Raw genomic sequence first — 115,343 nt, forward strand, 5'->3', positions numbered from 1 at the left:
TTTCAAAAGAGTATACGTATATAATTTTAACCGGAATAATGGGTGTTTTACTAGTAAATTATATACCCGATTTTTCCAATAATTTATTTAATTTAATTACTAAGCCGCTACTTATTTTATGTATTTTTTTCGTCGCCAATAGTGTATTTAAATTTATTCCGATAAAAGAAATATTATCCACAAATATTAAATCTTTTTTAACGGGTAAAAAATAAAATATATAATTTTTTCAATAATAATAATTAATTTTTGATGAGTTGATAGATAATTGTAGTATTTAATGTATTTTTGTTAGGTAATTTCAATACATGAAACTTTTCTATACTTATTTTTTACTTTTATTTACCATAATCATCTTTTCTCAAGATAGAAAACAAATTAAAGGAAAAGTATATATTCTTGATAAGTATCATGAAATGGTTTCCGGTATTTATGTTAAAAATCTTTCAACCAATTACACAACGTTAACCGATATAACCGGTAATTTTTCCATTCCTGCACTTATTGGAGATGCCATTACTTTTCAATCATTCAATATCGAAAAAAGAACTATTTTGGTTACCCAAGACATGTTTGATCATTTGCAAATGAAAATTCAATTAGATCTTAAAGAAAAGCAATTAGAGGATATTTATGTTACTCCTTTTAAAACTTTTGGAAGCCTTGAATTGGATGTCAAACGAATTCCAATGATGAATAAAACCAACGAGATTTTAAAAAAATTAGGCAGTTTAAATCCATCACAAAAAATGGATGGAAGTACAGATGTTGATTCCGAAGCTGCAAAGTTATCTTCCATGAAATTTGGTATTGAAGGTATTTTGGATTTTATATCCGGAGAGGGTAAACGTAAAGAGCGTTTATCAATTTTTGAAGAACAGTCAACCATAATCAAAAATGTTAGAGACTATTTTGGAGATGCTTACTTTGAAGAATTAGGTTTGAAAAAAAATGAAATCAATGATTTTATATTGTATGCTTATTTAAATCATAATTTAAAGTTTTATTACGATCATAATAATTACTTCCAGATTTTAAATATTTTCGATAAAAATATTCTTATCTACAAATCAAGAAAAAACAACGAGAAAAAGATTACACCTAAAATTGGCAAGCCTTATTTTCCTCAATAATGTACCCTTTTTCAATCAATTTGTATAAATAATTTTTTAACTCTATTTTTATAGGGTTAAAGACATCAATTGGTATGTACAAAAAAATATATAAGCTCCTTACTACTTTGTTTAAACCCTCAACCATTTATAAATATTTTTTTAACATTTCTCCTCTTTACATAAGGACAACAGGAAATATCAAATATGTTTCAGATGATGTACATAAAATAATAGTCGAAATTCCTCTTACGTACAAAAACCGAAACTATTCCGGTACTATGTTTGGCGGAAGCATACTTTCAGCTACGGATCCTATCTATATGTTGCAGCTCATACATATTCTGGGAACTAATTATATCGTTTGGGATAAATCTGCTTATGTTGATTACATAAGGCCGATTAATAAAAAAGCCATAGCTGTATTTGAATTTCAAAAAGAAGAAATAGAAAAGATAAAAGAAATGGTTAAAAATGATAATGAAATATTTATCAAAAAGCAAATGAACATTACCAATTCAGAAGGTCAAATTTATTGTTATTTAGAGAAAAAAATCTATATAGCAGACAGTCAGTTTTATAAAGCAAAATTAAAAAGTAAAACTCACAGATAAATAAGTATAAATAAAAAGAATCAGCTTTGTAATTAAACTGATTCTATATAATTATGTATAGAGTAAAGACGCACAATTAATGAGCATCTTTAAAAGCTTTTAATTTTTTAGTCAATTCCGGTACAACTTCGAATAAATCACCAATTACACCATAATCAGCCGTTTTAAAAAAAGGTGCTTGCGGATCGTTGTTTATAACGACTATGGTTTTACTTTTAGTAATCCCGGCAACATGTTGAACAGCTCCCGAAATACCGATTGCTATATATAGTTTAGGAGAAATAGTTTTCCCTGTTTGTCCTACATGTTCGGCATGAGGTCTCCATCCTAAATCGGCTACCGGTTTAGTACAAGCTGTAGCTGCTCCAAGTACATTTGCTAAATCTTCAATTATTCCCCAGTTTTCCGGTCCTTTCATTCCTCTACCCGCTCCAACTACCAATTCAGCCACTTTAACATCTAACTTCCCTGTAGCTACTTCTTGTTGTTTTACTTGATACGTTGGATCTGCAACTGTGGTTACCGTAATTTTTTCTTCTGTACCGGAAACGGGATTTTCTTTTGCTCCCACAGAATTAACGGAAAGGGTTAAAACTATAGTAGGTTCTTGAGTTTCAACAACAGCAATTCCTTTTCCTGAAAAAACGGATCTTTTCACCTTAAACGGTGTTACGGACAGCGGCTTCGAAATGGCTTGTGTAATATAAGCCGCAGATTTTTCTTTGACAATATAAGGAGCTATAGAAACACTTTCATTAGTATGTGCAAAAAGAATATAGTTACCGTCAATTATTTTTGATAAAACCGAAGCGTACACTTTTGGATTAAAAGATCGCAAAGATTCATCTTGAATATTTATAACTTTAGTTGCTCCAAATTTATATAAGTGTTCTGAAGAATCTTCAGAATTTATAGTTAGTGCCGTTACTGAATCTCCAATTTCATCTGCCAAAATTTTAGCGTATGTTATTAATTCGTAGGCCTCTTTTTTATATTTTCCTTTAGAGTTTTCTATATATGCGTAAATCATTTATTTCAACGTTTGTATTACAAAATTGATTGTAAGTTTATACTTAAATTACTTTCGCTTCTTCATGAAGCAAGCGAACCAATTCATCTAAGTTATTTTTATCTACATAAACCACTTGAGATCTTGTCTTTGGCTTTTCAAATTCTGCAATGATAACCTTATTTCCGGAAAATTTAGGTTCAACAACCGTAAAGGGTTTATTTTTAGCAGTCATAATACCTCTAATATTAGGAATTTTTAATTGATTTTCAGGAACAAAACCTTCTTGACCTGCTAAAACAGCAGGTAATTCAATTGAAATTGTTTCTTTTCCATTATCTATTTCCCGTACCACCTGTATGGTTTTTCCTTCAACTTCCAAACCGGTAACGGCATTAACAAATGGGTAATCTAATTCAGCAGCCACTAAACCCGGAACCAATCCTCCGTTATAATCAATCGATTCTTTACCTAAAAGTAACAAATCATAAGCTCCCTCTTTTGCTACTGCTGCAATTTCTTTAGCCACTAATTCACTGTCCGTAGGTCGAATATTAACCCGAATGGCATTATTAGCACCGATTGCCAAGGCCTTACGCATTACCGGCTCAACAGTAGTATCTCCAACTGTAATAATAGTTACTTCAGCTCCCTGTTTTTCTTGAAAATATAATGCTTTGCTTAGGCAATATTCATCTTGAGGATTAATTATATATTGAATTCCATAAGTATCGAATTCTTTTTGATCATTCGTAAAATTAATTTTGGATGTAGTATCCGGTACGCTACTTATAGCTACTAATATTTTCATCAACGTATTTTTTCCTGTAACTAAATTAAGTAAAAATAATAAAGTATTTTTATTTATTTACTTCTTTTACTAAGAAATTAAAGTAAATAAAAAAATATAAGAATGTTTATATAATTTAGACAATTTGTGAAGAAAGCCCTTTTTTCAATAATGCTTGATGGATCGGAGTTAGTTTTTCTAAAGATCCGGTTTTAACTTCACATTTTCCTTTGTAATGAACTAAAAAAGTACATTGTTGGGCTTGTTCTAAAGTATGTTCACATATCTCTATTAAGCAATCGATGACATAATCAAATGTATTAAAATCATCGTTATGCAAAACAATTACATGAGGAGCAGCTTCTTTTACCAACGTATCAACACTCTCCTGCTCTTTCCAATGGGGTTGATTATTGTAAATCATATTTTGTTTAATAATATTGAAATCCAATTATTTTTACTTAATTTCTGAACAAATTTTAAGCCATTCCCGGTAGCTTCTGCAATAATGTCATCAAAATCATGTTCAAAGATACCACTTACCAAAACGTATCCATTAGGACGCAGATTTTCAACGTATTTTGATATATCTTTCAATAAAATATTTTTATTGATATTGGCTAAAATTATATCAAATGAGTGATTTCCTAATAATTCGGCATCTCCCAATTTAATATCTATATCTACTTCATTTTTTTTAGAATTTTCCAGAGCATTACCGTATGACCATTCATCAATATCTATTGCTTCAACATAATGGGCTCCCCTCTTTTTTGCAAAAATTGCCAACACTCCGGTTCCACTGCCCATATCTAAAACATCTTTACCTTCAAAATTCATTGTCAACATTGCATGAAGCATGTTATAAGTGGTTTCATGATGCCCCGTACCAAAAGACATCTTCGGATCAATTTTAATAGAAAAAGGAAGATCGTTTCTGACAGGATGAAAATCTGCATGTAAATAAATTTGATCTTCAATGACTACCGGTGGAAAATTTTTTTCCCATTCTTCATTCCAATTGATATCGGGAGATAATTTTTTTTCGTAAGATATTTCAACTTCAGGAGAAGACATAATAGGTAATTCCTTAATTAATTGCTCATCTTCTTCTTCAACCTTAATATAAGTTAAAAAACCCTGTTCGGTTTCTACAAAACTTTCAAAAGGCAACTCTGATAAAAACGCGATTAAAATGTCTCTCCAAGGTTCTAATGGTTTTACGTTGAAATGGTATTCTGTATATTTCATGGAATCATTTAAGTATCGCAAATTTAAAAAATTAATATCTTATTCTCTTAAGGATCTATAAAATTCATCCACGTTATATATTATAGCTACGCTTTGTTAATGGTTGATAATCTATAGCTGAAAATCCCTATCCAATTATTGAAAATTATTTTCTTTGAGAAGATTTTTTGGAATCAAACAAGTAAAATTATTTTTTTACTTTTACTTTATATTTTTTGAAATTTCAATGTCACGATTCATCAATTTGCTGGTTTTAGTACTATTTATCAATATTTCATTGGGACAACAATTGGTTTTACAAGATAGTATTAAAATTGAAGTTCCCGAATCGTTTAATTTTCAACAAGCAGATATCTTCAATTCTTTATATTTCGTTTCTCAAAAGGATAATACTTTATTAAAATACGATCCAACTTCACAAAAAAAATTTATACTTAAAAATTTTAATACATCCAAAAAGCTGTTTATCGTAAATCCTTTATTTTTAGTAACTTTTGATAAGATGAACCAAATTCTTGAATTTTATGACGATAAGTTGATAAATACTCAGGATAATGTTTCTATTTTAACCGATCAACTTATAAATCCAGACTTAATTTATGTTCAAGACAACCATTCATTATTATATTTTGATGAGTTGAACTCTCAAAGCTTTATTCAATACGATTACAGATCAAAAAATACCATACTTTTTTCAAATACTTTGTCTGAAGAACTTTCAGATAATTTTATACTAAAGGATATCTACAATTCTAAACAATCAAAATTTCTTCTTTTAAAAAGTAACAACGAATCCAACGAAGCTTATCAATACAAAATTTGTAAGCAAAATAATCAAAATGTTTATACTTATGTAATACCCGAAATGGAAGACTATGGATGGATGGTACAAAATTTTTATTGGATACATAAAGGTTATTTATATATCTATGATTTTGAAAACAAACCCGTTCAAATACCCTTGCCGAATTTAGGTGAAAAATATTATATTTTAAATAAACATTTATTTCTATGGAAATCTAAGGTTATGTACCTTTACACATTAGAAACTAAAAAATAAATTTATTAAGAATGCATATTGCTATAACCGGAAATATCGGCGCAGGAAAAACTACATTAACTAAATTATTATCAAATAATTACAATTGGATTGCACAATTTGAAGACACCGAACAAAATCCATATCTAGACGATTTTTATTACGATATGGCAAAATGGTCATTTAATTTGCAAATCTATTTCTTAAGTTCTCGTTTTAAACAAATAAAAGAAATTAGAGAAAATAAGAAAAATACAATCCAGGATAGAACTATTTATGAAGATGTATATATTTTTGCTTCAAATCTTCATGAAATGGGATTGATGCAAACTCGAGATTATGACAATTATTTGAATCTTTTTAATTTAATGAAAGAGTATATACAAGCTCCGGATCTTCTGATCTATCTTCGCGCCACCGTTCCTACTTTAGTAAATCAAATTCAAAAAAGAGGAAGAGAATATGAAACGTCCATTAGCATTGATTATCTTCAAAGATTAAATGAAAAATATGAAGAGTGGATTTCTAATTATACTGAAGGAAAATTATTGATCATCGATGTGGATAATATGGATTTTGTTGACAATAAGGAAGATTTAGGAAAAATTATTGATAAAGTAGAAGCTAATATTCACGGTTTATTTTAAAAGATTTTCGTATATACGATTGAAATTTATACACTCTAAAATTTAAAAAAAATAGTAAATAATTTATTAAAATTATTTACTATTTATAGTTTATAGGGTGAATGATCGTATATATCCAACTAAATTTAGTTAGCAACTTCGCTAATAAATTTAATCCTCATAATTCGTAATTCATCTTCTGAATAGTCTTCTCCAAATTCATCCAACAAGACGGACATTTTATCACTTTCAGACTCCATCAAAAAATCTATAATTTCGTCTTGTTGCTCTTCATCCAATAATTCATCTACATAGTAACCAATGTTTAGTTTAGTTCCTTGATAAACAATACTTTCCATTTCATTAAGTAAATCATTGATTGATAAATCTTTTGCTTTTGCAATATCTTCAAAATCCAATTTTCTATCCGTACTTTGAATTATGAATACTTTATGAGACGATTTATTGGCTACTTGCTTAATGACTAAATCATCAGGACGTTCAATATCATTTTCTTCAACATATTTGGCTATATATTCAACGAAATCTTTTCCAAATTTCTTTGCTTTACCCTCTCCTACACCAAACACATTGGAAAGTTCTGAAAGAGTGGTCGGATAATGTAAAGCCATATCTTCCAAGCTGGGATCCTGAAATACGGCAAAAGGAGGAATTGCATTTTTCTTGGCAACTCTTTTTCTGATATCTTTTAAATCATCAAATAATTTTTTATCTAATGCTGTGCTACCCGCCGCTTGAGGAGTAACGATCGGAGTTTCCATTTCTTTTTCAAAATCAACATCCTCGGCTATAAAAATTTCCTTAGGATCATTAATAAATGTTTTGCCTAATTCAGATAATTTTAATAATCCGTAAGTTTCTATATCTTTAGTAAGAAAATTATGGACAATGGCCTGTCTGATGATGGATTTCCAAAAATTATCCGATTTATTTTTACCAAAACCAAAATAATCTTCAAATCCCAACTTATAGGATTTGGTAATGGCTGTTTCTTTTCCAACAGCTACATTAACCAGATCTTTTAATTTTAATTTTTCTTTCGTTTTTTCAACTACGGTAAGGATTTGTTTCATTTCTTCCGCAACATTTACCATTGTTTTCGGATTCATGGAATTATCATCCATTTTTGCTCCCAAGCCATTTTTTTCGTCAAAATCTTCTCCAAAATAATGAAGTAAATATTTTCGTCTGGACATGGATGTTTCCGCATAACCTACCACTTCTTGTAAAAGTTGTAAGCCTACTTCTCTTTCGGAAACAGGCTTTGAAGCTAGAAACTTTTCTAATTTCTCAACATCTTTATAATCGTAGAAAGCAAGACAATAACCTTCTCCTCCATCTCTTCCGGCTCTTCCGGTTTCTTGATAATAACTTTCTAAACTTTTGGGTATATCATAATGAATTACAAAACGCACATCCGGCTTATCAATACCCATTCCGAAAGCTATGGTTGCACAAATTACATCCGTTTCCTCCATTAAGAATTTGTCTTGATGGGCTGCTCTGGATTTACTGTCTAATCCGGCATGATAAGGCAAGGCGTTTATTCCATTGACTTTTAATAATTCAGCTAATTCTTCTACCTTTTTTCTGCTTAAACAATAGATAATTCCGGATTTACCCGGATTGTCTTTTATATATTTTATAATTTGTTTTTCAGGATTTATTTTAGGTCTGATTTCATAATATAAATTCGGCCTGTTAAAAGAAGATTTGAAAATTTTAGCATCCATCATTCCTAAGGTTTTTTGGATATCATCCTGAACCTTTGGCGTTGCTGTAGCCGTTAGGGCTATTATAGGTGTTTTACCGATTTTTTCAATTATGAATCGTAAATTTCTGTATTCAGGACGAAAATCATGTCCCCATTCAGAAATACAATGCGCTTCATCAATCGCAAAAAATGATAATTTTATAGTTTTTAAGAACTCTATATATTCTTCTTTAGTTAAGGATTCGGGAGCTACGTAAAGCAATTTGGTTGTCCCGGATAATATATCATCTTTAACTCTTTTTATTTCTGTTTTATTTAATGAAGAATTAAGGACATGTGCTATTCCTTCACTTGAGGATATACCTCTGACAGCGTCAACCTGATTTTTCATTAAGGCTATTAAGGGAGAGACAACAATCGCTGTACCCTCTAATAATAAGGCAGGTAACTGGTAACACAAGGACTTTCCGCCACCTGTAGGCATCAATACAAATACATCGTTGCCGCTCAACAAATTCGTAATTACTTCTTCTTGCGGCCCCTTAAATGAATTAAAACCAAAAAATTTTTTTAATAATTTAGGCAAGTCTTTTTCCAAAGATTTCATTCTTAAACTTTAGTTTTTTATTAAATTTGCTGTTTATTAAATTAAATATACAACAAATTTCTTAAACAAAAAAATTATTTATTTTGGATGATCAAATGATTTTAAAAGCAGGCAAAGATACTATTTTATTTGAAACAACCGAATTACAATCCTTATATAATCGTTTAGGTGATGATTTTGTTAAAGCGGTACGTTATATACTTGATTCTAAGGGTAAACTTGTTTTGTGCGGAGTCGGAAAAAGTGCACATATAGCCAATAAATTAGTAGCCACCTTTAATTCTACCGGAACACCGTCACAATTTTTACACGCCGCCGAGGCAAAGCATGGCGATTTAGGTATTATTTCTAAAAATGATGTGGTCATCTGCATTTCTAACAGCGGTACTTCCTCAGAAATTCAAGGAGTAGCTCCTTTTCTTAAAGAATATTCTTCGGTATTAATAGCCATGACCTCTAATAAAAATTGCTTATTGGCAGAACTTGCTGACGTGGTTTTAGATACTCAAGTGGCAAAAGAAGCTGATCCTAATAATCTGGCACCCACCACTTCCACTATAGTACAATTAGCTATGGGGGATGCTCTCGCAGTTGCCTTACTTCAGGCTAAAAATTTCACTTCTTCCGATTTTGCAAAATATCATCCGGGAGGCGCTTTAGGTAAAAAACTGCTTCTAAAAGTGGAACAATTGGTAAAACCTGACCGAAGACCTGAAGTTCAACTATCTGCTCATCTTAAAGAAATTATCAATTCCTTAACGTATTCATCTTATGGTATCACTGTTGTTATTGAGGATCATAAGGTTAAAGGAGTAATTACTGACGGAGACGTAAGAAGGACCTTAGCTAAAGATGTGGATTATAACCAAATTACAGCTAAAGATATAATGTCTGTTACACCTAAAACCATTCAAAAAAATGAATTAGCCAGTGTTGCTTTTGAAGAGCTTAAAAATAATCAAATAGGTCAATTAGTTGTACTTGATGCAGAAAATTATGTAGGAATTATAGACCTGCACATTCTTTTGGATAATGGATTTAAATAATTTTATTTAAATTAGAATCTTCTTTATTTAACTAAAAAAATTCAATGGCTCAAAAAAAAGAGAATGATAATGCGAATATGCCGTTTCTTGCTCATATTGGCGTTTTAAGAAAGCATATTTTACGATCGTTAGTGGCTATATGTTTAGGGGCATGTTTCGTTGGATATAAAATTCATTTTGTAATGGACCATATTATATTCGGTCCGATACATAAGAATTTTTTGACCTTTAAACTTATGAATTTTTTCGGTCGGATCTTTGGTTCTAATGATGTATTTGACATGCCTGACGAATTTCCCATCCAAGTGCGTAAAATTTTTGAGCAATTAAATACAGCCTTTTATGTGTCTATTGTTGGAGGCTTTATATTGGTATTTCCTTATGTTATTTATGAATTATGGAAATTTATTTCTCCCGGACTAAAACCAAATGAAAAGAAAAATTCTTTGACTTTTTTCATATCAACTTATTTTCTCTTTATTCTCGGATGTTGTTTCGGCTATTTTTTTGTTACTCCTCTGACAATGCACTTTGGTTATTTTTTTAATATTTCCGAAACCATTAAAGTTAACATTGATCTGTCCAGTTATATACGAATTTTATTACAAACCGTATTAGGAATGGGCTTGATTTTTTTATTGCCTGTTATTGTATATGTTCTTACCAGTATCGGTATTTTAACTCCAAATTTCTTAAAAAAATACAGAAGACATGCCTTGGTTATTATTTTAATAATTGCCGGATTTATCACCCCCGGTGATATTCCTTCAATGCTCGTTGCCTCTTGTCCTTTATATTTATTATATGAAGCCAGTATATTGGTTTCTTCCTTGGTTTACAAAAGAAATAAAAGTGAAGCTTCTTAATTACGCAATATTGTAAGCATTTGAGATTCTAATAATCTAAAAAACACTTAAAATACTTTTAACTTCCTCTAAATAATAATTGCCGAATAAAATAGAATGAACCAGCAAAGGGTATAATTGGGTATAGGGTATACGTTTCTCCCATCCTTTTTCTAAAGGGTATTTAGAATTGTAACCTTCATAAAAATCGACGGAAAATCCTCCAAACAGGCGAGTCATGCCCAAATCCATTTCTCTATGTCCATAATAAACGGCCGGATCTAAAACCACCGGATTACCGGTATCTGATATTAAGAAGTTGCCACTCCACAAATCTCCATGGACTAATGAAGGAGTTTCTTTAGGAAAAATATCATCAATTTGTTGATAAAAATTTTCTGCCGCTCGTACTTCTTGATTACTTAAAGCATTCATATCAGTCAATTTTTTTATTAAGGGTTGCAAATGATATTGAGCATAGAATTCACCCCATGTAGACGATTTAGTATTTTTTTGAGGTAAACGTCCCACATAATTATCGCTACTGAATCCAAAAAACGGTTGAGGAATTTTATGCATCGAAGCAAGAGATTTTCCAAAATTTTCCCATATTTCTTCATTGGCTTCCCCTTTGGAAATTAATTCTAGAATCAAATATTGCTCATTGCCACTATCATCAATTTTAATAATCTTAGGGGTTCTTAATGTATGGGTTTCCTCTATAGATTTTAGTCCTTTTGCTTCCTCTCTAAGCATTCCGGGAAATTCTTTTGTACTATTGGTTTTCATAAAAAAATTTCCCTCTTCAGATTGTAAAACGTATGACTTATTTGTGTCTCCGCCCGAAATAGGTTTATAAGTAGTTATCTTAATCGGTAAACGTTTCAGTATATTCTGCAGATTCATGTTTGATTTTTTATAATTCAAAATAATATTTATTAACAATATCAAAAAATATACAAAAATGTATTACTATTTTATAATATTCTAACATACTAATATATCAATATAAAAAACAAATAAAACTTTAAAATAATTGGATACATGCAACAATTAATACTCAACTAACTTTATTTATTATATCATTTTTTATATAAATATTGATTTTTATCGATATATTAATTATAAATAGCTAATTTTAAATTTTATTCTAATAAAAAATTACTAATTTTGAAGAAACTAATTTTATACTCTTTTACATTTACTTTTCCTTAAAATCTGAACACTTTTAGTCAACCCTAAAATTTTAAGAATTTATGAAAAAAAAGATTATTCTATTAGCACTATTTTTAATAAGCTCATTAAATATTTATACTTCTTGTAATAAAAAGGATTCATCGCATAAAATTGATCCTTTATCTGCAGCCGCTTCTATGACAAAAGAAGATATTCAAAAATCCAAAGAGGAAGAGATTGCTAATCTTCCTGAAAATACTTTTATAGTAGAGGGAGATGATGCAATGCAATTTAATATACACGAATTAAAAGCAAAAGCAGGAAAACCCATTACCCTTACACTTAAACATGTGGGCAAAGCTAGTGTTAAAGATATGGGACATAATATAGTAATTATAAAACCGGGTACCAATTTTAATGATTTTGCAAATCGAGCAGCTAAGGATGCGGCTGATGATTATATTCCTAAAAATAATCCGTCAATTGTTGCCCATACCAAATTGTTAGGAGGAGGTGAACAAGATACGATAACCTTTACAATTAATGAAAAAGGAACTTATGAATATTTATGTACATTTCCCGCGCATAGTGCGACAATGAGAGGTAAACTTATCGTAGAATAAATTTTTAACTTTTAAAATAAAAAAAACAGGAAGTATATTCCTGTTTTATTATTTTATATAAAAATTAAATCTATTTAATTTTTGGCGCTTGTAAATAAAAATTATGGGCCGTTTTTAATATATATTCCTCATTTATATCCGAATAGTCTATACAACTGACTTGAGAATTTACATCATCATTATATAATTGGCGATACACATTGGATCGAACAAATGGATAATATTTTCCTTTTTTAACTAATAGCATTAACACCGTTAATAAATCTTTATCATTTTTATCTGTTGAATTATAAAAATCAACAAGAAATGGTATGGACTCAATAGCATTAATTTCCAATAAAGCTTTTTTAAAGTTGAGACCCATATATTGATTTTTTAAAGAGGTTTCACGTATAAATTCTTGAATATTTTTTCGATATTGTTTTAAAAACTTTTTTTGTCTTGCACTCCATTTGGGATCATTAACCGAAGTAGGCAGCTTTCCGAAAATTTTATTTTCCTCATAGATCGCTAGGGAATCCATATCTTCGCTTGAAGATTTAATTTCGGGATAAACCATAGTATAGGTAAATTTTTCTTTGATTGTCAATTTATCAAAATCTTTTTCCGATAAGTACCTATCATTATATTCATTTGATTCAATACCATTGATAGATGATAATTTTGAAATCAACTTTTCAATTTTTGATAAATTATAAGATGGTATTGAATTTTTTAAACGTTCTTCTTGATTTATACTTTTTATATTAGTTGAATCAATCGAAATGTTATTTTCAGTTTCTTGAGCAATATAAATATTAAAAATCAATAGAATAATAAGTAAAAATTTTTCTCTCATAAGCGCATATAATATTAGTTTATTTCATAATAGTAATCAATATTACATTAAAAAGCAATATAAACCGTTCGAAACATTTTATATAAAAACTCGCTTTTAATAGTAATGTTTTAGAGTAAATCTTATGGATACAGATTTATTCTCTCAAATACTTTGCAATATAAACAATAATTTATCATAAATAGCAATTTATTTTCATAAAATAGAATAATATTTGTCCTATAATTAGCATTTTGAAATGAAAGATTAAGAACATAGAAATATTCAATTTATATTTTTTATATAAAAAAAATCATTTATAAAAATTTATAATATACAATTATGATTTTTACAGCTATAATTATTTTTTATATTTTAAAAACTAAATATTTGATATAAGACATACAACTATATCAAATAAAATAAGTAAATAATATAAAAAGGAGAATGATATCAATAATATTAGATTTCATTCTCCTTTTTAGTATGTTAAGTGAATATATTTATGATTCAATTATTAATTCTTCAATAAAATACAATGTTCAATATATTATTTAAATTTTATATATAATTGCTTGAACGGAGTACTTGAAAAATAAGAATTATTTTAAATTAGATTTAATTATATTTTGCGATCTTTCAGGACCTACAGAAACTAAATATATTTTAACTCCAAGAAAATTTTCAATAAATTCTAAATATTTTTTAGCTAAAATAGGTAATTCTTCATAAGAGGTAACTTTTGAAATATCTTCTTTCCAACCGTCTAAATCTTGGTAAATAACTTCATAGTTTGCTAATTCTTCAATAGTAGACGGGAAAATATCTGTTATAGTACCTTCAGGCGTTTTATAGGCGGTTCCCACTTTAATTTTATCAAAATCACTTAATACATCCAATTTGGTTATTACTAAATGTGTAATCCCATTAATCATGCATGAATAGCGTAAGGCTACTAAGTCTAACCAACCACAACGACGCGGACGACCGGTTGATGCCCCATATTCATTACCAATTTTACGTATAAGTTCTCCTGTTTCGTTTTCCAATTCAGTGGGAAAAGCCCCGTTACCAACCCGTGTACAATATGCTTTGGATACTCCTATTAAATTTTTTAAACTGGTTGGTGGAACCCCAGCTCCTACGGTTGTGCCTCCGGTAGTGGGAGACGATGAAGTTACATAAGGATAGGTTCCGAAATCTATATCTAACATAAGTGCCTGAGCACCTTCAAACAGAACATTTTTATCTTCTTTTATCGCATGATTTATTTCGTATTCTGAATCTATAATGCGATTTTTAAGTTTTTCTCCAAATTCAAGATATTTTGTGTAAATATCATCAAATTTTAATGGTTCTTTGTTAAACAGCTTTTCAAATAAAACATTTTTGACGTTAAGATTTTCCTTTATTTTAGTTTTTAAAACTTCAGGATTTAATAAATCAATGGCTCTGATTCCTGTTCTTGAAATTTTATCTTCATAACAAGGTCCTATCCCTCTTTTGGTTGTTCCAATTTGAGAACTTCCTGCAAATTCTTCTCTATAGGTATCAAGTAAAATATGATACGGCATAATGATATGAGCCCTGCTGCTGATAAAAACATGATCGGTATTTAAACCTCTTTTTTCAATTTGTTCTATTTCATTGAAAAAAGCTTCAGGATTTACTACCACCCCATTTCCTATGATACATTTTCCTTTACATTGAAGAACTCCGGAAGGCAAAAGATGTAATACAAATTTATCTTCTCCTACGTATACTGTATGTCCTGCATTATTTCCTCCTTGATAGCGTACTACATAATCTGATTTTTCCGCTAAAACGTCTGTAATTTTTCCTTTTCCTTCGTCGCCCCATTGTAAGCCGACAACAACATATGTTGACATATATAGTTTAATTTATAATAGTTTTATTATTTTATAGAAATTACTTAAAAAAAGCAACTCTTTTTGCAAAATTAATTGATTATTATTAATAGCTGCTATTTTACTTAAAAAGTAATTGACATTTTATTACCATATATTAAAATATGAGCTTATTAAAATTAATTTATTTAAGCATCTTACGGATCATTATTTATTTAATGATGGTATATCTGCAAAAAATCACTTCTTCTTAACAAGCTCATAAAAGAAATTTTATTTTACCGGAATGTTTTTAAGAATTTCCAGTAAGAAATCCCAAAATTTTTGAACCGATGATATACTAACTCTTTCTTTAGGAGAGTGGGCTCCTTTAATAGTTGGCCCGAATGAAATCATATCCATTGATGGATATTTTTCACCAATAATTCCACATTCCAACCCTGCATGACAAGCCTGAACAGAAGGTTTCTCCCCGTATTTTTTTTCATAAATACTTTCCGCCAGTTTTAATATTTCTGAAGAGGGATTGGGCTTCCATCCGGGATATGAACCGGTTAATTCAACTTTCATTCCTCCTAACTGTAATGCAGCTTCAAGTGACGTTGCCACCCACATTTTAGAACTTTCAACTGATGATCGCGTTAAACATTGTATTTCAGCCTTTCCTTTTTCCAATTTTACTCTTGCAATATTATTTGAGGCTTCTACTAATCCTTCGATATCCGGACTCATTCGAAATACTCCGTTAGAAGCAGCTTGTAGACTTGAGATAAATTTTTTACTGTCTTCAACGCTTAATCCTTTTTCTACATGGTCTATCTGAGAAAGATGAATAGTCAGATTACTATCTATACTACTAAATTCTGATTTGATCTCTGAATATAGATGATTAAATTGTTCTTGTAATTTGCTTTCAAATTCAGAGGATATTGAAAATATTGCAGAAGCTTCTCTGGGTATAGCATTTCTCAAGCCTCCTCCATCAACAGAAATCAATTGAATATTAAATTTTAAAAAATCATATAAAAAACGGTTTAATAACTTATTAGAATTACCTAAACCTTTATGAATTTCCATTCCGGAATGACCTCCATGTAAACCGGACAAATTAATTCGGTAAGTTTTAGAATTTTTATTGATTTCTTTTTCTTCATAATTTGCTTTCGCTGTAACATCAATTCCTCCCGCACAACCTATGTCAATTTCATCATCTTCTTCTGTATCCAAATTAAGCAAAATATCTCCTGATAATATATCTTTACTTAATTCGAATGCTCCGGTTAAACCGGTTTCTTCGTCAATGGTAAATAAAGCTTCTATAGCCGGATGCTTAATATCTTTTGAAGATAAAACACTCATTATGGCAGCGACTCCTATTCCGTTGTCTGCCCCTAAGGTTGTACCTAATGCATGAACCCAATCTCCTTCATAAGTCATTTGTATTCCTTGGGTTTCAAAATCAAAATCAACATCATTATTTTTTTGGCAGACCATGTCCAAATGGGATTGTAAAACCACCTTTTTTCTATTTTCATATCCCGGAGTTGCCGGTTTTTTTATTACCACATTTCCACAGATATCTTCAATAGTTTCTAAATGTAAAGATGCTCCAAAGTCTTTAATAAATTTGATAACTTTTTCTTCTTTTTTAGAAGGTCTTGGTACGGAGTTCAAATCTGCAAAATGATTCCATATAGACTCGGGTTTCAATTTCTTAATAGTGTTGTTATTCATATCTTATCTTATTAAGAGGAATTTTTATTGAACAAATTTCGCTTTTTTTTATAAAAAAAACCTGCAATTTTTGCCTTTAAATACATAAAAAAAGAAAAACCTAATTTAAATTTTAATAATTAACAATTAGGCTATTTAATGTTTATTGATAATATTTAGAAATATAGCCTTTCATTTTATTAATAATGCATTTATATGCTCTTTTGTAATAATAAATTTATCTATATAACAATAAAGTAAATAATCTAAAAAAGCTCATTTAACTTTTCTAAAATTATAAAGAGTTGAAGTATTATTGTTATTTTTGATAAATAAAAATTAGTTAAATGAATACCAGATATAATGCTTTAGACAAAGATTTATTTATTAAAAATAGAAAAAAATTTGTCCAAAGAATGGCCCCAAAATCAGTTGCAATATTCAACAGCAATGATATTTATCCTATCAGTGCAGACAGTACTCTCCCTTTTCAACAGCAACGAGATTTATTTTATCTTTCGGGAATAGATCAAGAAGAATCAATTTTAGTATTATGTCCCTATGCTTATTTAGAGGAACATAGAGAAATGCTTTTTTTACGGGAAACTAATGAACATATTGCCATTTGGGAAGGAGAAAAATATTCTAAAGAGCAAGCAACTGAGGTTTCAGGAATTAAAAATGTGTATTGGTTACAAGATTTTGATAAAATTCTTGAAATGGTTATTGTTCAAATGGATAATATATATATAAATATTAACGAACATTACAGAGCCGAAAAAGTTGTTGAAACCCGAGAAGACAGATTCATAAAAAAATTACAAAATAAATACAGAGGTCATTGTTATTTACGAAGCAATCCTATCTTACAACACCTACGCTCAATTAAAGAACCTGAAGAAATAAATGCTATTCAACAAGCTTGTGATATAACGGAAAAAGGGTTTAGAAGGATTCTTCCATTTATTAAACCGGGAGTTTGGGAATATGAAATTGAAGCGGAGTTAATTTATGAGTTTATTAAAAACCGTTCTAAAGGTTGGGCTTATACACCTATTATAGCTTCCGGGAAAAACAGCAATGTCTTGCATTATATATTAAATAATAAAGAATGTAAAGACGGAGATGTTGTTTTATTGGACGTGGGGGCAGAATATGCCAATTATTCTTCTGATATGACACGTACTCTTCCCGTGAACGGAAAATTTACACCCCGACAAAAAGAAGTATACCAATCGGTACTAAATGTTAAAAATGAATCTACTAAGCTTTTAATTACCGGTAATAATTGGTACAGTTACCATGAAGAAGTGGGCAATATAATGACGGAAGAATTGTTAAAGTTAAATCTTTTAACAACAGAAGAAGTTAGAAATCAAGACCCTAAATGGCCCGCTTATAAGAAATATTTTATGCACGGAAATTCTCATCATTTGGGCCTTGACACACACGATTATGGTATACTGACGGAATCATTTGTACCTAATATGGTGTTTACCGTTGAACCGGGTATTTATATTCCGGAGGAAGGATTCGGGATTAGAATAGAAGATAATGTAGTGATTCAATCGAATGGAAATCCGCACAATTTAATGAGAAATATACCTATCGAAATTGAAGAATTAGAAGATCTTATGAATTCATGATACTATAAAAAATTTTAAACCTTTAACCTATGTTTACTTATAAACCTATTGACCGAGTTGAAAAAATATCCAAAGAAGACTTTTATAATCAATATTATAAACCACAAAAACCGGTTGTAATTGAAAAACTGACTGAAGATTGGCCTGCTTATAAAAAATGGAATTTTGACTATATTAAAAAAGTTGCAGGAGATAAAATTGTCCCTCTGTATAATAATGATCCGGTTAGTGCTGACAAAAAAGTAAATGAACCGGACGCCAGAATGAAAATGTCCGACTATATTGATTTACTTCAAAAAGGCCCGACTGATTTAAGAATATTCTTATTTAATATACTGAAACAAGTACCGGCCATGCAAGACGATTTTAAGTTTCCGGACTTAGGCCTAAATTTATTTAAAAATTTACCTATGTTGTTTTTCGGAGGTGCGGGTTCCAATGTTTTTATGCATTTTGATATAGATTTAGCCAATATTTTACATTTTCATTTTGCAGGTGAAAAACAATGCATATTGATGAAACCTCAAGATACGAAGTATATGTATAAAATACCATATGCTACTATTTGCAGAGAAGACATAGATTTTGATAATCCGGATTTTGATAAATGGCCCGGATTAAAATACGTTACTCCATATAAGGCTCATTTATCTCATGGTGAAATGCTATATATGCCTGAGGGTTGGTGGCACTATATGCAATATTTAACTCCGAGTTTTTCAATGAGTTTACGATCTTTGGCTAAAAGACCTGCAAATTTTGCTAATGCTGTATTGAATATTTTCATTAAAAGGAATTACGATAATTTTATGAGAAAAAGACAGGGGCAAAAATGGATTGAATATAAAAATAATAAGGCCATACTTGATACTAACAGAGCAATTCATCTTTCAAAATAATTTTTTGATAAGTTGAGCTATAATAACCTGAATTATTTTTTGTTTTGATTAAAATTAATTATTACATTTGAGCAAAACAATATATAATAATTGTATTATGGTAACATTGCTTTATATAGGCGCTTGGCCATTTGTTAAATTTATAGGATTTATTTTATTTTTATTAATTGCCTTTATAGGTTTTTGGTGTCTTACTTTTTTAGTATGTATCCTTCCATATTGGTTAACTTTTGGTATTGCAGAAAATAAAGGTAAAATAAATGCTCATATAGCTCCTGATGAGGTGAGATCTAAAACTCTTCCTCAACAACAAAATGTAGAAGTTGTTTATACAAAATAGGTAAATTATACTCAACAAAAAACAAAAGCTGCAATAATTTGCAGCTTTTGTTTTATTATCTTATATCTTTACTATTTACATTTTCTTTAAAATGTTCAAAGTTTCATTAGCTATTTCTAATTCTTCATTAGTAGGTATTATCATTATTTTAACTTTTGAATCGGAAGCCTGAACTTCTTCTACCTTTTCCGGCCCGCTCAATTCAACATTCTTGTTTTCATCCAATTTAATACCTAAATAATCTAAGTCTTTACAAATTAATGAACGCAATTGGGCATCATTTTCACCGATCCCGGCTGTAAAAGCAATCGCATCCACACCATTTAGAGCGGCTATATACGCTCCTATGTATTTCTTAACTCTATAAGAATACAAGTCTAAACACAAAATAGCGTTAGGATCACCGTTTAAATACATCTCGTCAACATCTCTTGCATCGCTTTTTCCGGTAAGACCTAACATTCCAGATTTTTTATTTAGCAGATCATCCAATTCCTCGAATTTAACTCCGCATTCTCTAACCATGTAAAAAAGAACGGATGGATCTATGTCTCCACTTCTAGTACCCATTACTAAACCATTAAGCGGGGTAAAGCCCATTGAGGTATCAATACTCTCCCCTTTTTCATTAATAGCGGTAATGCTTGATCCATTTCCTAAATGAATAGTTATGATTTTAGCTTCTTGATTATTTAAGTAATTTACGGCCTGCCTTCTTACGTATTTATGACTTGTTCCATGCGCTCCGTAAGATCTTATCTTGTAATCTGTGTAAAAATGGTTTGGAATTGCATATCTGTATGCTTTAGGTGGCATAGTAAGATGGAATGCTGTATCAAATACAGCTACTTGAGGGGTATTTGGAAAAAACTTTTGCGCAACTTCAATACCTAACAAGTTAGCAGGATTATGTAAGGGTGCTAAAGCACTCATTTCATCAATTTCGTTTTTTACTTCATCAGTAATTAAAACCGGAACGTTAAATTTCCCCCCGCCTTGTACAATTCGATGTCCTACTCCTTTTATTTCTGATGGATCATTAATAACTCCAACATCTTTTGCTGTTAACAATTCAACAATAAGTTTCATTCCTTCAACATGTGTAGGAAATTCTTGATGAATTTGTTTTTTATCTGAAATACCGTTTTTCAGATATTTGTGTGTAATAATTCCGCCAGTCGTACCTATTCTTTCTACCAATCCTTTAGCAATAACGGAGTTTGAATCCATGTTAAGCAATTGATATTTAATAGAAGAACTTCCCGCATTAATAACTAATATTAACATCCTTATAATTTTTAATGCAAAAGTATAGCTTTTAAATTTTTATGCAAAAAATTAAATGGATCTTGTGGATTAATAATTTTATTATTTATCTTACTTTAATCTTTTTACTTCATAAAAGTTAGTATTTCTAATTAATATGTTTAACAGATGATTCATTTAATTATTTTAATTAAAAATGATAAATACCCAATTAAATAATACAATTGGTTTTCTTAATAAAAAATTTAATATTTATCCAAATTTTAAGGAGTGATAAGCACCTGTTTAATTTTTTATATTAATAAATAATACTTTAAAAAACCCCTAAACATAATTAGCAAATGCAAAAAAAAATCCGGAAAAATTCCGGATCATAATTAGTGTAGTAATGAATTTATTAATATCTATATTCATCCGATTTAAATGGTCCTTTAACAGGAACTCCAATATATTTTGCCTGTTTTTCTGAAAGAGTATCCAATTCAACCCCTATTTTAGCCAGGTGAAGCATGGCAACTTTTTCGTCTAAATGTTTAGGCAAGGTATAAACTTTATTTTCATAGTTATTTGAATTGTGCCATAATTCTATTTGAGCCAGCGTTTGATTGCAAAAAGAATTACTCATCACAAAACTTGGATGACCGGTTGCACAACCTAAATTTACTAATCGACCTTCGGCAAGAACAATAATATCTTTACCATTGATCGTATATTTATCTACTTGCGGCTTAATAGTAACCTTTGTAGATCCATAGTTGGCATTTAACCAGGCCATATCAATTTCATTATCGAAATGTCCTATATTACAAACTACGGTTTTATCTTTCATATTCTCGAAATGCTTACTTTGAATAATATCGCAATTTCCTGTACAAGTAATTACAATATCAGCTTTGGTAATGGCATAATCCATCTTTTTAACTTCATATCCATCCATAGCGGCTTGTAAGGCACAAATCGGGTCGATTTCAGTAACTATAACTCTGGCTCCTGCTCCTCTAAATGAAGCCGCTGAACCTTTTCCTACATCACCATATCCTGCAACTACAACTACTTTTCCCGCAATCATCAAATCTGTTGCCCTGCGTACTGCATCAACAGCAGATTCTTTACATCCGTATTTATTATCAAATTTAGACTTGGTTACGGAATCATTTATATTGATGGCCGGTAATAGCAGCGTACCGTTTTTTACTCTTTCGTGCAAACGATGTACACCTGTAGTAGTTTCTTCTGATAAACCTTTAATTCCCGGTACTAACTCGGGATATTTATCTAAAACCATATTTGTTAAATCTCCTCCATCATCTAAAATCATGTTTAACGGCTTTTTATCTTCACCAAAGAAAAGAGTTTGTTCAATACACCAGTTAAATTCGTCTTCATTCATTCCCTTCCAAGCATATACAGATGTTCCTTTAGCTGCTATAGCAGCTGCTGCGTGATCTTGAGTAGAAAAAATATTACATGAGCTCCAAGAAACTTCAGCTCCTAATGCTTGTAAGGTTTCAATTAAAACAGCGGTTTGTATAGTCATATGAAGACAACCGGCTATCCTTGCGCCTTTCAAGGGCTGTTCGTCTTTGTATTCTTTACGTAAGGCCATCAATCCGGGCATTTCTGCTTCCGCTAATTCAATTTCCATTCTTCCCCAATCGGCCAATGAGATATCCTTTACTTTATAAGGGATATAATCAATTTTTGTGCTCATACTAATAAAATTTATTCAAAGTTATTAATTTAATTCACAACTTACAACTTAAATTTATCTTTAAAAATTAATAAATTCGTAGATTTGTATTATAAAAGAATAAAATCTAATTATCCATGCAGTTAGATATTAAATTTTCGCGGTAATTGAATATAGGATCAATAAATTTTTTAGGTTATGCTTAGACTATTTTTTAATATTACTAATTTGATTCTTAAATATTAATGTTAAATATATTTTATAAGTTGGGTTAAAGTATTTATTAGTATTAAAAAAGATACGTTTTTGTAAAATTTATAGTATGATTACGAATGATTTATTTGTCAATTTAATCGAATATTCTCCTCAGTGGGAAAATTGTTCTGAAAATCTTTCTTTTTTATCATTACTTTTAGAAAATTTAACTTCATCGGATCTTATTATTTTACCTGAAATGTTTAATTCCGGTTTCAGTCTTAATCCTACTAAAATCGCTGAAAAAATGGACGGTAGAACAATAAAGTGGATGATTGAAATTTCTTTAAAAAAACACACCGCTATTTGTGGAAGTTTAGTAATTGAAGATAATGGCAATTTTTATAACCGATTTATCTTTGTTGCTGAAGGAAAAATAGTAACGTATTATGATAAGCGACATTTATTTTCATATGGAGGAGAAAATCGATCTTATACAGCGGGAAATAATCGCGTTGTTTTTTCCTATAGAGGATGGAAAATTTGTCCAATGATTTGCTTTGATCTTCGTTTTCCGGTTTGGTTCAGAAATACGGAGTATTATGATTTATTGATAAATGTTGCTAATTGGCCGGATTCTCGTATAGATACTTGGGATACATTATTGAAAGCTCGTGCCATTGAAAATTTATGTTATGTTTGCGGAGTAAACAGAATCGGTTCTGAACCAACCGGGCTCAATTATATTGGTCATTCGTCAATTTACACACCCGTTGGTAAAAAGTTAAATTTAACAAATAACCGTAATACAATTTATAGTCAAAACATTTCATTAGATGAAATAAAGAAATGGAGATCTCAATATAATTTTTTAGAAGAACAAGATCATTTTAAAATTTTAAATGAATAGAAAAGAAATTGAAACAGATTTATTTTTTATGAATTTTTAAAATTATTTTTAATTATAAAACATATTTAAAATAATTCGTATAAACATGTACTAATGGTTAATCATGAGATAAACTAAAAAAAGAGAATCGAACATTACCGTATTTTCTGGATTCGGTAAAATTTGGAAATTCGGAAAAATCTTTTCTTGTATTATGTTCTAAAATAAATTCGCCTTGTTCGGATAAAAAATAATTCTCAAATACAGATTTTATTAAATTTTCGTATTGTTTATCTTCTAAATCGAAAGGGGGATCTGCAAATATGAGATCATATTTTTTATAGCTTTGTTTTTCTAAAAAACTAAAAACATTTTGTTTTATCACATTTACTTCATTTATTCCTAAGACTTTAATGGTATCTTGAATAAATTTAACATGCTTTCCGTTCAATTCTACCGAGGTTATATCTTTACAACCACGCGAAGCAAATTCATAATCTATTGAACCAATCCCGGAAAATAAATCGAGCACTGAAATATCCGATATCATATATCTATTGGAAATAATGCTAAATAATGCTTCTTTCGCAAAATCAGTTGTGGGTCTAACATCAAAATGTTTGGGGGCTGAAATCTTCTTTCCCTTTAATTTTCCTGATATAATTCGTATCATATATCTAATAGTGTATAATTTTCTCTTTTAAAAGTGTTTTGATCACCGGGTACTACCTTTTGAAAAAGCTTTTCAAATTTTTTTATTGCATTCAGATGGTGCGGTATATGGTAATAATATAATATATGGGTTGAAAGATTTTGGGATAAAGTGTTTGCAATAAATTTCAAAAAATATTCTATATCCTCAACTTTTTTGTATGGATATATATTATATAAAATTAATTTTTGATTTTCTATAATGGATATCTCAAAATAATGATCGTAAATGTGTATAAAAAAACCATTACTGTAAAGGTTTTTGTTAATTTTTGATAAAAATTTAAATCCCGTATGAGAAATTCTTATTTTTTCGGAATAAGAGGTAAAAAGAGTTTCAATTATTTCGGGATAATAAAAAACTAAAACTAAATCAAAATTGGGTATTAAATTAAATCGTATTCCTAAATTTTCTAAATGCGGAACATTAAGATTTAAAAACTTTTCTGCAGTTCTTTCTTCAAAAAATTCATTGGGAATAAGGGTAAATTTGTCATTTAATAGTGTAATGTCTAAAAAATTACACTTGGTATCAAAAAAATTATTTCTTAAAAGTTTATGTGTTAAAATTTCTTTATCTACTTGATTCACTAAATTTTCATAATGTATAATTTTTTTTTCATTATTTATAATATAAGAAGCTTTTTTATCTTCAAATAAAAAATTTACTGTAGTAGATAATGATGGATTGGAGGTATGTAATCGTTTACTTTTTTTCAAAGCTTGATTATTATTATGAATAGCAAATATAAATCATATCAACATCATACACAATTTTTATATACATTATAAACTTTATGAAATTAGTCTATGGACCGGTATTTAATTAACTAATTGTATATTTTGATAGTAAAACTATATTTTCTTTTTTAAAATTAAGTGATTGATCAGATTTTTTTTTATCTAAATAAATTTTGTTTAAACCATTTATAAAACTGTATAATTTAATATTCATGTTTATCTTTATGAACCATTTATTTATACAATAGTAAACAATAACATATTAAACATTTTTTATTAATTACTTAAAAAAATACATAAAATCTAGGAAGTATAATTTTGATAAATGACAGATTTATTGAGAATTAAATATGATTTCAATTTTATCCTTAGTATTAAAATATTTCCTTTTTTTAAATAGTTTTTGTAAATTTGCCCGCTTATAAATTAGAATATAAATGAACGTTACACAAAACAAAATAGATGATTTAAATACTATTGTTAAAATCACCATTAAGCCGGAAGATTATAAACCCAACGTTGAGAAATCACTTAATGATTATCGTAAAAAGCTGAATATGCCTGGCTTCAGAAAAGGAAAAGCTCCGATGAGTATTGTTAAAAAACAATATGAAGGTGCGGTAACTTTTGAAGAAATCAACAAAGTTTTAAATGATGCTTTAAGTAACTTCATTTCTGAAAATAAATTATCCATTTTAGGGCAACCTTTGCCCAAAGAAAATAATGAATTGGATACCAATGCTCAAGATATGACCTTTGAATTTGAATTAGGATTAGCTCCTGAATTCAAAGTTGATCTTTCTAAAGCTAAAATCCCTTATTATAAAATTGAGGCTACTGAAAAAGAGATTGATGATACTGTTGCTAGAATGCAAACTCAATTTGGAGAAGTTGTAGACGCCGACGCTATTGAAGAAGGTGGAAATTTTGTAGGAGAAGTAGAAGAAATTGATGCTGACGGAAATCCTGTAGAAGGTGGTGTAAATACTACTATAACTTTTATGGTAGACGATTTAAAGAATAAAGATTCTTTTTTAGGTAAGAAAAAGGGTGATTTAATTACTATCAAGGCTCAAGATTTATTTAATGATGTACATCAACTTCAACATTTCTTTGGGCTTTCCCATGAAGATGCTCATCACTTTAATGCCAATTTAAAAATTACTGTTGAAAAAACTTCTATTAGAACAAAAGCGGAATTAAATCAAGATCTTTTTGATCAAGTTTACGGTAAAGATAAAATTAAGAGCGAAGAAGAATTAAGAGCTAAAATTAAAGAAGAAATCGAAAATTATTATAAAAAGGAATCTGATACTAAATTCATGAATGATTCTGTTGAATGGTTATTAGATACTATACAATTCGATTTACCCACTGAATTTTTGAAAAAATTCATTAAAAGCAAGTCCAAAGAACCAATGACCGACGAAGAAGCGGATGTGGAATATGAAAAATCTGCAAAAGCTTTACGTTATCAATTAATTGAAGGTCAAATTCTTTCAGATAATCAGGTAAGCGTACAATATAATGATTTGGTTGAATTCACTAAAAATCAAATGAAACAACAATTTGCAATGTATGGGTATGTAGATATTCCTGATTCAGAGTTAGACAAATATGTTGCGAATGCAATGAAAAATGAAGAACATGTTCGTCAATCTTCCGGCAACTTAATTCAACAAGAATTATTCAAAATTTTTGATTCAAAAATTCAGAAAAAAGAAAAAACTGTAACTTTAGAAAAGTTTGATGCAATATTGAAAAAAGAATCAGAAGAAAAGGACGCAAAAAAATAAATTAAAACATTTAGTATATAATGTATTAATCTTATTCTTAATAATATATTAAACAGGCTATTTTAAATAGTCTGTTTTTTTTATAATTTTTATAAAAAAATAAATATCATTTAATTTATTATATGTATATTGCAAAGCAAAAAGTCACCTTTTTGTGTTAAAAAGATGACTTTTCTAATAAATACTCAATCAATTATGATCTTTCAATTTCAAAATTGAGTTTTAGTGTTAATTAATTAATAATTCTTCTAAGCTTTTAGTGTTAAAGTGTGTGTGTTAAGTCTTAGTGTTAATTAATAATTTTAGTGTTAAAAGTGTTAATTAATTAATTCTAATAAAGTTAATAGTGTTAAAGTGTGTTAAGCTTTAGTGTTAAATTAATAATTTTTAGTTTCTAGTGTTTATATCTTTATATTATGTTATATTCTATTTAGTTTTTAATTTCTTTACGTTAATCTTTATTTTCCTTAGCCTCATTTATTTGATTACAAAGTTATAGATTTTTTTCTAATATCCAAAACCGCTTAAATTCATTTAATCAATTATTGACAAAAAACTATATATTTTCAATACTGAAAAAAAAATATTTATTTGATTATTAAGCAATTATACAACAAAAAGAGACAAAAAATGAGCAATGTTAAAATTATTATAAAATTATGAGTATAAAATTTTAGAAAATTTTAACTATATATTTTATCCTTAAATCTTTATTTAATAGATTTTTTTCCATATAGAAATTTATAATAGCATTATAAAAATTACTAATAGATAAATTAACTTTCTATTCTTCTTTATGCTTATTGTAGGAATCCAATATTAATTTTTGTCTAAGATCCAATAACCTTTTCATATTATGGAATACTCTTCCAGTCAGGCTTCTCACCCACCCTTTCTTTTTTAGTGAAGGAAGTATTTGTTCCAATGTATCAAAATTCTTATTCATTTTTTGAATTTCCAATCTGCTTATCTCTTCATCATCAACAATAGATGTTATTTCTTCTTCAAGCTTTTTTCTAAGAAGTTTAAGTTTTTGTTTAATTCTTATAATTTCTTCCGTATTGAAATAATCATCATATTCATCAAATTTTTCACAAATTTTGTCTATTTGTTCTTGTTCTTCAGCCAAAAGACCTAATGGAGAAGCTAATGAAATTTCATTCCAAATAACTTCCAACCACTTTTCTATTTTTATATATACGTTAGCAATTGAATCTATAATGAAATCTTCATGCATTGAAAATCTGCCGGGAACTGCTTCTCCTGAAATAGTATATTTTTCATTATCCTTATTTTTAATGAAATAATTTTCATCTTTAAATAAAATATAATATTTGGGTTCTATTAAATATATAATTTTAATAGTATTTTGATTTATATCAACTTTAAAGTCAACATATTCAAATTTATCATTCTGTTTAAAAATTTCGATAATGTTCTCTAAAAAATCTTTTTGTATCATATATTGAAGCAGTTACACAACTATTTTAATTGTAAATATAAATATTTAATCTTGAAAATTATCAATATAAAACTTTTTTTTTAATTTTGTACTATTAATAAACATACCTTATTTTTTATATATTCATTATTTTATTCATTAAATTATGGAAAATAAACATAAAACTACTATTGACAGATTATTAGATTTTATGGTTTATAAAAACCTAAATGATAATAAACTAACCAAGTTAGCAAATTTATCTGTTGGACTTATCGGAAGAGCTAGAAGGAACAAGTCGGGTTTACATACAGATACTATTGAAAAAATTTTACATACGTTTCCGGAATTAAATCCTACTTGGTTGCTTACAGGTAATGGATCTATGTTATTAGATTCGAATGATATTCCTAAAGATAAACCGGTAATGAATGAGTCAGATACCCTTATTGATGAGATATTCATTACTCAAAAAGATATTATCTATATGTTGAAAAAGAAATATTTTAAAGTATAAAATATAAAATCTTATTTTTATTTTATATTTTCTATAATAGCATATACAGGAAAGTGGTCACTATACCCTCCTAAATATCTACTTCCTGTATAGGTCCGCCAAGGGGTTCCTAATTTTTCCCTATCCGGACTTTGAAGAAATGGAGGATTAAATACATTGGAATTTGAATATCTAAGTTTGCTGTTTTCATCGAAAAAAGATTTGGAAAAAATAATTTGATCAAAAAGCATCCCTTTTCCTTCATGAAAAGTACTGTATAAATCTCTTTTATATAAATTCTCAAAGGGATTATATAATTCGCGTTCTTTTAATTCTTGTATCGTTTTTTTATTCCAAAGTTGTTGATATAAATAGGTGGTGGTAGGATCTTCATTAAAATCACCCATTATAATAATATTTGCTAAGATATCTTTATCAAAAATTTCATTAATTTTTTTTCTTAATTCGTGTAGTATATGAATACGTTTAGATACATTAATATTATTTTCTCTTTTAGAAGGTAAATGCAATACAAAAAAATGAATGGTTATATTTTCTAGTTTTCCTTTTGCATACGTAATGTCTCTTGTATAATCTCTACTACCATCACTATTAAATATAGGAATTCTTATAAATTCTGAATCTTCAATAGTAAAGAATTCTTTATTGTAAAAAAAAGCAGTATCTATACCTCTTTCATCCAATGAGTCTTTATGAACATAACCATAATTAGCTTTAAACGGAAATTCTTCAAGAAGTTCATCTATCACCTTTTTATTTTCAATTTCACATAAACCAAAAAACGTTGGTAATTTTTGAGTTTCTTCTTCTCCTATCCTACTAATGGTTTTGGCTATTTTAGCTAATTTATTTTTATATCTTGAAATGTTCCAGGAACGACTACCCTGAAAAAGTAAATCGCCAATATTTTTATTATTTCCGGATTCATATAGATTTTCAACATTGTAAAATGCAATAGTATGATGCATAAATATTTTTTATATATCAAATGTATTAATTTATTATATAATGCAATATTTATTCCCAACCGTAAGCAATAATAACTATTTTTCCACTTATTGTATTACTTATTTAATTAATTGAAAGTTTTATAGCTATAGTCTTATTTACTATTGATGTTATAATTCCCGGAATTATATTTATAAATTTATCTAATACATAAAATGGTTTTAGCAGTAATTTAGATTTATAAATATATATAATTCATAAACTAAATACTTACAGTTAAACAATGCTTAATTAGAGCATATGCACTATAGATATTGTATAAGATAATGTAAAACTTAGATAAATTATAGAATTAAATCATAATTTAGAAAAGTCAATAAATTAATTTTTAAATTACATCATCAAAAAAACGACATCCAAAATTTTTGTTGCAAATAGGCTTTAAAATTATATTCCTCTATAATTTTAGACATCTCAAAAGGTATATATACCTGATAATCATTTCTTTCATCTTGCAGTTGATTTAATATAGTAATAAAACTAATATTAGAAATTATTTTTTCACCCAGGAATGCAGATATTAATAAGCCCAGTTTGTTTACTATAATTTTAGAATTTAATAAAGATATTTGAGAAGAAGAGGCAATCAAGGAATAATATTCTTCTAATCGATCTTTAAGTAAAAAAATCAAAAATTTAGAACTTGCACATTGCTTTTTTAAATTCGTTGGATCCAAAAATAAATTTGAAACACTAAATAATATATTCATCTTTCCAATACCTTTACACATGGATTCTAGCTTTTTTTGCTCTCCTTTCTCTAAAATTAATTCAAGTAAACTAGCTGTTGTAGTATGAAGGGCTTGAATAATATTTGATTCTTTTTCCTTTGAAATTTTGGAAATATTGGATATTACTTCAGGGGTAATAAATTCAGAAATTGAATTAAATAAGTATTCCATAATTTTTAGTGTTAAAATTTAAAATAAAGAATACAAAAACTATACCAATTAATAGTTTATTATAATATATAAATAAATATCATTATTTTATTTACATATAATTTAATTAATCATAAAACAAAAACCCCAAAAATAAAGGGGTTTTTATATTATTTGAATATTCGGAAATTATTTTACAGATACACCATTTTCAATGACATCATCAGGGGTTATAAATGAAAATTTTCCATCTATATTCTTTGATAAAAGTAACATCCCTTGACTTTCAATGCCTCGTATTTTTCTGGGAGCTAAATTAACAAGCACGGTAACCTGCTTACCTACTAATTCTTCAGGAGAAAAGCTTTCTGCTATTCCCGATACAATGGTTCGAACATCTATTCCTGTATCTACTTTAAATTGCAGTAATTTATCAGCTTTTTCAACCTTTTTGGCTTCCAATATGGTACCTATTCTTAAATCAATCTTTTCAAATTCATCAAATGTGATATTATCTTTTTGAGGTTCGGTCCGATTATTATTTAGAGAAGCATTCTGTTTTTTAGAATTTTCTAATTTTTCAATTTGATAATCAATTTGTTTATCTTCAATTTTATCGAAAAGAAGGGGTATAAGATTTATTTTACTTCCGGAAGGTAATAAGATTTTACCTGATTCAAGATCTTTCCATGAATGATAAGTTAAATTTAATCCATTCATTATTTTTTGAGAAGAAAAAGGTATAAAAGGCTCAGATAATTCCCCTAGATAAGCAGCAATTTGAGCTGATACGTATAAAGTTTCTTTTACTTTTTCCGGTTCATCTTTAATTTTTTTCCACGGCTCTTGCTCTTGTAAAAATTTATTACCTAAACGAGCTAAATTCATTAAAGAACTTAAACCGTTCCTGAATTCGTAGTTAGATAAATAAGTTGATATTTCTTTGGATATTTTAGAAAGATATTCTAATTCTTCGGAATGAAAGTTATTTCCAACTTCGGGTATTTCACCATCATAATATTTATTAATTAGAACAGATACCCTATTTATAAAATTACCAAAAATTCCTACTAGTTCAGAATTATTTTTAGTTTGAAAATCTTTCCAAGTAAAATTATTATCTTTTGTTTCAGGTGCATTGGCTATTAAGGTATATCGTAATGAATCTTGCTTTCCCGGAAAATCAGCAAGATATTCATGCGCCCAAACCGCCCAATTTCTTGAGGTTGATATTTTATCGTTTTCTAAATTTAAAAATTCATTAGCCGGTACATTGTCCGGTAATATATAATCCCCATGAGCTTTCAACATAGCCGGAAAAATTATGCAATGAAAAACAATATTATCTTTTGCAATAAAATGAACCAGCTTGGTTTCTTTATCTTGCCAATAAGGTTTCCAATCTTTTCCTGTTCTTTCCGCCCATTCTTTGGTAGAGGAAATATACCCTATCGGGGCATCAAACCAAACATATAGAACTTTACCTTTTTCTCCTTCTAAAGGCACAGGTACTCCCCAGTCTAAATCTCGAGTCATGGCACGAGGTTTAAGTCCCTCTTCCAACCATGACTTCACTTGACCGTAAACATTGGGTTTCCAATCTTTTTTATGACCTTTTAATATCCAATCGGAAATAAATTCTTGATATTCATTAAGAGGTAAATACCAATGCTTCGTCTTTTTTAAAATAGGCTTTTCACCACTTAACATGGAATGAGGATTGATTAATTCATCCGGACTTAATGTAGAACCACATTTTTCGCATTGATCTCCATATGCGTTTGTATTACCACATTTAGGACAGGTTCCTACAATATATCGATCTGCTAAAAATTCGTTTGCTTTTTCATCAAAATATTGTTCTGTTTCTTCTTCAATGAATTTTCCATCCTCATATAGTTTTAAAAAAAATTCTTGAGCTGTTTTAATGTGTATAGGAGCCGTTGTACGCGAATAGTTATCATACGAAATTCCTAATTCCGTAAATGTTTGCTTCATTAATTCATGATACCTATCTACCACATCTTGAGGAGAAACACCTTCTTTTTTCGCTCTTATCGTAATTGGAATTCCGTGTTCATCTGACCCCCCTATTAATATAACATCATGATCATTTCTTCTTAAAAATCGGGCATATACGTCCGCAGGTATATATACTCCTGCTAAATGACCTATATGTAAAGGGCCATTTGCATAGGGAAGTGCTGTAGTTATAGTATATCTACTCATTTAATATTATGTTTTTTGTTAAAAAAATGCAGTATGCAATCTTTAACAAAGGTACAAAGTAACAAAATACTAAAAAAGGATTATCTTGTTTTTATGTTTTTATCCTATTATATTAAATAGTATTTATTTAGGAGGAGCTAAATATATAAATGGTTCATAAGGGATATTTCTTGAAACAGTAAAAATAATTAGAAACACTAAAATCAGTATTCCAATTTCATTTGAAAATATAAATTTGATTACATACTTTTTACTATTAAAAATATACATCTGAATTGATGCAAATAATGCATATAAAAGAAAAGGAAGAAAATATATTAAAATATTATAACGTGATGCTTGTAAAAATTCTCCATGTAATAAAAAATGAAAAGCTCTTTGCCCTCCACAACCCGTACAATTTAGTCCGGTTAATAATTTAAAAAGACATGGTAATGCTAAATTTGTTTTATTGGGATTTATAACATAATAATAAACACATAAGAAAGTAATAAGAGTTAGTAAGCTAAACCACACTAAACCTCTATTTCGAAGAATTTTGATTAACATAAATTACAAAAATAGTTATCAATTTATTTTTAATATTATAAGTGGCTTAACAAAAAATTAACCATTCTTAAACCATCCTTGGTAATAAAACATATTTCCAAAAAATATAATAAAGAGAATAAGTAAAATGTATATTAAAACATTGAAAAAAAAGATAATTAAAGAAATTATTGATAAAATTCGAGTGTCTTTTGATTTTAACATTGCTCCGAAATGATCTCCGGAATTGTAAATAGTTTTTACCTCATTAGCAAATATTATAGATAAAACTCCAAATATAATTCCTATTAAACTAAAAGAAAAAATATTAAGTATGGTAGAAATAATTGCTAATACCATATGATTATTGGGTAATCTATCATTTTTTTCGTCAGTTGGAACTGTCGAAGCAGCTGAATTTTCATATTGCAAATTTGAATGTTGATCTTCCATAAATAAAATTTTTTATCATATATAATTTTCTATTGAACCAATAATTTTAAATATTTATTAATTTATGAAATATATTCTTATTTATAAATCAATATTTAGTAAAAAAATGATTAAAATAAAAATTATTTTTTATTAACCTCAATAATTACAAAAATTATACCTTTTATCATAAATTTATAATCTTAGAATGTTAATTTAAATAAATTATATTAATTAAACCATGATCCTAAAGATTATATTAGTTATAAATAAAATATTCTAAGCATCTATTATAAAGCAAGTAATAACTTTTTTAAAGAGTGAATAGTAAATAACTTTCTATTCACCATAAATATTCTGATATTTGCAAAAAATATAGTAATGATATCTTTAGAAACAACCATTTCCAATAAAAAATTCAGTAACTGTTTGATGAATGCATCGGGTGTAAAATGTATGACGTTAGAAGAGTTATCGAACATGAAAAACTCAGGATCAGGAACTTGGATAACTAAAAGTTGTACCCTATCTCCTAGAGAAGGTAACCCGTCTCCTAGATATGTTGATTTAAAATTAGGAAGTATTAATTCGATGGGATTACCAAATTTAGGTTTTGAATTTTATCTTGATTATGTTCTTAATGAACACAAAGAAGGAAATGATAACTTATTTTTTTCAGTTGCCGGTTTAACGTTAGAAGATAATATAGAAATGTTGAACCAAATTGAAAAGTCTGATTTTCAAGGTTTGGTTGAATTAAATTTATCTTGCCCAAATATACCGGGAAAACCACAAACGGGTTATGATTTTGAAAGAACTGAAGAAGTTTTGAATAAGGTATTTTCATTTTATACAAAACCTTTAGGGGTTAAGCTTCCTCCATACTTTGATATGGTACATTTTGAAATGGTTGCCGATATTTTAAATAAATACCCGATTCAATTTGTAACCTGCATCAATAGTATCGGAAATGCCTTGTATATTGAAGATGAATCCGTTGTTATAAAACCTAAAGGAGGATTTGGAGGAATTGGAGGAGCTTATGTAAAACCTACTGCTTTAGCTAATGTTAGAATGTTTTATAAATTATTAAGAAAAGATATTTCTATTATCGGATGTGGAGGGGTTGAAACCGGTAGAGATGTTTTTGAACACATATTATGCGGGGCTTCCATGGTTCAGGTTGGTACACAGTTAATGAAAGACGATACTAAAATTTTTTCCAAATTATCTTCTGAATTAAAAGAAATTATGAAAACCAAAAATTACACTACATTATCCGATTTTAAAGGTATGCTTAAAGAACTTTAATATTTACTTTAGCTAAATTTTGGTACACTATTTTCTGCTTAAAAAAATAAACTCAAAAAATATAATAAAATAAATGTTAACCATTGGTATTGCCGGAGGAACTGGTTCCGGAAAAACAACCGTTGTAAACAACATCCTTAATCAATTGGATTCCAACAGTGTAAATGTACTCACTCAAGACAATTATTATCATTACAATCCTGAGTTGTCATTTGATGAGCGTGAACTGTTAAATTACGATCATCCGAGAGCTATTGATTTTGATTTATTAATCGACCATGTAAAAAAGTTAAAAGCGGGGCAAGCTATTGAAGAGCCTCTTTATTCTTTTATAACCCATTCCAGAACGGAAGATGTTACGATTATTCAACCTAAAGAAATCCTTATTGTTGAAGGAATATTAGTATTGACAAATCCTGAATTAAGAAAAGAATTTGATGTTAAAGTATATGTCAATGTTGATTCTGACGAAAGATTAATTAGAAGAATCAGAAGAGATATTCAAGAAAGAGGCAGAGATTTGGAAGAAGTATTGAGTAGGTATCAATCTACTTTAAAACCGATGCATGAAGAATTTATACAACCCTCTATGGCTTATGCTGACATTATAATTCCAACAATGAAAAAAAATACTGTTGCAATTGATGTATTAAGTACGGTAATACAAAATACTTTAAAAAATCGTTCTAACTAAAGAATGGAAAAAAAAGGCAATAAATCGTCAGATAAAAAATCTATCTTCGGTAAACATTGGTATTCCAGTATTTACTTAATACTTTCCATTATATTTATAATTTGGATGCTTTTTTTTGATACAAATTCTTATTTAACTCATAAAGAATTAAATAATGAAATTTCCAAATTAAAACACGAAAAAGAATATTATAAAAGTAAATTAGATTCTGAAAATATTCAGTATAAAAATTTAAAAAATAATAAAGATGCTCGAGAAAAATATGCTCGAGAAAATTATTTTTTTAAAAAAAATAATGAAGATATTTTCATCATGGTAACGAAAGATGATTCTATAACGCCAAAATCTAACCCTTAAATCTTAGATTAATTAAAAAGTAACATATTTTTTTTAGATTTTTAAAATAAATACATTTAAAATGCATATTTTAACATTTATTTCGTTATTACTTTATTAAATTAATTAGTAAGCCTTAAAACAACGTATATTTTTATAATTTTAAAAAAAATTAGTATAATATAAAAAGATATGATTCTATTACTTTCAACAATTTTATAGTAACTGTATCATATAAGGTATACTATATATTAAATAAAAATACCAGTTAATGGGATTAATAGTAAGAATAATATTAATAAGGTAAAAGATATTTATAATGTATGAATTACAAAGATATTAGTAAAGGTATAATTAGCGCTGTATCCATTATTGCACTTACAGTTCTTTTATTTTTTTTATTATGGAAAATTCGATTTGTTTTAGGTTATATTTTTGTTGCATTTGCCTTTTCTTTAATGGGAAGACCTTTAATGAATTTTCTAAGTGAAAAAGTTCGAATATCTAATACCATTTCTGCTTGTATCACTCTATTAATTATGGTAGGTACTCTTCTTACTTTTTTAAGCTTTGTAATTCCTTTAGCCATCGAACAAGCCGGAAATTTATCTTTGTTGGATACAGATAAATTACAAAATTCAATAACAGAACAAGTAAAATTAATTGATGAAGCCTTACGAAGCAAGCATATCTATTTATTTGAAGATAATTATGCACAATTATTTACTTCAAAGTTTAATTTTAAAATACATATGGATACGCTGCAAAGTGGATTTTCGATTTTAGCTGAATTAGGTATTTCTATATTTTCTGTAACATTTATTACTTTTTTCTTTTTAAGAGAAAAAGACTTATTTAACAGAATGATCATTGGTGCTGCTCCAACCAATGACATAAAAAAAGTCATTCAGGTGCTCTCTAATATTAAAGATTTATTAACCAGGTATTTTCTTGGATTGTGTTTACAAATATGTTCTATGTTTTTACTTTACTTAGCTATTTTAGGCGGATTTAACATTAAAGATATGGTAATAATAGCTATGTTTTGTGCATTTTGTAACCTTATACCTTATTTAGGACCTTTGCTTGGTTTTTTTATTATCAATTTGCTCAGCATGAGCAGTATGTTTTCCTTAGGTATGGACTTTAATACTCAAATTATACCTACCATATTTTGGATCAGTATTTTATATTTAATTGCCCAATTAATTGATAATGCGATTTTTCAACCTTTAATTTATGCTAAAAGTGTCAAATCTCATCCATTGGAAATTTTTTTAGTTATGCTAATCTTCGGTATTTTATTTGGTGCTATCGGTGTTACTTTCGCAATTCCCGGTTATACGGTATTAAGAGTCGTTATGAAAAGCTTCTTCAACCGTTTTAAAATTGTACAAGCCATTACAAAAAATTTGTAGTTAAAAAACTTTCAATCTTGCAAAGGTTCTATTAATGTCTTTTGGTAAAAATCTATTTTAAAATTAAATAAAGTACTTTTTATAAATCAATATTTAACTTATTTACAATCATGTAATTTTGTAACTAATATATAGCATTCAAGAATTGTGATAAATACTCATTTACTACATAAAGAAGTTCAAGAATATATAACCAACCACCTAAATTCTAATATATCGGAATTAAGGTTTAAAAAATCTCCTTTTACGGGGATCTCTTCTCTTGAATTAATTCAACAAATTCAAGGAAAGAAAATTTCTCAAAAAAAATTTCCATTTCTTTATGAGAATAATGAGATCATATACCCTCCGCATATTAACCTTGAACAAGCTTCATCTCAAAGTACGGCATTATTTAAACAATCAATTATAAACGGTAAAACCGGTATTGATTTAACAGGCGGTACGGGTATTGATAGTTTTTTTCTCTCGGAGCATACCAATGAATTTTATTATGTCGAGCCGAATCTCGATCTCCTGGAAATAGTAAAACATAATTTTACAGTACTTGGTAAAAAAAATGTGAACTTTATAAACAAAACCGCCGAGGAATTTATTTCTTCTAATTCTACACATTTCGATTTTATTTATTTAGATCCATCCAGACGTGATGAAAATAAAAATAAAAAAATTGATTTAAAAGATCTATTCCCTAATATATTAAACTTAAAAGATACATTATTTAAATTTTCGAATTCCATTTTTATTAAGCTTTCTCCTCTTCTTGATCTTCAAAGAGCAATTGATCAATTACCGATTTCAAAAATTTATATTGTGTCTGTTAAAAATGAAACCAAAGAATTAATAGTGCAATTGAATCCTAAGGATAAGTTAAACCTCTCCAATCCTTATGTACATTGTATCAATCTGGAATCAGAACAGCCTGATTTTTGTTATTTTTGGCAAGAGGAAAAAATATCTCCAGTTCCCTCCTATTCCATTCCAAAATCGTACCTATATATACCCAATTCATCCCTATTAAAATCAGGAGCCTTTAAACAATTAGGTATTAAATTTACTATTGATAAATTACATTCCAATTCCCATATGTACACTTCAGAAAACAAAATTGAAAATTTTCCGGGCCGTACTTTCATACTTATTGACAAAAATTTTAATCCTAAAAAAACTAGTCAAAAACAATTTAATATAATCAGTAGAAATTATCCGTTAAAACCTGAAGAAATTAAGAAAAAATATAAGCTTGTTGATGGCGGAACTAAGTATTTAATTTTTACACGTTCTTTACAAGGAAATATTTGCATGCTGGCAGAAAGTATCTAGATTGCCAATTTAATATAACTTAATTTTATAACATTTTATATTTTATTTAAGAAATAATTAAGATTATTAAATTTAACTTGCAAAATCATTTTAGAAGAACTAATTATTCAAACATTCATTAAAAAATGTATAAAAAAATTATATATATTATATCATTAATAAGCCTTTTTAATACAACCTTTACCAATTGCAAAAAATCAAATTACGAAGTAAATAAAAGTGTTCAGAATAAAAAACCTTCAATTCCCGGATATTACAATATAAATTTTGATTCTATATTTACTAAAAAGGATAATTATTCTCCGGAAGACGATACCATTGTATATCAGTTGAATAAATATTTCACTCATGTCTGGAAATCAAAAAATTTAAGCGGTGGTATTTTAGTCGCTAGAGGCAACACCATACTGTTAGAAAAATATAATGGATATTCCAATTGGGAAGATAAAACATTAATATCACCCCAAACCTCTCTGCATGTGGCTTCTGTAAGCAAAATTTTAACTTCTTTAGCTGTATTGAAATTAGTTGAAGCTCACAAGATAAATTTAGATCAGAAAGTAAATACCATACTTACCGATTTTCCCTATTCGGATATAACCATACATGATTTATTGACACATCGAAGCGGTCTTCCGGAATATACTCATTTGGTTGATTTGATTAACACTTGGGATAAAAGAAAGAAAATGTCCAATGAAGATGTTTTAGATTTATTTTCAACTCATACTCCATTATTACAATATAAACCGAATACTCATTTTTCATACTCAAATTCTAATTTTGCTCTGTTAGCCTTAATTGTAGAGAAAACGACCAACATGTCTTTTCCGGAAGTCATAAATACAATGATATTTACCCCTTTGGGAATGAAACATTCGTATATACTTCAAGAAAAGGATTTAAAAAAAGCTAATCTATCCTACTATCCTGACGGCAGACCCTATAAATTCAATCACCTGGATTTAGTTTACGGAGATAAAAACGTTTATACCACTCCTGAAGATCTGTTCCGATTAAGTCAGGCCATGTTTGCTCCAAATTTTTTACGAAAAGACTTATTAGATCAAATGTACACTCCGTACAGTAATGAAATACCTAATATTAAAAATTACGGATTGGGTATGCGATTAATGGTATTTAAAAACGGCAAAAAATTAATCTACCATACCGGATGGTGGCATGGAAGCAATGCCATATTTATACATCTTGTGGATGAGAAAGTTACTATTATAGCCATTGGAAATAAATATTCAAATATGATCTATTCGGCTATTCGTTTAGCACCTTTATTCGGCGATTACCCTTTACCAAATATGAATAAATATAAGTACGATTAAATTTATTTATCAATAAACAGTATAGTAGTCAACCTTAAGTATATTTGGATGGAGTAATACCATAAAATACGTTGAAATTTATTTATATTTGCTTACCGATTAAAATATATTAAATGAACGATTACAGTATTAAAGAATTGTTAGCTAAAGGAAAAAAAGCTTTACAGGAAGAAGTAGTAATTAGAGGATGGGTGCGATCTTTTCGTTCCAATCAATTTATTGCTCTTAATGATGGTTCGGGGCAAAATAATGTTCAAATAATAATCAATTACAACGATTTTGATACTGAAACTTTAAAACAAATTACAACAGCATCTTCTCTTTATGTTGAAGGAAAAGTTACTGAAAGCAAAGGAGCGGGACAAGAGATTGAAGTCGTTGCCAATACAATAAAAATTTACGGATATGCAAATCCTGAAGATGTTCAGGAAACTATCTTACAGCCAAAAAGACATTCATTGGAAAAATTGAGAGAGCAAGCACATCTTCGTTTTCGCACCAATACCTTTGCTGCGGTAATGAGGGTTAGAAATGCTTTAAGTTTTGCCATTCACCAATATTTTAATAAAAATGGATTTTGCTATATCAATACTCCTATAATTACCGGGTCAGATGCTGAAGGCGCGGGAGAAATGTTTACCGTTACCAATTTCAATTTAGATAATCTTCCTAAAAATGACGAGGGAAACACAGATTTTACTCAAGATTTCTTTGGAAAAAAGACCAATCTGACCGTTTCAGGACAATTGGAAGCTGAAACTGCTGCTATGGGTCTAGGAAAAGTTTATACATTCGGTCCTACTTTTCGGGCTGAAAATTCAAATACCACTCGACATTTAGCAGAATTTTGGATGGTTGAACCGGAAGTTGCTTTTTATGATTTGGATCAAGATATGGATCTTGCAGAAGATTTTCTAAAATATTGCATCCAATATGCTGTTGATAATTGTAAAGAAGATTTGGAATTTCTAAACAAACGATTTGAAGAAGAGCAAAAACAAAAACCGAAAGAAGAAAAATCGGATCAAAATTTACTTGAAAAATTAGATTTCGTATTAAATAATAAATTTATCAGGCTTAGCTACACGGAAGCTATTGATATTCTTAAACATTCGAAACCGAATCAAAAGAAGAAATTCAAATATCTTATTGATGAATGGGGAGCAGATTTACAATCTGAACATGAAAGATATTTAGTTGAAAAACATTTTAAAAGTCCGGTAGTGTTATATGATTATCCGGCAAAAATAAAAGCTTTCTACATGCGTTTAAATGACGATCATAAAACCGTACGTGCTATGGACGTTCTCTTTCCGGGTATTGGTGAAATCATTGGAGGATCACAAAGAGAAGAAAGAATTGATATTTTAAAACAAAAAATGAAGGATATGAATGTTGACGAAAAGGAATTATGGTGGTATTTAGATACACGTAAATTCGGTACAGTGCCTCATTCAGGATTTGGACTTGGGTTAGAACGCCTCGTTTTATTTGTTACAGGTATGAGTAATATTAGAGACGTTATACCTTTTCCTAGAACCCCTAAAAACGCTGAATTTTAAAAATTGATTAATAATTATTTTAAAGATGCTTATATATATGTAAGCATCTTTTTTATTATTATTTATTATCATCTTAAAATTTATATTTTTTTAACTCTTCTACTATTTACTTAAAGAATTGATGAATAAAATATATTCATTACTAGCCTAAAATCCATTAAATGAAAAGCAATTTCTAAAAAATTTAATTAAATCATCTCTTAGATAACAATATTTTTATTATATGTTTACTATATAATAACTAATAAAAATTTATTTAAAAAAAATAAAACCACCAAAAAAAATATTGTGAAGTTTTAATTTAATATAAATTGAAAAATTTAAGACTTTAGCAAAAAAAAATTCATTACAAAAATTATGCCTTTATTTGTATCTTACATATTAATAATGTAAATTTGAATTTATAAACCTTACTTAATCTACTTTTATAAAGAAACTATTTTATGTTAAAACAGGATTTAAGACTAAAACAACTTTTAAAACTATCTCCTCAGCAAATTCAGCTAATGAAACTAGTTCAGCTTCCCACCCTTGCATTTGAGGAAGTAGTAAAACAAGAAATCGAAGAAAATCCTGCCTTGGAAGATAATTCTAATGAAGATTATTATGATTCTGCTGATTCCTTTGATTCCGAAAAAGAATATGATGATTCCGCAGACAATGAGATTATTGAAGCTCCGGATATAAATATCGATGATTATCTAAGTGATGATGAAGTTCCCAGCTATCGGGTACAATCCAATAATTACAGCGATGACGATGATGATAAAGAGTTACCCTATGCTCAATATGAATCATTTCAAGAACATATATGCTCTCAATTACACACATTTAGATTAACGGAAAATGAAGAAGAAATAGCCGATTTTATCGTCGGAAATCTAGACGATGATGGCTATTTACGAAGAGATTTATCATCCATCGTGGATGATTTGGCTTTTACCCAAGGAATTTATACTGATGTTCCGACTATTGAAAAACTGTTAACTAATTATATTCAAAGATTAGATCCTACCGGTATTGGAGCCAGAGACCTCAGAGAATGTCTGTTATTGCAACTCAGAGCAAAAAATCCTTCAGAATCCACGGAACTGGCTTACAAGATTATTAATGAAATGTTTGATGCTTTTACAAAAAAGCATTACAGTAAAATACAGCAAAAATTTTCCATTTCTGAAGAAAAGCTTAAATGCGCGGTGAATGAAATTGAACGCTTGAACCCTAAACCGGGAAAAGCTTTTACCAACAATTCAAAAAATACGGAACAAATTATTCCTGATTTTACAATTAGAATTGTAAACGGAGATTTGGAATTGACGCTCAATGGTAGGAATGCTCCTGAATTAAAAATTTCCAGAGAATATTCTGAAATGTTGGATACATATAAAAATACCGAACATAAGTCGAGAGAGCAAAAAGATGCGGTAATGTTTGTTAAACAAAAGTTAGATTCTGCTAAATGGTTTATCGATGCAGTTAAACAACGTCAACAAACCTTGTATGTTACCATGAAATCAATTATGGATTATCAGAAGGAATATTTTTTGACGGGAGATGAAGAACAAATTAAACCAATGATTTTGAAAGATATTGCCGAAATCACCGGTTTAGATATATCCACTATCTCAAGGGTTGCCAACAGTAAATATGTGAATACTCCGTATGGAACTTTGCTTATAAAAGATTTATTTTCTGAAAGTCTTACCAATTCAGAGGGCGATGAAGTTTCCACACGGGAAATTAAAACCATCTTACAAGAAGTCATTGAAAATGAAGACACTAAAAAACCTCTTACCGATGATAACTTGATGAAAATACTTAATGATAAAGGATATAATATAGCAAGAAGAACCATTGCAAAATATAGAGATCAACTCAATATTCCTGTAGCAAGATTAAGAAAAAAAATATAATTTAAATTCATTGTTCATGCAGGTCTATTTAGAACTTTTACAACATATATTAGATAAAGGAACTCGTAAACAAGATCGAACCGGAACGGGTACAATAAGTACTTTCGGATATCAAATGCGATTTGATTTACAAAAAGGATTTCCTCTTGTTACGACTAAAAAGCTCCATTTACGATCCATCATTTACGAATTACTTTGGTTTTTAAAAGGAGATACCAATATTAAGTATTTAAACGAACATAAAGTTCGTATATGGAATGAGTGGGCAGATGAAAATGGAGATTTAGGTCCAGTTTACGGGCATCAATGGAGAAGCTGGGGGGCTCCGAATGGAAAACATATCGACCAGATCTCGGAAATCATCGATCAAATTAAAAATAATCCGGATTCTCGTAGAATTATTGTCTCAGCTTGGAATGTAGCAGATATTCCTCAAATGGCCCTTGCACCTTGTCATGCACTTTTTCAATTTTATGTGGCTGACGGAAAGTTATCTTTACAGTTGTATCAAAGAAGTGCAGATGTTTTTCTTGGCGTGCCTTTTAATATTGCCTCTTATTGTTTGCTGTTACATATGGTGGCTCAAGTATGTAATTTAAAAGTGGGAGAATTTATACATACCTTCGGGGACGTTCACATTTATAATAACCATATTGATCAGGTAAATCTTCAATTAACGCGTGAGCCTCGACCGCTTCCATCATTGCATCTCAATCCTGATAGGAAAGATATTTTCAGTTTTCAATACGAAGATTTTTCCATTGATGGCTATGATCCTCATCCTCATATTAAAGCAGAAGTAGCTGTTTAATAATCAGAACTTTTTATTTTTATAAAACCAATTATAAGATATAATTAATAGTATAATTATACCTTATAATTAAACAACAGTAATCGGCTAGTTGTTATATTTAACTTCAATCATATTTAATGATGAATTTCTGCTGTCTTTTTCATTAAATATTACCGAAAGCAATCGATTGTCTTTGCCCCTGTTAGTCACTAATACCTTAACATCCGTTCGTTGTTTGATGTTTTCAATATCATCAACTATTTTATAACATTTGGTTTCCAAAATTACATCATTAAATTTATTATAAGTATAATCACAATGAAGGTCTTTATCCTTAATATATCCCGTCAATAAATTTTCGTCATCATAAATATATTCTGTAACCATATGTTCTGATCCATCATCATCTTTAAAATATTCTTTTTTAAGATTTCCTTCCTCATCGTATTCATATAAAACGGAGCTGTTAAAATCATTATTTTGATAGATATTCTTTTTAGTTATATTCTCATTTGCATCATAATCAAAATAGGCTTCTTCGGTAGTTTGATTAGTATAGTCGAGTTTCACAGATTTATAAGGTAATCCATTTTCATTATAATAATAAAAGGTATCATTTAAATCATCTATGTGCTGTATAAGAAAATCGTTATAAAAATAATTTACATACACATCTTTCTTATCCACACAATCGTGCTGAAACAAAGCAATACCCTGTTTATTAAATTCTGTTAATTTACATTTTTTACCGTAAAGACTATCTTTAACAATATATTGAATACTTTTTAGAGCCTTTTGATCATATAAAGTGTTACTGGTAGTTTCTATGGGAATAATATGACTGTACGCTTTCTTATTAATATCTTTATAAGTAATTAATTTTTTGAATAAATCAATCATAGCTACATTATCGGATTCCAAATCATTTAATTCAATATTTTTATTATCAACAATCGGTTCATACCAATCTTGTTTGTAAAAATATTTTACATCATCCGGATTTGAAAAACGATATCCGTATCTAGCAAAAATTTCATTTTTCATCAATTCCAACTCTTTCGGTTTTTTATCTTTTAAATCTTCAATACCTAAACGAGTAAAAGCAGTTTGCGGATATTTTCCGGGAAATTCTTGAGGGGTTAAGATAACTTCATCATCATTAATACGACAATTCCTGTTTCCGATTTTATCTTTGGTACAAACCATTAATTTAATTTTCGAATTACCTTCGTTGTGAGATTTATCCTTTTCTTTTAAAAATATAAAAGATGCTTTGACCTGATCTGAAATAAAATTACCGTCTTCAATCTTGATGTTGGTTAATTTTTGTACTTTACGGTGTAAATCGCCCCCTTTTCTGCTGTTAAAATCTAGTTTAATAAACTCACTTATTCCCTGTGCATATGTTTTACCGTCTAGATTTAAAATTTTAATGAAGTAATTTTTTGTATCATTCTTGAAATGAAAAACGGTATTTATTTTAGTAACACTATCTCCCACTTTCTCATCGACTAAGGAGGGATCAACTCTCATTCCACTTTGCGAATAAATTGTTTTTTTTTGTGCAATAAAAAAAATAGGTATACATACCATTACACCTAAAAATACTTTTTTCATATAAAAATGTTTATTAATGCAAAAATACACAAATATGTATAACCTCAAATTTACCTTATATATTTATGTCTATTTTTATATAATCATGGTTTTTAAAAAAAACAAATTAAGCTAAAAGTTGGGTATATAAAACATTTGCATCCATAAATATCAAAAAAATTTAAATATTAATCCTATCATGAATTATATTTATTTAACCTATATTAATAATAATATAAAATTTAATTAATTTATTACAATATTAAATAATGCTATCAAAAATAAAATGAATAAGTTTTTTTTTAATTTTTACTGTTCAATTACTTAAATTTTTTTATACCTGACATCTCTGCTCCATCTTCGGGATTTAGATATTTAAATGTGAAGGATGAAAGTATAGTTATAATACCCAAAATGAATAGGGTTGCTTTAAAGCTTGAACTTACTTCGGTAAATATTTCCGATTGATTGAATCCCCTTAAAATTAGAGAACTTAAGGATATTCCAAAACTCACGGATAACTGTTGTGTAACTGAAAGTATCGTATTACCTCCACTTGCATTAGCGGGTGTTAAATCAGCCAGAGAAATGCTATTCATTGAGGTCATTTGAATAGAATTAAAAAAGCCGTATAAAACTAAAATAGGAATCAACCAAAACAATGAAGTATTTTTATCCGGAAATGAAAATAATGAAATCGACAAACCTAAAATTATCGTATTCGAAATTAATAAATTTCTATAACCAAATTTCTTTACCAACGGGATTACCCAAGATTTAGCAAAAATGGTTGAAATAGCAGAAAATATAAGCATCATTCCAGAAACCGTGGGTGATTTACCGAATCCGACTTGCAACATAAGTGGAAGCATCAACGGAACGCCTCCAATACCTAATCGAGTGATCAAATTTCCTATGATTCCAATTTTTAACGTTCTTATCTTAAATAAGTTTAAATCGATAATAGGCCGAACTATTTTTTTTGAATACATCACATATACACTTAATAAGCTAATACCTATGAATAATAAAATCATAACATTAATTATATCGGTCATTCCTTCTCCGGCAAATTCTAAACTTAACGAAAGCAATACTAAACCTAAACTGAATAAAATAAATCCGAAAAAATCAAATTTGCCTGTATTTTTTTTATAGTTTGGAAAGGCTTTCCAGGCAACTAAAATTCCTATGATACCTATAGGGATATTAATTAAAAATATCCAATGCCAACTAGCAATTTCAACCAACCAGCCTCCTAAGGTTGGCCCAATAACCGGTCCTATTAATCCGGGAATAGTAATAAAATTTATAACTTTCAAAAGTTGATGTTTAGGGTAGGAATAGATCAACGTTAATCTTGAAACGGGAACCATCATAGATCCTCCAATGGCTTGCACAATTCTCATACAAACCAACATTTTCAGAGATACAGAAACTACACATAAGAAAGATCCTATGGTAAAAACAGCAATAGCTAAAATAAATATATTTTTAGATCCAAATTTATCTGAAAGCCAACCGCTTAAAGGAATTAGTAATGCTAACGTTAATACATACGCTATCAAAACCGATTGCATTTCGAGGGGAGATTTATGTAAGTCTTTTGCTATGGAAGGAAGGGCTGTATTTAATATGGTTGAATCCAGAAATTGCATAAATATAGCCATTGCAGCTATCCATGGTAAATATTTTGAAACTTTTCTTTCTGTCATTTTTTATATAAATCACAAAATAATTTTACAAACCTCTCAATATATACATTGTATTCGGTAAAGTTATAGTTTTAACTATACAAAATTTGTACTGAAAATATATTTATAAAAAATATGTTAAACATCACAATAAGTTTACATTTTTATATTTCACATAATTTTATCTCTGTTTAATTTTTTTATAATTTATATTCTATAAAAAAAGCCCTTTTAAAAAAAGGGCTTTTTTGTGAGATTAAATCAATTATTCTACTGTAAATTTAAGTTTATATGCTTCTTTACTGTTATGTAAAATCAGATAATATACTCCACTCTGAATTGGACTTATATTAATTAGTTTCTTAAAGTTATCAGTTACTTTTATTTTTTCTTCACTATAAATTTTTCGTCCGCTTAAATCATAAATTGACAAATTGAAATTTCCTTCTTTACCTTTCATCAACAAGGTAAAAATCCCTTTATTAGGAACCGGTACTAATTTTAACGTTTTAGTATCAGTAATTTCAATTTCATCAATGGATAAAGAATTATCTACTTTTACTTTTATTGATGTTGACTTGTTGCAGAATGTTGGTGTTTGATATTCCAACGTAATAGTTTGATCTCCTTTTTCCTTCCATTTTACTGATAGTACGTTTTTATTTTCATTAACAATCTCACCTCCGGTAACTGTCCATTTATATGAATTCATGTCTGAAGCGGCTACATAGTTTTCAACCGCATTAACTGATGAGGTTTCAGAACCGGAAATTTCTGATTCAAAGTATTGGATTTCACCTAATTGTATAGATACTATACCGTTTCCTTGCAATCCGCTAATTTTTTTATGGAGATAATTCAAATTTACTCCTAAACTTATATCACCATTATTTTTTAGACTTTCCAAATTCGAAATTTCAAACTCTCTGTCAGATATTGAATTTATTATTAAATCTTTACCTGATATTTTTATCCCTGCCGATTCGATCACTAATGCATCAACATTTAAATCCGATTTTACTATATCTTCAGTAAAATTTAATTTGATATGTTCTATCTCTGAACATGAAACAGTTCTTTTTGTAATTTGCAAGAAATTAGCTGAAAGTTCGTTTCCGTCAATGTAAGTATCTAATACTACAGGACTACTAGCATTTCCATATGAGTCGTAAACTATCGCTATGAATTTATTTTTGCCTTTAATGTTACCTATGGGTAACTCTATCAATCCTTTATTATCTTGAACTATTTCTTGAATTATTGTTTCATCGGATATAGTACCCATATATATAATAACTTTTCTATGATCTTCAACGGTTTCCATCTGCAACATAACATCATCTCCGGAAGTGATATTATCTGTTGATGATATACCTCTATCGGGTGTTAAGTGCATATTAATTACTGACAGAGGCTTTTCGAAACGAACCGTCCAATTTTTATTTACAGAACCGGTACCATAATTTCCAAATTCATCTATAAATCCTTCTTGATTTACTAGTAGCTTATAAGATCCTTCTGACTGAGTATAGTTACCTAATCCTGAAATTAAATAATGTATTTCATCTTGTTTAGTTACCGTAATTAAAGCTTTTTGATTTTCAGATCCTTTAATTAACTGAACCCATTCAGGCAAAAATTCAGAAGTGATCGGTTTGTTAAGGGTTATAAGAACATCCGTTACATTTTGCGCATGTACAGCACCTTGATATTGAAGCTCAAATTGATCAACTTCCGGAAGATTTTTATCTACTTTCCATGAGAATTTTTGTACTATCAAACCTTTTGATCCGTCTTCTGCTACCATTTCCGGTAAATTTACCTCTAATTCATAATTACCGTTTTCGACATTATATTCATTCAAACCACTTATTGTATATTTTATGCCTCCGGCTACATTAGTTATGGTAATGTTTTCCAAAGGTTTTCCATTTAAAGAAATTTTTTCTTTATTAAATTGCTTCGAAGCTATTTTTTTATTGAAAATGATTTCTATACTGTTTAAAGGTTGTGAATTAAGTTGATCTGAGGTAAACTGCATAATTCCCAATTCTCCGATGACCTGAGTCCAAGAAACTGATTTTCCTTCTGTTCCTTCATTTCCTTTAAGATCTTTAATTCCCGCACATTGAACCGTTAATTCATAATATCCTGAAGAACGAGTTAATGCTTTTAAATCCACAACAAATACAGAATCATTAGTTATACCTATTTTAACATTATCTTGTGATAATTTAATTTCTGCTCCTTGATGTATCAGACGTAGATTCTTATAACTAAATGTTTGTTTCTGTATGGGTTTGTTAAAATGTACTTCCACATACTCAACGGGTTGTGTAGTGGTTTGCTCAGGAATATTCGCAAATGACACTACTTTCGGAACATTCGTGTCTATGGGCGTATAATATAGTGTATAGGTAGTGGTTCTCTCTACTTTATCTACGAAATGAAGTTTATTTTCATATTTAGGATCTTTTCCGTCTCTTAAGGTTACAAAAGTTTGCCAGAAATTTTCAATAGGTAATTCTAAATTATCTGAATTACGAATAACTTTAATCAACTTATACAAATCTTTACCCGGATCGGTAATATTTCCATAATTCCAACCTATGAAAGAAGGTGTAATGCTTAACTGTGTAGTAACTTGCGATGGTGATATTTCGTTAGTTACTTTAGCGGCAGAAACTTGAGATACTTCCTCACTTTCACCGTTAGAATAATAAATCATATCCGGCGTATCATTTAAATCTGGAATATCATTTACCAAGAAATCAGAAATATCATCTTGACCTTTGCCGTATGCTTTTACACTTTTAATTAATTCATGTATATGGTATTCCTTGATCAAACTTAAATCTTTATTTCCATAACTATTTAAATGTTTTACCTTAATATCGTATTTTACAAAATGTCCTAATAAAGTGCTGGTAAACCACCATTGACCAACCATAGCTTTTTGCGGCGCAATTGAACCGAAATCGATATTTAACAATCCTAATTGCTTCGGTTGATTGTTCATTCTACTGCCGATCATTTCAAAATCTATCAATAAGCCTTTTCTATTTTCGATTATTTCCGGTTGCATGGATTGTACTTGAACATTTTTTGCAGTTCCATACCCTTCATTTTTAATTAATAAAGACATTTCTGCCGGCACCATTGGCTCTACTTTTTCCGTTAATGGATCGTCACCGATAATATCTCGTTGCATAAAATAATGCAATACTAAATCGGGACTTGGATTTACTTGTAAGGTTACCGGAAATAATTTTGCTGATACTTTTTCTCCGGTTTCCGGATCCAAATAAGATAAGGTTCCACCAAACGAATATGATTTTGATACGGTAGGCGCTGCTTCTTTGGTCGGAATATAGATAACTGTTCCTATACCATTTGAATTAGCTCCTACTATTCCGGATCCGTTTAAAAATTCGTCCTTATTAATTTGGAATAAATGAGTTACATCTTTGTTATTTTCATCAGTGATTACCAAATTTAAATTGATATCTTTTATTTCTTTAGAAGAGCTGTTATTAATATTTAAAGTTCCCTCAAATGCTTCTCGAGTCATAGTCATTTTTTGCGAAAATCGAACGGTGATTGTTGCGCATACAGAAGTTTTATTTTCTTCATCAGAATGTTTTTCTGCAAAATTGGTTAAGCTTTCCATTACCGCCTCCATCATCGAAACTAGCGCTGAATTATTATTTGTATTATTATCTTTAGCTATATTAATTTCAGACGGCTTAAAACCTTCTGAAATAGCATATTTTTCTAAAGAATCCAATTTTAAACTTATATCATAAAATTTATTAAAATCTATATACCCTTCATTAACTTCATTTTTAATATAAGAGTCCATGCTTTTATTCCATTTTTTTAAGTAAGTTATTACTTCATCTTTGCTGACGATGGATCCATTAAATTCATTAGATATATAAATAATTTTATCTTCAGTAAAATAACCATTATCACTATTTTCATGCATTAAATTTATTAAATTTTTAACATTTTCGATCTCTTCATTCATCCAGGAATCATATCCAAAAAGTAAATTTACCATCTCATTATAATACTCCATGGCTTTAATATATTTATCAATATAAATTAGAGTCTTATTGTTACCTATGTCAATTAAATTTTTTGCATATATTTTTTTACGCAAAAAGCTCTTATAGCATTCATCTTCTAACCATGAACTTATACTATTTGCGCAAGATATTACACCCATTATTGAAGAAAAATTATTTGTAAGTGTACTTGGTTTAGCATGTGATGAAATGGTTGCCATCTGAGTTCCAACATATAATTTAGTTGCACGGGAATTAGGTCTTTCACCAGTTACTGTTGCCAACATTATTGCATCCGCTGCTCCTAATGCTACACTAATTGTTGCTCCTATAGGTCCGAAAGTACCAATTATTGCACCAGCACAATTTAATATTATACTTATTCCTTCGGCTGAACATTTTCTACAATCAATCGTGTGTGTATTTACTTTTATTATATTTAATATACTATTAGGATTTATTTGATTATCTATATTTGGGCCTAAAAAATCATTATTTGAGTCCTCTGACGAATTTAATTCATTATTATTATTATCATCACATATTTTTTTTATATAGGGTTTCCCTTCCATTCGCTTCCAATTTCCATCAGCATCACACTCATAATAATATGTTCCAAAAGGTACTGCTCTACATGATTTTTTAGATTTTAATAATTCAGATTGATTTGTATTGTTTTTCTTAATAATTAATACAGGAATAGTAATTGAAGATTTAGCATTTAAATATTCTATATAAGTATTTAAAGGAGTTATAATATAATCATCAACTTCACCAATTCCTATAGAAATTTTTTGGGCTTTAATTAATCCATGATTAGTTAACATAATATGGTCCATTCTACTTTGACCATCTTCTAAATCCAATATTGGATTACCAATATTCATCGTTATAACTGGCATAGGAACATTGGTTTCAAAAGTAACATCTAAATCCATCTCGTATTGATCTTCTATTTCCGTGGGTTTTACATTCCATTCATACGAAACCGCTTGATAAGATAAAAATACCGATTTTCTATTCGTTTTTCCAGGTTCTATCTCAAAATTATTTTGATAAGAATCATGCTTATTAGCAGATACTAAGACCGAATACCAACCTTCAGGTAAATTTTCAGCTGAAAATATTCCGGTACTATCAGTAGTACCTTGTGCAACTATGACTCCTGTATACGGATGACGAACAATCACTTTAGCTCCTTGTACATGCGGTGCTTTCTCTGTATTGTAAGTGTACTCATCAACAACATCTATTTGTAAATTTCCTTTATTTTCTGATACAGTTTCAATAGTAAAAGGAATACTAATCCCATTTCCATTAGATAAATTAAGAGCTATACTTCCTTTTAAAGGTACATTTATTTGTTGCTTATCCGTTGGTTTTAATTCTAATACTATTTTTAATGTATCTGAGGCTTCTAATTTATCAATTTTCTCAGGAGATTTCAATTTTAACCATTCCAATTTAGGAACATCTATTTTTATATTTTTAGCTTCGGTTGAACCTATATTTACAACTTTTACTTCATATAATCTCGATTTTCCTTTGACCATGCTCGTGTTTATAGTTACAGGATCTACTATGAGCTTAGCTTTTTCCGTATGACAATAATACCAAGAGGTAAAAGGAGTTTTAGCCCCTTCATCTGAAATAAATTCTGCTCTTATTTCATAATATTTTCTTACTGACGATGCTGCATTAGGAATAAGGGTGTATTTTAAAACACCTTCCTCACCGGCATTTAGATTTAGTGATTTAGTTTCCAGTTTAAAATCAGCAGCAGTTGGTAATTTCACTTGTATATTAGTGAGTGTTGTTCGAGTATTATTTTTCAATTTAAACTCTCCTTCCAATCTTTGTCCTTCGGTGACCTCCCATTTCAAATAGTCCGATGGTTTATTAACCCACTCTACTCCTAATAAATTGAAATCATCTTGTGCCTTAACTTTTATTCCCGGATAGCCGGCGGCTATTTCATAAAATCCGTTTTCTCCTTGGAGAGGAGCAAAATCATAAGCAAAATTTCCTGTGGCATTGGTTGTTATAGTAAACGATCTTACAAAACCTCCGTTATTTATGCTTATTTCAACAGGCTTATTAGCGGCTAAACTTCCATTAATATATTTTGCCGAACCTTTCATGGTTATGATTTCCCCCGGTTTATAAACTTTTCTATCAACCTGTATATCCGCTGTATAAGAAGGTTTTAACTCTATTTCTTTATAGGATTCATTGTTAGTATATGTTAATTCTTCTATATTCTTATCTGAATTTAGAACTGCCACTAAGTTAAAAGCACCTGCCCGATCCGGTAATTGAATTGTATGTTTAAAATCTATACTTTTACCGGGATTGATTTCATTTTCAATTACCGCCTCATCAAAAGGTTTTAAATCTTTTATCGATGTATTTGTTGATAAATAGTATTCTATTTTCATTCCTTTAGGAAGCACAGAAAATCCTTGATTTTTAATTTCGATTGATATCTCTGTAACTTGCCCTCCCTCTACTGTTTCCGGGGCAATAATTGAATTTATAATTGCATCAGGCTTATTTTGATCGGTAACTAATATCCAACCGAACCCGGAATTATAATCCTGCGCTTCTGCCTGTATCCTAATCGTTTGATCTCCTTTAATCGTTGGGTCAATTAATGTATTAATTGTTACTTCAACAGATTGTTTTCCTGAGGGTATCTCAACCGTTTGTGGAATTTCCAAAATTGTTGGCGAATCAGATGAAAGTTTTACTAAAAGTGATTTAGTAAGATCTTCATTTCTTACCGTATTTCGAGATATAATAATTTTTGCTGCTTTTTTAATTCCTGCTTTTACTGTAGATGGATTTGCTTTAACTAGTAAGGATAAGCCATCATTATCTAAAATTGTTACTTTACTTTTATATTCTGTCCCCGATATTCCACTAGATGCACCACTACATCCACAACCTGGAATATATAGGGATGCAGTAACGGTAACTACTCTGGTGCTGTCAACTATAGAATTATCTACTACTCCTATTGAAAATTTCTTTTGAGTTTGTCCGGGTGTAAAAACTAGTTTTGAAGGAATAAGTAAAGCATCCGCTATATCCGTTTTTAACAGAAGGGTAGCATTACTTTCCGTATTATCTAACCTTCTAATAATTGCTGTAGTTGCGTAAGTCCCATCTCCCTCAGAAATTGTTGTAGGAGATATGATAAATTCAAAGGAAGGGATGTTAGCTTTATTTAATTTTATGTTAATACTCTCCTGTTTATAGCCGACAGCGCGCGCGGTGATTTTCGCTGAAAGTTCGGCTTCTGGAACTTTGGTTTCAATTGCTTCAACATCAAATGAAACTTCTTTCATTCCTGCTTTTATCAACAGTTCATCCGGGATTTTTAATCGTTTATTGTAATCTGTTTCTAAATTAACTTTAATATCAGTAGAAGGAACTTGCATAAAATGCAAGGTAATTTTACTTTTATCTCCCGGATTTAAATTATTAGAAGAAGCAGTTATATTAAATGATGGTATTTCATCATCTATAATTGTTATATCAAAAAAAGTCTCTTTATAATCATTCCCTGAAAATGTAATCCTTACTGTTCTATCACCGTCAATATTCGTATTATCTATGGGTTTCGCATAAATAACTGCTGTAGATGCCCCATTTTTAATGGTAATGGATTCCGGAAGTGCAAACTGATTTTTTATAGAACTTTGAATAGTAAAAGTTTGATCTTTTGATATATCTCCGCTTCGGTTTAACACTATTTTAATTTTATCTTCAGAATTTTCAAGAATTTTATTTTTATCAATTTCAATAAATAATACTTTATTTAAAAATATTGAATTAGCAGAAAGTGCTTTATTGTTATCTTTATCCGAATCAGGCTCTTTCACAGATGATTCAGCAATAATATTTACTTCTAATTTACAATTTCCATCAAACCCGATAATTTTAGGTAATTTAAATTCTCCTTGCCTTATAATATTATCATTTTGATTTAAATCATTTTTATAAAAAATTGAACCTAATAAATATTTTTGATCGTTTATCTCTGAAACAAGATACACTTGTTCTGTCCAACCTCCTACGGCAATTTTTTTTCCTAAATTTTTAACTTTCCACGAAGCTGTAAGTTTTTTATCGGGTACAGCTTCTGACCCTAAAGTTGTAACTTCAGAAACTTCTAAATCGGGAGAAAAATCTTTTTTAATTAGCAATTTTCCTCCTTGATGGTTAGAACCTACATCCTGAATTTTAGTTGAACTTACTATAACATTTTTTAATAAAATATCAAAAGATTGTCCATCTTTATAAGTAATTGGTATTTCAATAGGAATTTCAATAAGAGTTCCTCTATTTCCTTTAAAGACTTTATTAGTATAGGAAAATACCATGAAATGATAATTCCCATCTTTATCCAAATTAGTAAATAGTACATGATCTTCTCCTTTACGATCTTGCTTCAAAATACTTTCTTTATCATATACGATTAAACCTTTTGGAACTACTAATGTAAATTCTACACCAATAATAGGATCACTATTAGTTAAATCTATATTTATTTTCGTTTTTTCACCTATACTTGCTGATACACTCGGAATTTGTAAACTATTCTGAGCAGATAACATAGTTATGCATAATGTAAAAACGATTTTAAATAGCGTTTTTATTTTCATAATCATTATTTTTATTAATCGGTTACTAAGATTTTTCTTTTATATGTTTTCTTATAATTTCTAAATTTTTGTTCTAAAAAATAGATATATACACCTGGCGTGAGGTTGCTTTTGAATAAAGTATACTTACAATTTCCTTGATTTACCGGCAAATTTTTTACAACCTTTACTACCCTTCCTTGAAGATCATATAAAGTTAAATGAACATCTAATGCATTATCCGGAAGATAATACTTTATAAAAGTTTTCTCTGAAAAAGGATTAGGTGTATTAGTTACTTTATTCGATAAATCATTAGCTTCATTAGTATCATCAATATTTAATAATTTACCATTAATTTGGAACACAATTTCTTCGGCCTTTTCATTGGACAATAGTCCAGATACAATTTTACTACCTGAAGGAATTTGAGCTATGGGATGTTTTCCAACTTTAAGTCCATCTTTAGTGCTAAAGCATAGTATACTAATTAGTTCATGATTCTTAGAAACATGCAAAGTAAAATCTTTTGGATTTAGTAAGGATATTATATTTTCATTTAATCCACCTTTTAATCGAATATCAAAAGCTGAAACCGTTTGATCAAAATTTTCTAAATATAAAATGTTGTTTTCAATACTTAAATTATTAGTCAAGTTTCGAGAAGTTACTTCATTTTTAATTTGAGGATTTTTTTCTAAAGTATTGCTCTGAATCTGATTTACTAATAGTAATACATCCAGTAAATTTATATCAGAATCCTTATTTATATCAGAAGCGGAATAATTAAAATATTTAGGATAAATAGATTGCAAATAATTTAAAATTGTTTGTATGTCAAGAACATTAACTACTCCATCCATATTTGAATCTCCGTCTTTATATGTCAAAATATAGCTTATATTACTATATTTTGTTGTGCCTGATATCTGTTTTAAGGTTAACTCTTGATTGGTTGGAATATTCCATCGTTGAATTAAGTCTACTAATTTTATACCTTTTTCTGGTATAGTTATATTCTTACTGAAATCACCAATAGTGATCGAATAACTTTGATTAATAAATTTTTGTGATTTATGATCGTATCGATTTATGCTTGTATCTTTTATCACAGTTTGATCAGATAATGGTAATTTTCCTAAATCAATAGTTTGACGATCCAAAATGACTGTTACATTTGATGGAATTATTTTTTCAATACCATTTATACGGTTAGAAGAAAGATTTATCGATTTAAGTTTAGGTAAATCTGCTATTTCTTTCGGAATTATTCCGTTTAAATTATTGTCGGAAAGATTTATTTCAATGATATGTCCTTCATTATGAATTATCCCTTTCCAAGATTGTATATGTAGATTATTCGATGAAATATCCCATTTTTCTTTCCATTGATTACCGTTTGTTTTTTGGTATAGCTTCACCAAAGCTCGATATTCTTCGTCAAAGACCGGAGTGGTAGATTGTCGTACAATGCCTTTATATCGGTTATGTGAACCTGACGCAGAACCGTCTGATTGCCAAATGGCTATAGAAGCATTATCGGGTATTTCTGATATATTTATATCTGAGAAAATGACCAAACTGTCTTTAGCTGTACTTTTGGATATATTTAAATTATTAGCCTGTAAGTAAAATGTATTTTTAGCTTTGAAATCAGAATTTTTAGTATCGTATAAATTAATTTTATTTAGTTTAACGATAATTTTATCATCTTTTAATTCTAAATATTCATCTTTGCTGCTCTCTTGATTTCGTATATCTGCATTGTTAAAAGTTAATGGATGATCGATATCGGTAAAAGAATTATTCGATAAATCAAGCTCATTTATTTCTTTTAATTCATTTAACACTTGAGAATGAATAGTCCCGGAAAAATTATTATTAGATAAAATCAATTTTTTTAGTTCTTTTGATTCTGACAATGAGGCAGGAATGTTTCCGGATATTTTATTACTTAAAACATTTAAAATCTTTAATTTTTTTAAATTACCTAATGATATGGGTAATTCTCCTTCGATTTCGTTTGAGTTTAAATTTAGAACTTCAAGAGATTTCAATCCTGAAATTTCCTCAGGAATAGTTCCCTTCAATAAATTATTCGGTAAAGAAATGGATATTATATGTCCATCTTTAATTCCTACACCATACCAATTTTCTAAATGAAGATTATTTTTCGACACATCCCATTTATTTTTCCATAGAAATCCTAATGTAGAAGAATGAAACTTTTTTAAAATTTCAAATTCAGTAGCTTCCACCTGTCTACCGAAAGTTAATTTATCATAATATATGTTTGTGCCTTGTGCATATCCTTCCGTTTGTTCAATTCTTACCTTATCTCCATATTTTACTCCCCACGAAGCTATATCCTTAAAATATAACATTCCGTTATTAGAATACGTTGATCCCTTTCTTACATTATTAATATATATATTAAAAATATATTTTCCATTAAGGTTTGAAGATCCGTTGTTTATGGAGAAAACACAAATTTGCGGAAGTTTGATAATCAATTCATTAGTGCCCGTTTCTAATTCTGAAATTTTAATAGTTTGATTTTTAAAATTTATATTTGAAATTGCCCAATGATTTTGAATTAATGATTTTGGTAGGTCATGTATTTGATTTCCATCTAATTCTAATCTTATTAATTTTTCCATATTTCCTATAGTGGAATGTAATTGACTTATATCATTCTTACTTATAATCAACGTTTTTAATTTCCCCATTTCTCCCCAACTTTCAGGTAAAACTCCTTGTATTTTACATCTTGATAAATTTAAATATTCTAAATTCTTTAATTTCGATAGTACTTCCAAATTTGAATTGCTTATATCTATAGCATCTAAGTAATAGGAATTAAAATTTAAAATTTTTATGTATTCAAGGTTTATAATACTTTCCGGTAGTTTACCTTTTACATTATAAAAATAATATAAACTAAGTCCGGTGACATGTCCATTTTCTACTGTTACTCCACTCCATGGTATCTCATGTAAATTATTCTCCGTAATATCCCATTTTTTCCAACTAGAATAATATCCTTTCCAGTTCGCTCCATTAAGCTGGTTATAAATATCTACTAAGGCTTGGTATTCTTTTTCAGGTACTTTCGGTAATTCTATATTTACTTGAGAAAATCGTAGATAATTGTCTCCCATGTAGGTATTATTTTGTGTATACGTATCTTGATATAAATATAGATCATCTCCTTTTTTAATAGTGGATATTAAATTATTAGGGATCGTAACCACCCCTTTTTCTGATATTGGTAAATTCCCTCTTACTTTTTCTCCTCTTAAATAGAGTTTCATAGACGGTTTTTGACTGAAATCATTTTTGGCTCTGTCATATAAAAATAGTTGGGGTAAATTTATTTCTACATCTTCCCCTTTATATGTGAATAAAGGTAAAGTAATGGTTTGCTTTCTTAAATTGTAATCCGTTATGCTATAAGGTAAAAAACCCTCTATGGATGAAATTTGATTACTATAAAATTTTACTGTCTTTAAGCTTTTGATCTCTTCAAGTTCTTTGGGTACTTTTTTGAAATTATTATATGAAAGATCTAAATATTCCAAATTACATTTAGAAATTGACGGAGGTAATTCTTGTATTTGATTTCCATCTAATTCTAATCTTATTAATTTTTCCATATTTCCTATGGTGGAATGTAATTGATTTATTGAATTATATCTTACTTCTAAATGCTTTAATTTCTTTAATTCTCCCCAACTCTCCGGTAATGATCCTTCTATTTTATTCCCATACAGATATAAAACTTCTAAATTCTTTAATCCTGATAAAATACTCCAATCGGTGCCTCGAAAGTCTTTTTGTATATTCTCATAAGAAGATAAATTTAATATTTTTAAGTATTCTAAATTTTTTATGCTTGACGGTAGTTTGCCTTTTACATTATAAAAATAATATAAACTTAGTTCGGTAACATGTCCATTCTCTACCGTTATTCCATCCCATTTTACCTCATGTAAATTATTTTCCGTTATATCCCATTTTTTCCAACTAGAATAATATCCTTTCCAGTTCGCTCCATTAAGCTGGTTATAAATATCTACTAAGGCTTGGTATTCTTTTTCAGGTACTTTCGGTAATTCTATATTTAATTGGGAAAATCGTAGATAATTGTCTCCCATGTAGGTATTATTTTGTGTATACGTATCTTGATATAAATATAGATCATCTCCTTTTTTAATAGTGGATATTAAATTATTAGGGATCGTAACCACCCCTTTTTCTGATATTGGTAAATTCCCTCTTACTTTTTCTCCTCTTAAATAGAGTTTCATGGACGGTTTTTGACTGAAATCATTTTTGGCTCTGTCATATAAAAATAGTTGGGGTAAATTTATTTCTACATCTTCCCCTTTATATGTGAATAAAGGTAAAGTAATGGTTTGCTTTCTTAAATTGTAATCCGTTATGCTATAAGGTAAAAAACCCTCTATGGATGAAATTTGATTACTATAAAATTTTACTGTCTTTAAGCTTTTGATCTCTTCCAGTTCTTTGGGTACTTTTTTGAAATTATTATATGAAAGATCTAAATATTCCAAATTACATTTAGAAATTGACGGAGGTAATTCTTGTATTTGATTTCCATCTAATTCTAATCTTATTAATTTTTCCATATTTCCTATGGTGGAATGTAATTGATTTATTGAATTATATCTTACTTCTAAATGCTTTAATTTCTTTAATTCTCCCCAACTCTCCGGTAATGATCCTTCTATTTTATTCCCATACAGATATAAAACTTCTAAATTCTTTAATCCTGATAAAATACTCCAATCGGTGCCTCGAAAGTCTTTTTGTATATAATATGAGGATAAATTTAATATTTTTAAGTATTCTAAATTTTTTATGCTTGACAGTAGTTTGCCTTTTACATTATAAAAATAATATAAACTTAGTTCGGTAACATGTCCATTCTCTACCGTTATTCCATCCCATTTTACCTCATGTAAATTATTTTCCGTTATATCCCATTTTTTCCAACTAGAATAATATCCTTTCCAGTTCGCTCCATTAAGCTGGTTATAAATATCTACTAAGGCTTGGTATTCTTTTTCAGGTACTTTCGGTAATTCTATATTTACTTGAGAAAATCGTAGATAATTGTCTCCCATGTAGGTATTATTTTGTGTATACGTATCTTGATATAAATATAGATCATCTCCTTTTTTAATAGTGGATATTAAATTATTAGGGATCGTAACCACCCCTTTTTCTGATATTGGTAAATTCCCTCTTACTTTTTCTCCTCTTAAATAGAGTTTCATGGACGGTTTTTGACTGAAATCATTTTTGGCTCTGTTATATAAAAATAGTTGGGGTAAGCTTATTTCTATATCTTCTCCTTTATATGTGATTAGAGGTAAAGTAATGGTTTGTTGACTTAAATTGTAATTCGTTATGCTATAAGGTAAAAATCCCTCTATGGATGAAATTTGATTACTATAAAATTTTACTGTCTTTAAGCTTTTGATCTCTTCCAGTTCTTTCGGTACTTTTTTGAAATTATTATATGAAAGATCTAAATATTCCAACTTACATTTAGAAATTGATGGGGGTAATTCTTGTATTTGATTTCCATCTAATTCTAATCTTATTAAATTTTCCATATTTCCTATGGTGGAATGTAATTGATTTATTGAGTTATACCTTACTTCTAAATGCTTTAATTTCTTTAATTCTCCCCAACTCTCCGGTAATGATCCTTTTATTTTATTCCCATACAGATATAAAACTTCTAAATTTTTTAATCCGGATAATACATTCCAATCGGTCCCTTGAAAGTCTTTTTGTATATAATATGAGGATAAATTTAATATTTTTAAGTATTCTAAATTTTTTATGCTTGTCGGTAGTTTGCCTTTTACATCATAAAAATAATAGAGGCTTAACTCTGTTATATGACCATTTTCTACTGTTACTCCATCCCATTTTATTTCATGTAAATTATTTTCCGTTATATCCCATTTTTTCCATGAATTGGATCCACTCCAATTCGAACCGTTCAATTGGTTGTAAATATCTACCAAGGCTTGGTATTCTTTTTCAGGTATTTGATTGCTAGAAGAGTTATAATTAAAAGTTTGTGATATACTATTGTTTTGAAAAATTAGATAACAAATAATAAATTGTAAAAAGTGTTTCATAAATCAATTATTTTATATAAATAAACTTAACAAATAATTAAAGCATTTAAATATATAAAATAAAAAATAAATTATATTTATATACAATAATTATTATATAATTTATACAAATATAAAATAATTATTAATTTATATCTGTTTTTATTTAAATTTAATTTTAAATATCATAAAAAATTTATAATATCACTAAAAATCAACCATAATAAAATATATTTTTATATATTATTTATGTAATTTTTTAATATTTATATTATATAAACAAAAGTAACATGTTTAACTAATTAATAAATAAAGGTATTTATTAAAAAAAATTGACATAAATCCATGAAATGAAAGTGAAGATTTTTTTTATCTCATTATAGTGTATTACTAAATTTTAAAAACTAGATTAGATCTTTAAATTTTATCCAATTTAGTTGGATGAACAGTAAGAATATTGAATGGTATATATAAATAATTTTTTATTAATATATGTAAACTATCAAAAAATCTATAAATTTTTGATACCAATTAAATAAACTACTTAAAGGTAAATGAAGATTATTGAACTGTATGTATGATAAATAATTTAGCTGAGGAAAGGAGATTGAAATAATTTTAAGATAAATTTAATTTATTTGTTAAATTAATGATTTACAAATGAGAATTTATTAATGATGTATGTAAAACCTCATATTGATATCTAGGGGTTATAATAATAAACGATATCGATGACATCAGATTTGGACATAGCTCCCGGATTAATTCCTAATTCTCCTTCCGGAATAGGAATTCCTAATTTTTGAAAATGACTTTCCCAATACGGAATAAATTTTCCTGTATCTAAGGATTTAAATGTCATTACATTTAAAGGAAATACTTCTTTATTGTCATTGGATATATACAAAATTTTATATATAAGCTCTGAACAATAGTATTGATCATTAGTTAAATCAAAAGCGTCATCGTATTCTTTACCTATTAATTTTTGAGCTTCTTTTATCGCTTGTGGAATCAATTTTTGATAGGGTGCTTTCAATCTTCCAACAACAGAAATGGGCGGTTTATTTTCATATTTTTTTGGAATTAAAAATTCTTCCAGCGGTGTAATTTTTACTTTGGGATGAGTTGCTTCAATTACATTAAATGATTTTGTAATAGAATCTTTATATACCATTCCAACATGGGTAAAATTATAATTATCTATGCCTGAAGTAACCTGTTTGATTGCGCTATCCATATTTTTAGCATAGGATTCTTGAAATAGTAAATCTCCATCTTTTAAATCAAATGTAAATGAACTATAACTTTGTGAAAAAACAAAACAAAATTGATATATAACGATTAGGCTAAAATACTTTTTCATAGAATCTATTTTTCGATACAAATATAAAAAACACATAATAGTTTATGTGTTTTTTATATTTTTTTAAGTTTAAATTAAAATTTAAACATTTTAAATCAGTTGATTGTTATATAATCTACACCACTATGAGCGGACATTTCAGGCGCATAGACGGATTGCACTGAAGTAAACCCGTTTGAAAATTCTCCTTTATTAGTAGCTCTTACCTCATATTCAAACACATACGTTCCTTTTCTTATATGTTCAAAGAAAAAATTAGTAGATGAATCGCGGGTACTTTCATAATAACTTAATCCGTTTTGATATTTATACGAAGAAAAAATATTAACTGGTTCAAACCCTGATGCTCCCATATCTTTAATATGAATAAAATACATATCACGATCTGCTTTTAGTATCAGTCTTACAGTAATTACATCACCGATGGATATATAATTTTTACTCGTAATTTCCTGTAATATAAAACCTTGATCGGATACCGTTTTTTTAAATAATTTTTTCTGTATTTTAATTGCATTTCCTGCATCATTTATTTTATCTAAATCTTCAATATATTGATAATATAATCCTCCCCAAGCTATACCGGGAGATGTTTTCTCAATTTTTATATCTCCTATTTCCGATTTCATTTGCTCAGAATTCCATGTTTTTTTAAAATATCCTGTAGTTTGAATCAAGGAAGCATCGACTGATGGATAAATTTGCTTGTTTCCACTAAAAATGCTCACATTTTTTTCTCCTTCAGACCAATCTTTTCCAAAATTCAATAAAGCATACAAAGCATTAGTTGTAGCTTTCGTAGAGCCCCAAGAATTAGTCTGTTTATTACCTAGCAGCCAAATTTTCATTTCTTCTACAGAATTAATATCCCGGGGAGTTACCTCTGCAAAGGCTTCTATAATTTTAGTTTGAGATTCGATCGGTGTTTGGTATCTGGACCAACCGGCTAGATTATCTTTCCAATACATACCTGTATTTTCTGATTTCACCGATGTTTCTTTCAAATTATGAAGCACAGTTTGCGCTGATGTTGTATATCCAAATCTATGCAAAGTGACGGCCAACATCGCTTTATTTTGTGTATCTAACTTTTTAAAATATTTTGTAAAATTTCTGTTAATCTCTTTACTGTAGTTTTCTGTTTCTAACGGTAATGGATAACGATCTTTCCAAAAACTTCTTACATAATAATACTGTAGTAAATCGCCCTCCTCTCCTGTTTTTTCCATTTGATTTTTATGGATATAATCCAAAGCGTTTTGATCGGAATATGCAATAGCTTTTTTAATCACCTGTCCCAGATCATTCGGTATATATGTCGAATACTGAATGCCCAACATTTTTCTGAGTTGACCTATTCCGGCAATAATATTATCAGTTATATATGCATTAGAATTTCCTCCTTCAAACCAAGCAAAACCACCATCAGGATTCTGCAAGTTTTTAAGTTTATCTAGAACTTTAGCATTTTCTTGAGCCATTTGGTTTAAATCGAACAGCAAAGAAATTCTCTTTTTCTCTTCGGTTTCATTTTCACCGGTACGTATCCAAGGGGTTTCTTCTAATAGTATATTTTTCAATTCTTGATTCTTTTCTAAATTGGATATGTTGATCCCTTTAGAATTCCAATCATTTAATACATTTTTAATATTCGGAACGGTATTTACTATAAAAGAGGCCAATACATTCCCATATAAACGACTAAACACTTGCTCCGAATTTTCATAGGGATATTCCTTTAAATAAGGAATGGTAAATATAGCCAGCCATACAGGGTTACTAGCAACCTCCAGATTTAAACTTAATGGAGATAAGGACTTTGAAGAATGAGTACTAAGCTTATCTAAATGATATTCTTTTGTTTCATTTTCTTTTATGTTGATAGGTATAGATTCGGTGATTAATACCCTATCGGAAAGTATGGGAAGTACACTTTCTTCACCATCTGAAAAATTACCTGCATTTGCAACTATGCGTAAACTGACGGCTTGAATATTTTTTGGAACTTTAATTTTCCAACTTACTTCGGTATTTTTAGAAAGTTCTGCTTTGAAAGGTATAACAGGGGATAAATTATTAAATGTATTATCTACCGATTTTTGAGTCAATGCATCAAAAAGAAAAAGCCGTGCATTTCCTGTTATATTTTTTCCGGTTAAGTTATTAATTTTTGTACGTATCGTTAGTTCATCTCCTTCTCTTAAAAATCTGGGAAGATTAGGCACCACCATGAGATCTTTCTGAGTTTGTGCATGAAATTCGGCTGTTCCCGTATGTAAATCTTTGGTGTGAGCTAAAATAAGAAGTTTCCATTGAGTTAAAGCCTCCGGTGAGGTAAATGAAAATGTAACGTTACCTTTCTCGTCTGTATAAAGATTAGGATAAAAGAATGCGGTTTCTTCTAAATTCGTACGATATTTAAATTGAGAAAGATTCTTTTCTACATCAGCATCTTGATTTATTATCTTTTGTATACTATTTCTTCCTATAAGTCCATTTTCCAAATTTGAATCGGATTGCATATAATCAGCGTTTTTAGGAATGGCAATTGCAGAAGTAGCTACCACTTCCCCATCGTATAAAGTGCCTATGGATATATCCTTCAAATCAACATTTTTTGGGTTTTTATAAATTAAATTAGGTAACTTTTCTGATAATCTGTTTGAAATGAGATTATAACCAATGGTAGAAGCCGATTGATATAATACCCCATACGTATAATATTTCCAAGGAGTGAATGTGAAAGTAGTTGGAGCAAATTGATCTAAAGACTCGTCGTACATTGTAGCCAGTACTTCTGCAGCAATTTTATCTTTATCATTCCCGCTAATAGTCAAAGTCCAAGTTTCTTTTTGTCCAGGAATTAGCTTATTTCTAAATACATCAGTTTTAATTTTTAAGTCTTTAGGTTTTTCAACAACCTCAATTTGAAAGCTTTTTACTTGATATCCATTTTCATTAACCAAATAAGTTAAAACAAATAATCCATCACTAATAAAATTCTTAGTTGCCATAAAGGAATAGGTTCCTCTACCTTTAATTAAAGGTATTTCTTTATGTACTATCCATTTCCCGTTACTTTCCAAATGTAAAACGGCTGTTGAATTTTTTAAATCAGAAAAAAAGTTGAGTTCAATTTTTTCTCCTACCTGATATGATGATTGAGAGGCATTCACGCTAAAATATTCATAATCTGATGATTTTAATGTTTTATCATCTTTTATTTCAATAATTCTTTGAGTTTTAACGGTATCAGTACCCAATACAGTTTCAGCTTCCACTAAATAAAATCCTTTTGATAATGGAGAAGAAAGGTTAAGAGTATCAGATATTTGAGTATCAAATTTATAGGTATTTATTTTTTCTTTTTTCCATGCCGAAGGGTCCTGCTCATCTTTAGCATAAGGTAAATGTGGAAAATAACGTACAAATGATTCTTTATCGTATAATTGATATTCCGGAACGAATGCCAATTTATTTGGAAGAAGTATTCTGGATGGACCTTCTAATTTATATAGGTTAACCATCCCTTGAGCATATACTTTTACCTCATTTAAATTAGTTGATTGTATGATTAGTTTAGTAAAATCTTTTTGAGTGGATACATCCGGTGTATGTAAGGTTAGTTGCAGAGGGATATCTCCCAATGTAATTTTAGTTTTTTTAGTTTGGGTTTCTCCGGTATCATCTGTAACATCTACGGTTAAAATATAGGTATAATATCTATATTCATTATCCTTTTTAACATCTTTAGCCTTTGCGAGATAAGAAATTGTAAAAGCTCCCTCTTTATCTGTATTTACTTCTCCATGTGCTATTATTTCGGATTGATCTGAATAAGGCATGGGATAATACATCCTATATAAAGGTACTAAACCTTTTCTTTCAACCCTGTAAATAACTTTTGCATCAGAAACAGGCGATCCGTTATATGATAACGCTTTACCTTTACTTTCCACCTGTTCATCTAGTTTATAATTTCCTGAAAAATCATCAAATGTGATTTCAAATTTTGGTCTTTTGTATTCTTCTACTGAAAAATAATGAGTATCATTACTGAAATTGGAAGATATATAATAATTTCCTGTCAAACCTTCTTGAGGCAGAATAAACTCTCCAAATATACTTCCGTAATCATTTGTAGTTAAATTTAATGTTGAAATTTCCTGTCCATTCGCATTATTTAATGATAGAGTCACTTTTTGCTGTTTTACTACTAAGGTTTTATCCTTATCTTTAGTATAAAGTATTACTTTAAAAAAAACTTTTTGTCCGGGTCTATAGATGGATCTGTCCGTAAAAAAAGCACTCATCTTTTGAATATCATTTTTAATTACATCACTTTCATCATTGTACATGCTTGAAGGAAGTTTCATATAGGAATGTGAAGAAGGAATATATATATAAGTATCTCCAAATTTTGAGCTGAGTTTAGATAAATCAAAAAGTCCGTGTGAATCGGTTGTAATGGTATAGGGCTCAAGTAAATTTTTTGAATCTATATTTTTATTTTGTTTTTTGTATACAGTTATAGATTTAGTTGGATAAACCTTTCCCGTTTTACGATTTAATAATTGAAATAATGGATTTACATATCTTCCTAATTTAACAATACTCCAATCATGGACCATAAAGTATAAGGTTCCATTGAACTCTGAATTTAATTCTTGATTGGGTATAAATGATGAATTTGTTGACAATTCCAACATATAATTTCCTTCGGAAAGACCTTCCAATTTATTTAACGTGGAATGAGTCTTAAAATCTGAAAACGACTTCCATTCCAACACACCATTTCTGATCTGTTTTTTATTTACCATGGAATAAATTCCATTGGATATAAATTCTGAATTAGTCGAATTTAACATCGTATTAGTATCCGTATTTAGCTGAAAAATTCGATAATAAACTTTATTGATATTAGTAGCTTCTATTATCAACGGGATGTTTTCATTTGGTAATTGAACTTCATCCAATGAGGCATTGAGGGATATTTTTTGAATTTCTTCGATAAGATTTTTACAATTTACAGTCCACGGATTATTTTCAGAATAGGTAACATTTTTACAAATTGAATATGCTTTTTCTTTATTTGAATTCATATTCATACTCGCAGCTTTGTAATATAAATAGGCGGAAAATTTTTGAGTCGGATAAGAATTTGCTAAATTCTCTATTAAAGCTGCTTTTTTCTTCAAAGTTTCAGAAGAATGAATAGTATTTTCAATTTGTTTTAATTTAACGTTTAGAAAAGCTGATTTATCCGGATCATTTTTATGAAATTCGTATAAATCTTTATAAAGATCGTTAATTTCTTCTTCTTTATTCTTTTTATCCAAAGACCCCTTGGTATCTGTTGTATTCTGCGTTAAAATAAACTCGCTTGGTAAGTCGTTTTTTTCTAACGCATGGATATATCGAAACACTAAAATATCGTATAAAGTAGGATATAATTCTATATCTTCATCTGAATTTAAAATGTTTTTCCAATGTAATGTTTTTTCTTTCTTATGTAATTGATCATTTTTAATGGATTCTTTATACAAGGAAAAACTCTTTTGCATGAGTTGATGGGTGGACCAATCGCTAATATCATTGGAATGAAATTCAGTTTCTATAATATTTCTTCTTTCCCAACGAGTTCTAATTGAATAATCTTCATAAATTTTTGCTAACATCGATTTTGTTAAGGACAAAGTAATCCCTTTAAAAGAATTCATTTCCTTTTCAAAATTTTGGATTACAAGTTTGTACGGATCATTATCTTTATCCTCTTGAGTTTGAGATAAGATTAGATATTGATATATCAAGGAATTAATAATTTCCGAAGAATTATTTTCTTTTTTTGCCTGAATGTATAGTTGATTAACTTTAGGAAGTAAAGATTTAAACTCTCCATTCTTCATTTCTAAATCAATTTCCTTCCATTCTTTATCATAATTGATAACTTGTGCCATACCTATTTGAATTATCCAAAAACTTAAAAATAAAAAAATCGATTTCATATGATTTTATTTCAAATTATAAAATATCTATTGTTAATTTATTACAATAAAGATGCTTAAATTACTAAATTCCATAAAGATTGTATATAATTTTTTAAAAAATTAATCTTATATATGGATAAAAAAACAATAAACTTAATTGATAATATGATATAATATTCTATAAATTATATAATACAATAAAAAAAGCTAAGGAACAATTATTCGTATTAGAACTAATTATCTTACTATGATTGCTAAATTTTAGCGTAAAAATTACATATAATTTTAAATGAAAAGATAAATGAAAATGATCTTTGTGTTAACAAGCAATTTGTTTTACATTACCAATTCGTTAAATAATTTTAAAAATGTTTGATTAAGATCCGAAGAAAACCCGGGATGTGGTCTGGATGTTTGAATCATAGTACTTCTTTCAGAAGTTAGCCAACGAAATCTTTCTGCAATACCCATAGCAGCTATGCCTCGTCCTGAAGAATCTCCTATACTAATTTTTTTAAATGCTTCCAACGCATTTATAATACAATCAATATCAAAAGTATTATCTTTACTAAAACATTTTATTTTCTCTTGATCAACTATATATTCGACTTTGATAAATTTAGCTTCTTTTGAAAACAAAATAATTCCCACATTTATAAATTCTTCTCTTTCAACTTTCGGCACCAATCGTATGACGGAATATTCATATAATCGTTTTTCTTGCATTATTTGCTTCTTTTATAAATAGTTGTGAATTATTTAATCTGTTAGAAAGGAATTCTAGATAAATATTTTTTATATCCTGTGTGGATTCTTCGGAACTTCTCCAATCTAACCAATCATCGGGTATTAAATTTACTATTTCACCGATTTTTTCTAAACTTATTAGTTCTTTGCACTGTTGATCTATTTCTTCGAGGTGCGAGGCAAAAGGTAATAACACATGGTTTTTAATTTCGGCAAAAGGTGTAACCGATAATCGTTCCCAGTTTATCCAAGAATGATGAAAATATAAGGAAGCTCCCATATCAATCAGCCATAATTCTTTATGCCAAATAAGCATATTGGTATTTTTAATCGTTCTGTCAATATTAGTTAAAAACGCATCTAACCATACAATTTTTGAGGCTAGATAGGAATCCACCTTTGTAACCACCGGATCATAAGTTAACGCTCCTGACAAGAAATGTAAACCTAAATTTAATCCTCTACTTGCTTTAAGTAAATCTTGTATTTCTTCATCAGCTTCCGTACGACCAAACGCTTCATCTAAGTTGATAAATACTATTTCAGGAATGTTCAATCCTAACAATCTCGCAATTTCCCCTCCAATTAACTCAGATATTAAAGCCTTAGTTCCGTGTCCTGCTCCCCTGAATTTAATTACATAATTAAACCCGTCATCAGCTTCTGCCAAGGCAGGTAAGGAACCTCCTTCTCTCAACGGGGTAATGTATCTTGTAACGTGTACGCTTCTCAGTTCCATAGTGAATGGGTTATCCTTGGTAAAGTTACATTTTTTTCTAACTATTAATTTTTATTAAAAATTAAATTTTCACTCAACATAAGTTTTTATCCTGGCTTAAAGTCAAATTAAATCTGAATACCCTTTACTAGGCAAGTTAAAAATTTAATTATACTTTGATTCATTTAAACTATTCAACTATAGATTTTCTTTAGTAAAAAGTATTCATAAATCCATAAAGATTAATACATTTGTACAGACAATAAAAAGGAATTATACTTTTTTATTTTAAGAAAATACAAGATGGCAAGTAAAGAAGAAATTAAAAACTTTTTGAAGGAAATAGAGGTTGATGACTTAGTCAGGAATGTACAAATTATGGGTGATACCGTTATCATCGATATGCTTTCTCATTCACCTGCCCTACATGAAAAGAAAAGAATGGAAACAGCTATGCATACAGCTTTTGAACAAAAGTTTGGAAAAGATGTACAGCTTAAATTGAATATTTCAGTAGAAGTACCGGAAAAAAAAGATTCCAGAGGAAATGCTATTCCGGGTATTAAAAATATAATTGCAGTTGCTTCAGGAAAAGGCGGTGTCGGAAAATCTACCGTTGCATCCAACTTGGCAACAGCCTTAGTTAAAATGGGATTTAAAGTGGGCTTATTGGACGCTGATATATACGGACCTTCGGTTCCTACCATGTTTGATGTTACCAATGAAAAGCCTTTATCAGATAATAATAAAATTATACCTGTGGAAAGTTACGGAGTAAAGCTCCTTTCATTAGGATTTTTTGCAGGAGCCAACCAGGCGGTTATTTGGAGAGGAGCTATGGCTTCCAAAGCGATCCACCAATTACTTCATGATGCCAATTGGGGCGAATTGGATTTCCTTCTTATAGACCTTCCTCCGGGAACCGGAGATATACATCTATCGATCGTACAAGAAGTTCCCGTAACCGGATCCGTAATCGTTAGTACACCGCAACATGTGGCCCTGACCGATGTAAAAAAGGGGGTGGCTATGTTCCAAATGCCCGAAATTAATGTACCTGTTCTTGGTTTAATTGAGAATATGGCTTATTTTACACCAAAAGAATTACCGAATAATAAATATTATATTTTCGGAAAAAAAGGTGTTAAAAAATTAGCTGAATCTATGGACCTTCCTTTCCTAGGTGAAATTCCTATCATACAATCCATCAGAGAGGCTTCTGATTACGGAAGACCGGCCGTATTGCAAGAAGATGAAATGGTATCCGGAATTTATATGAACTTGGCTAAAAATATGATAAGCAGCCTGGTCAAAAGAAATGAAGATTTACCACCTTCAGAAGCGGTAAGAATTACAACAATGGCAGGATGTTCCAACAATTAATTTTATTATTTTACATGCAAATGAATACATTAACAGACAGAATAAATCAAGCATTAGAAGAAATTCGTCCTTTTTTAATGTCCGATGGCGGCGATGTTAAACTTATAGAAATCAAAGATAATAAGGTTTTTGTAAGCTTTACCGGCGCATGCTCTGATTGTTCAATTAATCAAAGTACATTAAAATTAGGAATTGAATCAACTATAAAAAAACATGTACCCGAAATTGAAGAAGTAATAAGTATAAGCGAATAAAAAATTTAATCCTGCTCTTTTGTTATTTAATTTTTGGCAATAAGTTTGATAGAATTATGATATTTTAATCTATTTTTATATTAATTACTTTTATTTAATAAATGTTATGAGCTATAACTAATAACCAAAAATTTGGAATGAAAAAATTATTTACGATAGTAGTTACGTTCTTATTCTTTTTTATATTTATATCAGCGGATTATTCAACGCCCTCTCCTACTCAATTTAAAGACGGGGAATATTTAAAGTACAGGATTCATTATGGTTTTTTAAATGCCGGATATGCTACTTTTACCACAAATTTGGTAACATATAATGAAAAAACTCACTATCATGTTGTTGGTAAAGGATATTCTACCGGTGCGGTAAAATTATTTTTTAAAGTGGAAGACCTATATGAAACTTATATAGATAAATCCACTATGCTTTCTTCTAAATTTATACGTAAAATTCGCGAAGGTTCCTATGTAAGAGATCAAACGATGGTCATTGATCATACGAATAAAAATATTACTTATACCAATAATAAATCCAATACTTCCAAAACCTATAATTATACGGGAGAAATGCACGATATGTTATCTGCATTTTATTATTTAAGAAATATGAATACCGATAATTATACAGCGGGCGATTATATTAATCTTAATATATTTATGGATGGTGAAACTCTAAATTTTAAACTTAAAATTTTGAATAGAGAAACAGTCTCTTCAAGTTTTGGAAAAGTAAAATGTTTAAAAATCAGACCCTATGTCCTTGCAGGAAGAGTTTTTAAAGAGAAAGAAAGTGTAACTATGTGGGTAACCGATGACTCAAATCATGTTCCAATTCAAATTAAAGCTGAATTAGCCGTTGGATCTTTAAAAGCCGATTTAAGTAGTTATAAAAATTTAGAAACTCCAATTAATTTTAGTAAATAATCAAGTTATCTGACAAAACGATATATTCCTTCTCCTTCCGTCCAATTGCTTCCCGATTTAATTAATTTAATGATTCTATTAGCTAATTTATCGCAATTGGATTGAAGAATGTGTATTTTCTTCGGTCTGCCTTCTTTACTTACAGTAAATCCAATAACTATCTTAACTTCATTAGTATCACATTTTTCTTTTTTAACCAACAGATTTTTATAGATATAGGTATTGAAATTGTCCCTTCCTATAGTGGGCTGAGATTCAAAACTTTTATGTATAATACCATAAGATTGTGAATCTCTTATTAAAGAATCGCCTGAATAGATTTGATCTGTTTCTTGATCAGTTTTGTTGAGTTTTTTTACCGGTTCAAGAGAGGTATCTCTATTCATTGTTTTCAAAGATAATAACGGTTCCTCAACTTTTTCTTGACTGAGTTCAGCGCTTATATCCCGGTGTGCAATAAATTTATTTTCAAAGGTATCGGTATCTTCTTCGATTGATTCCGGTTCTATATTTCGAATAAATTCTTTAGGATCAATTTTTTGTTTCAATGTATGATTAGATACGATAGTCAAAGGTTTACTTTTATTTTGTGATTTTACTTTGAAAGTATCGGAAAAATCCTTCTTTTCATTGTTTGAACTATTGTTGTATTCATTGATTGCAAAGGGAATATTCGTATTCTTGTCGTTACTTCCTGATTTTTCATAAGCGATTAAATTTCTTTCCTTTCTTTGACCGTTTGTTAATTTATATAGTATACTTATACTGACTAGAAGAACTAATCCGGCAGCTACGACATAAATTGGAAATATATTCTTTCGAGGATTCGTTTTATCTAAAATTTTTCTTTCAAGCTTTTTAATATCCTTATTTGGGTCTCCTTGAACTTCTTCATAACCCTCTAAAGCTTCTCTCAAAAAGTCATCCTTCATGGATTGCCTTTCAATATCTCTGGCATCTTTACCTCTTTTTCTACCTCCTATATAGTTAAGTAAATTTTTCATTTAAGATTTTTTTCTAAACAAAGCTTTAAATTTCTTTTACCGTTCTGTATATAACTTTTAACACTTTTCAAGCTGTATTGAGTAGCATCACAAATATCCCTATACGATTTATCTTTGAAAAAAAACATTTCAATGGATGTCTTTTGAGGTTGAGGTAGCCTGGATATACAATCTTCTAACATTTGATATTTTTTATCATCATTATTTTCATCCAATAAGTCCCAAACATCCTCAGATTGCACATTTTCCATAGCATGATCTATATTTATTTCTATACCTTCTCTTCTTAATTGTTGTAAACAATAATTTTTGGAAACTGTATATAACCATGATCCGAAATAATCTATTTTATAATTTAAAATTTTAGGAAGTAAATTTTCAAACAGTTGCATTACTGCATCTTGGGCTTTATGTTCATCTTTTAAATATTTAAGGCAAAGTCCATATTGTAAAGGAATATACCTGCTATATAATACACCAAAATATTCGATATCTTGAGTTTCCCTATATTTATCTAAAAGCTCTTTGTCTTTGTATGTCTTAAGTTCTAAACGATTTTTCAAAAATCCTCGAATAAATAATATTTAACGCTAAAATACAAATTAATTAGCCTGATAGAATTTTCAAAATATATAATTTTCAAAATTATTGTAAACAACTGAGAAAAAACTTAGGTTTTTCCGAGCTTTATCATTTGTTTACTAATTATCTTTAGTAAATTGCAGAAAATTTTGACGTAATGAAAAAATTGTCAGTAGTATCTTATTTGTTTATATCTATTTTATTGGGTGGTGGTCTTGTATCATGCAAAAATGAAGAAAAATCCAAACAATTACCAGATACTTCCATTTCAAAAAAAGATGAAACAAACCGTTCAGGAATATCTTTGAACACGGAATCAACTTTACCGAGTAATGATACTAATAAACAAGAAAAAAATAGTCCTGAAATTATAACCGGTATCTATCAAGATGCGGATAGCCTTTATCACCTTAGATATATTCTTGAAAAAGGTAAAACCTATTCTTTTAATTCAAGAGAAATTAATAAGCAAACAGTAACTTTTAGAGATAAAAGTCAATCTGTTTCGCAAGAATCCATAGATCCAATAAGCTTTACGGTATTAGATATCAAAAATGATATATATACCTTACAAGTATCCATGGGGGGCAAAAAAGTTATTACTAAAGCGGATGGTAAAGTAGTGGTATTTGATACTAACGGTAAAAAACCGGAAAATCCCGATCAAGCAAAATTGTGGAAAATATATAGAGCAATCAGCAATGTTACTTTTACATTAACGATGGATATTTACGGAAATGCTTCAAACATAAAGGGTATGGATGCCATTTATGAAAAAGCAAAATCAACCTTAAAATCCGAATTGAAAGGAAAAGAACTGGAAGATTTTATTAATGCTTTTAAATTGGGTCTGAATCCTGAAACTTTTAAAGCACAATTTGAAGGTTCCATTATGAAATTTCCATCTAAAGGATTAAAAATTGGAGAGAAATGGAATTCTCATCCGGAATTGAAAGACCAAGGGTATAATCAGTTAGTAAAAGTGGGTGACAGTTTAACTGAAGTTCGTATTCAGGGAACTTTACCTTCTAAAACAGATTCTAAAGTGGTAGAAGGGATAACTTATAAATTGTCTGTAAAGGGAACTCAAAGTGGAAAAATTATCATAAATAATAAATCCGGTTGGATTTCCAATGCCAATTTTACTATGACTATTACGGAAACCAAATCAGCCAGTAAAGGTGATGAAACTGAAAAGGTGGTGCAGAAATCTGTAAATAACACGTATATTAATTGATAGGTTACTAATTAATTTATATATTTATCGATGGGAAGATTAATTGAATTTATATTTTTTGCCACAGTTGCTTATTTTGTTTTTAATATTTTAAATAAAATTTTCTCGGGTACTCGTGCAAAAAAGAAATATTCCAGGTCCAAGCCCCATCAATTTAATAACCAAAGAAAAAATTCTTCTCCGAATAAGGGTATTAAATGGGATGCAGAAACAGTTGATTACGAAGAAGTAGAAACTAAAGACAATGAAAAAAAATAGTTATTTTTTGCCGGTTGTAGGATGTTTGCTTTTTTTTGTCATCCTCTCCTTTATGTATTTTAGTCCATTATTATCAGGTAAATATATTTCTCAACCTGATATCATCCATTATAAAGGCGGCGCGCATGAATTAGAAGAGTATCGATCTATTCATGGAGAAGACACCTATTGGAGCAATTCCATGTTTGGGGGAATGCCCACCTACCAAATGGGAGCTAATTATCCTTCAGATATAATTAAAAGTATCGATCGTTTATTAAGAACTTTTCCTACTCCCGCCAGTTATTTATTTTTGTTGTTATCCGGTTTTTACTTGTTAGGTATGGTATGGTTAAAAAATTGGAAATATGCTTTGTTGGGAAGTATTATGTTCTCTTTTTCAACCTATTTTTTTATCATAATTGGAGCCGGTCATAATGCTAAAATTCATACGATAGCCTATTTTGCGCCATTTATTGCAGGTGTATATTTACTGTATCAAAAAAAATATGTTACCGGATTTATTCTTACCACTTTATTCTTATCGTTACAAATTGCAGCAAATCATCCACAAATGACGTATTATCTGTTTTTAGCTTTAGGAATTTTTGGTTTGATTGAACTTATTCACAGCTTTAAAACGAAAACATTAAAATCTTTTGGTATTTCTTCTGGCTTTTTTCTTCTGGCAATTTTACTGGCGTTAGGAATGAATTCTACCCGTTTACTATCAACCTATGAATATTCAAAGGAAACTACGCGAGGAAAGTCAGAATTAACTATAAGTAAAAATAACGTTTCCTCTAATCAGGGTTTAGATACAGATTATATTACTCATTGGAGCTATGGCATTTTAGAGACGGCAAATTTATTTGTTCCTAATTTTATGGGAGGTGGTAACAATGAAAAAGGATTTAAAACCTCTAATCTTGAATCATCTTTACGGGAAAATATTAGATCACAGGAAGAATATACTCATTTTCAACGTGCCTTTAATGGCTCTTATTGGGGAGAGCAACCGGGTACCGTAGGCCCTGCTTATCAAGGTTCTGTAGTCATATTCTTAGCCTTTTTAGCTTTATTTTATTATAAAGGGAGATATAAATGGTGGTTAGTTGCAGCAACCGTTCTAAGTTTCTTTTTAGCTTGGGGTAAAAATTTTGGGATCTTTACTGATTTTATGATTCAGTATTTCCCATTATATAATAAATTTCGAGCTGTTTCTTCCGCTCTCGTGATTGCTGAGTTTACTATTCCTTTATTAGCTTTATTGGGTACGTATTCATATTTTATGGATGAATCTCTTACCCAAGTTTACAAAACTAAAATTTTATATATAAGTTGCGTTTTTATATTGGTTATATTATTACTTCTATATGTATTAGGATTACAAATATTTAGCTTTCATACTTCTTTAGAAGGTAATGCTATAAAATCTGAAATATTAGAAGCAATTAGAAAAGATCGTTTTGCCCTTTTCCAATCAGATATTTTACGAACTTTTTTCTTCGTTTTAGTTTGTTCTGTACTTCTTTGGGCTGCTCAAATTAAGTCCTTTAAATCAAGTTATGCGGTTTTAGCTATTGCCGCATTATCTTTAGTTGATTTATGGGGAGTGGATAAACGTTATTTAAATGATGATAATTTTGTGGACAAACAATTTTATAAAAATCCTTTTCCTACTCAAGTAACAGAAAGTCAATTAGAAAAAGCCCAAACCGATCCAACCTTGGCTCGTATTGTCAATGCAGCACCTATTAACCAGGCATTAGATATAATTAAACAAAACGATCATGCTCATTACAGAGTATTCAATTTGTTATTAAGTCCATTTAATGAAACTAATACCTCTTATTTTCATCAATCGATTGGTGGATATCATGGTGCTAAATTAAGGAGATATCAAGATTTAATAGATTTTTATTTATCGGACAGCTTAAATTTACCTATACTTGATATGCTTAATACTAAGTACATCATCACTGCCGATTCTATAATCAGACCTATTCCTAATCCTAATAATAATGGAAATGCTTGGTTTGTAAATGAAATTGTTTTTGCCAACAATGCCGATGAGGAATTATTAGGATTGGGAAAGATTGATAACAAAAGAAAAGCAGTCATAAATTCAAAATATAAAAAAGACCTTACCATAAAATCTTCCTCTGATAGTTTGTCTTCTATAGAATTAAAAGAATATTTACCGAATAATTTAACCTATGTTTCTAATAGTAAAGAGGAAAAAATAGGAGTTTTTTCGGAAATTTATTATCCACATGGTTGGAAGGCTTCAATCGATGGAAAAGAAGTTCCTATTTATAGAGCCGATTATACGTTACGTGCCTTAAAAATACCTGCAGGAAAACATACTATAAATTTTTCCTTTAATCCTCCCGTAATTCAAAAAGGAAAATATATAACTCTGGGCACTTGTCTTCTTTTTGTAATCATAAGCACTATATTATTGATATATGACTACAAAAAAAGAAGTAAATCCGCTGAGATTTCAAAAGCTTTGTAAGACATGTGTAAAAAGGTTTTGATCATTTCCTATTATTGGCCTCCGGCCGGAGGCCCAGGGGTACAAAGATGGTTAAAATTTACAAAATATCTACCGGAATTCGGTATTGAACCTCATGTTTATATTCCCGAAAATCCCTCCTATCCTATTTTAGATCCAAGCTTGGTTGATGAAATAAATCCAAAAATAAAAATTATCAAAAAACCTATATGGGAACCGTACCGTTTAGCTGAGAAACTCACCAAGAAAAATAAAGATTTTAAAGCCGGTCAATTTGAAACCTCTATAAAACAAGGCATTTTATCCAGGGTTTCCGTATTCATAAGAGGAAATTTTTTTATTCCCGATGCTCGTATGTTTTGGATTAAACCATCGACTAAGTTTCTTGAAAAATATATGAATGAGTACGATATAGATACTTTAGTAACAACCGGACCTCCTCATAGTATGCATTTAATAGGATTAGGATTAAAGCAAATAAAAAAAGACAAAATCAAATGGATCGCCGATTTTAGAGATCCTTGGACTCAAATTTCCTATTACTCTCAACTAAAACTAACTAAAAGATCAGATCAAAAACATAAGGAAATGGAAAAAGAAGTTTTTCAAAATGCCGATCTGATTCTTTCGACCAGTTATACAGATAAAGAAAATTTTAAAAAATTAGGAGCTAAAAATGTTGAATGTATTACTAATGGTTTTGATTCAGAAGTAAATAGAGCAGATGAACCAACTTCTGTATTCACCATTTCATATGTAGGGATGCTCGAGACGCTACGAAATCCCACTAATTTATGGAAAGTATTAGCGGAATTAATTTTAGATAATCCAACATTTGCTTCTCAATTCTGTTTAAAATTAGTGGGAAAAATTTCTGATTCTATTATAGAAGAGTTAAATAATTCGGCTTTAAAAAATAATTGGGTCAATATAGGCTATTTACCTCATGTTGAATCGATTAAAGAAATGAATAATTCTAATTTATTGCTATTAACCAATTTTAATAATATAAAATCCAAAGGTATCATTCCGGGTAAATTATTTGAATATTTAGCAACAGGTAAAACCATTTTATCTATAGGACCACAAAATGCTGATGTTGAGAAAATTTTAATTGAAACTGAATCCGGTAAACATTTTACTTATAACGATCACGATCATCTAAAACAATTCATTTTAACCGAATTTAAAAGTTGGAAAAGCAATACTGCACATGTTCCCTCAGCAAAAATTTCCAATTTTCACAGAAAATTTCTGACTGAAAAATTAATTAAATATTTATAGAAATTATCCCAAATAATAATTACATTTTCTTCATTATAAAAATTTGAGAATGAAAAAAATTATTATTGAATACAATACAATTTTTTATAGATTATTATCTAAACAAGTAAAAATAAAATGTACTTAAATCAATATATATAAATATTTATAATAATCTGTAAATTAAAGAATTAAGAATTATAAGCAAACGACTTAACTTTTTTATATTGTACATTATTATTAACTTCTTATCTTTTTGCATACACTTTCCTCACTATAAATTCATTTCTAACGATATAATCGATTAACTGCTTAAGTTAATCATTTACAACAATTTATAACGAAATAGATTAAAAAAAATATTCTTTTTTTTATTTCCTAAAAATTCATTCTAAACCTCAGTAAAAAGTTGGGTTTAAAATTGGGTATACAGTTGGGTATACAAAATACAATATACTTTATAGCGTTAAACATATATATAATTCTAATTATCGATTAAAAATATAACTTAAAAGCAAAAATAACATACATATATTCCACGAAGAAAAAAATATAAATTTATTAATGCATTGACTATCAGCTAATTGAAATAAGACAGGATTTTTGAATGTGTAAGTTATAAGATTAAAAAAATAATTTAATATATTAAGTTAAAGCATAAAATATTATAAAGATAAGTAGTTAATTTCTAGTAAAGATTCCCCATATATTATTTATTAATTATTTAAATTTTTGTCTAAATACTTTTTACAAAGTGTTTTAAAATCTATCAAATTAGATTTTTTATACTTTTTGATATAATATTCATTATCATATGCGAAATTTTTTAAATAATCAAAATATATCTGTAATAATTCCAATATTATATCTTTATTTTTATATAACCAATTAAATTTTTTTTCAGAAATAGTGCCTTTTTTATTTAAATAAGTAATTATTCTTATAAGCGTATTTTCGTCCATTATTTATAGTAGTGAAAAGTTTTTTTGTTTTTTTGTAAAACTATAAATGTACGAATATACAGGATAAATGAAACGATATTTATATATAGCTGCCTAAAATTTATCTTTTTAAAATATATATTTTAATATAATTTATTCTTTATAAACTAAGTATTAATTTTTTTTTCCAATTGTTTTATCTCTTGTTTGAGCTCTTCAATTTCTTCTCTATAAAATTCATTTAGTTCAATTAATATTTTTATTTTTTTTTCGGCTACATTAAGTTTTTTTTGCATCCTTATAGCATCTATAAGTGCAATGTCAGTTAAATCATCATTACTCTTTAACATTTCGCCGTCACCGGTTAAAAGCCATACAGGATTTATATCTAAACAATTGTCTAATATTTTATTAAGTACGCCTTCCCCTAAATCAGATTCTCTTTTTAATTGAGTACCTATATACCCGTTAGACAGATTATTTTTTTTCTCAAAAGAACTATTATTAAGTCCTTTATAATCAATGTATTGCTTGATTCTATGTATAGCTTTCATAATAAATATTAAAATATTGTCTAAATATTTTGTTTTATTAGACTATTGTTTATATATTTGTAAAAACATGTACACAAATTTATGGAAAGAAGTAAGAATGTTAACAAAAACGCACAAAAAATACAATATGGAGATTTTGTAACCCTATCGGAAATGTTAGGTTGTACCAGTCAGGCAGCACGTATGAGGTATGAAAGAGGTGATTTAAATGCAAAAGAAGCTCTGGATATTATTATAGAAACTCGAAAAAAAATTATCCAAGAATACCATTTAAAAAATCCCACGAAAAAAAATTCAACTATTTTAAAAACAAATTAATGAATCAAAAATAGTCTAAGAAAATATGCATCAGTATATTAAAAACTCGTCTAAATAACTAACGTAGAATAAGAATACTATTTTTTATCAATACCAATGGAAGTTTATGAATTCTATAATAATAAATGGGGTGTTTTATCCAATTGGTTATTTGGAAAATCCGGTTTACTCAAACAAAGTACCTATAAACAATTAACACAAAGAAACCATTTAATTCTCTTACGAAAAGGAGGAAATGGAAGAAAGGCGTTAGTTGAATTTGACAGTATGAGATCCGACATTAAAAAATCGGTATTAGAGTTAGCCGGAGATCCTTATACTATAGGAAAAAAATACACTTTCTTAGAATGCATAGAAAAAGACGAAAAAGCGGAAAAATTTTTCAATGAATACCTATTGGAAAATGGTCAATCCTTGCCTGAAAACAGAAAAAAAGAATATACCTGCAATGCATCCCTGCTAAATACTATTTCAAAAATTATAAATCATACCCTGATGCGCCGTCGTGTCTTGGGAGGCAATCAAAAAAAAATGTGGGAAAATATTGCAGAAATTGTAAAAAATCTCGATAAAAACAAATGGCCGCATTCTTTACCGGAAAATTACCGCCGTTTACGAGAACGATTAAAAGTATATCAAACTCATGGATATCAAATTTTAATACATAAAAACTATTGCCATACCCACAGTCAAAAACTAACAGAAAATTCCAAACTCTGGCTGTTAGCCAAATGGAGTAATCAAGTCCAAAGAACAGTCTGCATATCACAATTACATCAAGAATATAACCTTTATGCCCTGAGCGAAGGATTAAAAACAGTTGAAGAAAAAACCATATACAATTTTATATATGACGAAGAAATAATGCCTTTGTGGTACGGACACAAATTTGGAGAACTTAAATACAAAGAAAAATATAATTACCAACAAAAAACTAAATTACCAACACTACGAGATTCACTCTGGTATAGCGACGGAACCAAATTAAACTTCTTTTACCTAACTGAGGAGGGCAAAATGGAAACCATTTCTGTTTATGAAGTTATGGATGCATACAGCGAGGTTTTGCTTGGATATCATATCAGTAAAGAAGAAAACTATCAAGCCCAATATTCAGCATATCGGATGGCCATACAATTTTCAGGACATAAACCCTATCAAATAGGTTTTGATAACCAAGGAGGACATAAAAAACTTGAAACGGAGAATTTTTTAAATAAAATAGCCCATTTGTCCATAAAAACCGAGCCATACAACGGAAAATCCAAAACCATTGAAAATGCATTTTATCGTCTGCAAAATCAACATCTTGCTCGTTATTGGTTCTTTACAGGACAAAATATCCAAGCTAAAAAAGAAATTTCTAAAGCTAATATGGAATTCATCTTAGCTAATAAAAGCAATCTCCCCTCCCTTACCGAAATAAAAGAGATTTATAAAAAAATACGAGAAGAATGGAATCTTTCTCCCCATCCGTTCAGCGGTAAATCCCGACTTCAAACGTATTTAGACAGCGAAAATGAAAAAGCGCCTAAGATTGAATTATGGGACATGGTCAATTTCTTTTGGGTTGAAAGAAAACAGCCTGTAAAATGGTCTTCCTTCGGATTTTCTTTTAAGGAAAAAAAAGTAACCTACGACTATTTTGTTTATCGAGAAGATGGTATGCCCGATTTAGATTTTCACGAAAAAGCCGTGAATCAATCATTTTTTGTCAAATATGATCCGGAAGATATGAGCATGATTTATTTATATCAGAAAGATCCACAAGGACAATTACGATTTGTAAGAGAAGCCGTTTTAAAAACCGAAATACACCGAGGAAAACAAGAACAAGAACAATTCGAAGCAGAATGGATTAAAAAGGTCAAAAAAGAAAATAAGAATAAGCGTATCCAACGAAGAAATGAAATGGATGAGATCCTTAAAAGTTTTAACATGGATGCGGAATCCTATGGATTGGTTAAACCCAATCTGAAAGGGTTGGAAAATTCCAAAATTGGAAGAAAAAGCAAAAAAGTGATGCATGAAGATGTTGGAAGTTGGCAGAAAAAAGAAAGTTTACAAACCATAGAAGATATCAGAGAACTTTATTAAAAAACAAAAATGCCCCCCTTAGGGGACTAAAAGCCAAACAAAAATATGGATAATGAAGAAAAAATACAAACGGTTCAAAAAATTCAAGACTATGTTAAACAACTGGGAAGTGAAACAGAAGCCGCCAATAACTTGAAACTAAGTACGGATCAACTCACTCAGATTCTCAAAGGAGAAAAGCCGGTTATCAAAGACAACGTATGGAAATCTATCAATGCACAACTAAAAATTTACGAAAAAAGTTGGCAAGTAGTAGAAACAACGAATTTTAAAAATCTTCGTACCCTGTTTCAAGATGCAGTTGACGACTCACAAGTATTTGCCGTAATAAACTTTGCCGGTAGCGGTAAAACCGAGACAGCAAAGGCATTTGTTGAAAATACACCCAATACCTATCTCTTACAATGCAATGAATATTGGAATCGGAAATACTTTTTAGCTGAATTATTAAACGTCTTGGGAAGAGATTCCGGTGGACTGACCGTTGCCGAGATGATGTCTGAAGCAGTACGGATTTTAAAAAAAAATAAAAAGCCCGGTATAATCCTGGATGAAGCAGATAAATTAAGCGATCAAGTCCTTTACTTTTTCATATCCCTCTACAATCAATTAGAAGATCATTGCGCCATTATCTTAATGGCAACCGATCATCTGGAAAAAAGAATCAAAAGAGGTTTAAAATTAAACAAAAAAGGATATAAAGAAATTTTCAGCCGAATTGGCAGGAGATTTATAGAATTTGGAGGAATCACGGCATCAGATGTCGCTTCCATTTGCATAGCAAACGGAATAGAAAATAAATGCCGTATTAAAGAAATATGGCAAGATAGTGAAGGAGATTTGCGCAGAGTGAAAAGAAAAATATATGCCTTAAAAAAAATAAACAAAGAAATTAAATGAAACGAGCAATATCCATTCATGAAATTTATACCAAAAAAAGAAAAGTATTACCATTTGATGGAATATGGGAAGCACATATAGGTAAACCGGAATTAAAAGGCAGTTGGATTATTTGGGGAAATTCAGGAAACGGAAAAACCGGATATGCCATACAATTAGCCAAATATCTCTCAAAGTTTGGCAGAGTGGCTTATAACGGATTAGAAGAAGGAAACAGCGAATCTTTTGCAGAAGCCTGCAAAAGAAATAATATGGACAAATGCCGAGGAAGATTTGTACTGATTGAAGACAGCATCGAAGAATTAGACCATCGCTTAAACTTGCACAAATCGCCGGATATAATATTCATTGACAGTTTACAATATTCAGGAATCAATTATACCTCGTATAAAGAATTGATAAAAAAATACTCAAACAAATTATTTATATGGATTTCACATGCCGAAGGTCGCAATCCGGAAGGACGAATTGCAAAAAAAGTACGATACGATGCCTTTGTTAAAATTTATGTTGAAGGCTATACAGCAAATGCCGTAAGTAGATACGGAGGAAAAGAAAGTTATATAATTTGGCAAGAAGGTGCCGACCAATACAATCTAACCATTAGATGAAAATCAATCAGTTAGAAAAAAAAGTTAATTGTTAAACTTTCACTCCATGAATAACAATAAGAATTGAACTCTCAATAACTTGATAAAGCTAACCCGAAATAAACATTTATGACAGTAAAAGAACTAAAAGAAAAAATCAATGATTTACCTGACGATATGGAAGTCATGCTAGAGCAAACCAAAGAAGAGTTTAAATATGGCCTATTAAACACAATTAAAGTAAATGAAGAATTATTTATAGATCCTTTTTTCCGGGTTACCCTGATGAATGATGAATCTATTATTTTATCTGATGAATAAACAACTATGAAACCAACCCATACACAAATTAATTTTTGCCGACTTACAAAAACTTCACAAGAAGACTATCAAACCAATCTGTTTGAAACGGGATGCGAATTTGCCGAAAACTTGGGATATACCTGTCCTCAAAAATATAAAGAAGAATACATACAAATATTACTTTCTCTTCCCCAATATTGGAAGTGGTGGTCAACCCAATGGAATATCCGAACACAAGAAGCATTCGGAGTAGTCGGAATATCAGAAAATGAAACCCATATAAATTCACTTGAAACAGATGCCCTCAACGAAGCATTTGCCTCGGCGCACAGCTTATCAAGCTACCAACATATTTACCCTAATAATTTAGTAATGAAAGTCTTAAAAGAAAAAATACAAACCCATGAAACCACTACCCTTAAATCAAATACCTCTAAAGGAATGGAGCGAAACCGAATTAGAAGATCACGTGTATCGGTTGAGCTGTGAATTAGATAAATATCAAGAAGGAAACATTTTACTTAGAATTTTACTCCGTATGGAAAGAACACGAATACTAAAAGAATTAATACGAAGAGACGAAAATAAATGTTAACATGAAACTATTGGCAAATATTGAAATATTACGAGATCTTTTATCCTATGATACGGAAGAAAAGAAATTTTTAAACTTAGCAGAGCGCTGTGAAATCCATCGAAACATAGGCAAGATTACAAGATGTCAGCCCCCTTCTTTTCCCCTTTCATTACAGGAAAAATTATTTACCAAACTTTTGGAAATCAGAAGAACCGAATGGAAACGCCCTACGATGCATTGGGAAGAAAATCATTTCGGCCAAAAAGTGAAAATAAAAATTAACTAGCTTTTAAAAACTTTAATTTAAAATCAATCATAACATGTCCATACCAGATCTAAGCACAGTAACCGAAAAAGAGCTTTTAGAAGCTTTAAAAAAGAAAAAAAAAGAAAAAGAATCGGACCGGATAGCTTATAAAGAGTTAGTTGAAGAAACTATACCGGAAGTCATCCACCATCTTATTAAAACTTCCCAAGAACTTCGCTCTTCCAAAAAATTTACCTTTTCTGCCTTAAAAAAACTTATTCAATTAAAATATTCCATATACGGAGTAAAAGAAGAACAACAATCCCATACTTTTACTACCGCAAACGGCGAATCTGTAACCATCGGCTATCACGTTACCGATAATTGGGATGACACGGTAAACTCAGGAATAGCTAAAATAAATGAATACATAAGGTTCCTTGCCAAGAAAGAGGCCGACGCCCATACTATAACCATCATTAATCAACTATTAAAAAAAGATGCCAAAGGAAATTTAAAAAGTTCCCGTGTGCTTGAATTAATTTCATTAGCCGATAAGTTGGATCACGAAACTTTCACCGATGGAGTTCGTATCATACAACAAGCCTATAAGCCTACCCGTTCCAGCTTTTTCATAAAAGCTCATTACCTCGATAAATTAGGTCATAAAGTAACCATAGATCTCTCCATCGCCTCCGTGGATTTTCCTAAAGATTTTGACTTAACATTTTTACTTCCTGAAAAACATAAACAAGATGAAAACACCTAAAGTACATGACTATCAAATCAAGCAACTTTTCAGTTTATTCTCCGAAGATGTAAAAAAAGACCCTGCTCTGCGTCAACAGTTGATTTTTCATTTTACTCACGGGAGAGTAAGCAGTACCAAAGATCTTACCGATGAAGAAGCTAACAGGTTAATTGCTGCTCTCAAAGAAACATATACCCACTGGGGAAAGTTTGATAAAAATAATAAACAGCATTTAACTCTATTGCGTTTATGTTACGATTTAAATTGGACTATTTTTAATAAAAAACATAACCGTATAGTCGCCGATTTAAATACTCTGGGAAAATTTATAGCAAGTAAAAAATCACCCGTAAGAAAACCTTTATTAGAAATGTCAGTAAAAGAATGCAGTAAACTAATAACGGCCTTAGAAGGAATACTTAAATTCAAGTATAAAAAAATGGATTGAAAAATACCGCCGCCACCTGTTGAAAAATATTTCGTTTGTGCATTTTACTTTTAAAAAAAACAGGGTCACCAATGAGCGATAATTGTTGTATAAAAGAATCTGTTCAATCGATCGAACAATAAAATGATAAGAGGTTACATCATTCTAACTGCCAAAAAATCACAAATAAATCATTATTTGGATATTTCATACAATAATAATAATTTTGTGTAAATGAGTACCAAAAACTTACGAAATAATACAAAATTAAGATACAGAGCCATAAAAGAAGAATACCGTTTACAAGTTAAACGCAATAACGGTATGCCTCTTACTCAGATATACAGACAATTTATTTATCCCAAGTTTTTCATATCCAGACAAACCTTATATACGATCATATTTACTCCGGATTCCGATTTAAACTAGCAATTGGATATACTCATCGTATAGAATACATGAAGTTCTTGAATACCATCCTCTCTTAGGACAGATTTCCAAGAAGATCTTTTCAAGCTCCCGCAAAAACTTTTCGGTCTCCATTCGTGCAATTTTTCATGTATTTTTTTTAAATAATTCCAACCTTCCCAAGCATTTGCTTGCACATCCTCAGAATTACTGTTTTGACTTGAAAATTTTAAAGTAGCAACCGTTATGTCAAACGTTATAAAACCTTGTTGTTTGTGATGGGAAGTCATTGACTTGCTTTTTCCATTATCTTCGAAAGTAGCTTCTTTAATAGAAATTAATGCACAAGGCCAAGATAAAGGGTAAGGGATTTCCTCATAATTTAATTGTCCCCAATCTTCTCCAACATATGAAAATTCCTTAATTTCAGCTATTCTCGCCTGTAGAGATTCTAAAATTTCGATCATTAATTATAAATTTGGTTAATAAATATCTTACATCAACATAAAAAGTATTATTTAACAAACTTTCTCAAATACTTTTCAGTTGAAAATTTCATCAATAATGAATTGCTTATAAAAACTTATATTCTTAAAAAAGGTTACTCTTTACTAAAATCACTAATTAATAAGAAACCGATACATCGCTGAAAAATAATTCGGCTGTAGATCATAATTACCCGCATCTAAGAGTAACCTGTACTATGGTTTTAAACAAATATCTAAGAAAATAAACGCAACTTGTATTAGTATGTAAAGAAACTTGACACTTCTGTGCAAGTACTTTACAAGATTGTCAAGAAGCTTTACAACTTTCTTTACTTGCAATCTTTTATGATTCAATTTTGCCGTATAAAATTTCGAACGATTAAGGATTAGTTACGGTAAAAGAATTATCCGTCATTAAAAAAAATCATTTGAAAGCATACAAAGAAAATAAACCAAATAAAAAAATATTGTCTGCTAAGCAAAAGGTTAACCAACGCGTTAAAACGAAATTCACGAATGAATCGCAGGCAGACAGTATTTAATAAAATAGCAATATGAACCTTAAAAAATCTATACGAACCATAAAATATTTGGTTATACACTGTGCCGCGACTCCCGAAGGAAGGAACGATAAGGCCAAAGACATAGATCGTTGGCATAAAGAAAGAGGATGGGCCGGAATCGGATACAATTACGTCATAGATTTAGATGGTACTGTTGAACCGGGAAGGGATGTAGACAGGATACCTGCCCAAGTTGCCGGACATAACAAAAATGCCATAGGTATTTGCTATATAGGAGGAGCTGACAAAAACTTGAAAGCTAAAGACACACGAAATCCGGCCCAAAAAAAAAGTCTGATTGAATTACTTAAAGAATTAAGAAAATTATATCCAACTGCTCAAATACTGGGACATAGAGATTTTGCATCTGCCAATACCACTTGTCCAAGTTTTGATGCCATAGAAGAATATAAAAATATTTAAAGAAATGAAATCGTACAATTATAAGAAGATCGTCTTAAATTTTATTATTCCCGTATTCTTTACTATGCTTTTGATAAGCTGTAATGAAAATAATAAAATAGCAACCCCTGATCGATTCACAGATAAAAAAATAACTAATAATGAAGTAATCAGAGATTCGATTTTTAAAATCCAACCCGATACAAGTTCTTTAAAGGCTTTAATTGAATGGAGAAACGGAAAAGCTGTAATTAAAGAAATCATCCAATCAGAATCCGGAAAAAACCATTTAAAATTCCCTAAAATCCAAATTAAGGATAATATTCTTACCGTGGATTGTGAAACTCGTGCGCAAGAATTAGTGGCCACTTGGAAAGAACATCACACAAAAGAATTTAAAACCGAAACCATAACCCATACCGAATTTAAAAATTTATCACGCTGGGAAAGTTTTTGTTTAGGGACAGGTAAAATTGTGACTTTATTATTCATAAGTACTTTCATTATCTATCTACTTAGAAAGGGTATTAAGAAATAAAGTGTATAACAAACAATCATAAAAAACAAATAAGATAAATAACATCAATAATCAAAAATCAAAATTAACTAATAATGAATTTACCAAAAATAACCATAGACTTTGACAATGGTGTTCTAGGAGCAGTAGCAGCCAATTCGGATGGCGTATTCGGATTAGTGGCACATGCAGAAGCTACTGAATTTTTCGAATTGAATAAACCCTACATGGTTAAATCCATGAAACAAGTGGCTCAATTGGGCATAGTATCGTCAACGAACCAAAATTTATATAAAACCCTTTCTGAATTTTATAAAGAAAGCGGAGAAGGACGTGAATTATGGTTACTGGGTATGCCTAAAAGCACAAAAACCTCAAATTGGTTTTCAGTGGACGAAGTTACAGGAAAAGCACCGGTTGAAAAATTATTAGATGCTGCCAATGGTAAGCTTACCGGTATTTTTACTAAATGTTCACCGGATGATAATGAGAATTTAACCATCGTAAACGGATTAGATGAGGAGGTGTTACTTACTGCAACCAATGCTCAATCCTTAGCAGAAAGCTACACAAAATCTAAGTATGCACCTTTCTTTGTAGTTTTAGAAGGATACGGATTTACCGGTAATGTAATTGAATTACCAAACTTATTCGAATATTCCAACAACCGTGTATCCATACTTTTAGGTGATACAGAAAAAGGTAAAGGTTCAGCCATCGGTATCGTAGCCGGCAGATTGGCAAAAAATCAAGTACATCAAAATATTGGAAAAGTTAGAGACGGAGCTTTAAGCAATTTACATGCTTACATTGCAAATGAACCGGCAGAAACTTTTGATGTAGAAGCTTTAAATGAAAAAGGGTTTATCACCTTCAGAACTCATGTTGGAAAATCAGGCTATTATTTTACAGACGACCATACAGCCAGCCCGGTGAGTGATGACTATCATTATCTTACTAACAGAAGAGTAATTGACAAAGCATACCGAATTACGTATCAAACATTAATCAACTATTTATTGGATGATATCGATTTGGAAATCGACGGAACCATCAACCCTATTTATGCCAAATGTATAGAAGGAGATCTTGAAAATGCTTTGGTTTCGCTTATGACAAACTACGGTGAATTGTCTTCCAACATTGAAAATAGAGATAATGGAGTTAAAATATTTGTAGACCCGTCTCAAAACGTTGTGGCAACATCCCGAATAAATGTTGTGGCTCGAGTTCGTCCTCACGGATATAACCGATTTGTAGATGTGTTATTAGGCTTTGATATAACTAAAAAATAATAAAAAAATGTTTAACAGTAGAGAATATGAATGGGCAGATTTTACTGCTACGTTAGGAGGTAAAGATTTAACTGGAATCAGAGGTGTAAAATATACCCGAAAAATAGAAAGAGAAGCCGTATATGGAAAAGGCAGAAATGCACGAGCAATTCAATCCGGAAATGTTTCCATAGAAGGTGAAATTACATTACTGCAATCAGAATATGAAAGTTTAGTAGCTTCTGCTAAAAACAGAGATATACTTAACCTTTGTTTAGATTTAGTAGGTGCCTATGGTAACCCAACCAATGGAGATATGTTAATTATGGATCGTATCACCGGTGTACGTTTTACAGAGGCCGGAAAAGAATTTAAACAAGGAGACAAATTCATGGAAATTACCCTTCCGTTTATTGCTCTTGATGTAATATCTCAATGCTAATTAGAAATTAAAAAAAATTATGAATACTCAAACTAACCCAATCAGCCAAGAACAAATCGAGGCATGGAAAGCTAAACACAAAGAAATTTTTAAATTAATTGTTGAAGATAAAGAGGCCTATCTAAAAAAACCGGACAGGAAAATCTTAGCTGCCGCAACTGCTGCAAGTTCAACTAATCCTATGAAGTTTAATGAAGTTATTCTTACCAATTGTTGGTTAGGGGGAGATGAAGAAATAAAAACCGATGATTCTTACTTTTTAGGTGCTTCCGCTAAATTAAGCGAGCTAATTGAAATAAAACAAGCGGAATTGGAAAAGCTTTAGCCGCTGCCAAGATCGTCGAGGAAAATGTAGAATGGATACGTTTGAGCCATGCCATGCTCAGATATTATTTTCATATAGATCCGGATATATTAACAGATAAAGAATGGGCAGAAAGAATGCAAGAGCTTAATTATATCCGGATTAAAGAAAATTCAACTAATGCCAATTAATGTCATACCTAGTGAAAAACTCAAAAGAGATAACCGATAATGTTCTAAAAGCCATACAAAAAATGGGTATGGGTAACAATTCTGCATCATTTAAAATGCAAGAATTGGTTTATATAAGTACAATAAGTTTACACGCAAGATTAGGCAATTTAGCATCCAAGACATCTAAAAAGTTAAGTAAAGCAGCGGAAAATTCTAATAGATCAATATCAGAAATTCAAAAATCCGTAACCAATACTTTAGAAAAATTAGAGAATAATTCTAAAAAATTAGGTTATACTATTAAAAGTATCAATTCCAATTCTTTAGAAAATGTAGTGGAACTTTCTAATAATTCAGGATCCGGAGCTCAAAATAACGTTTCCTATAATTTTACTAAAACAACGGAAAGTTCTAATAATTCAGGAATTGAAATTCAGAATTCCGTTATAGGTAATTTATTTAAAGCAACAGAATATTTTAAAAATTTTGGACCCGTAATTCATAAAATCTTTGCCGATAATTTTATTAAAGCTGCGGATAGTTTTAAAAAAATAGCACCTGTAATTCAAAAAACTTTTGTTAAAACAGCAGATATTTTTAAAAAATTAGGACCTATAATTTTAAAAACTATTTATAATAAGATAGCTAATTCATCAGGACTTACAAAAAAAATAGCTCCTTTTATTCTAAAAACTATACTTAAAACAGCCAATAGTTTTAAAAAATTAGGATCTATAATTTATAAATCTGTTTCTAATATAATAGGTAAAACCATTGGATTTTCTAAAAGATTTGGATCTGCGCTTCAAAAAACTGTTTCTAATAGTAGATTAGGCAAAACCATTGGATTTTCTAAAAAATTAGGATCCGTGGTTCAAAAAACCGTTACTAAAGCTGCATCAAAAGTAAAAAATTTTGGTAAAAGAGGCATATCTAAAAAGAGTTCAAATAATCAAAAATCCGGAAAAAATAGTACAAACAGTACTTCTGATTCTGAAACAAATGGCAGTGAAAATGAATTAAATTTTAAATTTCCACAAGAAGCATTTGTCGATTTTTTGAATATGGGAATTCAAAAAGAATTAAGCAAAAAAAAGTTTGAGGTTTTACTTAGTTCAAAGAGTTCTGCTAAAAAAATGATGGATGATATTACAAATCTGTCGAAAAAAGTAAAGATTTTTGATCAATCCACTCTGGAAAGCAATGCTCAAACACTATTAAAAAGTGGAATGAATGCGGATCAGGTCGTGCCTAATTTGGATGCCATCAGTAACATATCCATGGGTGATACTCATGCAATGGATTCTCTTACTTCTTCTTTAGCCCAAGTAATAAATATGGGTACACTTACCGAAGACTCGTTACTGGCTATGGTTGAGGCAGGTTTCAATCCTCTGAATGAAATTTGCAGGACTACCGGATTAAGCATGGATAAGGTTAATGAAGAAATGATGAATGGTACTATTACTGCCCAAATGGTTACCAACGCTTTTCAATCAGCGGCCTCAGAAGGGGGACAATTCTTTGGAGTTGCCAATCAATTGTCCAATACGTTGGGAGGTCATTTACAAAGTACTACCAATAATTTAAATAATGTATTATTCAGATTATATGAAATCATTGCCCCTATGGTTCATATGTTTTTGGATTTAATTGACGCTGCCTTATTTTTAGCCGATACTTTGTTTGATGTTACTGACTTTTTCAGTGAAGTATTGAATAAGTTTTCCATCGGTAAAGGTGCAATAGTAACTCTCAAAGCGATTATAGTGAGTTTAGCATCTGCATTTATGACATATAAATTTGTTATGGGCTTAGCTGCTGTAGCTCAAGCAATCCTCAATGGAGTTATGATTGCCAATCCAATCGGACTTATTATAGCCGGTGTCGTGGGGTTAATAACCTTTATATATCTTTTAATAAACTCTGTGGAAGGTTGGGGTGATGCTTGGGATCATACCATGGAAATGGTCAAATCATTATGGGATGCAGGAATTTCATATCTGAAACTTTCGTGGTTGAATTTTAAAGATATACTTTTAACCGGTATAGAACAATTACAAATTGCTTGGTATACGTTTTCTAAGCTTTGGAATAAAAAATCAGCAGAAGAACATTTAAAACAAATCAGAGAAAATGCTAAAAAACGTAGTGATGAACGTAAGCTATTAATTAACGACATGGCTGATAGTATGTTAAATGCTTGGGATCACTTTAAAAAAATTGGAGGAAGTTTATCTTTTAAAACCAGTTCTGATAAAGAGAGTCCGATTATTTTAGACAATACTACTGAGGTATCTTCTAACAATGCCGGAGCTGAGAGTTTAACAGCAATCAATAAAAATTTTTCGTTACTTACTGACAGTTACAACAAAACCACTACGGACAATAGTCTATTTAACGACAAAGGCGGATTATCTTTCATCAGTGATACTTTGGAAAAATATAATCCTAAAAATAAAATTGCACCGCCTAAAAAATTAACCGATGAAACATCGGCTAATTCTTTAAAAACTGTAAATCCATCGATAAAATCAACAGGAACAGCAACCAATAGCTCTATTGTTACCGGTGGAGAAAAATCCAGCACAATAAATATTTCCATTAAAGATTTAATCGGAGTATTAAATATTCAAGGTAAAGATTTCAACGAAACAACGGATAAAATGGTTGATCAAACTGCAGATGCACTATTACGATTATTAGCCATGGCAAATTATTCAGTAGGATAAAAAATAAACGTATGAAAATTAATAATAAAAATTTATTATTGGCCGGTTTATTAGGTTCAAAGGTGGCCAAAAAATTACCACGGTTTGAAGCTCTTGAAAATGAATTAGCTAAACATGTGTTGCCACCAAAACCTTTTTTACCTCTTAAAAATAAGTCAAGATTTACTTATCAGGAAGTAGATTGGAATGATAAATTCATGGTAATGCCGGAACAAATTCCGGAGGATAAACAATTTTTTCCCGTAAAAATCAGAAATATCAATGACAGCCAATGGTATTTATTGCCTTATGAACCTATGATTACAATCTCAGGTAAAAATAATATCATCAAGCGAGAAGTAGCTAAAAAAGGAAATGATAAAAATTTGTTCGGTACTATAAAAGAATATTGGAGTCAAGACGATTACGAAATTACGATAACCGGCGCCTTATATGGAGCTTTAGAAACCGGATCTGTTGATGATTGTTATCCTAAAGAAGATTTTAGAGCGCTTAAAGACTTTATTCTCAATCCGCAAGGAATTGAAATTGATTGTCAACCGCTGAAATTATTAGACATTACCAGAATAGTAGTTGAAGATTTTACATTTCCGTTCACCAAAGGTGAAAATGTACAGGCATATGAAATTAAAGCAGTGAGTGATTCTACCTACGATTTGTTTAAACTTTTAAATGACTAAAATATATGTATAAGTTGTCATGGGACATAGAATTCAGCCACGAATCTAAAAAATTTAATTTGCCTGTAATTGCAGAATGTGAAATAAATAAATCTGTTGATTCTTTAGTAGCCACCGCTGTTATCATCTTGCCTGAATACATAGCCAATCGTCCTTTGAATCTCGAAAAAAAGATTCCGATAGGTTCTCAAGTAAAAATTAAATTAGGATACGACGATGTTTTAATAAATGAGTTTAGCGGATACGTGCAAAGAATAACCAATGTAGACAGCTGTTTAAAAATTTTTTGTGAGGATGATATGTATGTATTTAGAAAACCGGTAAAAAATGAGGAATTAAAGCCTACTTCTATTGACAAAATTGCTCAAACCCTGTTAAATCAAGTTATGCCCGAATATACTTTGAACTGTGACTATGAACTTTACTATGAAAAATTCGTCATCTTTCGAACAACGGCTTATGATGTATTGAAAAAATTACAGGAAGAATCCGCAGGAAATATATATTTAGATACCGAAAATAAAGTACTCCATATTCATCCTCCTTATGTTCAAAAAAAAGGCGAAGTCAAATATTCAATGCAACATAATATAGAAAAAGCCTCTTTAGAATACAAAAAAGCGTCAGACAAAAAAATTCAAATTACTGTTGAAACAACAGATAAAAACGGTAAAGTGCTTACCGAGACTTACGGCAATGAAGATGGAGAGAAAAAAACTGTTAAAATATCAAGCATAGCGCTGGCTTCACTTAAAATACGAGCAAAATATGAATATACCAAACATGCATACGACGGATACGAAGGTACTTTTGATACCTGGCTTCTGCCCTATGTTGAGCCTAGTTATTCAGCAAAAATAACAGATGAAGATTATCCGGATAAAAACAGCAAGTATTACGTAGTAAGCGTTAAAACCAGTTTTAGTTCTTCCGGAGGAAAAAGAACCATTACACCGGGTATACTTTTATCAGTTTAAACTATGGAAAAGGGAGAAAAAATAAAACGATTAATAAAACAACTGGTTGGTGCAAATCCTAATTTCCCAATTATAGGGACTGTTACGGAATTACAAAAAGAAACCTGTTCATTGGCATTGGATGAAGATTTGATTATTACCGATGTGAGGTTAAAGGTTAGTTATGGTGGTTCGGAAAACTATATGATTCAGTACCCTAAAATAGGTTCCAGAGTTGTGGCTTTGAGTATCAGCGGCGAGCTTTCTGATTTGATGATAATCAAGGTAGATGAAATTGAAAAAATAGAAATCAACCAAAACGGATTGGTCTTGTTGCTGGACAGTACTGATGGAAAAGTTTGTATAAAAAATAACTCTCGCAGTTTAATAGACCTGTTCCAGCTGCTGACTGATACTCTCAAGGGATTGAAAGTATTTACATCAACAGGAGCCAGCGGAACTCCTTTACCGGATACTCAAAAAAAATTAATTGATTTTGAAACGGGATTTAAATCACTTTTAAAATAGACGTTAAAATGGCACTAAATAAAGGAAGTTTACAATCAGGCATAAAAAAATTGTTAACTGACATGCATACCAGAGAAGATTCATCCATAGAAGAATTTTCAAAGAGATTAAGTGAATTGATAGACAGCTTTGTAAAAACAGCTACTATAAAATATGACGGCGGTTTATCTGCTCCCAACGGACCGGTAAACGGAACTTTTAAAGGAAAATTGGAATGAGAGACATATTAATTACAAATGAAGGTGAGCTTAAAATTGAGAACGGAGATTTTGTAGTTGAAAATTCAACTTTACAACATCAAGCGTTATTACTTTTAGCCAATCCGGGAGAATTCAAAGAAGATCCGATGCTGGGTGTGGGAATTGAAAGTTATATTTTGGATTCCTGTATGAACGAATGCGAATTTGAAGCACGTAAGCAATTTATATCGGATGGAATGAAAGTTAAAAATTTGATATTTAAGTCCAAAGATAATATGATTATTGATGCAGAATACGGATAATATGAAAGAATTATTTACAACCTATGTAGGAGAATTTTTAACCATGCTAACAGCCGTTTTTGGAGGGTGGTTTTATAAAAGAAAGAAAGAGTCCGTTACTAATCATAATTCATCCATAGATCATGGGGCAAGAGCTGTTAATATTTATAAAGAAGCATTGGAAGATCTGGGGATCTGTTATGAAAAAAAATATAAAAACATTATAACATTATACGAAAGTCGTGAACAACTTTTACGGAATGAAATAATGGAATTGAAAAATAAGATAAAAATATTGCGAAAAGAAAATATTTCCTTAAAAAGGAGGATTGAAGACTTGAAAAAACAACAGTAATATGAAAATAATTATTCGTAATAATCAATCCCTATTGGATGTAGCCGTCCAATATCGAGGAACAGCTGAAGCCGCCTTTGAGATAGCTCTGGCTAATAATTTAAGCATTACAGAAGATCTGAAAACAGGGCAAGAACTGATCATTCCCAATACACGATATTATAATAAAATAGTTTCTGAGTATTACGAAGGAAAAGGATTTTTACCCGCTACCTCCATATCCGATGATTTTATAAGCAATTTGGTAGATCTGGGAATTGGAGAGATGATTATAAATATAAACTTTAAGCCTAAAGCATTAAAAAATAGTTAAGATATGGCAAGGAAACTTAAGGACATAACAGAAGAAATTTTAAACGAAAAAGGAAAATATCGTGAATTGGATCCGTTGGATTCTACCTCAAAAACCTCAATATGGAGATTATTTGTATATGTAATAGCCTATACCATATTTAATTTAGAATTACTGTTTGACCGACATAGAGAAGAAGTAGACAATTTAATTGCCGAATTGAAACCACATACGGCTAAATGGTACAGAAATAAGGCTCTGGCTTTTCAATATGGATTTGATTTGTATCCGGATTCGGATGTATTTAATAATGAGGGGTATACTGATGATCAGATAGAAGCAAGTAAAGTAGTAAAATATTCTGCCATAACTGAGGATAGCAACCGAAGCAGACTTATTGTAAAAGTAGCCGGTGAAAAAAATGGTGAACTCGTACCTTTAACGACTGGAGAAGTAAATTCTTTTACAGCATATATGGAAGAAATTAAAGATGCAGGTGTGCCGTTAACCATCATCAATTATCTGCCTGATTTATTGTATTTAAATATTACAATAAAAATTGATCCATTGGTATTGGATGAAAATGGAAACGCCATAGCTCCAATCAATGGAAATATAAGACCGGTAGATACAACAATACGTCAGTATTTACGCGAATTACCTTTTAATGGTGAATTAATGTTATCAAAATTGGTAGACAAACTGCAGCTGACGCCGGGAGTTAAAGACGTAAATATCTATGAAGCTTCTTCTTCATGGATCGATCCTCAAACTAAAAATTACGGAAATCCTATTGCTATTACAATGAGTAAAATACCTAATTCAGGATATTTTACTACTATTAAAAACATTGGGAATAATAAGGTAGAAAATCTAGTTAAAATTGATTATAATGTGGTTTAACATAAATATAAAAAAACTGGCAGTCTTACATTTACCTACGGCACTTAGAAAAGCTCGAGAAATCAAATTCTTATTTAGTCTGGTAAAGCCGCTATCCCGTATACATTTTGATTGGTTACAAGTAAGAAATGAAAATATATATAAGTTAAATCACAATTCACAAGTATGCTACCTGCGCAAGACTCTAAATGATCGATTTGACCCTGCTGAAAGAAGGATAATTATTATGGATTATCAAATATATAAACAAAACTATATATACACTCAAGGAGAAAATAAGCCTTTTAAGTTAGGAAATAGCTCTTCAACAGATTGCGGCCCCATGTATTTAAGACCGGCATACGACTATGATCTAAGTACCCTAAATTTTATAGTTAAGGTTCCCAATGAGCTGTTAGTCGATAATATATATAAAATAAAAGCACTTATTGAATACTATAAATTAGCTAATAAAAAATACAAAATTGAAAAATTATAAACTTATAAGTTACTAAAAATGGATTACATTATATTTAATCAAACCGGTGGTTTTCCTTTGCAAACAGACACCTTAGACTTTATGCAACAAATGTACAGACCATTTCTTAACGATATGGGACGTATGGCCGGAAGAAGAGCAATAATTTGCGGATGTGAAGAACATGGCTCTAAGATAACCAAAGGACTCATTCAAATTGACAATGAGCTGTTTATTTTAGCTGAAGGAACTAAACAACATTCCATCACCATAGTTGAGGAAAAAAAAGAGTATGAATTTGAAAATGGCGAAAAAAAAGTAACCATTGTAACACGATATGCATCTTTTGGCACGGGAGCTGTATCTTATTCCTGGAATGAATTTAAAAGAGTACCGGATCTTAGCTTGATTCCTGAAGAAATAAAACGTTTAGATTGGAGAATAGACGGAAGAGTACCTTATGACGTTTTTAATCAATACCTAAATGAAAGCAAAAGTAATCGAGCTCATCTACAAAAACAAATTGATGGACGTGTGACAAATAAAGAATTTGGTGAGTTTTATAACAAAAATAAAGAGGTTCAAGCGTATCTTCAAGAACAAATTAATGGGCGTGTGACAAATAAAGAATTTGGTGAGTACTACAATAAAAATGAAAAAGTTCAAACCTATCTTCAAAAACAAATAGATGCTCGAATTACTAATGATAATTTTGCTAAACATTATAAAGAAAATTCGGAAGCTCATAATTTTCTTCAAAAACAAATAGATGCTCGAGTTACTAATGAAAATTTTGCTAAACATAACAAAGATAATTCAGATGCTCATAAATCATTTCAAGCACAACTTAATGTTAGGTTAACTCATACCGAACATGCAAAATTTTATCATGAAAATATGGATGCTCATCAATATCTTCAAGCACAAATTGATGGTAGGGTAACTCATACCGAACATGCAAAATTTTATCATGAAAATCTTTCTGCTCATACCTATTTACAGCAACAAATTGACAGACTAAATAAAAAAGTTTTTAGATAAATCAACTGTTTTCTTAAATGCATTTAAAATGAAAACTTATTAGTCGGCCTTCGATTATCGAGTTTAAAATAAATTGTCAGATTATTTAAAAATATATTATATATATTTTTTATATATAATCATTATAATTTACAAAAAAACAAATAGTTAATCTATAAATCTTATCAGTTGGATGAATTTTTAAATGACAAAAAAAGGTACTTTAAAACAATAAGTTAAAAATAAAAAAACCGGACGAGTATCAATTCTCAAAGTAGATGGTTAAAAATTTTAATTTATCTAACATAGATTCTAATTTTTACCTTTTTTAAAGATAAATAATATTAAAATTTACAAAAATGACAACAAAAGATACATTAAAACAGTGGTTTAAAAATGGCAAGAAACCTGACGAATCTCAATTCTCGGAATGGTTGGAAAGCTATTGGCATAAGGATGAAAAAATACCAATCGAAATCATTGAAAATATTAATAATATATTAGCTAATAAATCAGATACTTCTCTAGTCAAAAGCTTGATAAATCAATTGGAGGGAAAAGTTGATAAAGAAGTTATAATGTCTTTAGAAAAATACATAAAGGAGATCATTGATGATAATCTTAACAAAGCTTCGGATAAGACCTATTCTATAGATAAAATACAACAAATTGTTGAAATTATTAATAATAAACTTGAAACAAAATCTGATGCCTCTTCCCTAGGTATTTTATTTGAACAACTTGATAATAAGGTTGATAAAAATGTTGTTCAAAATTTGACCAATCATTTATATGGTTTAATTGATGACAGTCAAACTTCTGCTTCCGATAAAACGTATTCCATAGACAAGATACAAGAAATTATTAGCAAGTATGTTAAAGATGCGGTTATCGATATCAAATATAATGATCAAACCAACAAATTATTGGTTCAATATCAAAACGGAGAATCCCAAGAGCTAATTATAAAGGATAATTTTTTATCGGAAATTACTTATGATTCATCCCATAAAGAAATTAAGTTTATTCTTGAAAGCGGAAAAACCTTTACTACAAATATCTCTGATTTACAAGACATTTACAGGACGACTGAAAACGGGGGAATTGAAATAGATAATGAAAATCAGATATCAATAAAAAAGGGTGGTATAAACGAATCCATGCTTGACGAGGATGTTAAAGATAAAATCAATCATACCGATACGTTACAACAAATTACTGAAAAGGGCAATTCAACCACTAAAGATTTACTTATAAATTCTGCTTCTCTGGGTGCTGATACCAATGGTAATATCAAATTTGGTACAGATGCTTTAAACAGCAAAAACGAATCGACGCGTAACAACCTGGCTATCGGAAGTCAAGCATTATCGAAAAATGTTACCTGTCCGGATATCTTAGCAATCGGAAACCATGCATTGAAGGAGTTTGACGGTATGGGTTCTGAATCCGATTGGATCACAAGCATTGGGCATAACTCCGCAACAAAATTAAGAAACGGCGCCAACTCTTTATTTGCGGGACACGGTGCCGGACAAAATTTAGAATCTTGTAACTTCGATACATTTATGGGCGCTTTAACAGGGGCGAATGCTAAAAAATCTGTCAGCAATGTTCTGATTGGACAAGCAGCGGCCTACAACGCTCAACAATTGACAGATGATACTGCTATTGGTCATCTTGCATTGGGAAAATATAAAGGAGTAGATTATAAATCATCTACAGATAGTAAACCTATGACTTCGGGAGGTAATATTTCAATTGGTAAATATGCTTCATATAAAACTTTATATGGTCGCGAAAATACATTTATCGGCCACCAATGTGGATACGATTTTTCAAATTACGGTGAATATAACACCTATTTGGGTTCCGGTATAACCAAAGGTTACAATCAAGTATATGGAAATACCAGTGTTGTTATTGGTGCATATGCAAGTTTGCCGATGAGGTTTGAATTAACTAATAAATTGGTGATCGATGCCAAAAGACCGGAAGATCCTAAGAGTGATCCTTTAGTGTACGGAGATTTTAAAGAGAAATGGTTTAAAATAAACGGGAAACACAGACTTAATTATGAGTATACGCCCAATGCGGATTTAAACCGAGATTTTAAACCAAGCCATATGCTTGTTTCTGATGATGAAGGTAATGTGGGAGTAACTAAATATATAGATATAGCTAAGGCTACTTATTCACATGAATATGAAATTAATGATTCAGAGTTTTCAAAGATATGTTCTTTTTCTTTTAATCAATTAAACGGCCGGGCATTTTTAAATCTTTTATTAGATGGAATTGATGCTAATTTGAATAATAGCATTTCAACGGCATATATACGTTCAAGTGTGATAAATAATTCCAGGGTAGTTAAAGGTCTTCAAGAAAACAAAACGGAGAATGTCAACTATAAGCTTTATTATAAAAAAGAATTTGAAAAAATAGATGATTATATTTTTCAACCCATAAGCCAAGATAATGGTACAAATTTTAATTTAATATCTGAAAAATATAAAGATTTATATATTTTAAAGCCAAAAACCGGATATAACAGATATTATATACCGATGGATAAAATTACAGATTTGGATGATGAAAATCGATATTATACTGCTTCAATGGTTGTAATACCAAATGAACTGGATACCCAAGATACTGTATTTTTCAATACTATCATATTAGGTGGAGTAAATGGCAATAATTGGAATCATAGAATTGGATGGAAAGATTTTAAAAAAATCAATAATTCCGATGGTAGTGTTTTTCTATATAGTACATTCTTAGTTGAAAGATCTTCCGGAAGACAATTTACAGAATTTAGTTTTGTATGTGAAAATAACTCGACCCAAAATCAGACAAAAATAACTAATTTAAAGGTTGAAGAGGGAGAAAAGTATACTCCGTATATTGAAACTTTTAATGATTATTCTAATGAATCAAATGGCGTAACTTTCCCTATTAAAGGTTTGCCCGGTTCTTCCCTTATCTGTATTGATGATAAATATGTTCATGTTGCTTATGCTGATGATAGTAACGGAAATGGATTCTCTATTACGCCAGAAGGTAAAAATTTTGTAGGAGTATATGTCGATCGTATTTCTGAAACTAATGAAAACCCTAAATTATATACATGGAGCTCAGTTTCAGATCTTCTTGCTTCCAATGAAGATGTCATAAATATATCTTGCGGTGAATTCGAAGGTAAAAAGCATTATTTACATGTTGCATATGCCGACAATCATAAAGGAGATGGATTTTCCACTAATAATACTAAAAAATTTATAGGACTTCTCTTGGATACAAATGAAGTAAATCAACAATTTTCTCTATTTCTTAAATCTGAAGATGCAGATATGAAAGTTCAAGTCAGCGTTTTATCTTTGGATGAGAAAATGGGTAAAATAGATTTTATCCAAGATGAAAAAATAGTTTACGATAAATTTTCAGGTGAATTTTCAGTTTTATAATAATTTAATATTCTAATTATTTAAAAAAAAGCCTCATATAAGAGGCTTTTTTGGTTTATATTTATGTGTGTAATTTTATACACAATTTAATTATTATAAAAGGTACATTTTAATTTTCGGATTATATAATGTTCTTATATAATATTTAACATAAGTTTTTAAGCGTATTTTATTACCATTATTTTTAATAAATTTCATTATTTCTTTCATTTTGGTTGCTCCCCCGTAGTTATAGGATTCTAATAAATCTTTATCTAGATCAATGGTAAATTTTTCTTTTTTAACTTTCTTTAAATAAGTATTTATCCTAATTTTAGCCATGAATCTTTCGTCAAAATCATTTTCGTTATCAAGACTAAAGCATAAACTATCCTTTCTATAAGTAATGCAATATAGAGGAAAATCATCAACTGAATAGTTTTTAGATAACTCACCTGCTTTGATAACAAACAAAGCCTCTTCCCCTATTCTTTCTTCATCAAAAATTAAGTTATTTTTTTCGATAAAATTTCTGTTAAACATTTTAGCCCATACTTCCCAATTTTTATATATTAATTGATCTTTTGCTTTAATTTTATTATATCGCAACTTTTTGTAATATTTTTTTCTTGTTTTGAGTAAATATAAATGTCTAATAGATTTCTGTAAAGAATTACTTTCTACACTGGTAGCCAAATAATAAATTATTTCTTCATTACTATCTTTATATTTATCTAGTTCATTTAAAAAATTTGGATTAAAAAAGTCATCGGAATCTGCAAATAATAGCCATTTTCCTTTAGCTTTTTGTAATCCTATATTACGTGCATACCCAACTCCTTTACCCTCTTTGGTAAAATATATTTCGACATTTTTTCTATTGTATCCGGGAAAGTTTTTAAAATCCACATAAGAAGAATCACTGTCGTCATCAATAATTATAATTTGTATATCATCTCTATAAGGAATTGAATTTAAACACCTTTGTAATAATTTAGGTGTATTTTTATGTGGAATAATTATAGAATAGGTATACATTTAGGAACTTTATTTAAAAGATTTTTTTAAATAAATTTTTAATCGCTTGGAGTAAGGAATGTCTTTTATATTATTGAAAAGTTCAACGCTTATATATTCCGGGATTTTATTTTTAGGGGTTGTAAGGTATATTTTCCTTAGTAATTTATTTCTATATTCTTCTGTTTTTTTTAGTAATTGATTTAATTTGTTATTCTTACAAAAGTCTATTCGATCTTTCAATGCTTCGATAAAAGCGATTTCTTTCTTATATGAAAATTCTTCATAAATTTTATTGGTTATACTATTTGCCCTTTTAAAATAATAATAAAGAACTTGATCCAATTCACATATTTTATGGGCTTTAAACATAGCTTTAAACCAAACATATTCATCTTCGCATATTTTTACATTTTCAGGAAATCTCAATTCATCCCATAAATATCGTTTGTAAAGCTTATTCCAAATAACTACATAACGAACGGTATCTTTCTTGTAACTAAAATTTTTAATAAAATTATATCCATTGTATTCATTGCTTTTATATAAAGAACGGTGATCCTCCTTTATTTCATTGAAATGGGTGAAATTTTGAAAATTACATAAAATGAGGTCACTATTCGTCTTAATCAATGTATTATACAGTACTTCATAGAAATGTACAGATATAACATCATCAGGGTCTACAAATCCAATGAACTCACCTTTAGCTATGTCTAAACCTCTATTCCTGGCTATTGAAGTTCCTTTATTTTCCTGATGAATAACAACAATCCTGGAATCTTTTTTTGCATATTCATCACAAATAAATCCGCTAGAATCTGTAGATCCATCATTAACTAGAAGTATTTCCAAATCTGAATAGGTTTGATTTATTACAGAATCTATACATCTACTTAAATATTTTTCTACATTATAGATGGGAATTATAACTGATATCATTTATTAGCAGGATTTGTATTAAAAAATAATTGTAATTGATTTTCAAATTCTAATTCTTCATTTAGAACTTCATTTCTGTACTCATTAAAATCCAATATGGCATGATCATAATTAATCATAGAATATTCTATTTTATCGATAATTTTTGAAAGTTCATTTTTTGCATATTTAAACTTATATCCCATTGGAATATTCAAATCTTGTTGATATTTTGAAGATCCCCCCATACCTGAAATAATAATACATTTCATTACTGATGATTCTCTTAACATTTTGTCTCTTCCGGGATTGTATCCAAAATCTATATATACTTTTGCTTTTTTCATGGTTTCAACCACTTGATCGGTTGTCATATTCTTTATGGCTATCCATGTATACTTTGAGCTTTTCTTTTGTATGGATTTTAAATCTTTATTATTTTTTTTAGGATTATAGATTATTATATTTTCTTTTTTAACTAAATTTTTAATTTGATTACTTTCGGATAAAAAAAGAGGATTTACATAATCGCATACAAAAGATATCTTATTTTCAGGTATGTGATTTTCGATAAGATATATATAGGATCGGTAAGATTGAGCCCAATGAACTACATCAGGAAGATTTTCAAAATGGTACTCTTGCTCTTCTTGCTGACCTTTAAAATATTTTGAAATATAAAATTTTAATCCTCTGTGTCGATTCTTCATACAAATTGAATAGAAATCAACACTCAACCACCAAACGATCTTCTTACTTTTTTTATACTTAAAAATATAATTGGTAAGGGATTCCGGAATGATAATAACACTATTGGGATGATCATAAATAGTTTCAATCTCTGATGTATCGTAGATATTATAAACTTGCGGTTTTGGATTTACATTAGATTTTTTATGTATATAATACATTTTAGCATCTAATTTAAAAACAGTTCTTAATTTATGACTTAATTGATGTAATGCTTCCGGTCCACCGGTTGAGATATTTGCAGGACAAATTATATATATTCTTGATGGATAAGTTATTATCATAATGTCTTCTAGCTCTGCAAATGTAATCAATTCTTACATTCTATAGAATTCCGCAGATGTTTTTTTATTAAATTTACGTTACTAATTTCTTTACGATGAACATAGTTAAATGTTTAAAAAACTACTTTACATTTACTAATTATGCTAAACATGTAGAAAAAGATGAAGCAAACTATCCTCATGAAATTCTCTTATCATATAGGATTATGAACCATCCTTTTGTTTCTTTAGAACGGTTAGCTAATCAGATGTTATGGATACAAAATTCACTTTCTAATGTAGTAATTAAACCCAATCAGGTATTTTCATTTTGGAAAGTTTTAGGTAATCCCGTTCATATGTTACACAATTCTGATTCAACATTCTTATACGAAATATACAGCAGTATTATTTACCATCTGGCACTAATAAGTGGATTAGCAATACTTGAGAGACATCCTTCAACGGTAGATCATTTCACTGAAGATCATAGAATATATCCGTTAGGTGCGGAAGCATCGGTGTTATATAAATCCAGAGATTTAAAAATTAAAAACGGTTATGCTTTTCCTATAAAATTTAATTTTCAAATTAAAAATCAAATTTTGAATGGATCTATTTTAAGTTCAGAAAAAATAATACGTAACGAAGTAGTTTTTACCAATAGAGATTTTAAAAATTTCAAGGAAGTTTTAACTCGAATAAACCGTAGAACTACAGAAGTTTCCTTTTATAAAAAGAAACTATAAAAATATAGCTTCATGTATTCTAACATGAAGCTACGTTTTTAAAAATTTTTATTAACTGTTTAAATTTAAAAACTTTATCTATGAAATCATGAATTAAATCTTTCAAAAACTAAAATTTCTTGTCCATTATTATAAAATGATAAAATAGAATCTCCTTCTCTAATTTCATCAATACTTTGCAAAGCATTTAAAAATTGAGATTCATCAAAATCACAAGGCAATTCGGTTGAAGATAATCTTGATAAATTAAAAATAGTATTTTCCCAAGTATAATAGGCAGTAAATTTGTTACAACCTGTTGTTCCGTAAATTTGTTTCCAAGGTTCATCAAATCTCATCAAGGGTAAAGTTTCGTATAAATCAGAAGCATTTTGAGAATTCAATCTAACTAATTTCCATTTCACTACATTCTCATCACCTAGATAAACCATTATTTTATCTAGTTTGTCCTTAGGTTTTTTAGTTGTATTAGTTCCTTGATCCTCTACTTTTATAGTAATTACATTATCTGCTTTATCGATTGTACCGGTACTTATAGTAACTTCATCTACCGATTGATTTATTTGAACTTCGTTATAATCTTTCAATGCTTTTTTTGATGTTCCACAGCTAGTGATTAAAAATAATGGAAATAACCCTAAGAAAATTAAATGAAAATCTAATAAACTTTTTTTCATAATATTTAAGAATGTATTGTACGATTAATTAACTTTTTGAGCATAATAAATATTAGGTAAAGATATAAAAAACCTGCAATAACAACTATTTTTTTTATATTTTTTTTTCAAACAAAAATAAGATTTAAGTTTCAAAATTAATTTTATTTTATTGAATTAATTGAAACAAAATAACTTAAGCTATATATGTGACAAGAATTTTTATTTGAAAGTACTATGAATGAGTAAGGATTGAATACTATCATATTTATATATTTGTAATATTCAAGAAAATAATACAGACTAAAAGTAAATAATTTATTCTTTATGCATCTAACCGGACAACTAACCAAAATGATAACCGAATATAATTCTCCTATTCAGTATTATCTAAATTTTAATGATGAAATACTTATTATTAATCAACTATTAGATAAAAAAATCAAAGTACGATTTGATCATTATAAATGTTTGGGATGTGGTTTGGATAAAGAAATATTTGCCATGGGATATTGTAAGGATTGCTATTTTACTTCTCCCTATGCAGGAGATTGGATCCTAAGACCCGAATTATCTAAAGCCCATTTAGGCATGGAAGACAGAGATTTAAGTGTTGAATCTCAAGCTCAACTTCAACCTCACATAGTTTATTTAGCAAACTCCGGTGGAATTAAGGTTGGTGTCACAAGAAAATCTCAATTACCTTATCGTTGGATCGATCAAGGTGCTGAGTACGCCATAAAATTAGCAGAAACTGAAAATAGATATGAAGCCGGAGTCATTGAAACCATTCTTAAAAAACACGTTTCAGATAAAACTAATTATAGGAAAATGTTAAGCGAATCAGTACCCTATATAGAATTATCAATTGTGAAAAATGAGCTTAAAACATTTATACCCGATCAGCTAGAAAATTATATTTTAGAGGATAACAAAATTTTTAATTTTCAATATCCTGTAATCGCATACCCACATAAAGTAAATTCGGTAAACCTTAAAAAGGTTTTTGAATTTGAAGGAGTTCTAAAAGGTATTAAAGGTCAATATTTGCTTTTTGATAATAATATGGTGTTTAATGTTAGAAATCATGAGGGATTCGTTGTCGATTTAATCCTTTGATTTTACTAAAGATAATTCATTATCTATCAGTCTGTTATTATATTGTTGAATATACGATTTAATTTTTAATTCAAGGTTTTCTTTAGGATAATTTGAAATTGAATGTTGTAATAAACTGTCTTTTGTATAATCATATACTCGTAAAATCTTTTTACCGTCAAAAGCAACATAATACTGATTGATTAAAAATCTATAAATACCTTCATTAAAATTGGCAACAACTCGATCTTTACTTTCAACGGGATTACCAAAAGAAAAAATTTGTCCTTTATAACCCAGATAATTCAAAACTTCGGGGTAAATATCAATTTGACCCATTAATTTATTTTCTGTCCCCTTTAATTTAGAATTTGAAGGATCAAATAGTAATATAGGTATTGAATAATTACCTATTTCTGTTAAAAAATATTCAGGTTTCGCTCCTCCTCTACTTGTATGATCGGGAGTTAAAACAAAGACAGTGTTAGTATACCATTCTTGTTTTTTGGCATTTTCAAAAAACTTTCTTAAAGCAAAATCGGAATAAGCAATACTTTCGTGAATATCTCTGTTTCCTTTAGGAAATTTATTTTTATATTGTTCAGGAATGGTATAAGGAGAATGTGAAGAAACGGTAAAAATAGTTGAAAAGAAAGGTTGTTTAAAAGTATTAAATTTTTTTTGTGTAAACTGTAAAAATTCTTCATCAAAAATTCCCCATACTCCATCATATCCCCCTTTTTCCGTATATTCATTTTTACCATAATAATTATCATAGCCGGAAATACGGGCAAATTCATTGAAATTTTGACTTCCATTAAAGGCCCCGTGAAAAAAAGATGTATTATATCCTTCCTTTTTTAAAACAGCATTAAATCCATCAATTTGATTAAAGGAATAAGGTGAAGATATATAAGAAACTTCCATAAGACAAGGTATAGATGTAATTACTGATGGTACTGCATCAATTGATTTTAATCCGTTAGCAAAAGCATTGGTGTAATACCTGCCTTCTGTAAGTAAAGAATCTAAAAACGGTGTTAATTTTCTACCTTCAAATTGTTGATAAATATTTTCTTTTCCAAAACTTTCCAAAATAATAATTACTAAATTCTTTTTGTTAAAAATTCCTTCCGAATTGATATCTATAACCGGATGATAAATAGTTTTTAATTGTTGAGGGGTAAAATAATTCTTCTTTTTTAAATTATCTTTTTTATTAATAGTTTTAAAAATTGTAAAAGTTGTGTTTAATACCACAGCTGTATTTTGGGGATAATCGGTATAATTAATAGCATCAACTGTTTTAATTGGAGCTCTTTGGATACCTCCTCTTCCCAATAATATAATTAAGCCGATAAATAATAAAAAAACTAATGAGCTCACGAAGATACCTTTCCATCCGTTTTCTTTTTCTTGTCTATAAGATATTTCAGGAATAAATTTCCAAAAACAAAACATAGCCACTAAATATCCTAAAAACATATACCAATATTGAGCTAGGAATACAGGAATTAGTCTGAGTATGTCACCTTCCATACCGGAAGCGGTAATCAATGCATAGGTACTTCTTTTATTAGTATATATATAATATTTTATATCAATGAAATTGACTCCTATAAAAAAAGCATTGATAAAAAAAAATAGTATTTTTAAACTTTTTTGATAGGTATGATTATACTTGAAGTTGCCCGGAATCGTACTTAATACAATTATGAGTATATTACTTAAAAAAATTGCTGCCAAATCAAATCGTAAGCCTCCTAAAAATTCCGATAATCCTATGTTTTTGAAAAAATGAAAATTGAACACATAAAAAATTGCTCTACAGAGTTGGTAACAAAAAATTAAGAGCAAAATTCTAAGCAATAACTGTTTTATGCTTAATTTATAATTCATAATAACAAGTGAATAGTTAGTAAGACAAAATTATATAATTTTTCATCAATTTAAACAATAAAATTTGTATTTTTTTAATAATTCGATACTGATTCTGAGTATAACATAAAAAATTTGATCTCATTCCATATTTTTTTCCTAGTTTTGTCTTTCTAATTATTAACTATGGCTGAATATAAACTTATATTACCTCCTATGGGAGAAGGTATAATGGAAGCTACTATTACCGGATGGGTTAAGAATGAAGGAGATTATGTAGAAGAGGATGAAACTATTGTTGAAATTGCGACAGATAAGGTCGATTCAGATGTCCCTTCCTCCATTTCGGGAAAACTACTAAAAAAGCTTAAAGAAGTAAATGATATTTGCAAAATTGGAGAAGCTTTTGCTATATTAGAAATAGAAGATACTGATGAAAAATCATCTGCTGTTTCTAAAACTGAAATATCTTTAAATCAGGATGATACTTTAACTATCAATACATCTATAAATGTACCTAATATAACATCTGAATTAGAAATACCTTTGGTTTCTAATTCTGAACTACATAATAGTAATGCTTCTAAAAGTACGTATTATTCTCCCTTAATTAGATCTATTTGTAAAAAAGAAAATATTTCACAATCGGAATTAGATTTATTACAAGGAACGGGACTAAACGGTAGAATTACAAAAGAAGATATCCTTTCCTATTTAAAAAGTAGAAATCTTTCCGCTACCATAAAAGTATCACCTATACTGGAACCGGTTCATAATAGCCCTAAATTATCAGAAAATACGTCTGAAACCTCTATATTAAATTCTTCTCCTTCCATATCGGATGGTGATGAAATCATAGAAATGGACCGTATGCGTAAGCTTATTTCTAAAAATATGCTGCAAAGCAGACAAATTTCGGCTCATGTTACTTCATTTGTTGAAGCAGATGTCACCAATATAGTACTTTGGAGAAATAAAAATAAAGATTCTTTCTTCAAAAATGAAGGAGTAAAGCTCACTTTTATGCCTATGTTTATTCAGGCAATTGTAAAAGCAATAAAAGATTTTCCTATGATTAATATCTCCGTAGATGGGGACACAATTATTAAAAGGAAAAATATTAATATAGGTATAGCAACAGCTGTTCCTAATGGCAATTTAATTGTTCCTGTTATAAAAAATGCAGATCAGTTGAGTTTATCCGGGCTTGCAAGATCAATAAATGATTTAGCAAATCGTGCAAGAAATAATCAGCTAAAACCGGAAGATACCAATAATGGAACGTATACTTTGAGCAATATTGGAAGTTTTGGAAACCTTGCAGGAACGCCGATCATCAACCAACCTCAAGTTGCCATTATGGCTGTTGGATCGATTGTTAAAAAACCGGCAGTTATTGAAACTCCACAAGGAGACATGATAGGTATACGCCATATGATGATTATCTCACATACCTATGATCACAGGGTCATAGATGGAGCTTTAGGAGGTGCTTTTGCTAAAAAGGTCTCTGATTATTTAGAAAAATTTGATCCTAATACAAAATTTTAAAGTTGAAATATATTTAAAAAATTAATTGTTGCCTGTGAACATTCATTCAATACAATATTATATACTACTAATTATATTTAGTTGCCTTTTGAGCAGTTGCATTAAGAAACAAACGATAAAAGCTTCTAACCAAACTGATTCTTTATCAGTATCTTCTTCAATTAAGGATACTTTACCTAAGAAATTTATCGGTACTTATCAAGGAAGTATTTCATGTGATGATTGTGAATTTGTGGTTCTGACTTTAGATCAAAGTAATACGTATAAGTTAAAAATTCAACTTTTTACTGATGAAGATTCTAAAGGATCAATTATTTATGAACAAGGTAATTTCAATTGGGATAAAAAAAATTCAACAATTGCTTTAGATAAGTTTGGTTTTAAATTTAAAGCTTTTGAAAAAAAACTGTACTATCTTGACAATACAGGTCAATACGATACTGAAGAATATTTACTTAAACAATAAATTATATAATTAATCAAGTAAGTTTAATATTACTTGATTATTTCATTCTCAGTAAATTTTGTCGATTTTTTGAAATAAATATTTAAAATTCTAAATCATAATTAGAGATAGATAAACTTATTAAAATATTTTTTTCATTAAAGTAAAAAGTAGTATAAACTTTGTCTGATATTACTTTATATGTTGGTTGTTTCGTGTTTTTAAATTTTATTAAACGCTTAGCATATATTTTTTCAATGGAACTTAAAGAAGATTGATGTAAGACAATTGAATTTAATTCCACCGAATTGATTCCTCCGTAATTGAAACTAACCAATGAAATTTTATCATTACTTCCTAATCGCCCGCCACCCTCTGATATTGCACTAATTTGAAAACCATTCGTGAAATCCCAAGTATAAATGTTTCCTGAACCTTCGATGGGTTCTGCACCCGTATAAGTAGCTATAGTATTGATTGCCTCTATTTTTTGCGGTAATTTAAATCCTTTAGCAGTAAAAAATAATTCTTTAATTTTAGCCGAAGATTTGGGACCTAAAATAAGGCTTTTCTTTTTTAATTTAGTAGTTGTTATCCTATTGGTTTTATTTTGTGAAAACAGCTCTCCGCTGTTTAAAATCATTAGTAGAGTGAAAACGAATACAATTTTTTTCATTATAATTATTTTAGTATCTTACAATATATCTAATTTTTTTGGCTTTAAGAT

At 29.4% G+C, this 115,343-nt stretch carries 98 protein-coding genes (1 of these 98 running past the window's edge); 61 read left to right on the forward strand and 37 right to left on the reverse strand.

Going from position 1 to position 115,343, the window contains the following annotated elements:
- From G8C41_RS04725 to G8C41_RS04735, 3 genes are all read left to right on the forward strand, one after another.
- Positions 1-215: the 3' portion of a lipopolysaccharide biosynthesis protein gene (locus G8C41_RS04725; protein ID WP_166006377.1), read on the forward strand. 1,267 nt of this gene lie to the left of the window's left edge; the window shows 215 of its 1,482 coding nt (coding positions 1,268-1,482); the start codon falls outside the window, past its left edge; it ends in the stop codon at positions 213-215.
- Between the two features lie 93 nt (positions 216-308).
- The gene (locus G8C41_RS04730; protein WP_166006379.1) at positions 309-1,133 is read left to right on the forward strand and encodes a hypothetical protein; all 825 of its coding nucleotides are present in this window, start codon (positions 309-311) and stop codon (positions 1,131-1,133) included.
- Positions 1,134-1,207: 74 nt separating this feature from the next.
- Complete coding sequence (locus G8C41_RS04735) at positions 1,208-1,726, forward strand: PaaI family thioesterase (protein WP_166003639.1); 519 nt, start codon at positions 1,208-1,210, stop codon at positions 1,724-1,726.
- Positions 1,727-1,802: 76 nt separating this feature from the next.
- On the opposite strand, the gene G8C41_RS04740 is transcribed toward G8C41_RS04735, so the two are convergent.
- From G8C41_RS04740 to prmA, 4 genes are all read right to left on the reverse strand, one after another.
- On the reverse strand, positions 1,803-2,756 hold the full coding sequence (locus G8C41_RS04740) for an electron transfer flavoprotein subunit alpha/FixB family protein (protein WP_166006381.1): 954 nt from the start codon (positions 2,754-2,756) through the stop codon (positions 1,803-1,805).
- A 43-nt stretch (positions 2,757-2,799) separates the two neighbouring features.
- Positions 2,800-3,546 (reverse strand): electron transfer flavoprotein subunit beta/FixA family protein, encoded by a 747-nt coding sequence (locus tag G8C41_RS04745; RefSeq protein WP_166006383.1) that lies wholly within the window; start codon positions 3,544-3,546, stop codon positions 2,800-2,802.
- 115 nt (positions 3,547-3,661) lie between these two features.
- Positions 3,662-3,949, reverse strand: coding sequence for an ATP-dependent Clp protease adaptor ClpS (locus G8C41_RS04750; RefSeq protein WP_105298139.1), 288 nt, complete (start codon positions 3,947-3,949; stop codon positions 3,662-3,664).
- The gene (gene prmA, locus G8C41_RS04755; protein WP_160567257.1) at positions 3,946-4,776 is read right to left on the reverse strand and encodes a 50S ribosomal protein L11 methyltransferase; all 831 of its coding nucleotides are present in this window, start codon (positions 4,774-4,776) and stop codon (positions 3,946-3,948) included. The genes G8C41_RS04750 and prmA overlap by 4 nt, the downstream gene beginning before the upstream one ends.
- A gap of 226 nt (positions 4,777-5,002) precedes the next feature.
- Between prmA and G8C41_RS04760 the strand changes: the two genes are divergently transcribed.
- Complete coding sequence (locus tag G8C41_RS04760; protein WP_166006385.1) at positions 5,003-5,836, forward strand: hypothetical protein; 834 nt, start codon at positions 5,003-5,005, stop codon at positions 5,834-5,836.
- Between the two features lie 11 nt (positions 5,837-5,847).
- Positions 5,848-6,462, forward strand: a complete 615-nt coding sequence (locus G8C41_RS04765) for a deoxynucleoside kinase (protein WP_105297521.1) — start codon at positions 5,848-5,850, stop codon at positions 6,460-6,462.
- A gap of 125 nt (positions 6,463-6,587) precedes the next feature.
- On the opposite strand, the gene recQ is transcribed toward G8C41_RS04765, so the two are convergent.
- Positions 6,588-8,783: a DNA helicase RecQ gene (gene recQ, locus G8C41_RS04770; protein WP_166006388.1), complete on the reverse strand. Its 2,196-nt coding sequence runs from the start codon at positions 8,781-8,783 to the stop codon at positions 6,588-6,590.
- A gap of 83 nt (positions 8,784-8,866) precedes the next feature.
- Between recQ and G8C41_RS04775 the strand changes: the two genes are divergently transcribed.
- Together G8C41_RS04775 and tatC are read left to right on the forward strand one after the other, a co-directional pair.
- On the forward strand, positions 8,867-9,829 hold the full coding sequence (locus G8C41_RS04775) for an SIS domain-containing protein (protein ID WP_410488974.1): 963 nt from the start codon (positions 8,867-8,869) through the stop codon (positions 9,827-9,829).
- Positions 9,830-9,873: 44 nt separating this feature from the next.
- Positions 9,874-10,695, forward strand: a complete 822-nt coding sequence (gene tatC, locus G8C41_RS04780; protein ID WP_166006390.1) for a twin-arginine translocase subunit TatC — start codon at positions 9,874-9,876, stop codon at positions 10,693-10,695.
- Positions 10,696-10,731: 36 nt separating this feature from the next.
- Here the strand turns inward: tatC and G8C41_RS04785 are convergent, their stop codons facing one another.
- Positions 10,732-11,580 (reverse strand): fructosamine kinase family protein, encoded by an 849-nt coding sequence (locus tag G8C41_RS04785; protein WP_166006392.1) that lies wholly within the window; start codon positions 11,578-11,580, stop codon positions 10,732-10,734.
- 350 nt (positions 11,581-11,930) lie between these two features.
- On the opposite strand from G8C41_RS04785, the gene G8C41_RS04790 reads away from it, so the two are divergent.
- Positions 11,931-12,473, forward strand: coding sequence for a plastocyanin/azurin family copper-binding protein (locus G8C41_RS04790; RefSeq protein WP_166006394.1), 543 nt, complete (start codon positions 11,931-11,933; stop codon positions 12,471-12,473).
- A 70-nt stretch (positions 12,474-12,543) separates the two neighbouring features.
- On the opposite strand, the gene G8C41_RS04795 is transcribed toward G8C41_RS04790, so the two are convergent.
- The 3 genes from G8C41_RS04795 to G8C41_RS04805 form a co-directional block, all read right to left on the reverse strand.
- Complete coding sequence (locus G8C41_RS04795; RefSeq protein ID WP_166006396.1) at positions 12,544-13,311, reverse strand: hypothetical protein; 768 nt, start codon at positions 13,309-13,311, stop codon at positions 12,544-12,546.
- A gap of 581 nt (positions 13,312-13,892) precedes the next feature.
- Complete coding sequence (locus tag G8C41_RS04800; RefSeq protein WP_166006398.1) at positions 13,893-15,179, reverse strand: adenylosuccinate synthase; 1,287 nt, start codon at positions 15,177-15,179, stop codon at positions 13,893-13,895.
- Between the two features lie 252 nt (positions 15,180-15,431).
- Positions 15,432-16,892, reverse strand: coding sequence for an aminoacyl-histidine dipeptidase (locus tag G8C41_RS04805; protein WP_166006400.1), 1,461 nt, complete (start codon positions 16,890-16,892; stop codon positions 15,432-15,434).
- 326 nt (positions 16,893-17,218) lie between these two features.
- Here G8C41_RS04805 and G8C41_RS04810 point away from each other — a divergent pair, with 326 nt between their 5' ends.
- The 3 genes from G8C41_RS04810 to G8C41_RS04820 all read left to right on the forward strand — a co-directional run bounded on the left by G8C41_RS04810 (position 17,219) and on the right by G8C41_RS04820 (position 19,756).
- Positions 17,219-18,517, forward strand: a complete 1,299-nt coding sequence (locus tag G8C41_RS04810) for an aminopeptidase P family protein (protein WP_105297512.1) — start codon at positions 17,219-17,221, stop codon at positions 18,515-18,517.
- Between the two features lie 29 nt (positions 18,518-18,546).
- The gene (locus G8C41_RS04815) at positions 18,547-19,416 is read left to right on the forward strand and encodes a cupin-like domain-containing protein (RefSeq protein ID WP_160567277.1); all 870 of its coding nucleotides are present in this window, start codon (positions 18,547-18,549) and stop codon (positions 19,414-19,416) included.
- Positions 19,417-19,513: 97 nt separating this feature from the next.
- The gene (locus tag G8C41_RS04820; RefSeq protein ID WP_160567279.1) at positions 19,514-19,756 is read left to right on the forward strand and encodes a hypothetical protein; all 243 of its coding nucleotides are present in this window, start codon (positions 19,514-19,516) and stop codon (positions 19,754-19,756) included.
- A 75-nt stretch (positions 19,757-19,831) separates the two neighbouring features.
- Here the strand turns inward: G8C41_RS04820 and G8C41_RS04825 are convergent, their stop codons facing one another.
- Positions 19,832-21,043, reverse strand: a complete 1,212-nt coding sequence (locus G8C41_RS04825; protein ID WP_160542172.1) for an acetate/propionate family kinase — start codon at positions 21,041-21,043, stop codon at positions 19,832-19,834.
- A 376-nt stretch (positions 21,044-21,419) separates the two neighbouring features.
- Positions 21,420-22,733 (reverse strand): adenosylhomocysteinase, encoded by a 1,314-nt coding sequence (gene ahcY / locus G8C41_RS04830; RefSeq protein WP_160567281.1) that lies wholly within the window; start codon positions 22,731-22,733, stop codon positions 21,420-21,422.
- A 301-nt stretch (positions 22,734-23,034) separates the two neighbouring features.
- Between ahcY and G8C41_RS04835 the strand changes: the two genes are divergently transcribed.
- On the forward strand, positions 23,035-23,817 hold the full coding sequence (locus G8C41_RS04835; RefSeq protein WP_166006402.1) for a nitrilase-related carbon-nitrogen hydrolase: 783 nt from the start codon (positions 23,035-23,037) through the stop codon (positions 23,815-23,817).
- Positions 23,818-23,914: 97 nt separating this feature from the next.
- Here the strand turns inward: G8C41_RS04835 and G8C41_RS04840 are convergent, their stop codons facing one another.
- Together G8C41_RS04840 and G8C41_RS04845 are read right to left on the reverse strand one after the other, a co-directional pair.
- The gene (locus tag G8C41_RS04840) at positions 23,915-24,469 is read right to left on the reverse strand and encodes an RsmD family RNA methyltransferase (protein WP_166006404.1); all 555 of its coding nucleotides are present in this window, start codon (positions 24,467-24,469) and stop codon (positions 23,915-23,917) included.
- The gene (locus G8C41_RS04845) at positions 24,466-25,227 is read right to left on the reverse strand and encodes a DUF3822 family protein (RefSeq protein WP_166006406.1); all 762 of its coding nucleotides are present in this window, start codon (positions 25,225-25,227) and stop codon (positions 24,466-24,468) included. Before G8C41_RS04845 ends, G8C41_RS04840 begins: the two co-directional genes overlap by 4 nt.
- 458 nt (positions 25,228-25,685) lie before the next feature.
- On the opposite strand from G8C41_RS04845, the gene tig reads away from it, so the two are divergent.
- Positions 25,686-27,044 carry a trigger factor gene (gene tig / locus G8C41_RS04850; RefSeq protein ID WP_166006408.1) on the forward strand — a complete coding sequence of 453 codons (1,359 nt, stop codon included), beginning with the start codon at positions 25,686-25,688 and terminating at the stop codon, positions 27,042-27,044.
- Between the two features lie 784 nt (positions 27,045-27,828).
- Here the strand turns inward: tig and G8C41_RS04855 are convergent.
- Positions 27,829-28,506 (reverse strand): hypothetical protein, encoded by a 678-nt coding sequence (locus G8C41_RS04855; protein ID WP_160567291.1) that lies wholly within the window; start codon positions 28,504-28,506, stop codon positions 27,829-27,831.
- 145 nt (positions 28,507-28,651) lie between these two features.
- Here G8C41_RS04855 and G8C41_RS04860 point away from each other — a divergent pair, with 145 nt between their 5' ends.
- Entirely contained in the window at positions 28,652-29,002 is a 351-nt protein-coding gene (locus G8C41_RS04860) for a hypothetical protein (protein WP_105297502.1), read from the forward strand.
- A 17-nt stretch (positions 29,003-29,019) separates the two neighbouring features.
- Here the strand turns inward: G8C41_RS04860 and G8C41_RS04865 are convergent, their stop codons facing one another.
- From G8C41_RS04865 to G8C41_RS04885, 5 genes are all read right to left on the reverse strand, one after another.
- A complete protein-coding gene (locus G8C41_RS04865) occupies positions 29,020-29,970 on the reverse strand; it encodes an endonuclease (protein WP_166006410.1) in 951 nt (316 codons plus the stop codon).
- A gap of 381 nt (positions 29,971-30,351) precedes the next feature.
- On the reverse strand, positions 30,352-30,912 hold the full coding sequence (locus tag G8C41_RS04870; protein WP_160567293.1) for a hypothetical protein: 561 nt from the start codon (positions 30,910-30,912) through the stop codon (positions 30,352-30,354).
- 168 nt (positions 30,913-31,080) lie between these two features.
- Entirely contained in the window at positions 31,081-33,120 is a 2,040-nt protein-coding gene (gene metG, locus G8C41_RS04875; RefSeq protein ID WP_166006412.1) for a methionine--tRNA ligase, read from the reverse strand.
- A 123-nt stretch (positions 33,121-33,243) separates the two neighbouring features.
- Positions 33,244-33,669, reverse strand: a complete 426-nt coding sequence (locus tag G8C41_RS04880; RefSeq protein ID WP_166006414.1) for a DUF2752 domain-containing protein — start codon at positions 33,667-33,669, stop codon at positions 33,244-33,246.
- 57 nt (positions 33,670-33,726) lie between these two features.
- Complete coding sequence (locus tag G8C41_RS04885) at positions 33,727-34,101, reverse strand: CD225/dispanin family protein (RefSeq protein ID WP_166006416.1); 375 nt, start codon at positions 34,099-34,101, stop codon at positions 33,727-33,729.
- A gap of 360 nt (positions 34,102-34,461) precedes the next feature.
- Between G8C41_RS04885 and G8C41_RS04890 the strand changes: the two genes are divergently transcribed.
- From G8C41_RS04890 to G8C41_RS04930, 9 genes are all read left to right on the forward strand, one after another.
- Entirely contained in the window at positions 34,462-35,391 is a 930-nt protein-coding gene (locus G8C41_RS04890; protein ID WP_166006418.1) for a dihydroorotate oxidase, read from the forward strand.
- 73 nt (positions 35,392-35,464) lie between these two features.
- Positions 35,465-36,085 (forward strand): uridine kinase, encoded by a 621-nt coding sequence (gene udk / locus G8C41_RS04895; protein WP_160542185.1) that lies wholly within the window; start codon positions 35,465-35,467, stop codon positions 36,083-36,085.
- 3 nt (positions 36,086-36,088) lie between these two features.
- Positions 36,089-36,442: an FtsB family cell division protein gene (locus tag G8C41_RS04900; protein ID WP_105297495.1), complete on the forward strand. Its 354-nt coding sequence runs from the start codon at positions 36,089-36,091 to the stop codon at positions 36,440-36,442.
- A gap of 302 nt (positions 36,443-36,744) precedes the next feature.
- Positions 36,745-37,839, forward strand: coding sequence for an AI-2E family transporter (locus tag G8C41_RS04905; RefSeq protein WP_166006421.1), 1,095 nt, complete (start codon positions 36,745-36,747; stop codon positions 37,837-37,839).
- 147 nt (positions 37,840-37,986) lie between these two features.
- On the forward strand, positions 37,987-39,162 hold the full coding sequence (locus tag G8C41_RS04910) for a class I SAM-dependent methyltransferase (protein ID WP_166006423.1): 1,176 nt from the start codon (positions 37,987-37,989) through the stop codon (positions 39,160-39,162).
- Between the two features lie 125 nt (positions 39,163-39,287).
- Complete coding sequence (locus G8C41_RS04915; protein WP_166006425.1) at positions 39,288-40,502, forward strand: serine hydrolase domain-containing protein; 1,215 nt, start codon at positions 39,288-39,290, stop codon at positions 40,500-40,502.
- A gap of 113 nt (positions 40,503-40,615) precedes the next feature.
- The gene (gene asnS, locus G8C41_RS04920) at positions 40,616-42,064 is read left to right on the forward strand and encodes an asparagine--tRNA ligase (RefSeq protein WP_166006427.1); all 1,449 of its coding nucleotides are present in this window, start codon (positions 40,616-40,618) and stop codon (positions 42,062-42,064) included.
- Positions 42,065-42,507: 443 nt separating this feature from the next.
- Entirely contained in the window at positions 42,508-43,977 is a 1,470-nt protein-coding gene (rpoN, locus tag G8C41_RS04925; RefSeq protein WP_160542191.1) for an RNA polymerase factor sigma-54, read from the forward strand.
- A 16-nt stretch (positions 43,978-43,993) separates the two neighbouring features.
- The gene (locus G8C41_RS04930; RefSeq protein WP_166006429.1) at positions 43,994-44,788 is read left to right on the forward strand and encodes a thymidylate synthase; all 795 of its coding nucleotides are present in this window, start codon (positions 43,994-43,996) and stop codon (positions 44,786-44,788) included.
- A gap of 87 nt (positions 44,789-44,875) precedes the next feature.
- On the opposite strand, the gene G8C41_RS04935 is transcribed toward G8C41_RS04930, so the two are convergent.
- The 8 genes from G8C41_RS04935 to G8C41_RS04970 all read right to left on the reverse strand — a co-directional run bounded on the left by G8C41_RS04935 (position 44,876) and on the right by G8C41_RS04970 (position 71,779).
- Complete coding sequence (locus G8C41_RS04935; protein ID WP_166006431.1) at positions 44,876-46,387, reverse strand: YARHG domain-containing protein; 1,512 nt, start codon at positions 46,385-46,387, stop codon at positions 44,876-44,878.
- Positions 46,388-46,686: 299 nt separating this feature from the next.
- Positions 46,687-48,081: a DHA2 family efflux MFS transporter permease subunit gene (locus G8C41_RS04940; RefSeq protein ID WP_166006433.1), complete on the reverse strand. Its 1,395-nt coding sequence runs from the start codon at positions 48,079-48,081 to the stop codon at positions 46,687-46,689.
- A 244-nt stretch (positions 48,082-48,325) separates the two neighbouring features.
- Positions 48,326-56,800: a carboxypeptidase regulatory-like domain-containing protein gene (locus G8C41_RS04945; RefSeq protein ID WP_166006434.1), complete on the reverse strand. Its 8,475-nt coding sequence runs from the start codon at positions 56,798-56,800 to the stop codon at positions 48,326-48,328.
- Positions 56,801-56,814: 14 nt separating this feature from the next.
- Positions 56,815-62,961 (reverse strand): dockerin type I domain-containing protein, encoded by a 6,147-nt coding sequence (locus G8C41_RS04950; protein WP_166006436.1) that lies wholly within the window; start codon positions 62,959-62,961, stop codon positions 56,815-56,817.
- 682 nt (positions 62,962-63,643) lie between these two features.
- Positions 63,644-64,306, reverse strand: a complete 663-nt coding sequence (locus G8C41_RS04955) for a YiiX/YebB-like N1pC/P60 family cysteine hydrolase (protein WP_166006439.1) — start codon at positions 64,304-64,306, stop codon at positions 63,644-63,646.
- A 95-nt stretch (positions 64,307-64,401) separates the two neighbouring features.
- Positions 64,402-70,311, reverse strand: coding sequence for an alpha-2-macroglobulin family protein (locus G8C41_RS04960; protein WP_166006441.1), 5,910 nt, complete (start codon positions 70,309-70,311; stop codon positions 64,402-64,404).
- 318 nt (positions 70,312-70,629) lie between these two features.
- Entirely contained in the window at positions 70,630-71,019 is a 390-nt protein-coding gene (locus tag G8C41_RS04965; protein ID WP_166006443.1) for a DUF3037 domain-containing protein, read from the reverse strand.
- A complete protein-coding gene (locus G8C41_RS04970; protein ID WP_166006445.1) occupies positions 70,997-71,779 on the reverse strand; it encodes a HipA family kinase in 783 nt (260 codons plus the stop codon). The genes G8C41_RS04965 and G8C41_RS04970 overlap by 23 nt, the downstream gene beginning before the upstream one ends.
- Before the next feature lie 282 nt (positions 71,780-72,061).
- On the opposite strand from G8C41_RS04970, the gene G8C41_RS04975 reads away from it, so the two are divergent.
- The 3 genes from G8C41_RS04975 (at position 72,062) to G8C41_RS04985 (ending at position 74,318) form a co-directional block, all read left to right on the forward strand.
- Positions 72,062-73,141, forward strand: a complete 1,080-nt coding sequence (locus G8C41_RS04975) for an Mrp/NBP35 family ATP-binding protein (protein ID WP_166006447.1) — start codon at positions 72,062-72,064, stop codon at positions 73,139-73,141.
- Between the two features lie 14 nt (positions 73,142-73,155).
- Positions 73,156-73,395, forward strand: coding sequence for a NifU family protein (locus G8C41_RS04980; RefSeq protein ID WP_105298136.1), 240 nt, complete (start codon positions 73,156-73,158; stop codon positions 73,393-73,395).
- 137 nt (positions 73,396-73,532) lie between these two features.
- Positions 73,533-74,318 carry a DUF3108 domain-containing protein gene (locus tag G8C41_RS04985; RefSeq protein WP_166006449.1) on the forward strand — a complete coding sequence of 262 codons (786 nt, stop codon included), beginning with the start codon at positions 73,533-73,535 and terminating at the stop codon, positions 74,316-74,318.
- Positions 74,319-74,323: 5 nt separating this feature from the next.
- Here the strand turns inward: G8C41_RS04985 and G8C41_RS04990 are convergent, their stop codons facing one another.
- Positions 74,324-75,322: a hypothetical protein gene (locus tag G8C41_RS04990; protein WP_166006451.1), complete on the reverse strand. Its 999-nt coding sequence runs from the start codon at positions 75,320-75,322 to the stop codon at positions 74,324-74,326.
- Positions 75,319-75,885 (reverse strand): RNA polymerase sigma factor, encoded by a 567-nt coding sequence (locus G8C41_RS04995; protein WP_166006453.1) that lies wholly within the window; start codon positions 75,883-75,885, stop codon positions 75,319-75,321. Before G8C41_RS04995 ends, G8C41_RS04990 begins: the two co-directional genes overlap by 4 nt.
- A 176-nt stretch (positions 75,886-76,061) precedes the next feature.
- On the opposite strand from G8C41_RS04995, the gene G8C41_RS05000 reads away from it, so the two are divergent.
- The 4 genes from G8C41_RS05000 to G8C41_RS05015 are packed head-to-tail and all read left to right on the forward strand — an operon-like array spanning position 76,062 to position 81,183.
- On the forward strand, positions 76,062-77,141 hold the full coding sequence (locus G8C41_RS05000) for a DUF6263 family protein (protein ID WP_166006455.1): 1,080 nt from the start codon (positions 76,062-76,064) through the stop codon (positions 77,139-77,141).
- 30 nt (positions 77,142-77,171) lie between these two features.
- Positions 77,172-77,399 (forward strand): hypothetical protein, encoded by a 228-nt coding sequence (locus G8C41_RS05005; protein WP_166006457.1) that lies wholly within the window; start codon positions 77,172-77,174, stop codon positions 77,397-77,399.
- Complete coding sequence (locus G8C41_RS05010; RefSeq protein ID WP_166006459.1) at positions 77,386-79,899, forward strand: YfhO family protein; 2,514 nt, start codon at positions 77,386-77,388, stop codon at positions 79,897-79,899. Before G8C41_RS05005 ends, G8C41_RS05010 begins: the two co-directional genes overlap by 14 nt.
- Before the next feature lie 3 nt (positions 79,900-79,902).
- The gene (locus G8C41_RS05015) at positions 79,903-81,183 is read left to right on the forward strand and encodes a glycosyltransferase family 4 protein (RefSeq protein ID WP_166006461.1); all 1,281 of its coding nucleotides are present in this window, start codon (positions 79,903-79,905) and stop codon (positions 81,181-81,183) included.
- A gap of 1,087 nt (positions 81,184-82,270) precedes the next feature.
- Here the strand turns inward: G8C41_RS05015 and G8C41_RS10085 are convergent.
- Positions 82,271-82,657 carry a hypothetical protein gene (locus G8C41_RS10085; RefSeq protein WP_185149847.1) on the reverse strand — a complete coding sequence of 129 codons (387 nt, stop codon included), beginning with the start codon at positions 82,655-82,657 and terminating at the stop codon, positions 82,271-82,273.
- 81 nt (positions 82,658-82,738) lie between these two features.
- Between G8C41_RS10085 and G8C41_RS05025 the strand changes: the two genes are divergently transcribed.
- The 10 genes from G8C41_RS05025 (at position 82,739) to G8C41_RS05070 (ending at position 89,296) form a co-directional block, all read left to right on the forward strand.
- A complete protein-coding gene (locus G8C41_RS05025; RefSeq protein WP_160567349.1) occupies positions 82,739-82,975 on the forward strand; it encodes a hypothetical protein in 237 nt (78 codons plus the stop codon).
- A gap of 96 nt (positions 82,976-83,071) precedes the next feature.
- The gene (locus G8C41_RS05030) at positions 83,072-85,072 is read left to right on the forward strand and encodes a transposase family protein (protein WP_166006463.1); all 2,001 of its coding nucleotides are present in this window, start codon (positions 83,072-83,074) and stop codon (positions 85,070-85,072) included.
- Between the two features lie 45 nt (positions 85,073-85,117).
- Positions 85,118-85,972, forward strand: coding sequence for an AAA family ATPase (locus G8C41_RS05035; RefSeq protein WP_166006465.1), 855 nt, complete (start codon positions 85,118-85,120; stop codon positions 85,970-85,972).
- Positions 85,969-86,583 (forward strand): hypothetical protein, encoded by a 615-nt coding sequence (locus tag G8C41_RS05040; RefSeq protein WP_160542212.1) that lies wholly within the window; start codon positions 85,969-85,971, stop codon positions 86,581-86,583. Before G8C41_RS05035 ends, G8C41_RS05040 begins: the two co-directional genes overlap by 4 nt.
- 108 nt (positions 86,584-86,691) lie before the next feature.
- Entirely contained in the window at positions 86,692-86,883 is a 192-nt protein-coding gene (locus G8C41_RS05045) for a hypothetical protein (protein ID WP_160542213.1), read from the forward strand.
- Positions 86,884-86,889: 6 nt separating this feature from the next.
- On the forward strand, positions 86,890-87,354 hold the full coding sequence (locus tag G8C41_RS05050; RefSeq protein ID WP_166006467.1) for a hypothetical protein: 465 nt from the start codon (positions 86,890-86,892) through the stop codon (positions 87,352-87,354).
- A 107-nt stretch (positions 87,355-87,461) separates the two neighbouring features.
- Positions 87,462-87,728 carry a hypothetical protein gene (locus tag G8C41_RS05055; RefSeq protein ID WP_160542215.1) on the forward strand — a complete coding sequence of 89 codons (267 nt, stop codon included), beginning with the start codon at positions 87,462-87,464 and terminating at the stop codon, positions 87,726-87,728.
- Between the two features lie 34 nt (positions 87,729-87,762).
- On the forward strand, positions 87,763-88,458 hold the full coding sequence (locus G8C41_RS05060; RefSeq protein WP_166006469.1) for a DUF3164 family protein: 696 nt from the start codon (positions 87,763-87,765) through the stop codon (positions 88,456-88,458).
- Complete coding sequence (locus tag G8C41_RS05065) at positions 88,445-88,888, forward strand: hypothetical protein (RefSeq protein WP_166006471.1); 444 nt, start codon at positions 88,445-88,447, stop codon at positions 88,886-88,888. The genes G8C41_RS05060 and G8C41_RS05065 overlap by 14 nt, the downstream gene beginning before the upstream one ends.
- Positions 88,889-89,101: 213 nt before the next feature.
- Positions 89,102-89,296: a hypothetical protein gene (locus tag G8C41_RS05070; RefSeq protein WP_105297464.1), complete on the forward strand. Its 195-nt coding sequence runs from the start codon at positions 89,102-89,104 to the stop codon at positions 89,294-89,296.
- Here the strand turns inward: G8C41_RS05070 and G8C41_RS05075 are convergent.
- Positions 89,293-89,742 carry a hypothetical protein gene (locus G8C41_RS05075; RefSeq protein WP_166006473.1) on the reverse strand — a complete coding sequence of 150 codons (450 nt, stop codon included), beginning with the start codon at positions 89,740-89,742 and terminating at the stop codon, positions 89,293-89,295. The two genes, G8C41_RS05070 and G8C41_RS05075, sit on opposite strands and share 4 nt — an antisense overlap.
- A gap of 575 nt (positions 89,743-90,317) precedes the next feature.
- On the opposite strand from G8C41_RS05075, the gene G8C41_RS05080 reads away from it, so the two are divergent.
- The 17 genes from G8C41_RS05080 to G8C41_RS05160 all read left to right on the forward strand — a co-directional run bounded on the left by G8C41_RS05080 (position 90,318) and on the right by G8C41_RS05160 (position 105,309).
- Entirely contained in the window at positions 90,318-90,749 is a 432-nt protein-coding gene (locus G8C41_RS05080) for an N-acetylmuramoyl-L-alanine amidase (RefSeq protein WP_166006475.1), read from the forward strand.
- A gap of 4 nt (positions 90,750-90,753) precedes the next feature.
- A complete protein-coding gene (locus tag G8C41_RS05085) occupies positions 90,754-91,266 on the forward strand; it encodes a hypothetical protein (protein ID WP_160542219.1) in 513 nt (170 codons plus the stop codon).
- Positions 91,267-91,340: 74 nt separating this feature from the next.
- The gene (locus G8C41_RS05090) at positions 91,341-92,540 is read left to right on the forward strand and encodes a DUF2586 family protein (RefSeq protein ID WP_166006477.1); all 1,200 of its coding nucleotides are present in this window, start codon (positions 91,341-91,343) and stop codon (positions 92,538-92,540) included.
- A gap of 7 nt (positions 92,541-92,547) precedes the next feature.
- Positions 92,548-92,961, forward strand: a complete 414-nt coding sequence (locus tag G8C41_RS05095; RefSeq protein ID WP_105297459.1) for a hypothetical protein — start codon at positions 92,548-92,550, stop codon at positions 92,959-92,961.
- A 19-nt stretch (positions 92,962-92,980) separates the two neighbouring features.
- A complete protein-coding gene (locus tag G8C41_RS05100; RefSeq protein WP_160542221.1) occupies positions 92,981-93,286 on the forward strand; it encodes a hypothetical protein in 306 nt (101 codons plus the stop codon).
- 181 nt (positions 93,287-93,467) lie between these two features.
- Positions 93,468-96,170 (forward strand): tape measure protein, encoded by a 2,703-nt coding sequence (locus tag G8C41_RS05105; protein ID WP_166006479.1) that lies wholly within the window; start codon positions 93,468-93,470, stop codon positions 96,168-96,170.
- Positions 96,171-96,181: 11 nt separating this feature from the next.
- Complete coding sequence (locus G8C41_RS05110) at positions 96,182-96,850, forward strand: DUF6046 domain-containing protein (protein WP_166003490.1); 669 nt, start codon at positions 96,182-96,184, stop codon at positions 96,848-96,850.
- 5 nt (positions 96,851-96,855) lie between these two features.
- Entirely contained in the window at positions 96,856-97,827 is a 972-nt protein-coding gene (locus tag G8C41_RS05115; RefSeq protein ID WP_160567369.1) for a hypothetical protein, read from the forward strand.
- Positions 97,828-97,830: 3 nt separating this feature from the next.
- On the forward strand, positions 97,831-98,334 hold the full coding sequence (locus G8C41_RS05120; protein WP_160542225.1) for a hypothetical protein: 504 nt from the start codon (positions 97,831-97,833) through the stop codon (positions 98,332-98,334).
- A gap of 8 nt (positions 98,335-98,342) precedes the next feature.
- Positions 98,343-98,552, forward strand: coding sequence for a hypothetical protein (locus G8C41_RS05125; protein WP_105297453.1), 210 nt, complete (start codon positions 98,343-98,345; stop codon positions 98,550-98,552).
- Entirely contained in the window at positions 98,549-98,836 is a 288-nt protein-coding gene (locus tag G8C41_RS05130; RefSeq protein ID WP_166006482.1) for an oxidase, read from the forward strand. Before G8C41_RS05125 ends, G8C41_RS05130 begins: the two co-directional genes overlap by 4 nt.
- Position 98,837: 1 nt before the next feature.
- Complete coding sequence (locus G8C41_RS05135) at positions 98,838-99,170, forward strand: hypothetical protein (protein ID WP_166006484.1); 333 nt, start codon at positions 98,838-98,840, stop codon at positions 99,168-99,170.
- Between the two features lies 1 nt (position 99,171).
- On the forward strand, positions 99,172-99,483 hold the full coding sequence (locus tag G8C41_RS05140) for a hypothetical protein (RefSeq protein ID WP_160567377.1): 312 nt from the start codon (positions 99,172-99,174) through the stop codon (positions 99,481-99,483).
- Between the two features lie 3 nt (positions 99,484-99,486).
- Complete coding sequence (locus G8C41_RS05145) at positions 99,487-100,365, forward strand: nucleotidyltransferase (protein WP_166006486.1); 879 nt, start codon at positions 99,487-99,489, stop codon at positions 100,363-100,365.
- The gene (locus G8C41_RS05150; RefSeq protein WP_160567379.1) at positions 100,355-100,843 is read left to right on the forward strand and encodes a hypothetical protein; all 489 of its coding nucleotides are present in this window, start codon (positions 100,355-100,357) and stop codon (positions 100,841-100,843) included. Before G8C41_RS05145 ends, G8C41_RS05150 begins: the two co-directional genes overlap by 11 nt.
- 18 nt (positions 100,844-100,861) lie before the next feature.
- Complete coding sequence (locus tag G8C41_RS05155) at positions 100,862-101,863, forward strand: hypothetical protein (protein ID WP_160567381.1); 1,002 nt, start codon at positions 100,862-100,864, stop codon at positions 101,861-101,863.
- Between the two features lie 338 nt (positions 101,864-102,201).
- Positions 102,202-105,309 carry a hypothetical protein gene (locus G8C41_RS05160; protein ID WP_166006488.1) on the forward strand — a complete coding sequence of 1,036 codons (3,108 nt, stop codon included), beginning with the start codon at positions 102,202-102,204 and terminating at the stop codon, positions 105,307-105,309.
- Between the two features lie 93 nt (positions 105,310-105,402).
- Here G8C41_RS05160 and G8C41_RS05165 read toward each other — a convergent pair whose 3' ends face one another.
- Genes G8C41_RS05165 through G8C41_RS05175 form a run of 3 tightly spaced genes read right to left on the reverse strand, consistent with a single transcriptional unit; the run spans position 105,403 to position 108,290 of the window.
- Positions 105,403-106,326, reverse strand: coding sequence for a glycosyltransferase family A protein (locus G8C41_RS05165; protein ID WP_166006490.1), 924 nt, complete (start codon positions 106,324-106,326; stop codon positions 105,403-105,405).
- Positions 106,327-106,335: 9 nt separating this feature from the next.
- Positions 106,336-107,247: a glycosyltransferase family 2 protein gene (locus tag G8C41_RS05170; RefSeq protein WP_166006492.1), complete on the reverse strand. Its 912-nt coding sequence runs from the start codon at positions 107,245-107,247 to the stop codon at positions 106,336-106,338.
- On the reverse strand, positions 107,244-108,290 hold the full coding sequence (locus tag G8C41_RS05175; RefSeq protein WP_166006494.1) for a hypothetical protein: 1,047 nt from the start codon (positions 108,288-108,290) through the stop codon (positions 107,244-107,246). Before G8C41_RS05175 ends, G8C41_RS05170 begins: the two co-directional genes overlap by 4 nt.
- A gap of 65 nt (positions 108,291-108,355) precedes the next feature.
- Here G8C41_RS05175 and G8C41_RS05180 point away from each other — a divergent pair, with 65 nt between their 5' ends.
- Entirely contained in the window at positions 108,356-108,988 is a 633-nt protein-coding gene (locus G8C41_RS05180) for a VanW family protein (RefSeq protein ID WP_166006496.1), read from the forward strand.
- An 86-nt stretch (positions 108,989-109,074) separates the two neighbouring features.
- On the opposite strand, the gene G8C41_RS05185 is transcribed toward G8C41_RS05180, so the two are convergent.
- Positions 109,075-109,665: an META domain-containing protein gene (locus G8C41_RS05185; RefSeq protein WP_160567391.1), complete on the reverse strand. Its 591-nt coding sequence runs from the start codon at positions 109,663-109,665 to the stop codon at positions 109,075-109,077.
- Positions 109,666-109,971: 306 nt separating this feature from the next.
- On the opposite strand from G8C41_RS05185, the gene G8C41_RS05190 reads away from it, so the two are divergent.
- Positions 109,972-110,763: a DUF2797 domain-containing protein gene (locus tag G8C41_RS05190; RefSeq protein ID WP_160567393.1), complete on the forward strand. Its 792-nt coding sequence runs from the start codon at positions 109,972-109,974 to the stop codon at positions 110,761-110,763.
- On the opposite strand, the gene G8C41_RS05195 is transcribed toward G8C41_RS05190, so the two are convergent.
- On the reverse strand, positions 110,752-112,554 hold the full coding sequence (locus G8C41_RS05195) for an LTA synthase family protein (protein WP_166006498.1): 1,803 nt from the start codon (positions 112,552-112,554) through the stop codon (positions 110,752-110,754). The two genes, G8C41_RS05190 and G8C41_RS05195, sit on opposite strands and share 12 nt — an antisense overlap.
- A 252-nt stretch (positions 112,555-112,806) precedes the next feature.
- Between G8C41_RS05195 and G8C41_RS05200 the strand changes: the two genes are divergently transcribed.
- Positions 112,807-114,171 (forward strand): dihydrolipoamide acetyltransferase family protein, encoded by a 1,365-nt coding sequence (locus G8C41_RS05200; RefSeq protein WP_166006500.1) that lies wholly within the window; start codon positions 112,807-112,809, stop codon positions 114,169-114,171.
- 88 nt (positions 114,172-114,259) lie between these two features.
- Positions 114,260-114,637: a copper resistance protein NlpE N-terminal domain-containing protein gene (locus G8C41_RS05205; RefSeq protein ID WP_166006502.1), complete on the forward strand. Its 378-nt coding sequence runs from the start codon at positions 114,260-114,262 to the stop codon at positions 114,635-114,637.
- An 82-nt stretch (positions 114,638-114,719) separates the two neighbouring features.
- Here G8C41_RS05205 and G8C41_RS05210 read toward each other — a convergent pair whose 3' ends face one another.
- A complete protein-coding gene (locus G8C41_RS05210; RefSeq protein WP_166006504.1) occupies positions 114,720-115,292 on the reverse strand; it encodes a hypothetical protein in 573 nt (190 codons plus the stop codon).
- Positions 115,293-115,343: the final 51 nt, after the last annotated feature.

The sequence above is a fragment of the Apibacter sp. B3706 genome (assembly GCF_011082725.1).
In the GTDB taxonomy this organism is placed as follows: domain Bacteria; phylum Bacteroidota; class Bacteroidia; order Flavobacteriales; family Weeksellaceae; genus Apibacter.

Bases quoted from the DNA above. Each gene is read 5' to 3' on its own strand.
- G8C41_RS04730 (WP_166006379.1), top strand. From the start codon at position 309: ATGAAACTTTTCTATACTTATTTTTTACTTTTATTTACCATAATCATC.
- G8C41_RS04735 (WP_166003639.1), top strand. From the start codon at position 1,208: ATGTACAAAAAAATATATAAGCTCCTTACTACTTTGTTTAAACCCTCA.
- G8C41_RS04740 (WP_166006381.1), bottom strand. From the start codon at position 2,756: ATGATTTACGCATATATAGAAAACTCTAAAGGAAAATATAAAAAAGAG.
- G8C41_RS04745 (WP_166006383.1), bottom strand. From the start codon at position 3,546: ATGAAAATATTAGTAGCTATAAGTAGCGTACCGGATACTACATCCAAA.
- G8C41_RS04750 (WP_105298139.1), bottom strand. From the start codon at position 3,949: ATGATTTACAATAATCAACCCCATTGGAAAGAGCAGGAGAGTGTTGAT.
- prmA (WP_160567257.1), bottom strand. From the start codon at position 4,776: ATGAAATATACAGAATACCATTTCAACGTAAAACCATTAGAACCTTGG.
- G8C41_RS04760 (WP_166006385.1), top strand. From the start codon at position 5,003: ATGTCACGATTCATCAATTTGCTGGTTTTAGTACTATTTATCAATATT.
- G8C41_RS04765 (WP_105297521.1), top strand. From the start codon at position 5,848: ATGCATATTGCTATAACCGGAAATATCGGCGCAGGAAAAACTACATTA.
- recQ (WP_166006388.1), bottom strand. From the start codon at position 8,783: ATGAAATCTTTGGAAAAAGACTTGCCTAAATTATTAAAAAAATTTTTT.
- tatC (WP_166006390.1), top strand. From the start codon at position 9,874: ATGGCTCAAAAAAAAGAGAATGATAATGCGAATATGCCGTTTCTTGCT.
- G8C41_RS04785 (WP_166006392.1), bottom strand. From the start codon at position 11,580: ATGAATCTGCAGAATATACTGAAACGTTTACCGATTAAGATAACTACT.
- G8C41_RS04790 (WP_166006394.1), top strand. From the start codon at position 11,931: ATGAAAAAAAAGATTATTCTATTAGCACTATTTTTAATAAGCTCATTA.
- G8C41_RS04795 (WP_166006396.1), bottom strand. From the start codon at position 13,311: ATGAGAGAAAAATTTTTACTTATTATTCTATTGATTTTTAATATTTAT.
- G8C41_RS04800 (WP_166006398.1), bottom strand. From the start codon at position 15,179: ATGTCAACATATGTTGTTGTCGGCTTACAATGGGGCGACGAAGGAAAA.
- G8C41_RS04805 (WP_166006400.1), bottom strand. From the start codon at position 16,892: ATGAATAACAACACTATTAAGAAATTGAAACCCGAGTCTATATGGAAT.
- G8C41_RS04810 (WP_105297512.1), top strand. From the start codon at position 17,219: ATGAATACCAGATATAATGCTTTAGACAAAGATTTATTTATTAAAAAT.
- G8C41_RS04815 (WP_160567277.1), top strand. From the start codon at position 18,547: ATGTTTACTTATAAACCTATTGACCGAGTTGAAAAAATATCCAAAGAA.
- G8C41_RS04820 (WP_160567279.1), top strand. From the start codon at position 19,514: ATGGTAACATTGCTTTATATAGGCGCTTGGCCATTTGTTAAATTTATA.
- G8C41_RS04825 (WP_160542172.1), bottom strand. From the start codon at position 21,043: ATGTTAATATTAGTTATTAATGCGGGAAGTTCTTCTATTAAATATCAA.
- ahcY (WP_160567281.1), bottom strand. From the start codon at position 22,733: ATGAGCACAAAAATTGATTATATCCCTTATAAAGTAAAGGATATCTCA.
- G8C41_RS04835 (WP_166006402.1), top strand. From the start codon at position 23,035: ATGATTACGAATGATTTATTTGTCAATTTAATCGAATATTCTCCTCAG.
- G8C41_RS04840 (WP_166006404.1), bottom strand. From the start codon at position 24,469: ATGATACGAATTATATCAGGAAAATTAAAGGGAAAGAAGATTTCAGCC.
- tig (WP_166006408.1), top strand. From the start codon at position 25,686: ATGAACGTTACACAAAACAAAATAGATGATTTAAATACTATTGTTAAA.
- G8C41_RS04855 (WP_160567291.1), bottom strand. From the start codon at position 28,506: ATGATACAAAAAGATTTTTTAGAGAACATTATCGAAATTTTTAAACAG.
- G8C41_RS04860 (WP_105297502.1), top strand. From the start codon at position 28,652: ATGGAAAATAAACATAAAACTACTATTGACAGATTATTAGATTTTATG.
- G8C41_RS04865 (WP_166006410.1), bottom strand. From the start codon at position 29,970: ATGCATCATACTATTGCATTTTACAATGTTGAAAATCTATATGAATCC.
- G8C41_RS04870 (WP_160567293.1), bottom strand. From the start codon at position 30,912: ATGGAATACTTATTTAATTCAATTTCTGAATTTATTACCCCTGAAGTA.
- metG (WP_166006412.1), bottom strand. From the start codon at position 33,120: ATGAGTAGATATACTATAACTACAGCACTTCCCTATGCAAATGGCCCT.
- G8C41_RS04880 (WP_166006414.1), bottom strand. From the start codon at position 33,669: ATGTTAATCAAAATTCTTCGAAATAGAGGTTTAGTGTGGTTTAGCTTA.
- G8C41_RS04885 (WP_166006416.1), bottom strand. From the start codon at position 34,101: ATGGAAGATCAACATTCAAATTTGCAATATGAAAATTCAGCTGCTTCG.
- G8C41_RS04890 (WP_166006418.1), top strand. From the start codon at position 34,462: ATGATATCTTTAGAAACAACCATTTCCAATAAAAAATTCAGTAACTGT.
- udk (WP_160542185.1), top strand. From the start codon at position 35,465: ATGTTAACCATTGGTATTGCCGGAGGAACTGGTTCCGGAAAAACAACC.
- G8C41_RS04900 (WP_105297495.1), top strand. From the start codon at position 36,089: ATGGAAAAAAAAGGCAATAAATCGTCAGATAAAAAATCTATCTTCGGT.
- G8C41_RS04905 (WP_166006421.1), top strand. From the start codon at position 36,745: ATGAATTACAAAGATATTAGTAAAGGTATAATTAGCGCTGTATCCATT.
- G8C41_RS04915 (WP_166006425.1), top strand. From the start codon at position 39,288: ATGTATAAAAAAATTATATATATTATATCATTAATAAGCCTTTTTAAT.
- asnS (WP_166006427.1), top strand. From the start codon at position 40,616: ATGAACGATTACAGTATTAAAGAATTGTTAGCTAAAGGAAAAAAAGCT.
- rpoN (WP_160542191.1), top strand. From the start codon at position 42,508: ATGTTAAAACAGGATTTAAGACTAAAACAACTTTTAAAACTATCTCCT.
- G8C41_RS04930 (WP_166006429.1), top strand. From the start codon at position 43,994: ATGCAGGTCTATTTAGAACTTTTACAACATATATTAGATAAAGGAACT.
- G8C41_RS04935 (WP_166006431.1), bottom strand. From the start codon at position 46,387: ATGAAAAAAGTATTTTTAGGTGTAATGGTATGTATACCTATTTTTTTT.
- G8C41_RS04940 (WP_166006433.1), bottom strand. From the start codon at position 48,081: ATGACAGAAAGAAAAGTTTCAAAATATTTACCATGGATAGCTGCAATG.
- G8C41_RS04945 (WP_166006434.1), bottom strand. From the start codon at position 56,800: ATGAAAATAAAAACGCTATTTAAAATCGTTTTTACATTATGCATAACT.
- G8C41_RS04950 (WP_166006436.1), bottom strand. From the start codon at position 62,961: ATGAAACACTTTTTACAATTTATTATTTGTTATCTAATTTTTCAAAAC.
- G8C41_RS04955 (WP_166006439.1), bottom strand. From the start codon at position 64,306: ATGAAAAAGTATTTTAGCCTAATCGTTATATATCAATTTTGTTTTGTT.
- G8C41_RS04960 (WP_166006441.1), bottom strand. From the start codon at position 70,311: ATGAAATCGATTTTTTTATTTTTAAGTTTTTGGATAATTCAAATAGGT.
- G8C41_RS04965 (WP_166006443.1), bottom strand. From the start codon at position 71,019: ATGCAAGAAAAACGATTATATGAATATTCCGTCATACGATTGGTGCCG.
- G8C41_RS04970 (WP_166006445.1), bottom strand. From the start codon at position 71,779: ATGGAACTGAGAAGCGTACACGTTACAAGATACATTACCCCGTTGAGA.
- G8C41_RS04975 (WP_166006447.1), top strand. From the start codon at position 72,062: ATGGCAAGTAAAGAAGAAATTAAAAACTTTTTGAAGGAAATAGAGGTT.
- G8C41_RS04980 (WP_105298136.1), top strand. From the start codon at position 73,156: ATGCAAATGAATACATTAACAGACAGAATAAATCAAGCATTAGAAGAA.
- G8C41_RS04985 (WP_166006449.1), top strand. From the start codon at position 73,533: ATGAAAAAATTATTTACGATAGTAGTTACGTTCTTATTCTTTTTTATA.
- G8C41_RS04990 (WP_166006451.1), bottom strand. From the start codon at position 75,322: ATGAAAAATTTACTTAACTATATAGGAGGTAGAAAAAGAGGTAAAGAT.
- G8C41_RS05000 (WP_166006455.1), top strand. From the start codon at position 76,062: ATGAAAAAATTGTCAGTAGTATCTTATTTGTTTATATCTATTTTATTG.
- G8C41_RS05005 (WP_166006457.1), top strand. From the start codon at position 77,172: ATGGGAAGATTAATTGAATTTATATTTTTTGCCACAGTTGCTTATTTT.
- G8C41_RS05010 (WP_166006459.1), top strand. From the start codon at position 77,386: ATGAAAAAAAATAGTTATTTTTTGCCGGTTGTAGGATGTTTGCTTTTT.
- G8C41_RS05015 (WP_166006461.1), top strand. From the start codon at position 79,903: ATGTGTAAAAAGGTTTTGATCATTTCCTATTATTGGCCTCCGGCCGGA.
- G8C41_RS10085 (WP_185149847.1), bottom strand. From the start codon at position 82,657: ATGAAAGCTATACATAGAATCAAGCAATACATTGATTATAAAGGACTT.
- G8C41_RS05025 (WP_160567349.1), top strand. From the start codon at position 82,739: ATGGAAAGAAGTAAGAATGTTAACAAAAACGCACAAAAAATACAATAT.
- G8C41_RS05030 (WP_166006463.1), top strand. From the start codon at position 83,072: ATGGAAGTTTATGAATTCTATAATAATAAATGGGGTGTTTTATCCAAT.
- G8C41_RS05035 (WP_166006465.1), top strand. From the start codon at position 85,118: ATGGATAATGAAGAAAAAATACAAACGGTTCAAAAAATTCAAGACTAT.
- G8C41_RS05040 (WP_160542212.1), top strand. From the start codon at position 85,969: ATGAAACGAGCAATATCCATTCATGAAATTTATACCAAAAAAAGAAAA.
- G8C41_RS05045 (WP_160542213.1), top strand. From the start codon at position 86,692: ATGACAGTAAAAGAACTAAAAGAAAAAATCAATGATTTACCTGACGAT.
- G8C41_RS05050 (WP_166006467.1), top strand. From the start codon at position 86,890: ATGAAACCAACCCATACACAAATTAATTTTTGCCGACTTACAAAAACT.
- G8C41_RS05055 (WP_160542215.1), top strand. From the start codon at position 87,462: ATGAAACTATTGGCAAATATTGAAATATTACGAGATCTTTTATCCTAT.
- G8C41_RS05060 (WP_166006469.1), top strand. From the start codon at position 87,763: ATGTCCATACCAGATCTAAGCACAGTAACCGAAAAAGAGCTTTTAGAA.
- G8C41_RS05065 (WP_166006471.1), top strand. From the start codon at position 88,445: ATGAAAACACCTAAAGTACATGACTATCAAATCAAGCAACTTTTCAGT.
- G8C41_RS05070 (WP_105297464.1), top strand. From the start codon at position 89,102: ATGAGTACCAAAAACTTACGAAATAATACAAAATTAAGATACAGAGCC.
- G8C41_RS05075 (WP_166006473.1), bottom strand. From the start codon at position 89,742: ATGATCGAAATTTTAGAATCTCTACAGGCGAGAATAGCTGAAATTAAG.
- G8C41_RS05080 (WP_166006475.1), top strand. From the start codon at position 90,318: ATGAACCTTAAAAAATCTATACGAACCATAAAATATTTGGTTATACAC.
- G8C41_RS05085 (WP_160542219.1), top strand. From the start codon at position 90,754: ATGAAATCGTACAATTATAAGAAGATCGTCTTAAATTTTATTATTCCC.
- G8C41_RS05090 (WP_166006477.1), top strand. From the start codon at position 91,341: ATGAATTTACCAAAAATAACCATAGACTTTGACAATGGTGTTCTAGGA.
- G8C41_RS05095 (WP_105297459.1), top strand. From the start codon at position 92,548: ATGTTTAACAGTAGAGAATATGAATGGGCAGATTTTACTGCTACGTTA.
- G8C41_RS05100 (WP_160542221.1), top strand. From the start codon at position 92,981: ATGAATACTCAAACTAACCCAATCAGCCAAGAACAAATCGAGGCATGG.
- G8C41_RS05110 (WP_166003490.1), top strand. From the start codon at position 96,182: ATGAAAATTAATAATAAAAATTTATTATTGGCCGGTTTATTAGGTTCA.
- G8C41_RS05115 (WP_160567369.1), top strand. From the start codon at position 96,856: ATGTATAAGTTGTCATGGGACATAGAATTCAGCCACGAATCTAAAAAA.
- G8C41_RS05120 (WP_160542225.1), top strand. From the start codon at position 97,831: ATGGAAAAGGGAGAAAAAATAAAACGATTAATAAAACAACTGGTTGGT.
- G8C41_RS05125 (WP_105297453.1), top strand. From the start codon at position 98,343: ATGGCACTAAATAAAGGAAGTTTACAATCAGGCATAAAAAAATTGTTA.
- G8C41_RS05130 (WP_166006482.1), top strand. From the start codon at position 98,549: ATGAGAGACATATTAATTACAAATGAAGGTGAGCTTAAAATTGAGAAC.
- G8C41_RS05135 (WP_166006484.1), top strand. From the start codon at position 98,838: ATGAAAGAATTATTTACAACCTATGTAGGAGAATTTTTAACCATGCTA.
- G8C41_RS05140 (WP_160567377.1), top strand. From the start codon at position 99,172: ATGAAAATAATTATTCGTAATAATCAATCCCTATTGGATGTAGCCGTC.
- G8C41_RS05145 (WP_166006486.1), top strand. From the start codon at position 99,487: ATGGCAAGGAAACTTAAGGACATAACAGAAGAAATTTTAAACGAAAAA.
- G8C41_RS05150 (WP_160567379.1), top strand. From the start codon at position 100,355: ATGTGGTTTAACATAAATATAAAAAAACTGGCAGTCTTACATTTACCT.
- G8C41_RS05155 (WP_160567381.1), top strand. From the start codon at position 100,862: ATGGATTACATTATATTTAATCAAACCGGTGGTTTTCCTTTGCAAACA.
- G8C41_RS05160 (WP_166006488.1), top strand. From the start codon at position 102,202: ATGACAACAAAAGATACATTAAAACAGTGGTTTAAAAATGGCAAGAAA.
- G8C41_RS05165 (WP_166006490.1), bottom strand. From the start codon at position 106,326: ATGTATACCTATTCTATAATTATTCCACATAAAAATACACCTAAATTA.
- G8C41_RS05170 (WP_166006492.1), bottom strand. From the start codon at position 107,247: ATGATATCAGTTATAATTCCCATCTATAATGTAGAAAAATATTTAAGT.
- G8C41_RS05180 (WP_166006496.1), top strand. From the start codon at position 108,356: ATGAACATAGTTAAATGTTTAAAAAACTACTTTACATTTACTAATTAT.
- G8C41_RS05185 (WP_160567391.1), bottom strand. From the start codon at position 109,665: ATGAAAAAAAGTTTATTAGATTTTCATTTAATTTTCTTAGGGTTATTT.
- G8C41_RS05190 (WP_160567393.1), top strand. From the start codon at position 109,972: ATGCATCTAACCGGACAACTAACCAAAATGATAACCGAATATAATTCT.
- G8C41_RS05200 (WP_166006500.1), top strand. From the start codon at position 112,807: ATGGCTGAATATAAACTTATATTACCTCCTATGGGAGAAGGTATAATG.
- G8C41_RS05210 (WP_166006504.1), bottom strand. From the start codon at position 115,292: ATGAAAAAAATTGTATTCGTTTTCACTCTACTAATGATTTTAAACAGC.